At 68.3% G+C, this 107,060-nt stretch carries 89 protein-coding genes and 1 riboswitch; of the genes, 49 read left to right on the top strand and 40 right to left on the bottom strand.

Annotated elements, in window-relative coordinates:
• The 3 genes from VGI12_20490 to VGI12_20480 all read right to left on the bottom strand — a co-directional run.
• On the bottom strand, positions 1-1,116 hold a 1,116-nt coding region (locus tag VGI12_20490; GenBank protein ID HEY2435060.1), incomplete at its 3' end, for a hypothetical protein.
• Between the two features lie 46 nt (positions 1,117-1,162).
• On the bottom strand, positions 1,163-2,806 hold the full coding sequence (locus VGI12_20485) for a PQQ-dependent sugar dehydrogenase (protein ID HEY2435059.1): 1,644 nt from the start codon (positions 2,804-2,806) through the stop codon (positions 1,163-1,165).
• A gap of 142 nt (positions 2,807-2,948) precedes the next feature.
• The gene (locus VGI12_20480) at positions 2,949-4,679 is read right to left on the bottom strand and encodes an IlvD/Edd family dehydratase (GenBank protein HEY2435058.1); all 1,731 of its coding nucleotides are present in this window, start codon (positions 4,677-4,679) and stop codon (positions 2,949-2,951) included.
• Between the two features lie 61 nt (positions 4,680-4,740).
• Here VGI12_20480 and VGI12_20475 point away from each other — a divergent pair, with 61 nt between their 5' ends.
• The 3 genes from VGI12_20475 (at position 4,741) to VGI12_20465 (ending at position 10,883) form a co-directional block, all read left to right on the top strand.
• Entirely contained in the window at positions 4,741-6,012 is a 1,272-nt protein-coding gene (locus VGI12_20475) for an MFS transporter (protein ID HEY2435057.1), read from the top strand.
• 83 nt (positions 6,013-6,095) lie between these two features.
• Positions 6,096-6,866, top strand: coding sequence for a 3-oxoacyl-ACP reductase family protein (locus tag VGI12_20470; GenBank protein ID HEY2435056.1), 771 nt, complete (start codon positions 6,096-6,098; stop codon positions 6,864-6,866).
• Positions 6,867-7,160: 294 nt separating this feature from the next.
• Positions 7,161-10,883, top strand: coding sequence for a carboxypeptidase regulatory-like domain-containing protein (locus VGI12_20465; GenBank protein HEY2435055.1), 3,723 nt, complete (start codon positions 7,161-7,163; stop codon positions 10,881-10,883).
• A gap of 144 nt (positions 10,884-11,027) precedes the next feature.
• Here the strand turns inward: VGI12_20465 and VGI12_20460 are convergent, their stop codons facing one another.
• Positions 11,028-13,145: a tetratricopeptide repeat protein gene (locus VGI12_20460; GenBank protein ID HEY2435054.1), complete on the bottom strand. Its 2,118-nt coding sequence runs from the start codon at positions 13,143-13,145 to the stop codon at positions 11,028-11,030.
• A gap of 168 nt (positions 13,146-13,313) precedes the next feature.
• Between VGI12_20460 and VGI12_20455 the strand changes: the two genes are divergently transcribed.
• Both VGI12_20455 and VGI12_20450 read left to right on the top strand, forming a co-directional pair.
• The gene (locus VGI12_20455) at positions 13,314-14,819 is read left to right on the top strand and encodes a ThuA domain-containing protein (protein ID HEY2435053.1); all 1,506 of its coding nucleotides are present in this window, start codon (positions 13,314-13,316) and stop codon (positions 14,817-14,819) included.
• Between the two features lie 184 nt (positions 14,820-15,003).
• Positions 15,004-16,554: a tannase/feruloyl esterase family alpha/beta hydrolase gene (locus VGI12_20450; protein HEY2435052.1), complete on the top strand. Its 1,551-nt coding sequence runs from the start codon at positions 15,004-15,006 to the stop codon at positions 16,552-16,554.
• Positions 16,555-16,654: 100 nt separating this feature from the next.
• On the opposite strand, the gene VGI12_20445 is transcribed toward VGI12_20450, so the two are convergent.
• Positions 16,655-17,914, bottom strand: a complete 1,260-nt coding sequence (locus VGI12_20445; GenBank protein ID HEY2435051.1) for an alpha/beta hydrolase-fold protein — start codon at positions 17,912-17,914, stop codon at positions 16,655-16,657.
• Positions 17,915-18,036: 122 nt separating this feature from the next.
• Here VGI12_20445 and VGI12_20440 point away from each other — a divergent pair, with 122 nt between their 5' ends.
• The gene (locus tag VGI12_20440) at positions 18,037-19,122 is read left to right on the top strand and encodes a hypothetical protein (protein HEY2435050.1); all 1,086 of its coding nucleotides are present in this window, start codon (positions 18,037-18,039) and stop codon (positions 19,120-19,122) included.
• Positions 19,123-19,143: 21 nt separating this feature from the next.
• Here VGI12_20440 and VGI12_20435 read toward each other — a convergent pair whose 3' ends face one another.
• Both VGI12_20435 and VGI12_20430 read right to left on the bottom strand, forming a co-directional pair.
• Positions 19,144-20,331, bottom strand: a complete 1,188-nt coding sequence (locus VGI12_20435) for a 4-hydroxybenzoate 3-monooxygenase (protein ID HEY2435049.1) — start codon at positions 20,329-20,331, stop codon at positions 19,144-19,146.
• Positions 20,328-21,092: an IclR family transcriptional regulator C-terminal domain-containing protein gene (locus VGI12_20430; GenBank protein ID HEY2435048.1), complete on the bottom strand. Its 765-nt coding sequence runs from the start codon at positions 21,090-21,092 to the stop codon at positions 20,328-20,330. Before VGI12_20430 ends, VGI12_20435 begins: the two co-directional genes overlap by 4 nt.
• Before the next feature lie 87 nt (positions 21,093-21,179).
• Between VGI12_20430 and VGI12_20425 the strand changes: the two genes are divergently transcribed.
• From VGI12_20425 to VGI12_20380, 10 genes are all read left to right on the top strand, one after another.
• Positions 21,180-21,977 carry a CoA-transferase gene (locus tag VGI12_20425; protein ID HEY2435047.1) on the top strand — a complete coding sequence of 266 codons (798 nt, stop codon included), beginning with the start codon at positions 21,180-21,182 and terminating at the stop codon, positions 21,975-21,977.
• Positions 21,974-22,750, top strand: coding sequence for a CoA-transferase subunit beta (locus VGI12_20420; protein HEY2435046.1), 777 nt, complete (start codon positions 21,974-21,976; stop codon positions 22,748-22,750). The genes VGI12_20425 and VGI12_20420 overlap by 4 nt, the downstream gene beginning before the upstream one ends.
• Positions 22,747-23,448 carry a protocatechuate 3,4-dioxygenase subunit beta gene (gene pcaH / locus VGI12_20415; GenBank protein ID HEY2435045.1) on the top strand — a complete coding sequence of 234 codons (702 nt, stop codon included), beginning with the start codon at positions 22,747-22,749 and terminating at the stop codon, positions 23,446-23,448. Before VGI12_20420 ends, pcaH begins: the two co-directional genes overlap by 4 nt.
• Positions 23,445-23,999 carry a protocatechuate 3,4-dioxygenase subunit alpha gene (gene pcaG / locus VGI12_20410; GenBank protein HEY2435044.1) on the top strand — a complete coding sequence of 185 codons (555 nt, stop codon included), beginning with the start codon at positions 23,445-23,447 and terminating at the stop codon, positions 23,997-23,999. The genes pcaH and pcaG overlap by 4 nt, the downstream gene beginning before the upstream one ends.
• Positions 23,996-25,324, top strand: coding sequence for a lyase family protein (locus VGI12_20405; protein ID HEY2435043.1), 1,329 nt, complete (start codon positions 23,996-23,998; stop codon positions 25,322-25,324). Before pcaG ends, VGI12_20405 begins: the two co-directional genes overlap by 4 nt.
• Positions 25,325-25,329: 5 nt before the next feature.
• Positions 25,330-26,514: an alpha/beta fold hydrolase gene (locus tag VGI12_20400; protein HEY2435042.1), complete on the top strand. Its 1,185-nt coding sequence runs from the start codon at positions 25,330-25,332 to the stop codon at positions 26,512-26,514.
• A gap of 109 nt (positions 26,515-26,623) precedes the next feature.
• Complete coding sequence (locus VGI12_20395) at positions 26,624-27,754, top strand: tetratricopeptide repeat protein (GenBank protein ID HEY2435041.1); 1,131 nt, start codon at positions 26,624-26,626, stop codon at positions 27,752-27,754.
• Positions 27,751-29,403, top strand: a complete 1,653-nt coding sequence (locus tag VGI12_20390; protein ID HEY2435040.1) for a CRTAC1 family protein — start codon at positions 27,751-27,753, stop codon at positions 29,401-29,403. The genes VGI12_20395 and VGI12_20390 overlap by 4 nt, the downstream gene beginning before the upstream one ends.
• A complete protein-coding gene (locus VGI12_20385) occupies positions 29,403-31,298 on the top strand; it encodes a CRTAC1 family protein (GenBank protein HEY2435039.1) in 1,896 nt (631 codons plus the stop codon). Before VGI12_20390 ends, VGI12_20385 begins: the two co-directional genes overlap by 1 nt.
• A 112-nt stretch (positions 31,299-31,410) precedes the next feature.
• Positions 31,411-32,517, top strand: coding sequence for a right-handed parallel beta-helix repeat-containing protein (locus VGI12_20380; protein HEY2435038.1), 1,107 nt, complete (start codon positions 31,411-31,413; stop codon positions 32,515-32,517).
• Positions 32,518-32,592: 75 nt separating this feature from the next.
• On the opposite strand, the gene VGI12_20375 is transcribed toward VGI12_20380, so the two are convergent.
• On the bottom strand, positions 32,593-34,140 hold the full coding sequence (locus tag VGI12_20375; GenBank protein HEY2435037.1) for an acido-empty-quinoprotein group A: 1,548 nt from the start codon (positions 34,138-34,140) through the stop codon (positions 32,593-32,595).
• Between the two features lies 1 nt (position 34,141).
• The gene (locus VGI12_20370; GenBank protein ID HEY2435036.1) at positions 34,142-34,957 is read right to left on the bottom strand and encodes a c-type cytochrome; all 816 of its coding nucleotides are present in this window, start codon (positions 34,955-34,957) and stop codon (positions 34,142-34,144) included.
• Positions 34,958-35,046: 89 nt separating this feature from the next.
• On the opposite strand from VGI12_20370, the gene VGI12_20365 reads away from it, so the two are divergent.
• The 5 genes from VGI12_20365 (at position 35,047) to thrB (ending at position 41,267) form a co-directional block, all read left to right on the top strand.
• Complete coding sequence (locus tag VGI12_20365) at positions 35,047-36,036, top strand: sugar phosphate isomerase/epimerase family protein (GenBank protein HEY2435035.1); 990 nt, start codon at positions 35,047-35,049, stop codon at positions 36,034-36,036.
• A 386-nt stretch (positions 36,037-36,422) separates the two neighbouring features.
• Positions 36,423-37,784, top strand: coding sequence for an aspartate kinase (locus tag VGI12_20360; GenBank protein ID HEY2435034.1), 1,362 nt, complete (start codon positions 36,423-36,425; stop codon positions 37,782-37,784).
• Positions 37,785-37,795: 11 nt separating this feature from the next.
• Positions 37,796-39,109 (top strand): homoserine dehydrogenase, encoded by a 1,314-nt coding sequence (locus tag VGI12_20355; GenBank protein ID HEY2435033.1) that lies wholly within the window; start codon positions 37,796-37,798, stop codon positions 39,107-39,109.
• The gene (thrC, locus tag VGI12_20350) at positions 39,106-40,398 is read left to right on the top strand and encodes a threonine synthase (protein HEY2435032.1); all 1,293 of its coding nucleotides are present in this window, start codon (positions 39,106-39,108) and stop codon (positions 40,396-40,398) included. Before VGI12_20355 ends, thrC begins: the two co-directional genes overlap by 4 nt.
• Positions 40,395-41,267 (top strand): homoserine kinase, encoded by an 873-nt coding sequence (gene thrB, locus VGI12_20345; protein HEY2435031.1) that lies wholly within the window; start codon positions 40,395-40,397, stop codon positions 41,265-41,267. The genes thrC and thrB overlap by 4 nt, the downstream gene beginning before the upstream one ends.
• Positions 41,268-41,280: 13 nt before the next feature.
• On the opposite strand, the gene pruA is transcribed toward thrB, so the two are convergent.
• Entirely contained in the window at positions 41,281-42,993 is a 1,713-nt protein-coding gene (gene pruA / locus VGI12_20340) for an L-glutamate gamma-semialdehyde dehydrogenase (GenBank protein ID HEY2435030.1), read from the bottom strand.
• Positions 42,994-43,095: 102 nt separating this feature from the next.
• Here pruA and VGI12_20335 point away from each other — a divergent pair, with 102 nt between their 5' ends.
• From VGI12_20335 to VGI12_20320, 4 genes are all read left to right on the top strand, one after another.
• Positions 43,096-44,451: a TldD/PmbA family protein gene (locus tag VGI12_20335; protein ID HEY2435029.1), complete on the top strand. Its 1,356-nt coding sequence runs from the start codon at positions 43,096-43,098 to the stop codon at positions 44,449-44,451.
• A gap of 51 nt (positions 44,452-44,502) precedes the next feature.
• Positions 44,503-46,188: a TldD/PmbA family protein gene (locus tag VGI12_20330; protein HEY2435028.1), complete on the top strand. Its 1,686-nt coding sequence runs from the start codon at positions 44,503-44,505 to the stop codon at positions 46,186-46,188.
• Positions 46,189-46,249: 61 nt separating this feature from the next.
• The gene (locus VGI12_20325) at positions 46,250-47,608 is read left to right on the top strand and encodes an amino acid permease (GenBank protein HEY2435027.1); all 1,359 of its coding nucleotides are present in this window, start codon (positions 46,250-46,252) and stop codon (positions 47,606-47,608) included.
• Positions 47,609-47,650: 42 nt separating this feature from the next.
• On the top strand, positions 47,651-48,724 hold the full coding sequence (locus tag VGI12_20320) for an aminotransferase class I/II-fold pyridoxal phosphate-dependent enzyme (GenBank protein ID HEY2435026.1): 1,074 nt from the start codon (positions 47,651-47,653) through the stop codon (positions 48,722-48,724).
• A 34-nt stretch (positions 48,725-48,758) separates the two neighbouring features.
• Here the strand turns inward: VGI12_20320 and VGI12_20315 are convergent, their stop codons facing one another.
• Genes VGI12_20315 through VGI12_20305 form a run of 3 tightly spaced genes read right to left on the bottom strand, consistent with a single transcriptional unit; the run spans position 48,759 to position 50,961 of the window.
• On the bottom strand, positions 48,759-49,727 hold the full coding sequence (locus VGI12_20315; GenBank protein ID HEY2435025.1) for an MBL fold metallo-hydrolase: 969 nt from the start codon (positions 49,725-49,727) through the stop codon (positions 48,759-48,761).
• Between the two features lie 13 nt (positions 49,728-49,740).
• Complete coding sequence (locus tag VGI12_20310) at positions 49,741-50,202, bottom strand: GyrI-like domain-containing protein (protein HEY2435024.1); 462 nt, start codon at positions 50,200-50,202, stop codon at positions 49,741-49,743.
• Positions 50,203-50,961, bottom strand: coding sequence for a DUF481 domain-containing protein (locus tag VGI12_20305; GenBank protein ID HEY2435023.1), 759 nt, complete (start codon positions 50,959-50,961; stop codon positions 50,203-50,205).
• Between the two features lie 47 nt (positions 50,962-51,008).
• On the opposite strand from VGI12_20305, the gene VGI12_20300 reads away from it, so the two are divergent.
• From VGI12_20300 to VGI12_20290, 3 genes are read left to right on the top strand one after another with little or no spacing between them, the layout of a single operon-like run.
• Positions 51,009-51,731, top strand: coding sequence for a hypothetical protein (locus tag VGI12_20300; GenBank protein HEY2435022.1), 723 nt, complete (start codon positions 51,009-51,011; stop codon positions 51,729-51,731).
• Entirely contained in the window at positions 51,728-52,588 is an 861-nt protein-coding gene (locus VGI12_20295; protein ID HEY2435021.1) for a serine/threonine-protein kinase, read from the top strand. Before VGI12_20300 ends, VGI12_20295 begins: the two co-directional genes overlap by 4 nt.
• 44 nt (positions 52,589-52,632) lie before the next feature.
• Positions 52,633-53,007: a hypothetical protein gene (locus VGI12_20290; GenBank protein HEY2435020.1), complete on the top strand. Its 375-nt coding sequence runs from the start codon at positions 52,633-52,635 to the stop codon at positions 53,005-53,007.
• A gap of 134 nt (positions 53,008-53,141) precedes the next feature.
• On the opposite strand, the gene VGI12_20285 is transcribed toward VGI12_20290, so the two are convergent.
• The gene (locus VGI12_20285; protein ID HEY2435019.1) at positions 53,142-53,777 is read right to left on the bottom strand and encodes a LysE family translocator; all 636 of its coding nucleotides are present in this window, start codon (positions 53,775-53,777) and stop codon (positions 53,142-53,144) included.
• Between the two features lie 68 nt (positions 53,778-53,845).
• Positions 53,846-54,421: a DUF4142 domain-containing protein gene (locus VGI12_20280; GenBank protein HEY2435018.1), complete on the bottom strand. Its 576-nt coding sequence runs from the start codon at positions 54,419-54,421 to the stop codon at positions 53,846-53,848.
• A gap of 116 nt (positions 54,422-54,537) precedes the next feature.
• A riboswitch (SAM riboswitch) is annotated at positions 54,538-54,640 on the top strand.
• Between the two features lie 71 nt (positions 54,641-54,711).
• Between VGI12_20280 and VGI12_20275 the strand changes: the two genes are divergently transcribed.
• From VGI12_20275 to asd, 3 genes are read left to right on the top strand one after another with little or no spacing between them, the layout of a single operon-like run.
• A complete protein-coding gene (locus VGI12_20275; GenBank protein HEY2435017.1) occupies positions 54,712-55,632 on the top strand; it encodes a hypothetical protein in 921 nt (306 codons plus the stop codon).
• Positions 55,583-56,788, top strand: coding sequence for a PLP-dependent aspartate aminotransferase family protein (locus tag VGI12_20270; protein HEY2435016.1), 1,206 nt, complete (start codon positions 55,583-55,585; stop codon positions 56,786-56,788). The genes VGI12_20275 and VGI12_20270 overlap by 50 nt, the downstream gene beginning before the upstream one ends.
• A gap of 45 nt (positions 56,789-56,833) precedes the next feature.
• On the top strand, positions 56,834-57,940 hold the full coding sequence (asd, locus tag VGI12_20265) for an aspartate-semialdehyde dehydrogenase (protein ID HEY2435015.1): 1,107 nt from the start codon (positions 56,834-56,836) through the stop codon (positions 57,938-57,940).
• Here asd and VGI12_20260 read toward each other — a convergent pair.
• Positions 57,881-59,077 (bottom strand): hypothetical protein, encoded by a 1,197-nt coding sequence (locus VGI12_20260; GenBank protein ID HEY2435014.1) that lies wholly within the window; start codon positions 59,075-59,077, stop codon positions 57,881-57,883. The genes asd and VGI12_20260 overlap by 60 nt on opposite strands.
• A gap of 160 nt (positions 59,078-59,237) precedes the next feature.
• On the opposite strand from VGI12_20260, the gene VGI12_20255 reads away from it, so the two are divergent.
• Positions 59,238-60,545: a hypothetical protein gene (locus VGI12_20255; protein HEY2435013.1), complete on the top strand. Its 1,308-nt coding sequence runs from the start codon at positions 59,238-59,240 to the stop codon at positions 60,543-60,545.
• Here the strand turns inward: VGI12_20255 and VGI12_20250 are convergent.
• Both VGI12_20250 and VGI12_20245 read right to left on the bottom strand, forming a co-directional pair.
• The gene (locus VGI12_20250) at positions 60,502-61,422 is read right to left on the bottom strand and encodes an MBL fold metallo-hydrolase (GenBank protein HEY2435012.1); all 921 of its coding nucleotides are present in this window, start codon (positions 61,420-61,422) and stop codon (positions 60,502-60,504) included. The genes VGI12_20255 and VGI12_20250 overlap by 44 nt on opposite strands.
• An 11-nt stretch (positions 61,423-61,433) precedes the next feature.
• Positions 61,434-62,510 carry a HupE/UreJ family protein gene (locus tag VGI12_20245; protein ID HEY2435011.1) on the bottom strand — a complete coding sequence of 359 codons (1,077 nt, stop codon included), beginning with the start codon at positions 62,508-62,510 and terminating at the stop codon, positions 61,434-61,436.
• 148 nt (positions 62,511-62,658) lie between these two features.
• Here VGI12_20245 and VGI12_20240 point away from each other — a divergent pair, with 148 nt between their 5' ends.
• Entirely contained in the window at positions 62,659-63,375 is a 717-nt protein-coding gene (locus VGI12_20240) for a hypothetical protein (GenBank protein ID HEY2435010.1), read from the top strand.
• Here VGI12_20240 and VGI12_20235 read toward each other — a convergent pair.
• The 3 genes from VGI12_20235 to VGI12_20225 are packed head-to-tail and all read right to left on the bottom strand — an operon-like array spanning position 63,329 to position 66,889.
• Positions 63,329-64,195, bottom strand: coding sequence for a TRAP transporter TatT component family protein (locus VGI12_20235; protein ID HEY2435009.1), 867 nt, complete (start codon positions 64,193-64,195; stop codon positions 63,329-63,331). The two genes, VGI12_20240 and VGI12_20235, sit on opposite strands and share 47 nt — an antisense overlap.
• Positions 64,196-64,202: 7 nt before the next feature.
• Complete coding sequence (locus VGI12_20230) at positions 64,203-66,626, bottom strand: hypothetical protein (GenBank protein ID HEY2435008.1); 2,424 nt, start codon at positions 66,624-66,626, stop codon at positions 64,203-64,205.
• Entirely contained in the window at positions 66,623-66,889 is a 267-nt protein-coding gene (locus VGI12_20225) for a hypothetical protein (GenBank protein ID HEY2435007.1), read from the bottom strand. The genes VGI12_20230 and VGI12_20225 overlap by 4 nt, the downstream gene beginning before the upstream one ends.
• Before the next feature lie 76 nt (positions 66,890-66,965).
• Between VGI12_20225 and VGI12_20220 the strand changes: the two genes are divergently transcribed.
• Positions 66,966-67,358 carry a hypothetical protein gene (locus tag VGI12_20220; protein ID HEY2435006.1) on the top strand — a complete coding sequence of 131 codons (393 nt, stop codon included), beginning with the start codon at positions 66,966-66,968 and terminating at the stop codon, positions 67,356-67,358.
• Between the two features lie 86 nt (positions 67,359-67,444).
• On the opposite strand, the gene VGI12_20215 is transcribed toward VGI12_20220, so the two are convergent.
• The 4 genes from VGI12_20215 to VGI12_20200 form a co-directional block, all read right to left on the bottom strand.
• On the bottom strand, positions 67,445-70,342 hold the full coding sequence (locus VGI12_20215) for a M14 metallopeptidase family protein (protein HEY2435005.1): 2,898 nt from the start codon (positions 70,340-70,342) through the stop codon (positions 67,445-67,447).
• Positions 70,343-70,394: 52 nt separating this feature from the next.
• Complete coding sequence (locus tag VGI12_20210) at positions 70,395-70,949, bottom strand: type II secretion system protein (protein ID HEY2435004.1); 555 nt, start codon at positions 70,947-70,949, stop codon at positions 70,395-70,397.
• A gap of 256 nt (positions 70,950-71,205) precedes the next feature.
• Positions 71,206-72,876 carry an energy-dependent translational throttle protein EttA gene (gene ettA, locus VGI12_20205; GenBank protein ID HEY2435003.1) on the bottom strand — a complete coding sequence of 557 codons (1,671 nt, stop codon included), beginning with the start codon at positions 72,874-72,876 and terminating at the stop codon, positions 71,206-71,208.
• A gap of 116 nt (positions 72,877-72,992) precedes the next feature.
• The gene (locus tag VGI12_20200; protein HEY2435002.1) at positions 72,993-73,640 is read right to left on the bottom strand and encodes a hypothetical protein; all 648 of its coding nucleotides are present in this window, start codon (positions 73,638-73,640) and stop codon (positions 72,993-72,995) included.
• A gap of 181 nt (positions 73,641-73,821) precedes the next feature.
• On the opposite strand from VGI12_20200, the gene VGI12_20195 reads away from it, so the two are divergent.
• Entirely contained in the window at positions 73,822-76,749 is a 2,928-nt protein-coding gene (locus tag VGI12_20195; protein HEY2435001.1) for an AAA family ATPase, read from the top strand.
• 28 nt (positions 76,750-76,777) lie between these two features.
• Here the strand turns inward: VGI12_20195 and VGI12_20190 are convergent, their stop codons facing one another.
• Entirely contained in the window at positions 76,778-78,709 is a 1,932-nt protein-coding gene (locus VGI12_20190; protein ID HEY2435000.1) for an ABC transporter ATP-binding protein, read from the bottom strand.
• A gap of 190 nt (positions 78,710-78,899) precedes the next feature.
• Between VGI12_20190 and VGI12_20185 the strand changes: the two genes are divergently transcribed.
• Positions 78,900-79,934 (top strand): putative zinc-binding metallopeptidase, encoded by a 1,035-nt coding sequence (locus VGI12_20185; protein ID HEY2434999.1) that lies wholly within the window; start codon positions 78,900-78,902, stop codon positions 79,932-79,934.
• Positions 79,935-79,949: 15 nt separating this feature from the next.
• Here VGI12_20185 and VGI12_20180 read toward each other — a convergent pair whose 3' ends face one another.
• Entirely contained in the window at positions 79,950-80,501 is a 552-nt protein-coding gene (locus VGI12_20180) for a hypothetical protein (GenBank protein HEY2434998.1), read from the bottom strand.
• 118 nt (positions 80,502-80,619) lie between these two features.
• On the opposite strand from VGI12_20180, the gene VGI12_20175 reads away from it, so the two are divergent.
• On the top strand, positions 80,620-82,005 hold the full coding sequence (locus tag VGI12_20175; protein ID HEY2434997.1) for a M20/M25/M40 family metallo-hydrolase: 1,386 nt from the start codon (positions 80,620-80,622) through the stop codon (positions 82,003-82,005).
• Between the two features lie 25 nt (positions 82,006-82,030).
• Here the strand turns inward: VGI12_20175 and VGI12_20170 are convergent, their stop codons facing one another.
• From VGI12_20170 to VGI12_20145, 6 genes are all read right to left on the bottom strand, one after another.
• Positions 82,031-82,951, bottom strand: a complete 921-nt coding sequence (locus tag VGI12_20170; GenBank protein HEY2434996.1) for a ChaN family lipoprotein — start codon at positions 82,949-82,951, stop codon at positions 82,031-82,033.
• A gap of 77 nt (positions 82,952-83,028) precedes the next feature.
• Complete coding sequence (locus VGI12_20165; GenBank protein ID HEY2434995.1) at positions 83,029-83,748, bottom strand: DUF1223 domain-containing protein; 720 nt, start codon at positions 83,746-83,748, stop codon at positions 83,029-83,031.
• A 1-nt stretch (position 83,749) separates the two neighbouring features.
• Positions 83,750-84,349, bottom strand: coding sequence for a YceI family protein (locus VGI12_20160; protein HEY2434994.1), 600 nt, complete (start codon positions 84,347-84,349; stop codon positions 83,750-83,752).
• A 47-nt stretch (positions 84,350-84,396) separates the two neighbouring features.
• Complete coding sequence (locus VGI12_20155; GenBank protein HEY2434993.1) at positions 84,397-85,098, bottom strand: TerC family protein; 702 nt, start codon at positions 85,096-85,098, stop codon at positions 84,397-84,399.
• 10 nt (positions 85,099-85,108) lie between these two features.
• Positions 85,109-85,630, bottom strand: a complete 522-nt coding sequence (locus VGI12_20150) for a signal peptidase II (protein ID HEY2434992.1) — start codon at positions 85,628-85,630, stop codon at positions 85,109-85,111.
• 32 nt (positions 85,631-85,662) lie between these two features.
• On the bottom strand, positions 85,663-87,708 hold the full coding sequence (locus VGI12_20145) for an aconitase family protein (GenBank protein HEY2434991.1): 2,046 nt from the start codon (positions 87,706-87,708) through the stop codon (positions 85,663-85,665).
• A gap of 211 nt (positions 87,709-87,919) precedes the next feature.
• On the opposite strand from VGI12_20145, the gene apaG reads away from it, so the two are divergent.
• The 3 genes from apaG (at position 87,920) to VGI12_20130 (ending at position 90,686) form a co-directional block, all read left to right on the top strand.
• Positions 87,920-88,309, top strand: coding sequence for a Co2+/Mg2+ efflux protein ApaG (gene apaG, locus VGI12_20140; protein ID HEY2434990.1), 390 nt, complete (start codon positions 87,920-87,922; stop codon positions 88,307-88,309).
• A gap of 66 nt (positions 88,310-88,375) precedes the next feature.
• Positions 88,376-88,960, top strand: coding sequence for a leucyl/phenylalanyl-tRNA--protein transferase (gene aat / locus VGI12_20135; GenBank protein HEY2434989.1), 585 nt, complete (start codon positions 88,376-88,378; stop codon positions 88,958-88,960).
• 61 nt (positions 88,961-89,021) lie between these two features.
• Positions 89,022-90,686 (top strand): SulP family inorganic anion transporter, encoded by a 1,665-nt coding sequence (locus VGI12_20130; protein ID HEY2434988.1) that lies wholly within the window; start codon positions 89,022-89,024, stop codon positions 90,684-90,686.
• 63 nt (positions 90,687-90,749) lie between these two features.
• Here VGI12_20130 and VGI12_20125 read toward each other — a convergent pair whose 3' ends face one another.
• The 3 genes from VGI12_20125 to VGI12_20115 are packed head-to-tail and all read right to left on the bottom strand — an operon-like array spanning position 90,750 to position 93,027.
• On the bottom strand, positions 90,750-91,109 hold the full coding sequence (locus VGI12_20125; protein ID HEY2434987.1) for a 2Fe-2S iron-sulfur cluster-binding protein: 360 nt from the start codon (positions 91,107-91,109) through the stop codon (positions 90,750-90,752).
• Between the two features lie 19 nt (positions 91,110-91,128).
• Entirely contained in the window at positions 91,129-92,145 is a 1,017-nt protein-coding gene (locus tag VGI12_20120; GenBank protein ID HEY2434986.1) for an NAD-dependent epimerase/dehydratase family protein, read from the bottom strand.
• Complete coding sequence (locus VGI12_20115) at positions 92,146-93,027, bottom strand: rhomboid family intramembrane serine protease (protein HEY2434985.1); 882 nt, start codon at positions 93,025-93,027, stop codon at positions 92,146-92,148.
• Between the two features lie 48 nt (positions 93,028-93,075).
• Here VGI12_20115 and VGI12_20110 point away from each other — a divergent pair, with 48 nt between their 5' ends.
• The 5 genes from VGI12_20110 (at position 93,076) to VGI12_20090 (ending at position 97,956) form a co-directional block, all read left to right on the top strand.
• Positions 93,076-93,993, top strand: a complete 918-nt coding sequence (locus VGI12_20110; GenBank protein HEY2434984.1) for an NAD-dependent epimerase/dehydratase family protein — start codon at positions 93,076-93,078, stop codon at positions 93,991-93,993.
• A gap of 275 nt (positions 93,994-94,268) precedes the next feature.
• Positions 94,269-94,832, top strand: coding sequence for a sigma-70 family RNA polymerase sigma factor (locus tag VGI12_20105; protein HEY2434983.1), 564 nt, complete (start codon positions 94,269-94,271; stop codon positions 94,830-94,832).
• A 4-nt stretch (positions 94,833-94,836) separates the two neighbouring features.
• Positions 94,837-95,628, top strand: coding sequence for a hypothetical protein (locus VGI12_20100; protein HEY2434982.1), 792 nt, complete (start codon positions 94,837-94,839; stop codon positions 95,626-95,628).
• 11 nt (positions 95,629-95,639) lie between these two features.
• A complete protein-coding gene (locus VGI12_20095) occupies positions 95,640-97,037 on the top strand; it encodes a HEAT repeat domain-containing protein (protein HEY2434981.1) in 1,398 nt (465 codons plus the stop codon).
• 10 nt (positions 97,038-97,047) lie between these two features.
• Positions 97,048-97,956 carry a HEAT repeat domain-containing protein gene (locus VGI12_20090; GenBank protein HEY2434980.1) on the top strand — a complete coding sequence of 303 codons (909 nt, stop codon included), beginning with the start codon at positions 97,048-97,050 and terminating at the stop codon, positions 97,954-97,956.
• 31 nt (positions 97,957-97,987) lie between these two features.
• Here VGI12_20090 and VGI12_20085 read toward each other — a convergent pair whose 3' ends face one another.
• From VGI12_20085 to queG, 3 genes are read right to left on the bottom strand one after another with little or no spacing between them, the layout of a single operon-like run.
• Positions 97,988-98,533, bottom strand: coding sequence for a YqgE/AlgH family protein (locus VGI12_20085; GenBank protein ID HEY2434979.1), 546 nt, complete (start codon positions 98,531-98,533; stop codon positions 97,988-97,990).
• Positions 98,533-99,264 carry a UdgX family uracil-DNA binding protein gene (locus tag VGI12_20080; GenBank protein ID HEY2434978.1) on the bottom strand — a complete coding sequence of 244 codons (732 nt, stop codon included), beginning with the start codon at positions 99,262-99,264 and terminating at the stop codon, positions 98,533-98,535. Before VGI12_20080 ends, VGI12_20085 begins: the two co-directional genes overlap by 1 nt.
• Entirely contained in the window at positions 99,257-100,297 is a 1,041-nt protein-coding gene (gene queG / locus VGI12_20075) for a tRNA epoxyqueuosine(34) reductase QueG (GenBank protein ID HEY2434977.1), read from the bottom strand. The genes VGI12_20080 and queG overlap by 8 nt, the downstream gene beginning before the upstream one ends.
• Positions 100,298-100,317: 20 nt before the next feature.
• Here queG and VGI12_20070 point away from each other — a divergent pair, with 20 nt between their 5' ends.
• The 4 genes from VGI12_20070 to VGI12_20055 are packed head-to-tail and all read left to right on the top strand — an operon-like array spanning position 100,318 to position 104,112.
• Positions 100,318-101,343, top strand: a complete 1,026-nt coding sequence (locus tag VGI12_20070; GenBank protein ID HEY2434976.1) for a tetratricopeptide repeat protein — start codon at positions 100,318-100,320, stop codon at positions 101,341-101,343.
• Positions 101,340-102,215, top strand: coding sequence for a VWA domain-containing protein (locus VGI12_20065; GenBank protein ID HEY2434975.1), 876 nt, complete (start codon positions 101,340-101,342; stop codon positions 102,213-102,215). Before VGI12_20070 ends, VGI12_20065 begins: the two co-directional genes overlap by 4 nt.
• Positions 102,215-103,198 carry a hypothetical protein gene (locus tag VGI12_20060; GenBank protein HEY2434974.1) on the top strand — a complete coding sequence of 328 codons (984 nt, stop codon included), beginning with the start codon at positions 102,215-102,217 and terminating at the stop codon, positions 103,196-103,198. Before VGI12_20065 ends, VGI12_20060 begins: the two co-directional genes overlap by 1 nt.
• Positions 103,198-104,112 (top strand): VWA domain-containing protein, encoded by a 915-nt coding sequence (locus VGI12_20055; GenBank protein HEY2434973.1) that lies wholly within the window; start codon positions 103,198-103,200, stop codon positions 104,110-104,112. The genes VGI12_20060 and VGI12_20055 overlap by 1 nt, the downstream gene beginning before the upstream one ends.
• Positions 104,113-104,190: 78 nt before the next feature.
• Here VGI12_20055 and acnA read toward each other — a convergent pair whose 3' ends face one another.
• Positions 104,191-106,935 carry an aconitate hydratase AcnA gene (acnA, locus tag VGI12_20050; GenBank protein HEY2434972.1) on the bottom strand — a complete coding sequence of 915 codons (2,745 nt, stop codon included), beginning with the start codon at positions 106,933-106,935 and terminating at the stop codon, positions 104,191-104,193.
• Positions 106,936-107,060 lie beyond the last annotated feature (125 nt).

Genomic DNA, 107,060 nt, shown 5'->3' with positions numbered 1-107,060 from the left:
CTCGTCGGACGAGGCGAGAAACTCTCCGCGCGCGTATCCGTTGGTCGCCTTCAGCCGTCCCGTTCCATCGTCGGTCACGACCATCCGGTGGACGAGATTGGTCGGCGAATCGGGAATGAAGGCGTTGCCCTGCAGATCCTTGGGATAGGCGTCGCCGCGATAGATCGTCGGGCCGCTCGCGCCCTGAATGACGATCGACGATCCGTCCTCGCGGAAGAAGGGGTCGCGGTAGCCGCGGTTCACGCCGCGGTTGCTGCGCACGGGATAGACCGTCGCATCCGCCTGCTCGATCAGCAGCTCGTAGAGACCGCGCGTCCTGACGCCGTTGGGATTGCGGATGAAATAGCGCGACGGCGTGTAGTCGACAAACAGCGGCGAGTCGTTGACGTTGCGGTAGACGCGTCCCGCGTCATCCTGCGAGACGGTCCACTGGCCGCGGCTGAGCGACGGCAGCGGCTCCAGCTTTCCGTCGTGCCACCTCAGATCGAAGACGTGCTCCGACGAGTACATCACGTTGTCCATCGCCCAGAACAGACTGTTGGCGTTGTGCTCGATGCCGCCGTTCGGGTTCCCGAACGTGTTGACGACCAGCTCCTTGGTATCGGCCTTGAGATCGCCGTCGGTGTCTTTCATCAGCCACAGGTTCGGCGGGTCGCCGACGAGCACGCCGTGCTCGAGCACCTTGAGCGCGCGTGGCCCCGAGAGCTTGTCGGCGAAGACCGTCTTCTTGTCCATCACGCCGTCGCCGTTGGTATCTTCCAGCACGCTGACCCGATCGAGCGGCTCCTTCGAATCGCGTCCCGTCATGTCGGGCAGGAAGGTCGGCATCTCGACGACCCACAAGCGGCCCTCGGCATCGAAGTCCATGAGGATCGGCGAATCGATCAGCGGCTCCGACGCGACGAGCTCGGCATGGAAGCCCGGCGGGAGCGAGAAGGTCTTCATCTCCTCCTGCGGCGTCAGCGCGATCGACGTCGGCATCTGCGGCTTGGCGGGCGGCCACGCGTTGCCGGGGACCTTCGCCGTGCCGCCGGCGCCCTGTTGCGCCGCGATGACCGCCGCCAGGCCGACCACACCCGTGGTGATGAGAGAAAGAACGACAGAAGCACGCTTCATAGGGCTACCGGGGTTGAATCGGCACGGTCCGAACGGATGTCTTGCGCTACGGCTTCACCGGCACCAGCCGCGCCACCATCCCGGGCGTCGACGCCGACAGCACCTGTCCGGGCAGCTGCAGCGTCACGTAGAGCAGGCCGTCGGGCCCCTGGATGACATCGTGGACGCGCCCGAAGGTGTTGAACACCTGTTCCTCGTGCAGCACCTTGCCGTCCTTGATCTCGAGGCGCTTCAACTGCTGGCCGGCGAGACAGCTGACGAACAGATCGTTCTTCCAGCCCGGATACTTGGTGCCGGTGTAGAACACGATGCCGCTCGGCGCCACGCTCGGCGTCCAGTAGCGAATCGGGTCGTCCATGCCGGGCTCGCTGGTCTTGGTGATGCCCGGCTGCACGCCTTTGGTGGCCACGCCCCAGCCGTAGTTGTGCTTCGGCTCGATGATGTTGATCTCGTCACCGCCGGTCGGGCCGTGCTCCGATTCCCACAACTGGCCCGTCACCGGATCCCAGGCGAGACCCTGCGGATTGCGATGGCCGTAACTCCAGATCGACTGGACGACGTTCGGCTGGCCGACGTAGGGGTTGTCCTTCGGCACCGTGCCGTCGTCGTTGATGCGGTGAATCTTGCCGGTGGCGACGGAGAGATCCTGCGCGTTGGCCATCTGCATCTTCTCGCCGAGCGAGAAGAACAGGTGGTTCTGCTTGTCGAACAGGAAGCGTGATCCGTAGTGCGCGTTCGTCTGGCTGTAGAGCTCCTTCGGCGCGCGGAAGAGCACCTGCTGATCGACGAACTCGTTACTGGCGTTGAGCCGGCCGCGCATGATCACCGTCATCGACGGCGGATCGTTCGACGGGCCGCGACCGCGGCCACCCTGTCCCGGGGCCGGCGCCGGCGGCGCGGCGTTCGGATCGGGCGGGGGCGGCGGCGTCCAGCCGGCGAGCGTCTCGGAGTACGAGATGTAGATCCAGCCGTTGCCGGCCTTCGCATAATCGGGATGGACTTCGATGTCGAACAAGCCGCCGTCCTGCTTCTCCCACACCTTCGGGAGCCCCTTCACGCCCTCGGGCTCCATCTTGCCGTCTTTGTCGACGATACGGATGCGACCGGGACGCTCGCTGATGAGCAGTCGGCCGTCGGGCAGGAACGCGAGCGCCCACGGCGTTTCGAGATTCCGCGCGATGATCTCCACCTTGAAGGCCTGCTTCTCCGACTTGATGATCTGACCGTCGGGATCGGGCACGTAGACCGGCTTGTCCTTCAGGTTGGCGGCCTGCGTCCGGATGTAGGCCACCATCTGCCAGATCTCGGGGTCGGTCATCTGGCCGACGAACGACGGCATCCCCTTATCGGGATAGCCCTCCTTGATGCTCTTGACGATCGCGTCGTCGTCGCCGCCGTGGATCCATTCCTCGTCGAAGAGGCTCGGGCCGACCGGACCCTTCGCGGTGCTGTTACCGTGGCAGGCGAGGCACGTCTCGGTGAACTTCGCGGCCATCGGATTGCCGCGTCCGCCGCCTCGACCCGGCGCGCCGGCGCGCTGCGGCGCGCCCGGAGTCCCCTGCGGCGGCATGCCGACGGTCGGTGGGCCCGCCGGCGGCATCGCGGGCGGCTGCGGCTGCTGCCGCGCATGCAGTCCGATGGAGGCGGTGAGGAGAACGGTTGCGCCGAGAGCCAGCCTGTTCGAAATCATAGATTCCTCGCCTACTACGCCATTCGCGCCAGTAATCGTTTACAGCGAGGCGCGAGCGACCGACGCGCGGAAGAGCCGGTTATCGCCCCTCGCGCCCCGCGCGTTGCCGTTTCGCACGCCGCATCTCGCACCCGGCGCCCCGCTAATGCGACTCACGCGCAATCTGGTGGCCGCGACACCCGACCAGAAAATCGAAGTCGGCCCCCGTATCGGCCTGCGACACGTGCTCCACGTAGAGCTGCTGATACCCGCCCGGCACCGGCAGCACCGGCGGCTGCCATGCCTGTTTCCGGCGCGCCAGCTCGACATCGCTCACCTCGAGCTGCAGCGTGCGCGCCTCGACGTCGAGCGCAATCATGTCGCCGTCTTGGACGAGCGCCAGGGGGCCGCCGATCGCCGCTTCCGGCGAGCCGTGCAGCACGACTGTCCCGTACGCCGTGCCGCTCATCCGCGCGTCTGAGATGCGGACCATGTCCTCGATCCCCTGCTGCAGGATCTTCGGCGGCAGGCCCATGTTGCCGACCTCGGCCATACCAGGGTAGCCCTTGGGGCCGCAGTTCTTCAGGACGAGCACGCAGGTCGCGTCGACGTCGAGATGCGGATCGACGATGCGCTGCTTGTAGTGCTCGATGTTCTCGAACACGACGGCGCGGCCGCGGTGCTTCATCAAATGCGGCGAGGCGGCCGACGGCTTGATCACGGCGCCGGTCGGGACGAGATTGCCGCGCAGCACCGCGATGCCGCCGTGCGACACGAGCGGGTTGCCCCACGGACGGACGATCTCGGGATCGTAGGTCGGGGCGTCGCGGCAGTTCTCCCACTGGGTGCGGCCGTTCGCGGTGAGCGCCGACTTGTGCAGCAGACCGTGCTCGGCGAGCGTGCGCATCACCGGCAGGAGCCCGCCCGCGTAGTAGAAGTCCTCCATCATGTACTTGCCCGACGGCATCACGTTCGCCAGCGTCGGTACGTCGCGGCCGAGACGATCCCAGTCGTCGAGCGACAGCGGCACGCCGACCCGGCCCGCCGTCGCCAGCAGGTGGATCACCGCGTTCGTCGATCCGCCGACCGCGCCGTTGACGCGAATCGCGTTCTCGAACGCTTCGCGGGTCAGGATCTTCGAGATCCGCACGTCGTCGACCACCATGTCGACGATCCGCCGTCCGGCTTCGTGGGCGAGCGCGTAGCGCCGCGAATCCACGGCGGGGATCTCGGCGTTGTGCGGCAGCGACAGCCCGAGCGCGTCCACGACGATCGCCATCGTGTTGGCGGTCCCCATCACGGCGCAGGTGCCGGTCGAGCGGGACATGCAGGGCTCGGCGTCGACGAGCTCCTGCTCGGTCATGCGCCCGGCCTTGACCTCCTCGGCGAACTTCCAGATGTGGCTGACGCCGATCGTCTCGCCGCGGTAGTGCCCGTTGAGCATCGAGCCGCCCGAGACGACGATGGTGGGCACGTCGCAGCTCGCCGCGCCCATCACCAGCGACGGCGTGGTCTTGTCGCAGCCGCAGAGCAGCACGACGCCGTCGATCGGATTGGCGCGGATCGACTCCTCGACGTCCATGCTGACCAGATTGCGCCAGAGCATCGCGGTCGGGCGGACGCTCGTTTCGCCGAGCGAGGTCACCGGGAATTCGAACGGCACGGCGCCGGCTTCCCAGACGCCGCGCTTGACGTGCTCGGCGATGACCCGGAAGTGCGCGTTGCACGGCGTCAGCTCCGACCAGGTGTTGCAGATGCCGATGATCGGGCGTCCGTCGAAGGCGTCGAGCGGCAGCGTGCGGCCGAGCCACGAGCGATGAATGAAGCCGTCCTTGTCGCGCTTGCCGAACCAGGCGCGGGATCGAAAGGTCTTGCCGGCGAATTTAGGATCCATGAATGCGTGAAGTCTAACCCGTCTAGGCGGGACACGAAAGCTGTGTCAGTATCTCGGTCCGATGACTCCGCTCCGTCCGACGCGCGCGCGTTATGTGACCGTCGGGTTCGCGATGTCCCTCGCGGTCATTCAGTATCTGGACCGCGTCGGCATCTCGCAGGCGGCGCCGGCGATTCAGCGCGATCTGCACCTCTCGAAAGTGCAAATGAGCTGGGCGCTGTCCGCCTTCGTGTTCGCGTATGCGCTCTTCGAGATCCCCGGCGGCAGGCTCGGCGATCGGATCGGGCCGCGGCGTGTGCTGATGCGCATCGTCCTGTGGTGGTCGTTCTTCACGGCGGCGGTCGGTTCGACGTGGAACGCCACGTCGCTCATCGCCACGGAGGCGCTCTTCGGCGCGGGCGAAGCCGGCTGCTTTCCCAACCTGACGCGCATCTTCACGACCTGGCTGCCCAAGACCGAGCGCGACCGGGCGCAGGGCCTGCTCTGGCTGGCGGCGCGCTGGAGCGGCGCCTTCACGCCGCTCGTGGTCGCCTACCTGCTCGATTTGATGTCGTGGCGCCGCGCGTTCGAGCTCTTCGGCGTGGTCGGTCTCGTGTGGGCGATCGCGTTCTTCAGCTGGTTCCGGGACGATCCGGGCACGCACCCGTCGGTGAACGCCGCGGAGCTGGCGCTGATGCCGACGCGCGCCGAGACCGCGCACGGCGGCCAGACGCCGTGGGGACGGATCGTCGGCAGCCGCTCGGTGGTGCTGCTCTGCCTGCAGTACGCCTGTCTGTCGTACGGGTGGTATTTCTATGTGACGTGGCTGCCGACGTATCTGCGCGAGGCCCGGCACACCGGCGTCAAATTCGGCGCGCTGCTGTCGTCGCTGCCGCTGCTGCTCGGCGGCATCGGCTCCCTGATCAGCGCCCAGATCATTCCCAGGCTCGCCCGGCGCATCGGCCTCCGCCTGGCCCGCCGCAGCGTCGCCGTCATCGGCTTCGCCGGCGCCTCTGCGTCGATTGTGGCCTTCCTCCAGATCGCCGATCCGGTGCGCGCGATGCTGCTGCTCGGCCTCGCGGGCTTCTTCAACGATTTCGTCATGCCGGCCGCGTGGGCGGGCTGCATGGACATCGGCGGCCGCAACTCGGGCACCGTGTCGGGATCGATGAACATGTTCGGCAACATCGGCGGCGCGTTGTCGCCCCTGGCGATCGGCTACATCCTGACCTACACCAACAACAACTGGGCGCTGACGTTCTATCTCTCGTCGGCGATCTACCTGCTGGGCGGCGTCTGCTGGCTCTTCATCGACGCGCAGACGCCGTTGGAGACGAATAATTCGGAAATTTGAAAATGTGGGAAGGTGGAAATGTTCGGCACCTTCCACATTTCCACATCTCCACATCTCCGCATTTCCACATTCGAGGAGCTCGCATGGCCGTACTCGATCGATTCAATCTGAACGGCAAGACCGCGCTCGTCACCGGCGGCGCGCGCGGCTTGGGGAAGACCATGGCGACGGCGCTGGCCGAAGCGGGGGCGGACGTCGCGTTGACCGGGCGCACGCTCGAGAGCTGCCAGGCGGCGGCGGGCGAGATCGCGGGCGCCACCGGACGCACGGTGCGCGCGTTCGCCGCTGACGTGACGGTCGCGGCGGACGTGCAGCGGCTCCTGGCGGACGTCCAGGCCGCCTGCGGCGACGTCGACATCCTGATCAACAACGCCGGCACCAACATCCGCGGCACCCTTGATCAGTTGTCGGAAGCCGACTGGGACAGCGTCATCGACACCAACCTGAAGGGGCCCTTCCTGTGCACCAAGGCGTTCGCGCCCGGCATGCTCAAGAAAGGCTGGGGACGGGTCGTCAATCTGGCCTCGATCCTCTCAGTGATCGGGCTGCCGGGACGGACGCCCTACGCCTCGTCGAAAGCGGGGGTGCTCGGACTGACGCGGGTCTGGGGGCTCGAATGGGCGGGAAAAGGGGTCACCTGCAACGCGATCTGCCCCGGGCCGTTCGCCACTGACATGAACCGACAGCTGCTCAACGACCCCCAGGCCTACCAGCAGTTCGTCGCGAACATCCCGATGGGACGCTGGGGGGAGCTCGAGGAGCTGACGGGGGCGGTGGTCTTCCTGGCCTCCGATGCCTCGTCGTTCATGACCGGATCGGCCCTGTTCATCGACGGGGGCTGGACGGCACGCTAACAAGCTGGACCTTAACTGCCGCCGAATCTGGATGTTACCGATGCATTTCAGTTCTGGCGGTCAGCCGGCGGGCCGCCGACCGGCCCCGGCTATGACCTGAGCGTATTAAATCCTTCGCAGGCAGGGGGTTCCAGTCATGAGCCCCCTGCATTTCTCGCTTGCACTCCACGCATTACACGACTACTATCCCCGATCAACTCCTGCCCGTAGGTTTCTGCAATCGTTTGCCGGATCGATTGGACTACGGGTTTGAGTTGTCTGTCGTCGTTCAGTGTAAGCAACGGGAGGAGCTTCATGATCAGAAAGCGGACCGCCCGAGTACTCAGCGTACTCGGCCTGCTCGCGATGGCGGCATTACCCGCCCGCGCGCAGATCACCACCGGCACGATCGCCGGCACCGTGAAAGACGCCCAGGGAGGAATTATCCCTGGCGCCACGGTGGTGTTGATCAGCGAGACCCAGGGAACGAAATCGCAGCCGCAGGTGACCAACAGCACCGGCGACTACGTGTTCCCCAACGTGGCTCGCGATACCTACACCGTCGAAGTGACCATGGAGGGTTTCAAGACCCTGCAGCGCAAGAACGTCCAGGTGTCGGGCGCCGAGCGCGTCGTCGTGCCGTCGGTCACACTGGAAGTCGGTGGCGCGACTGAAACGGTCAACGTCGCGGCTGAATCGCCGATGATTCAGGCGCAGTCGGGCGAGCGCTCGTTCGCGGTCGCGACCGAGCAGATCGAGCACCTGCCGATCAACCACACCAACTTCACCTCGGTCGTCTCGCTGACGCCGGGCGTGGTCGGTGGCGGCAACTCGGCGGGCGGCACCCGTCTCGGCGGCGCCGGCCAGAACAACATCATGATGGACGGCGTCTCGGCGATGGACACCGGCAACAACGGCCAGATGCTCAACATGAACGTTGAGTCGATTGCCGAAGTCAAGGTGCTGACGCAGGGGTATCAGGCGGAGTTCGGCCGGTCGTCTGGCCTGCAGATCACCGCGGTGACCAAGAGCGGCACCAACAAGTTCCGTGGATCGGCGTTCGACATCCTCGGCAACTCGGACTGGGCCACCAACACCTGGGCGAACACCAAGAACGGCGACCAGAAGGTCGCGGCGACGGCGAAGACGCTGGGCTACTCGATCGGCGGTCCCATCGGCAAGCCCGGCGGCAATAACAAGCTGTTCTTCTTCTACAGCCACCAGTACGTGCCGGCCACCACCTACACGAACGGCGGCAACGTCATCCGCCTGCGCGTGCCGACGGCGGACGAGCGCGCGGGCGTCTTCACCAACTCGCTGGACAACAACGGCAACCCGATCCCGCAGCTGCTGGATCCCGTCACCCGCCAGCCGTATCCGAACAACGTGATCCCGGCGAGCTCGTTCTACTCGCTCGGTCAGACCATCCTCAATCGTTACCCGCAGCCGAACGTGACCCAGACGAAGGGCACGAACTACAACTACCAGATCAACGCGCCGTCGACCAACCAGTTGACGCAGCAGCCTGCGGTGAAGCTCGACTATCAGATGTCGCCGAAGCTGCGCTTCAGCGGCAAGTACTCGGGCCAGCTGCAGAAAAACCTGGTCCAGCCCGGTCTCATCCCCGGCTTTACTGACGCCTACGTGCCGTATCCGACGATCACCAATCTCGGCGGCACGGTGAACTGGGTCATCAACTCGACCACGTTCCTCGAAGGCAACTACGGGATGATCAAGAACGAGCTGGCCGGCGGCAACGAGGGCGGTATCCTCGTCAACGACTCGGCGAACCGCCTGAACGGCCTCGCGAGCTTCCCCCTGCTCTATCCCAACGCGGGTGTGATTCCGACCGGCTCATATGCCTACGGGGTCATGCAGGCTGAGAAGCCGGTGTTCTGGGATGGCACGAGCGTCAACCTGCCGCCCGTCTTCGGGTGGGGCTCGCTCATCGGCGCGGCGCCGCCGAACCAGCGCTATCCCGGCTGGCTGAACATCAACCGCACGCAGGACTTCTCGGTCGCCGTGACCAAGATCTCCGGTCACCACACGCTGAAGGGTGGGTTCTACAACAACCACAGCTTCAAGGCGCAGAACGTCGGGGCCGGCGGCATCGCCAACCTGTCGTTCCAGGGCTTCGTGGACTTCGGCCAGAACACCAACAGCCCGGTCGACACCGGCTTTGGCTACGCCAACGCGCTGACCGGCGTCTACAACCAGTACCTCCAGGCGTCGAACTTCACCGAAGGCTCGATGCTCTACAACAACACGGAAGGGTACCTGCAGGACAACTGGAAGGTGAACAGCCGCCTGACGCTCGACTACGGCGTCCGCCTCACCCACCAGCAGCCGCAGTACGACCAGTTCCAGCAGATGTCGAACTTCTTCCCCGATAAGTACTCGGTGGCGGCGGCTCCGACACTCTACGTCTCGGGCTGCAACAACGGCTCGACCACCTGCACGGGCAATGCGCTCAACGCGATGGATCCGCGCAATGGCCAGGTCATCTCGGTGCCGGGTGCGTTGAACACCCAGGCGCTGATCGGCACGCCGATTCCTGGCACGGGCAATGCCGCGACGAACGGCATCATCCAGGCCGGTAACGGCATCTCGAAGTACGGCTACACCTGGCCGGCAGTCGTGTTCGGGCCGCGCTTCGGCTACGCCTACGACCTGACCGGGACCCAGAAGTACGTCGTCCGCGGCGGCGGCGGCTGGTTCTACGATCGTCCGGACGGCAACACCGTCTTCTCGATCCCCGGCAACCCGCCGATCTCGACGTCGCAGAACCTGCTCACCGGACAGCTGCAGAACGTCGGCAGCGGATCCGGCCTCAGCCCGCAGCCGGTTCCGGCGCTGGTCACGTTCCAGTACGACGCGCAGGTTCCGGCGTCCATTCAGTGGAACTCGGAAATCCAGATGGCTCTGCCCTGGTCGACGGCGCTGACCGTCGCCTACGTCGGCAACCATGGCTACAACCGCATGGGCGCGTTCCAGGGCGGCAGCACCGTCAACCTCAACGCTGTCGACTACGGCGCGGCATTCCTGGCGTCGAACCAGGATCCGACCAAGGGCGTCAGCGCGGTGCCCGGGGCGAACGCCTACACGACGAACCTGCTTCGTCCGTTCCACGGACTGAGCACGATCAACGAGAACGAGACAGCGTTCCACGACACCTACCACTCGCTGCAGTTCACGCTGAACCGTCGCTATCGCAATAGCTTCGCGTTCGGCGCCAACTACACGCGGGGCCTGTCGTTCACGGGCAACACCGGCCTGCTGCTGCGCTTGCAGCACAACGCCGATGGTTCCTTCGCCCCGCGCGCCGACCAGGCTGCCTACGAGGCGCTCAACAACACCCTCGATCTTCGGCCGAATGTCGTCAAGCTGAACGGCCTGTATGACATTCCGAAGCTCCACGGGTCCGACGCCGGCGCGATGAAGGCGCTCGGCTACGTGTTGAACGACTGGCAGGTCTCGGGTGTGTTCACCGGCACGTCGGGCACGGCCTACGACCTGGGCTACTCGTACAACGCCAACGGCGGCAACGTGAACATCACGGGTTCGCCCGACTTCAACGGCCGTATCGCCTACGTGGGCGATCCGGGCGGCGGCTGCTCGGACAACCAGTACGGACAGTTCAACGTCTCCGCCGTCAGCGGCCCGCAGTCGGGTTCGGTCGGCATGGAGTCGGGTCGTAACATCCTGCGCGGCTGCTTCATCAAGCAGACCGACATGGCCCTGGCCAAGAACGTCCGGCTGGGCGGCCAGCGGAACCTCCAGTTCCGCATGGACGTGTTCAACCTGTTCAACACCTACAACATCAACACGCGCTCGTCGACGGTCACCTATACAAGCCCGACCAACCAGACGATCGTGAACAACCAGTACAACGCGGACGGCTCGCTGAACTCAGCGCGCCTGACGCCGCGCACCGCAGGCTTCGGCGCGGCCACCGCCGCACAGAACCTCGGCGGCGAAGCGGGCCTCGGCACCAACTACAACCGGTTGATGATGCTGCAGGTTCGCTTCCAGTTCTAAGGATCGCCGGGGGGCTTCGGCCTCCCGGACTCCGGACACGCGCCCGCGACGCATCGCGGGCGCGACAATCGAACGGCGGGTGGGGCTGGTCCTCACCCGCCGTTTTCATTTTAGGGGGATCATCCGCGGCGGGACGCTGCGGAGCTACTTCCTGGTCGCCCTGGCGAGATTCGCTCGTGCCGCCGCGTAGTCCGGATCCAGGCGCAGCGCTTCCTGAAACTGCTGGATGGCCTCGTTCCGGCGTCCCGTGCGTGCGAGCGCGACGCCGAAATCGTTGCGGACCGTCGCCACCCTCGGATCGAGCGCCAGGGCCGCCTGGAACTCGACGATCGCGTGCTCGAAGTCCTGCAGCGACATCATGACGTTCGCAAGGTTGGCGTGCCCCGATGCGTCACGAGGCGCTGCCTGAACGACCAGACGGAGCTGAGCCGCCGCGTCTGCAAAGGCCCCGTTGCGGGCGAGGGCGATTCCGAGCTTCATGCGGGTCGCCGGAGTATCGCCACCCTGGGTCAGCGCGTCCCGGTAGTGGGCAGCCGCCGCGGCGTACTCGCCGACGGCGGTCGAGGCGTCACCGAGCTGGACGGCGGTGGCACCGGCCGGCGCGCCCGGGTCCGTGGCCTGACCGCCGCCGGCGCCCTGAAGCTGCGTCCTGGCCTCCTCACCGTGTCCGGTCTGAGCCAGGAGAATCGTCAGGTTGGTCCGCGCGAAGGTGAGGCCGGGTTTGATCTCCAGCGCGGTCCTATAGGCGGCGGCCGCTTCGTCCTGGCGTCCGAGCTTGTGCAGCGCGACCCCGAGATTGCCGTACGCCTCGGCATACCCGGGGGCAAAGCGAATGGCCTGGCGCTGTTCCGCGACCGCTTCGTCGAGGCGCCCGAGCTCCATCAGCGTCGTGCCGAGATTGTTGTGCAGCTGGGCGTCCGTCGGATTGATGCGCAGCGCCGCGCGGAACGACTCGATCGCGCGCTCGCGCTGCGGCGGCACTTCGCGTTGCGCGGCCACCCCGAGATTCTCGAGACAGAGCCAGCATCCCGGGTTCTGCTGAAGCGTGACGGCGTAGAGCGTGACGCCGTCGGCGTATTTGCGGGCTTCGGCGTGTGTGGCGAGCGCCAGGGGCACGATGATCACCACGCAGAGCACACGCTCGGCGACCATCGCCGTGAGACCGGCGCGGAGTGCCAGACTCGTGAGCATGGCGGCCACGGGCACGAACACCGCCGCGCACGCCAGATACTGAAAATGGTCGGCGACGAACGAGTAACGGAACGGATAGACGTTGACGAATCCGAGGGCCGGGCCCAGCGTGGCGCAGAAGACGACCGCGGCGGCGAGCGGCGCGCGCGATCGCCGGCGGACCGCCCAGCCGGCCAGGAGCATGACGACGACCGCGGCTGGAAAGAGGTACTGCCACCAGACGTCCTGGCTCACGTTCCAGCGCGGATAGATGAACGTCAGGTTGACCGGCCAGAGATCCTTCCCTGCATAGAACAACACCGCGCGGCCGGCCACCAGCAGGCGTTCGATCGGCGTGAGGGTGAAATCGGCGCCGCGCGCCCCAATGAAGGTCCTCTCCACCCAGGCCGTGGTCACGCCCGCCAGCGCACCCAGCGCGAGGAAGGGCACGAGGGGGCGGACGTCGCGCCGCCAGTCGAGCGAGCCGCGTCGCCACCAGAACACGGCGAGGAGCGCCGCCGGCAGAGTCGCTGTCACCGTCTTGCTCGCGAGCGCGCAGAAGAACAGCGTCAGGCTGACGAGGTAGCTTCGCGGGTCGCGCTGCCGATCGTAGCGAAGATAGGCCAGCGCCGCCGCCATGTAGAAGACGCCCGACAGCGTGTTCTTGAGCTCCGTCATCCAGGCGACAGATTCGGCCTGGACGGGATGCAGCGCGAAGATCGCGCCCGCCACCAGCGCGCCGCGTATCTCGAGACGCCTGAGAAACACGACGAGCAGGCTGGCGGAGACGCCGTGCAGGATGACGTTCACCAGGTGGTATCCGAGGAACGTGTCGTGCCACAGAAGCGCCTGCAGCCAGAACGCAGAGTGAACGAGCGGATAGTACTGCTGCGTCGCCCCGGGCTCGAACCAGATCCGCGCCAGACCGGCCCACGACCGCAGCCCAGCCCGCGTCAGGTGCCCATCGTCGTCCCAGAGCATCGTGCCGTGCAGAGCCGGCGCGTATGCGGCGATCAGCACGATGAAAACACAAGCAACAAACCCGAGCATGCCGGCCACCGCCGAGCGGCGTGCGTCGATGCGTACGTCCATGGAATTCCCGGCATGGTAGCAGCCTTCACGCGTTCGGCTCCCGCGGCATCAACGCGCGCTCGAGCCCTCGCGCGTATCGGCCGTGAGGTGGGGCGAAGCTCGGCGCATGGGAATGATCCCGCCACCGTCTGTTTTTTGCTATAACTGCCCCCAGGAGAAAACACTCTTATGCGAACTGGTCTTTTTCGTGCGCCGTTTGCCCTGGCCGGCGGCACTGCCGTTCTGTTGACAGGCGCCCTCGTGCATCTCACCGCGCAGGCTCCCCCGCCAGCTGGGCAGGGGGGCGGACGCGGCGGCGGACGCGGCGGTCTTGCACCCGCACTCTTTTCCGCGTTTGACGCCAACAAGGACGGCGCAGTGTCGCGCGACGAGTTCACCGGCGCGTTCGACAAGTGGTTCGGCGACTGGGACACCGCGAAGACCGGATCGCTGTCGGCGGCCGAGATCGGCGACGGACTGACACGCGTCACGGCCGCGTACGCGCCGGCCCCGCCCCCTGGCGGCGGCCAGGACGCCTGCGGCGGTCGCAGCGCCAACCCGCACGTCGCCTGCCAGTCGGACGTCGACAAGATGATGGCCGCCCTTCCAGACAAGGCGATGGCCAAGCCACTGAAGCCGCGCAAGGTGCTCGTGCTCGGCGCGGCGCGCGGTTTCGTCCATTCCTCGATCCCACTCGCCGCGAAGACGATTGAGGAGATGGGCAAGAAGACCGGCGCGTGGACGGCCACGACGACGTATGACGCCGCCGACATCAACAGCGAGAACCTCAAGCAGTACGACCTGATTTTCCTCGATAGCACCACCGGCTGTTTCCTCGACGATCCGGCCGATCCGGCGGCGACGGCGGCGCGGCGGGCGGCACTCCTCGAATTCATCCGCGGCGGCAAGGGCATCGCGGGCATTCACGCAGCGACCGATTCGTACCACGGCGCGTCGTGCGGCGGCGGCGCGGCGGCCCCGGCAGGCCGCGGGCGCGCGGGCGGGCGGGCCGGCGGCCCCGGTGGCGCCCTCGCGACCGCGATGGTCGCGCAGGGCGACAAGGACGGCGATGAGAAGCTGTCGCGCGCGGAATTCACGGCAGTGACGGCCGCCTGGTGGGACAAGCTCGACATAGACAAGGCCGGCCGGATCGCGCAGGCCGACTTCGCTCCGCGGTTTGCCGCGCTGACGCCCGCTCCAGCGCCCCGCGGCGGAGGCCGCGCCGGCGCCGAGGCCAACGCCGCACAGGGCAAGCCTGGCGGCGATCCCCTCTGGCCAGAATTCAACACGATGATCGGCGGATACTTCAAGTTCCACTGGGTGGATCCGCAGGAGATCACCGTCAAGATCGACGACCCCAAGAGCCCGCTGACCCAGATGTTCCACGGCCAGGAATGGGTGATCCACGACGAGACCTACACCTTCAACCAGGACTCGTTCTCGCGCACCAACGTGCATGTGCTGACGTCGATCGACTACGACAAGATGAGCGACGTGGACAAGGCCAAGGAAAGCGGCATGCGGACGGATCACGACTACGCTCTCAGCTGGATCCGCCGCGAAGGCAAGGGACGCCTCTTCTACGAGGCGCACGGCCATGCCGAACGCAACTACGCGATCAAGCCGTTCCTCGAGCACATCCTCGCCGGCGTCCAGTACGCCCTCGGCGACCTAAAGGTCGAAGACACTAAATAAAACCGAAGGACACGAAGGAGCGAAGGAACGCGTCCGGGTGCGGCGCAGGTCTGGACGGCCTGCGCTGCACACTGCGGGATCATCCACTCTCGACCGGGTCGGAGCCGTGCACAGCAGCCTCCACGGGACCCGCTGCGCTCCTGTCCCTCCGGCAATCCGCCAGGGCAGAACGAAAGGCACGCAGATGACAGGATCCAAGGTGCTGGCAGCGGCCGCCGCAGTCGCGGTCAGCGCTGCGGCGGCAGCCGCGCAGAACGGTTCGCAGTTTCGCGACTGGAACGACACGGCTCTCGCGGACAATCCGCGCCTCGCGCCGAAGCTTGCGTGCGCGGCGCTCGTGTCGCAAACCGGCTATGACGTCTCGGTGCTGTCCGCCACTACCATCGCGGCCGCGGGAGACGTGCCGGACTTTTGCCGCGTCATCGGACTCATTCAGCCCGAAGTCCGGTTCGAGGTGGATCTGCCGGCACGCTGGAATGGCCGCGTCTACATGCTCGGCAACGGCGGGTATGCCGGCGAGGCGCTCGACAACCCCGGGCGAGAAGGCACTGCGGCGCGCGCGGTCGGCCGCGGCTTCGTGGCCGTGCAGACCAACACCGGCCACGATGGCGCGACCGAACCGTTGGCGGCCTTTGCGGCGAACCCGCAGAAGCTCGCCGACTACGCGTTCCGCGCCGTCCACGTCACCGTGGTCACGGCAAAGGCGCTGGCCAGCGCGTATTACACCGCCCCGGCCAGCCGCGCCTATTTCGACGGCTGCTCGACCGGCGGACGCCAGGGGCTCATTTCCGCGCAGCGTTTTCCCGACGACTTCGACGGCATTGTCGTCGGCGCGCCGGTGCTGAACTTCTCGGCGACGATGATCGGCTACGCGAAGGACCAGAAGGCGCTCGCAGCGGCGCCGCTGAACGCCGACGCGGTCAGGACGATCGCCGAAGCGGTGCTCGCGAAATGCGACGTGCTCGACGGCGTCAAAGACGGCGCCATCGACGATCCGCGGCGTTGTCCCTTCAACCCGTCGAAGGACATCCCGACCTGCGGCGGTGACGCACCCGCCGCCGGCTGTCTGACCGCCGCGCAGATCGGCAGCGTCGAAACGATCTATGCACCGCTGCGGCGCGGCAGCGGCGCGTTCTTTCCGGGCTGGCCGGTTGGAGCCGAATCTGGATGGATCCCGTGGTTTCAGTCGCCCAACGGCAAGAGCATCGCCTGGAGTTTCGGCGAGGCGTACCTCAAGAACATCGCCTTCGGTCGCGCCCGCGCGAGCTACGACTGGCTCACGTTCGACGTCAACGCTGATCTCGACAAGATCCAGGCCTCGCAGGCGCTGATCGACGCGACGAGCCCGGACCTGTCGCGCTTCAAAGCGCGCGGCGGCAAGATCGTCAGCTATGTCGGCTGGGCAGACCCGGCGCTGAACCCGCTGATGAGCGTCGGCTATTACGAGAGCGTCACCCAGGCGATGGGCCCGTCGACGCCGGAGTTCTACCGGATGTTCATGGTGCCGGGGATGGCGCACTGCGGCGGCGGCAGCGGCACGTCGGCGTTCGACGCGTTCACGCCGCTGGTGCAATGGGTCGAGAAAGGTACGGCCCCCGCGTCCCTGCCGGCGTCGCGGGTCGTGGACGGGAAGGTCGTGCGAACCCGCCCGCTCTGCCCCTATCCGCAGACCGCGATCTACAAAGGCAGCGGCTCGACCGACGACGCGGCGAATTTCGCGTGCGGCGTGCGGTGACGTTGGAGCGACGCCGGACCTGAGGGTCCGGTCTACACCGGTCCCTACCGGAGTGTAGGCCGGGTCTTCAGACCCGGCGTCGCTCAGACCGGGCGGCGCCCTATTTCTTCGCGGCCGCGGGCGTCGTTGTCTTCGCCGGCGCACTCTGGAACAGCAGCGGCCCGACGTCGTGCAGGTGGTGGCGCCAGACCATCCATTCGTGGCGGCCTTCGCCGACCTGGAACGTGTGCGGGATATTGGCCTTGGTCAAGGCCTCGTCGAGCGTCTTGGCGCTGGGACCGACCAGGTTGTCGTCCTTGCCGATGCCCATCCAGAGCAGCTTCAGCTTCTTGTAGCCGCCGTTGAAGAACTCGGCATAGCTCTGATCGGGATTCGCCTGCGATCCGGCGCTCATCACCACGAGGTAGTGGAAGGTGTCGGGATGGGTGAAGCCAATCTGCACCGTCTGGCCACCGCCCATCGAGAGACCGCCGAGCGCGCGATTGTCGGCGCCGGGCAGCGTGCGGTAGGTCTTCTCGACGTAGGGGATGATGTCGGTCAGAAGGTCCTGACCGAAGAGTCCGCCGGGCTGAGCTGCCGGTGAACCGGGCGCGGGCGGTGCGCCGCGGCCGCCAAAGGCGGCGCGATCCTGATCGCGATCGGGAACCGTGCCGACCCCGGCGCGCGCGTAGCCGAGCGGGTTGACGATGATCATCGGCTTCGTCTTCCCCTCGGCGATGAGGTTGTCCATGATGTAGTTGGCGCGGCCAGTGAGTATCCAGCTCGAATCGATGTTGCCCGAGCCGTGCAGCAGGTAGAACACCGGATACTTCGCGGTGCCCTTCTCGTAACCGGGCGGCGTGTAGATCCACAGCGTGCGCGGAGCGCCGATGCTCTTCGAGTCATAGGTTTCGAGGCGCACCGTTCCGTGCGGAACCGGCTTGGCATCGTCGAATTCCAGGCCGTCGCCAGGGATCTCGAACTGGCTGGCCGACGGGAAGCCGCCGAAGCCGATCTTGACCCAGGGGGACTGCGGGTCCATGGCGATGACACCGCCTTGGCCGTTTACCGCGTCGACGCGGAACTGATAATTGTAGACGTCGTGCGGCAGCGGGCCGATCGTCGCCGACCAGACGCCGGTGGCCTCGTCTTTGGTCATCGGGTAGGAGGGCTTGCCCTCGATCTCGCCGATGAGCTCGACCGTCTTGGCGTTCGGCGCGCGGAAGCGCACCGTGACGGTCTTGTCGGGATGAACTTCCGGCGACACGATCTGCACGCCGCGTCCGCCGCCGCCGCCACGTCCCTGGCCGGCCGCCTGCCCCGCCGGCGGCGTGGCCGGCGCCTGCGCACTGCCGATCGCCGCCGCTGTTACCGCAATCACGAACGAAAGTCCTAAACGTTTCATTGAGAGGCTCCTGATGCTCGCAGTCTAGCGCGGATATCGCTCACGCCAGTGCGATTAACGCACGAAGATCGCGCGGGGCATGCGCTACGATGCCGCACATGACACCCCGCAGCGACGTCGTCGGCTCCCTCCTGCGCCCTGACTATCTACGCGACGCGCAGGGCAGGCTGCAGCGTGGCGAACTCACGCCCGCCGCCTACAAGACCGTCGAGGACCGCGCGGTCGGCGAGGCGGTCGCGCTGCAGCAGCAGGCCGGACTCGACGTCGTGACCGACGGCGAGATGCGTCGGTACGCGTTCTTCGGACACCTCGCCGAGTCGCTCGAAGGATTCGACAAGACCGCCGGCTGGTCGATCACGTTCCACGACAACCAGGGACACGAGGCGACGGTGCCGCGCCCGGTCGTGGTGGGCAAACTGCAGTGGCGCCGCCAGATGGCCGTCGAGGAGTTCACCTATCTGCGCGGCCGCACGGCCGTGCCGGCGAAGGTGACGCTGCTCAGCGCGCAACAGGCTGCGGCGTACTACGATCCGGAGAAATCGAAAGGGGCCTACCCCACGCTCGACGCCTACCTCGCGGATCTCGTCGACTTCACCCGCCGGGAGATCACCGAACTGCGGCGGCTCGGCTGCGAGTACGTGCAGATCGACGCCCCGCAATATGCCGCGCTGCTCGACGAGAAGATCCGCGAAGGCTATCGCCGGCGTGGCGCCGACCCCGACCGCATGCTCGCCGCGTCGGTCGAGATGGACAACGCCATCATCGCCGGGCAACCAGGCCTCACCTTCGGCATCCACATCTGCCGCGGCAATCACAAGAGCATGTTCTACGCCTCGGGCGGCTACGACCGGATCGCCGAGCAGGTGTTCGGCAGGTCGAAGTTCGACCGGTTCCTGCTCGAGTACGACGACGAACGTTCCGGCACGTTCGAACCGCTTCGCCACGTCCCCGACGGCCGCATCGTCGTGCTCGGACTGGTGAGCTCGAAGCTGCCGCGGATGGAGGCGCCAGAGACCTTGAAGGCTCGCATCACGGAGGCGTCGCGGTTCGTCCCTCTCGATCGCCTGGCACTCAGTCCGCAGTGCGGCTTCGCATCGACGCACGAGGGGAACAGCATCTCCTCCGACGTACAGCGCCAGAAACTGGAGCTCGTCGGACGGGTCGCGCGCGAGGTGTGGACGTAGCCGGTTGCCGGCGCGCCTGGCTCAATCGAAGGGCGTTCCGACGTAGTTCTCGGCGAGGCTGGTCATGGCCGCCTCGGAGCTGACGAGGTAGTCGAGATCCGCGAGCTGCCGCCGCCGGTCGAACGGAGTCGCGTCCTCTGCGACGTGCAGCGACGAGGTCATCCACCACGAGAAACGCTGCGCGCGCCAGGCGCGGCGGAGGCCGCGATCGGAATAGGCGTCGAGCGCCGAGGTGCGGCTCGAGCCGTAGTAGTCCGTCAGCGCGACGGCCAGCCGCTTCACGTCGGCCATCGCGAGGTTCAGCCCCTTGGCGCCGGTCGGGGGCACGATGTGCGCGGCATCGCCGGCGATAAACAGCCGGCCGTAGCGCATCGGCTCGAACATGAAGCTGCGCATGCCGGTGACGCTCTTCTGGGTAATCGTCCCTTCAGCGGGCCGCCAGCCGTCGCTCGTCGCCAGCCGCAGCTGCAGCTCGCGCCAGATGCGATCGTCGGGCCACTCGTCGAGGCGCTCGTCCGGCCCGACCTGCAAATAGAGGCGGGTCACCGACGGCGAGCGCATGCTGAAGAGCGCGAAGCCGCGATCGTGCAGGCTGTAGACCAGCCAGTCTGACGAAGGCGGCGCGTCGGCGAGGATGCCAAGCCATCCGAACGGATAGACGCGCTCGAACACCTGGGTGGCCGCCACAGGGATCGACGACCGGCAGACGCCATGGAAGCCGTCGCATCCGGCGATGAAGTCGCACGCGATCTCGCGGCGCTCTCCCTCGCGATCGGTAAATGCGACGCGCGGGCGTGAGGACTCGGGATCCAGCAGCCGCACGTCCGTGACGCCGAACAGCAGCGGCCGCTCCGTCGCGGCGCGCGCGTCGATGAGATCGCGGACGAGCTCGTTCTGTCCGTAGATCGTGATCGCCCGTCCGCCGGTGAGGCGCTCGAAGTCGACGGCGTGCCGTTCTCCGCCGAAGGCGATGTGGATGCCGCCATGGCGCAGCCCGTCCCGCGCCACGCGCCCGGCGACGCCCGCCTCGTGCATCAGGTCGACGGTCCCCTGCTCGAGCACGCCGGCACGCACGCGCTCGACCACGTGTTGCTCGGTGCTGCGCTCCAGGACGATCGAGTCGATTCCCTGCCGATGGAGGAGCTGCGCCAACATCAGCCCGGCCGGACCGCCGCCGACGATCGCGACCTGCGTGCGCGCGCCGATCATGACCCGCGGACGCTGGCGCCGATCTCCGCGGCCGCCTGCTGCAGCAGCGGCAGGAACTCCTTCTGCAGCGTCTGACGGTCGGCGCGTCCCGCCGAGACGCCGACGTTGACCGCGGCGACAACGCGCCGGCCGGCGCCGACGATCGGCACCGCCATCGAGCGCAGCCCCAGCTCGAGCTCCTGGTCGACGATGGCGTAGCCCTGTCCGCGAACGCGATCGATTTCGCCGCGCAGCTCGTTCTTGTCGACAATGGTGCGTGGCGTGTGGCGCGCCAGCTTCACCCGCGCCAGCACCCGTGCCCGCGAGGCCTCCTCGAGATTGGCGATCAGCACGCGTCCGAGCGACGTCGTCGCGGCGGGCAGGCGGCTGCCGACGGCCAGGCCGATCGAGAGGATCCGCTTCACCGCGGCGCGGGCGACATAGACGATGTCGTCGCCGTCGAGCACGGCGACCGACGACGACTCGTGCAGCTGGCTCGACAGGCGTTCAAGCACCGGCTGCGCGAGGCGGGCAATCGAGGTCGAGCCGAGATAGTTCGAGGCCAGCGACAGGGTGGCCGGGGTGAGTTCGTAGACGCCGTTCTGGCCGCTGGCATAGCCGAGCGTCATCAGCGTATGGAGACAGCGGCGGGCGGCGGCGCGCGAGAAGCCGGTGGCGAGCGAGATTTCGCGGATCGACAGCTGTGGTTTTCCCTCGCCGAAGGCGCGGATGACGGCCAGGCCGCGGGCGAGCGACAGCATGAAGTCAGGATCACTGGCCATGTTCAGTACCTCGGTAACGGCGGCGATTATCGCACGAAAGAGACGATAATCGTTTGACCGGCCTTGGCGCGATGGTAGGCTGCCTGCGTGCTTCGTCTCGACGAGGCGATCGCCCGTTACGTCCATCCCGGCGATCGCGTGGCCCTCGAGGGCTTCACCCACCTCATCCCCTTCGCGGCCGGTCACGAAATCATCCGCCAGGGGATCGACGGCCTCACGCTGATCCGGATGACGCCGGATCTGCTCTACGACCAGATGATCGGCGCCGGATGCGCCAGGAAGTTGATCTTCTCGTGGGGCGGCAATCCTGGCGTCGGGTCACTGCCGCGGCTGCGCGACGCCATCGAGCATGGCTGGCCCGTCCCGCTCGAGATCGAAGAACACAGCCACAGCGCGATGGCGCATGCCTATGCGGCCGGCGCCGCCGGCCTGCCGTGCGCCGTCTTCCGCGGCTATCTCGGCTCCGATCTCCCGAGCGTGAACCCGAACATCCGACAGATCGTCTGTCCGTTCACCGGCGAAGCGCTCGCAGCGGTGCCGGCGCTGCGCCCCGACGTCACGATCATCCACGCTCAGCAGGCCGACCGCGACGGCAACGTGCTCATCGACGGCATCGTCGGCGTGCAGAAAGAGGCCGCGCTCGCGGCGGCCCGCGCCATCGTCACGGTGGAGGAAGTGGTCGATCGGTTTCCCCCGCACGGCCGCAGCGCCGTCGTCCTGCCGGCCTGGACGCTGACCGCCGTCGTGCAGGCGCCCGGCGGCGCGCGACCGTCCTACGCGCACGGCTACTACGGGCGCGACAACGCGTTCTACGCCGCCTGGGAAAGCATCGCGAAGGATCGCGGCACGTTCCAGGCGTGGATGCAGGAGCATCTGGGCCTATGAACGCGACCTACACGGCGCAGGAAATCATGACGATCGCCGCGGCCCGGGCGCTGACCGACGAAGACGTGTGTTTCGTCGGGATCGGACTGCCGTCGGCGGCGTGCAACCTCGCCCGCCTGACCCACGCGCCGCGGCTGCGGCTGATCTATGAATCCGGCACCATCGAGACACGGCCCGACGTGCTGCCGCTGTCGATCGGCGACGGTGAACTGCACGAGACCGCGCTCACGACGGTGTCGGTGCCGGAGATTTTCAGCTACTGGCTGCAGGGCGGGCGCATCGGTGTCGGCTTTCTCGGCGGCGCGCAGGTCGATCGCTTCGGCAATCTGAACAGCACGGTAATCGGTCCCTACGCCAAGCCGTCGGTGCGGCTGCCGGGCGGCGGCGGCGCGCCGGAGATCGCGACCGGCTGCCGGCGGATCTACATCATCATGACGCAGACGCCGCGGACGTTCGTCGAGCGCGTCGACTTCATCACTTCGCTCGGGCACGGTCCGACCGGCCGCGAACGGCGCGCGCTCGGTCTCGGAAGCGAGGGACCGGCGCTCATCGTCACCGATCTGTGTATGATGAGGCCCGATCCCGAAAGCAAGGAGTTCGAGGTCGTGAGCGTGCATCCCGGCGTCAGCGCCGAGACCGTCCGCGAGCGCACCGGATGGCCGGTGCGGTTCGTCCCGCAGGTCGACGAGACGCCCGCGCCACGGGCGTCGGAGCTCGAGGCGCTGCGCGATCTGCAGGCGCGGACCGCGCGCGCACACCAGAGGACACCGTGAGCACCGATTCGCGCGCCGACGCGCGCAGCCAGCCGCCGCTGACCTATCCCCCTTACCTGTCGAACGCACTCCGGGCGCCGGCGCGGCCGCTGATCAAGGTGCCGGGCAACCTGCGCGATCTGGCCGCGCCGGTCTACGGATACCTGCCGGTCGGCCAGGCCGACAGCGACTTGACCAGACAGCACGGCGCCGAGCCGCTCGGCGAACGGATCATCGTCTCGGGGCGCATCCTCGACGAGGACGGCCGGCCGGTCCGGCACACGCTGGTCGAGATCTGGCAGGCGAACGCCGCCGGGCGCTACTTCCACGCGCTCGACGATCACCCGGCGCCGCTCGACCCGAACTTCACCGGCGCGGGCCGGGCGATCACCGACGGCGCCGGGCACTACCGCTTCCTGACGATCAAGCCCGGCGCGTACCCGTGGCGCAACCATCCCAATGCCTGGCGGCCGGCACACATCCATTTCTCGCTGTTCGGCGAGTCATTCGAGTCGCGCCTGGTTACGCAGATGTACTTCCCGAACGATCCGCTGTTCCCGCAGGATCCGATTCTGCAGTCGATTCCCGACGCGGCGGCGCAACGCCGGCTCGTTTCCGAGTTCGACCTCGCGCTCACCGAGCCCGAATGGGCGCTCGGCTACCGCTTCGACATCGTGCTGCGCGGCCGCCATTCGACGCCGTTCGAGGGGCGGGCATGAGCCGGGGCCACGCCGATCGCGTCGCGACGCCGTCGCAGACGGTGGGCCCGTTCTTTCACTTCGCGCTCGCGCCCGACGAACGGCTCGGTTCGGTCGCCGGCAACGCGGTCGGCGAGCGGCTGCAGCTGCGCGTGCGGGTGATCGACGGCGCCGGCATGCCGCTGCCCGACGCGCTCGTCGAGGTCTACCAAGCCAACGCCGCCGGCGAGTACGGCGCGAGCGGCTTCGCCGGGTTCGGCCGCCTCGCGACCGGCCACGACGGCAGTTGCTTGTTCGAGACCATCCGCCCCGGCCGCGCCGCGGCACCCGAGGGCAGCGCGCAGGCGCCGCACCTCAACGTCTGCCTGTTCATGCGCGGTCTGCTGCGCCATCTCTACACGCGGGTCTACTTTGCCGGCGACCCGGATCTCGAGACCGATCCGCTGCTGGCCCTCGTTCCCGCGGATCGACGCGCGACGCTGCTCGCGACGCCGACGGCGGGCGCATCGAACAGCTGGGAGTGGGAGATCCGCCTCCAGGGTCCGCACGAGACGGTATTCTTCGACCTGTGAGCGGCGACAGGCTCATCGACGCCTTTTCCACGACCCCCGCGTTGTCGGATCTGTTCTCCGACAGCGCGCTGATCGGCGCGATGCTCGATTTCGAGGTTGCGCTGGCGGTGGCGGAGGCGCGCCTGGACCTCGTCCCCGACAGTGCGGCGGCGGTCATTGCCGCAGCGGCCCGGGCCATCGATCCGGCTCGCATCGACATGGCGCCCTTCCTCGCCGACGTGCGCCGCCATGCGACGCCCGCGATCCCGCTGGTCGCGCTGCTCGTGGAGCAGGTGCGCCTTGCCGACCCTGGGGCGGCGGCTTTCGTCCATTTCGGCGCGACCAGCCAGGACGTCGCCGACACGGCGCTCGTCCTGCTGCTCCAGCGCGTGCGCCCGCTGCTGCAGCCGACCTACGACAGACTGACCGCCGCGCTGACGCGGCTGTCGGACGCGCACGCCGCCACCGTCATGCTCGGCCGCACGCTCCTGCAGCCGGCGACGCCGATCACGTTCGGCCTCAAGGCCGCCGTCTGGGGCGCGGGCGTCGGGGAGGGCTGGTGGCGGCTCCACAGCGCGCTCAGTCACGCCGCCACGCTGCAGTTCGGCGGTGCCGTCGGCACGCGGGCCGCGCTCAGCGACCAGGGGCCGCAGGTCGCGGCGGCGCTGGCCGAAGAGCTCGGGCTGCGAGTGTGTCCCCCGTGGCACACCCGCCGCGGCCGCCTCGCGGCCATCGGCAGCGACTGCGCCATCCTGGCCGGCGCGCTCGGCAAGGTCGCGCGTGACGTCGCGCTGCTGGCGCAGGCCGAAGTCGGCGAAGCCGCCGCGGCCGGCGGCGGATCGTCGGCGATGCCGCAAAAGCGGAACCCGGCGGGATGCGCCGTGGCGATCGCCGCCGCGATGCGTGTGCCGGGGCTGGCCTCGGGGCTCCTGAGCGGACTCGTCCAGGAACACGAGCGGGCCCTCGGCGGCTGGCAGCTCGAATGGTCCGCACTCAGTGGCACGATCCAAGCCACCGGCGCCGCGCTCGCCGCCGTCACCGACACGATCGCCAGCCTCGAGGTGTTTCCCGAGCGCATGCGCGCCAATCTCGACGCGACCGCCGGCGCCGTCTTCGCCGAACGCGCCTCGCTGCTGCTGCGCGCCGCGGCCGGGCGGGACGCCGCCGAGGCGATCGTGTCGCGCGCGCTGGCGCGAAGCCGAAGCGAGGGCCTCACCTTCCCCGCCGCGCTGCGCGCCGACGCGGACGCCGTCGCGGCGCTCGGCACGCGTCTCGACTCGATCGATCGGTTTGACGAGGACATCGCCGCGGCCGAAGCGGTCCGCCGCGAGCTGATTCAGAGCTGACAGCCATGCCGCTCATCGACATCAACGGACACCGCTGCTTCTACCGCCTGGACGGGCGCGACGCCGATCCGGCCGTCGTGCTCTCCCATTCGCTCGGCCTCGACCACGCGTTGTGGGACACGCTGACGGCGGCGCTGCTGCCGCACGCGCGCGTGCTGCGCTACGACACGCGCGGCCATGGCGCGTCGGAGGCGACGGCCGGCGACTACCGCATCGAGACGCTCGCGCGCGACGCGCTCGCCCTCGCCGACGCGCTGGGTATCCGCACGTTCGCCTGGTGTGGTCTGTCGCTCGGCGGCATGATCGGTCAGTGGCTCGGCGCGAACGCGCCAGAGCGCCTGACCCGGTTGGTCCTGGCCAACACCTCGGCGCACGTCGACGCACAGGTGTTCGAGCAGCGCCGCGTCCACATGCTCGATCGCGGGCTGGACGACATCATCGACACGGTGATGAGCCGCAACTTCTCACCGCGCGGGCTTGCCTCGGGCGACCCCGCCGTCGACTGGGTGCGGCGGACCGTGCTCGGCAGCAACAGGACCGGCTACGCCGGCTGCTGCGCGGCGATTCGCGATCACGACGGCCGGCCGCTCCTCGCCCGCATCGGCGTGCCGACGCTGGTCATCTCGGGCGACGCCGACGCGTCGATGCCGCCGCCGCAGCACGGCCAGCTGCTGGCGGCCGGCATTCCCGGCGCGCGCGCGATCAGCCTTGACGCCGGGCATCTCTCCAACCTCGAGCGCCCGCGCGCCTTCAACGCCGCCGTCCTCGACTGCGTGGTGCCGGCGGCCGCCGATATCGGCGCGGCCGGGATGGCGATGCGGCGCGCCGTCCTCGGCGACGCGCACGTCGATCGCGCCGTCGCGGCGCAGACCGATTTCACTCGCGAGTTCCAGGCGCTCATCACTACGTTCGCGTGGGGCACGATCTGGACGCGCCCGGCGCTCGATCGTCCGACCCGGCGCCTGCTCGTACTGGCGATGACCGCGTCGATGGGGCGCTGGGAAGAGTTCCGGCTGCACGTCCGCACCGGCCTGGCCGCCGAGCTCGACGAGTCGGATCTCAAGGAAGTCCTGCTGCAGGTCGCCGTCTACGCCGGCGTGCCGGCGGCGAACACGGCGTTCCAGATCGCCGCCGAAGAGCTGTCGCGCGAGCGTCGCGAACCTCCGGGCCCGGGAGGCTCACGGGTGTGACGCTTCGGCGCGCCGTCTTTCGAAGATTCTGAAGAACAGCTCTTTGGTGAGGTGGCTGCCGGTCCAAGAAGACCGGCGCTCGCCGCCTGATGGTACACTCCCCTGGGCCATGGGCCTGACCCGCGCACATCTGAAACGCTGCTTCGTCGCGGCAGCCACCGTCGGTGTCGTCGTGTCAGCGGCAGCCGTTCGCCTCGCCGGCGCGCAGACAATCGAGCAGCGGCTGTCGAAAGTGGCCGCGGACATCTTCTCCACCGGCGCGCACGCCGACGCCGATATCGCCGAGCTCAAGGCGATCCTTGCGGAGGACCCGAAATCCGCGACGGCGCACACGCTGCTGGGCGTCGCCTATCTGACGAAGCGATCGCCCGACCTGGTCGGCGAAGCCGTCGGAGAGCTCCGCCAGGCGATCAGTCTCGACCCCTCGCTCGTACCGGCGCGCATCTATCTCGCGCGGCTCTACCTCGATCTCGGGCGCCCGGAACGCGCCATCGAGGAACTGCAGGCGGCGCTGACCGTGATGCCGGGGCAGCCGCAGGTGCTGGCGCTGCTCGGCGAGAGTCAGCGGCAATCCGGCAAGCCTGACGCGGCGTTGGACCTGACCGCCCAGGCGCTGAAGAGCGACCCGTCCCTGATGGAGGCGCGCTACTACCAGGGACTCGCACTGATCGATCTGAAGCGCCGCGACGAGGCGATCGCGGCCTTCGAAGCGGTGCTGGCGGGCGGCAGCAAGCGGCCGGAAGTCTACGCCAGCCTCGGCAGCGCCTATCTCGACGCGGGACGCCTCGACGCGGCCATCACCAGCCTGACCGACGGGATCACGCTCGATCCGTCGCGGCCGGCCGTGGTGATCCAGCTCGCCCGCGCCTATCGACTGAAGGGACAGCTCGCCAAGGCCGACACGTGGCTGACGCGGGCGCGCTCGATTGCGCCGGCCACCGCCGTGTCGGCGGCCGATCAGCAAATCCAGCGCGATCTCGCCTTCGAGGAAGGTCTGATTCGGCTCAAGCAGGTCCAGCTCGCGGCGGCGGCGCGTGACTTCAAGCAGGCGGTGGACCTCGATCCGAATTACGGCCTGGGCTATCGCTACCTGGCGGAGGTCTATCTGCGCCAGGGCCTCTACAGCAAGGCTCTCGACGAAGCGACCCGCGCCGAGGCGCTTGGTTCGCCTTTGCCCGACGACCTCCAGAAGACGCTCCGGGACAAAGCCCGCGGCGGTCCGGCCAAGAGACCGGCGTGATCGCACGGCTCGCACCGCTATGCGGACTGCTGGGGCTCGCGCTCGCCGGCAGTCAGACGCCTGCCGCGCCGGTCGCTCGCTTCGCCGACGTGACGGCGGCGGCGAAGATCGGCTTCGTCCACCAGTCGGGCGCGTCGGCCGGCAAGCGCATGGTCGAGACCTTCGGATCCGGCGTCGCCTGGATCGACTACGACAACGACGGCTTTCCGGATTTGTTCTTCGTCAATGGCGCGCCCGGCTCGTCCAACGCGCTGTATCACAACAACCGCGACGGCACCTTCACCGATGTCACCGCGAAAGCGGGCGTCGCAGGCACGAGCGCTGGCGATCGCGTCTTCAAGACCGGCGTGGCGGTCGGCGACTACGACAACGACGGCTACCTCGATCTGTTCGTCACGGCGTTCGGGCTCGACACGCTCTATCGCAACAACCACGACGGCACGTTCACAGACGTCACCGCCAAGGCGGGCGTCGCCGGCACACCGTCGCAGTGGAGCACGAGCAGCGGCTTTTTCGATTACGACCACGACGGCCGCCTCGACCTCTTCGTCGTCAACTACGTCGACTACCGCCTGAGCGAGAATCCGTACTGCGGCCAGAAGAAGGACGGGTATCGCATGTACTGCGATCCGAAGATCTTCGACGGCACCCCCGACCGCCTGTATCACAACAACGGCGACGGCACGTTTACCGACGTCTCCCAGAAGGCCGGCGTCGCCAATCCAGCCGGCAAGGGGCTCGGCGTCACCTTCTGCGACTACGATCGCGACGGCTGGCCCGACATCTACGTCGCCAACGACACGGTCCGGAATTTCCTCTACCGCAACAAGCACGACGGCACGTTCGAGGACGTCACCTACGCCGCGGGCGTCGGCTTCGACAGCAACGGCAAGCCGCGCGCCGGTATGGGGGTCGACTGCGCCGACCTCGACGGCGACGGCCGCCCGGATCTGTTCGTGACCAACTTCTCCGAAGAACTGAACGCGCTGTTCATCAACCGTGGCGACGGCACCTTCGAGGACAAGGCGTCGATGCCAGGGCTGCGCTCGGCCTTTCTCTCGCTCGGATTCGGCGCCAAGCTCTTCGATGTGGACAACGACGGCGATCTCGACATCTACGTCACCAACGGCCACGTCATCGACAACGTCAGGCTGTTCCAGCCGAACCTGAGCTACGCGCAGCGCGACCTCCTCTATGAGAACGTCGGCGGCGGCGTCTTCCGGGACGTCACCGCGCAGAGCGGCGCCGCGCTGCAGGTCGAACGGGTCGGGCGCGGCCTCGCCGTCGCCGACTTCGACAACGACGGCCGTCTCGACGTGGCGATCAACAATCTCGGGCGGCCCGCGGTCCTGCTCAGAAACCAGTCGCCCGACAGCGCCCACTGGCTGACGATCCAAGCGAAGGGGCACCGCAGTAACGCGTTCGGCCTTGGCGTCGTAGTCACCGCCGAGACCTCCGAGGGCACGCAGGTGCGCGAGATCAATAATGTGGCAAGCTACCTCAGCGCCAGCGACACGCGCCTGCACCTCGGCCTGGGGCGCGCGACGATGGTGAGGCGCCTCGAAGTGGCGTGGCCCGGCGGGGCGCGACAGGTGCTCGAGAACGTCAAAGCCGATCAAGTGCTGGTTATCGAGGAGGAGGTCAGATAGTGGCTCCAGGACGACTCCGACACACGCTTGCCGCGGTCAGTGCCGCCGCGGCGATTCCGCTGCTGATCCAGGCGCAGGACGCCATCCGCTACGTGCCGGCGAACGTCAACGACACGGCGTGGCTCACCCGCGCCAAGGATGCGCAGGTCAAGGCGATGGCGACGGTGTCGGCCTTCCACGACTTCCAGTTCTCCGATCACCTCGCCGAGAGCGGCATCACCTTCAGGCATCACATCGTCGACGACGCCGGCCGCACCTACAAGGCGGCGCACTACGACCACGGTAACGGTATTGCCGTCGCCGACGTCGACGGCGACGGGCTGCTCGACATCTACTTCGTGTCGCAGGTCGGCGGCAATCAGCTCTGGCGGAATCTCGGCGGCGGCAAGTTCGAGAACATCACCGCGTCGGCCGGCGTCGCTGTGCCCGACAAGGTCAGCGTCTCGGCCTCGTTCGCAGACATCGACAACGACGGCGATCAGGATCTCTACGTCACCACCGTGCGCGGCGGCAACATGCTGTTCGAGAACGACGGCCACGGCCACTTCAAGGACATCTCCGCGGCGGCCGGCGTCAACTACGTCGGCCACTCGTCAAGCGCCGTGTTCTTCGACTACGACCACGACGGCCTCCTCGACCTGTTGCTCGTCAACGTCGGCAAGTACACGACCGACGTCGTCGCGGGCGACGGCTACAAGTATTTCGTGGCGTTCGAGGATGCGTTCTCCGGCCACCTGCACCCGGAGCGGGCCGAGGCGAGCATCCTTTACCACAACACCGGCCACAACCACTTCGCCGACGTGACCGACCAGATGGGGCTGCACGATCTGTCCTGGTCGGGCGACGCCGCCATCATCGACGCCAACGACGACGGCTGGCCGGACGTCTACCTGTTGAACATGCAGGGGGACGATCAGTACTACGAGAACGCCGGCGGCAAGCGGTTCGAGAACAAGAGCCGCACGCTCTTCCCGCGGACGTCGTGGGGCGCGATGGGGATCAAGTCGTTCGACTTCAACAACGACGGCCGGATGGACATTTTCATCACCGACATGCACTCCGACATGAGCGCCATGACGGCGCCGGCGCTCGATCATTTGAAGTCGGACATGAAATGGCCGGAGTCATTCCGCGGCACCGGCAAGACGAGCATCTGGGGCAACTCCTTCTTCCAGAAGGACGGCCCGGACAAGTACCGGGAGGTTTCGGACCAGTTGGGGCTCGAGAACTACTGCCCGTGGGGCCCGAGCGTCGGCGATCTCAACGCCGACGGCTTCCAGGACATCTTCATCGCCTCCGGCATGAACTATCCGGAGCGCTACATGATCAACGCGGTCAAGCTGAACGACCGCGGCCAGAAGTTCGTCGACGCCGAATTCGTGCTCGGCGTCGAGCCGCGGCAAGGCGGGCTGTCGACGGCCTCCGTCGAGCTGGACGCCTCCGGCCGCGACAAGGGGCACAAGGACGCTGTCGGCGAAACCGGCAAGGTGATGATCTGGGGGGCGCGCGGCTCACGTTCGTCGGCCATCTTCGACGTCGACGGTGACGGCGATCTCGACATCGTCACCAACGAGCTCAACGCTGCGCCGATGGTGCTCATCAGCAACCTGACCGAGAAAACGAAGATCCACTACGTCGAGATCGCCCTGACCGGCACCACCTCGAACCGCAACGGCCTCGGCGCGGTCGTCAGAGTGACGGCCGGCGGCAAGACCTACATGCAGGTCATGGACGGCAGCTCCGGCTACCTGTCGCACAGCGTGATGCCCCTCTACTTCGGGCTCGGGACGGCCGAGAGCGTCGACCGGATCGAGGTCGTCTGGCCGTCTGGAAAGCACCAGACGGTGTCCCCGCCCATCAAGGCCAATTCACGCATTCAGGTCCGCGAGCCCTAGCCCCACGTGTTAAATTGGTGCCTACGAGGGCTTCCGGTCCCTCTGAATGGTACCTGGGGAGAATAAGCGCCGAACATTTCTCAAGCTGCTGCTCGCCTCGACGGTCCTCCCGGTGCGAACCTTCGCGCTGGGGGCGGATTCCCATCCGGCATTCGAGGCACGGGCAGACGGCTTCCATGTGTATCCGGGCGGATCGATTCAGCGCGCGCTCGACGCCGCTGCGACCGACGCCCGGAAGCGTGTCGTCGTCCATGCGGGGACCTACGCGCCGCACGCCGCCGGTCAGGCGCTTGTCTGGTTCAACGCGCGGCACGACGGCATCCGGCTCGAAGCCGCCGGCGACGTGATCCTGACCGCGGCCAACCCGGCCGTGTCCGACCCCCGCGCCCATAGTCATCCGGCCGTCGTCAATCACGTCGTCTACTTCGGCGACGGCCTGTCGCGGCGGACGGTCTTCCACGGCTTCCGCGTGACCGGCGCCAACAACTTCACGACCGGTTCCGGTGAGCGGTCGCCGATCGAGTCCGACGAGGTGCGCAAGACGCTGTTCTTCTACACCGACGGCGGCGGCATCAAGGTCTACGCGCGCTCGTTCCCGACGATCGAGAACGTCGAGGTCTTCGGCAACTACACCAGTCCCTGCGGCGCCGGCGTGTCGGTCGAGCACCTCGTCGCGCCGCGCGACTCGGTGCTGTTCCGCAACTGCGTGTTCCGCGACAACCGCACGCAGACGACCGGGTCGGGCTTCGATCTGCTGCACTTCTCCAAGGCGACGCTCGAGAACTGCCTGTTCGCGGGCAACATCTCGAATCTCGGCGTCGACTTCGTCGGCATCCTCGCCGGCGGCGAGTTCCATCCCGAGCACGGTTCCGGCGCGATGACGGTGTTCGCCGGCGCGCAGGCGATGGTGAGCCGGTGCACCTTCACCGGCAACTGGAACGGCGTCGACGACGCCGGCACCGACAGCACCTACGTGGATTCGATCTTCTGGCAGAACACGGCCAGCGGCGGCATCGCGCCGCAGCGGCGCTACGAAATCGACATCGAGGACGGCAGCGGCGTGAAGGGCTGCTTCATTCACGGCGAGATCGACGACCTGCGCGGAACGGTCGCGCGCGACGCCAACACCCTGGCGGCGCCGGACCCGCAGTTCGACGAGCGGTTCGTACCGCACACGCTGCAGTACGCCGCCGCCGGCTACCGTCCCTCAGGCGGATAGCCGCACCCTCGAGGCGCGAGGCGCGAGCGGTCGCGCGCCCGTAGCGCAGACCCTTGGGTCTGCCTGTCGCGGCTGCTACTGCGGCAGCACGAACGCGTAGAGCGACGAGTTGCCGCCCATCACCACGTACTGACGGCCGTCGAGCTCGTAGGTGATCGGCGGCGAGCCCATCCGGCCGGTCGCCGAGTGCCAGAGCGTCGAGCCGTCCCGGGTGCGCAGCGCCAGCGCGTTGCCATTGCTGTCGCCGGTGAAGAGCACGCCCGACGCGGTGGTCAGGACGCCCGCGCCACCGCCGCCGCCATACAGATCGTGCTCCCACGTCACCTGGCCGGTCTGATAGTCGAGTGCGCGGAGCATCCCCTTGCTGTAGACCCCGTAATCGGCGCCCGCCCAGCCATAGTCGCCGTACTCCGGCTTGAAGAAATAGATTCCGTACCCGTCGACGGCGCTGACGATGAAGAGCCCGGTCGCCGGATCGAAACTCGGCGACCGATAGTTGGTGCCGCCGCCCTCGTTCGGCGCCACGAGACGGCCGTCGCGCGCCGGGTCCTTGTCGGGATTCGGGATCGGCGAGCCGTTCGCGTCGACGCCGGTGGCCCAGTTGACCGCTGCAAAAGGTTTGGTCAGCAGGTTCTTTCCGGTGATCCGATCGAGCACGAAGAAGTAGCCGTTGCGCGAGGCCTGCATCAGCAGCTTGCGCGGCGTGCCGTTGAACGGTGCGTCGACGAGGACGGGCACTTCCGAGGCATCCCAATCATGGGTGTCGTGCGGCGTCGCCTGGAAGCCCCAGGCCAGCTTGCCCGTGTCGGGGTTGAGGGCGACGATGCTGACCGTCCAGAGGTTCGGGCCGGGGCGCGCGCCGCCGTTCAGCACGGGCGTCGGATTGCCGGTGCCGACGTAGACCAGATTCAGATCGGGATCGTAGGTGCCGGTCATCCACATCTGCCCGCCCATGGCGTCGCCAGGCTTGGTCTTGCCTGGTTCGCCAGTCGTGTGGAAGACCCACTGCAGATCGCCGTGCTCGGGGTCGAACGACTGCAGGATGCCCGGCAGGTTGTCGAAGTCGCCGGACACGCCGACGAGCAGGTGCCCCTTCACGAGCAGCGGCGCGTTGGTCGACCAGTATCCCTTGCTCGCGTCGGCGATCTTGGTCCGCCACTTCACCGTGCCGTCGGCGGCGTTCAGGGCGACGAGGTAACAATCGGGCGTCGTCAGGTAGACGAGATCCTTGTAGACGGCGACGCCGCGATGGCCGATGTGAAACGCCTTGTTCTCGGGGTTGGCGTAGTGCCACAGCTGCCGGCCGGTGCGCGCGTCGACCGCCCAGACGTGGTCGGGCGTCGAGAGGTACATGACGCCGTCGACGAGGATGGGGCTCGCCTTGATCTGGTCGTTACGGCCGGTGGCGAAGACCCAGGCGAGTCCGAGGTTCTTGACGTTGTCGGGCGTGATCTGGGTCAGCGGGCTGTTGCGGCGGCCGCTGTAGTCGCCGTGGTAGGTCGGCCAGCTGTCCTTCGCCGGTTTGAGGATGGCCGACCCGTCGATGCCCTGTCCTGCCTGGGCCAGCGCCAAGGCGGGCACGGCAGCGACGGCGATGGCGGCCGCAAGATGCCAGGAACGCACGCTACTTGAGCGTCTGGAGAAACGCGACGAGATTGTGGATGTCGGCATCTGTGTACTTGGCGAGCAGGTCGGCGTGCGCCTGCAGCGGATCCCTCACGGCAACCTTGACCGCGGAGGTCGAGAACGATCGGGGCCTGCCGGAAGCGTCGGTGAACGCGACGTTGAACTCGTCGCGGTACGTGAGCGTGCCGGTGACGGTCTGGCCCGACGCGAGCGTCACGGTCACGCTCACGGCCTCGGGCTTCCGGCGCTCCCCGCCTTCGGCCGGCGAGGCGGCGTTGCCGGCGGTCGGGTAGAGCATGCGCTGCATCAGCGCGAGACCGCGGTACTTCGAGGCCACGCCCGCGAGGTCGCCGGACGGCTTGTGACACGTCGCACAGTTGCCGTCGAAGTAGGCGCGGCCGCTCGCGACGCTGCCGGTCGAGATGTCCTCGGCGCTCACCTTGCGACGGCGCCCCGGACTGGTGTCGACGTCCGTCTTGCGCGCGTGCACGTACTCGACGATCTTGCGGATGTCGGATTCGGGCAGCGCGGCGAACGGCGGCATGCCCTTTTCCGGACGGCCGCTGCGAATCACCGGCAGCATCTTGTCGCCGTTGACGTCGGCGTTGACGAGCGGCGAATCGGTGAGATCCGGACCGCTCGCGCCGCCGGTTGCATCCCGCCCATGACAGAAGGCGCAGTTCGCCGCAAACAGGGCTTCGCCGGTGCCAGCCGCCGGCGGGGGACCACCGCGTTGCGCCGTCGCTCCGGCCGGAGTGCCGGCCGAGACGAGCGCGCCGGCCCAGAGGATGATGGCCGTCGAGACGAATTTCACGTCCGGCATTTTACGTCACATCACGTGGCCAGGGTCCTTCGCGGGTCGGGCGGCCCGGCGGCGCGCGCGGGATACGCTACACTCCGCGCATGACGCGACGAGAGTTCTTCGTCCGCGCTTCGTGCGCGGCGGCCGCGCTCGCGGCGCCCCTGGATGCCACCGCCACCAGCGCGGCCGGCGGCGCGAAATCCCCGGAACGCGCGCGCCGCGGCGCGCAGGCGATGTTCGTGTCGCTCAACGGCGCGGTCACGCGCGGAGTGAGCGGCGCCGACAAGATCCGTCTCGCGGCGAACGTCGGGTACGGCGGCGTCGACTGGGATCTGGCACCCGCCCAGGCCGCAGGGCTCGAGGCGACCAGGGCGCTGTTCGCCGATCTCCACATCATCCCGTCGATCGTCAACTTGCCGATGGCCCGGCCGCTGCCCTTCGCCGGGGATGACGCCGCCTTCAAGGACGCGCTCGCCCGTCTCGCCGAGGATGCGGCATTTGTCGCCGCCGTCGGTTGTCGGAAGATGATGGTCGTCCTGCCGGCGTCGACGACGATGGATCCGGCCGCGCAGCGGAGGCTGGCGGTGGACCGGCTGACGGCCGTCGCCGAGGTCCTGCGCAAGTCGGAGATCCGCCTTGGCGTCGAGTTCCTCGGCCCGCTCTACTTCCGCATGCCGCGGCCCGGCGGTCCGCCCAGCGAGCCGTTCATCTGGAACATGCACGACGCGCTGGCGCTCGCGAAGGACACGGGAGCGAACGTCGGCGTGATCCTCGACGCCTGGCACTGGCACCATTCCGGCAGCACCGCCGCCGACATCGCCGAAGCCGGCGCCTCGCGGATCGTCCACGTGCACGTCTCGGACGCGAAGGCGATGCCGGCAGCCGACGTCCGCGACAACATGCGGCTGATGCCGGGCGAAGGCGTGATCGATCTCGTGGGATTCTTTCAGGCGCTGAAGACAGCCGGCTACACGGATGGCGTCAGCCCGGAGCCGCTCGGCCGCGTGCCCGACACGATGTCGCCCGAGGAGGGCTCGAAGCTGGCGCTGGAGACGACGCTCGCTGTGATGCGGAGGGCGGGTGTCCGATAGCGCTGGCCGCCGCCAGAACCCTGCTGGAGTGGGTTGACGATGGCCTGGCCTTGTCGGCGCATGCCTTCTCAGAAGCCCCATCTTCCGGCTCTGCTTCGATTTACGGCCACGTATGCGTCCTGCATGACGATGACGACTCAGGCATACCGGCACTGCATGGGTTTCTCCCCTACACTCCGTTCGTGACCGTCATGGCCACCCTGGCCGCCACCACCACCGGTACCTGCCAGCGAATTCGCATCCAGCGAATTCGCGTGTCCGGCGGTATGTGCGCGTCATGAAGACCTAAGCAGTTCAGCACCAACGCGCATCCATCACCCGCCGGACTCTTCAGTCCGGCGGGTTTTTTGTTTTGGTGCGGTATGTCGGGAGAGTGGAGATCGACCATGCGAGTGCTCAAGTTCGGCGGAACGTCGGTGGCGGATGCGGCGGCGCTCGAGCGGCTGGTAGGGATCGTCAAGACGCGCACCGGCGCGAGGACTGTCGTGGTGTCGGCGCTCGCCGGCGTCACCGATCGTCTGCTGGCGATCGGCGAGCTGGCCGTGCACGATCGCGCGGGCGCGCGCGCGGCGCTCGACGAAATCCTCACCAGGCACCTCGACATGGCCCGCGCGCTGAGCGCGCTGGCGGTCGAGCCGATGCTGCGCGGCATCGCGCGCGGCGCCGAGCGGACGGTCGACGGCATTGCCGACGCCGCGCACGCATCGCCGCCGCTGCTCGACAAGCTCGTTGCGGCCGGCGAGCTGTGGAGCAGCCGCCTCGTGGCGGCCTATCTCACCGAGTGCGGCGTGCGAGCACAATGGATCGACGCGCGGCATCTCGTCTCCACCGACGGCCGGCACCGCCAGGCGACTCCCGATCTCGCCGCCACCGAGGATGCGGTCCGCCGGCACGTCCGTCCAGCGCTCGCGCTCGACCGCGTCGTCGTCACCGGCGGATTCATCGGCAGCGGTCCCGGTGGCGTCACGACGACGCTCGGGCGGGGCGGATCGGACTATTCGGCGGCGATTCTCGGGGCCTGCCTGCTCGCTGACGAGATCGAGATCTGGACCGACGTCGACGGTGTCTATTCGGCGGATCCGCGGGTGGTCGCCGGCGCGCGGGTGCTTCCGGCCATGTCCTACGAAGATGCCGAGATCCTCGCCACGTTCGGTGCGAAAGTGCTGCATCCCAGGACGATCGAGCCGGCGGCCGCGCTCGGGATCCCGGTTCGCGTGCTCAATTCGCGGCGTCCGGACGCGCCGGGGACGCGGATCGACGCCGACGGGTCGCGCACCGGTGGCTACATCGCGGTGGCGGCGCGCGGCACGGTGACGCTCGTCCACGTCACCGCCCGCCAGCGGCGCGCCGATCGCGCGTTCGCCGCGCGAGTGCTGCAGGCGATGGCCGACGCTCATGTGGCCGTGCTCGTGGGCGAGGTGCACAAGGGCAAGCTGACGGTGGCAGTGAGTCCCGGCGCGGATCTCGACGGACTGCGCGCGCGGGTCGGCGACTTCGCCGAAGTCCAGACGCGCGAGGGCCTGACCGCCGTGTGCGCCGTGGGTGACCGGCTGACGGAGGATCCGCGCCTGGTGATGCTCGCCCTCGCGGCGTTCGACGGACGCCACGTCCACCTCGTGGCGCGGCCGGGCGGCGCGGCCTCGGCACTGGCGGTCGTCGTCGAGGACGCCGCCGTCCACGACCTGCTGGCGCGGCTGCACGGCGTGCTGGCCGGCGAGGCCGACGTCTTGCGCGCAGCGGTGGCATGATGAATACGCCCATGACAGAGACTGAACGCGCACGATCCGCCCGCGCCGGCCCCTGCCGGGTGGTCCTGGCGGGGTTCGGGACGGTTGGTCGCTCGGTAGCGGAGGTCCTGCGCGGGCTTCGCGAAGAGGTCGAGCTCGTCGCGGTGCTCGATCGCCGCCCCGGCGTCAAACGGGCCGGCTGGACCGACCAGGACGAGCGGCTGCTGTGGACCGAATCGGTGGACGAAGCGCTGGCGCGCGAACCGGATGTGTTCGTCGAGTTGATCGGCGGGCTCGATCCGGCGGAAGCCTGGATCCGTCGGGCGCTGAGCCGCGGCGTGTCGGTGGTCACCGCGAACAAGCAGGTGATCGCGCACGCCGGACCGTCGCTGCTGGCGCTGGCGGCGGCACACGGATGCCAGTTGCGGTTCGAAGCGTCGGTTGCCGGCGGCGTGCCGGTGCTGCGCGCGATCGAGAGCGGACTGGCGGGCGATCGGCTGAGCGAGGTCGCCGGAATTCTGAACGGCACCTGCAACTACATCCTCACGCGGATGGAACGGGACGGCGTCGAGTTCGACGCGGCGCTGCGCGAGGCACAGTCGCTCGGCTACGCCGAAGCGGATCCTTCGCAGGACATCGACGGCCGCGACGCGCGCGCCAAGCTGGCCATCCTGGCGATGGTGGCGCTCGGCATCCAGGCGCCAGTCCCGGCGATCCGGACCGAGACGATCGCCGCGGTGACGGCGTTCGACTTTCAGTACGCGCGGCGGCTCGGATGCACGATCCGCCAGGTCGCCTGGGCGGTCCGCGACGACAGCGGCGCCAGGCTCGAAGCGGGCGTCGGACCGGCGCTCGTGCCGCTGCACGCGCCGCTGGCGCGCGTCAACGGCAGCGAGAACCTGGTGACCGTCAGGGGGCGGTTCGGGGGGGAGACGAGCTTCGGCGGCCGCGGCGCCGGCGGCAATCCGACGGCGGTCGCGGTAGTATCGGACGTGCTCGGGATCGCCCGCGGCGCCCGCCCACCGGCGCGGCCGCCCCTGTCCACCGTCGATCGGGTTTCGAGCGATCGCACGGCGCCGTTCTACGTCCGCTTCACCGTGGCGGACCGTCCCGGGATCATCGCCGCGCTGGCGGCGGTGTTCGCCGAGCACGCGATCAACATCGACGCCATCCTTCAGGAGCCGGGCTTCCCCGCCGAAGCGCGGCCGTTCGTCATCAGCCTCGACGACACGCCGTCGACGACGGTCCAGGCAGCGCTCGCGCGCATCGGCGGCTTCGATTTCCACGTCTCGCCGCCGGTCGCGATGCCGGTGCTGGGCGTGGCGCGGGAGAGAGCGCACGCATGACGTTCCGGGCTGAGCTGCGCTGCGCCTCGGGCTGCAGCGGCGCGTATCCATTCGACGCGATCGTGCACCGCTGCCCCGCCTGCGGCGGCCTGATGGAGGTCGTGCACGATCTCGACGCGCTGCGATCGCGCAGCGCTGCCGATTGGAAAGCGCTCTTCGAGACGCGCGCCCTCAGCGCGGCGTGGCCGTACACGTCCGGCGTGTGGAACCGGAAGGAATGGGTGGCGCCGTCGATCCGCGACGAGCACATCGTCTCGATGGGCGAGGGATCGACGCCGCTGGTCCCGGCCGGACGGCTCGGCGCCGCCATCGGGCTGGACGACCTGTGGATCAAGCAGTGCGGCACGTCGCACACCGCCTCGTTCAAGGACCTCGGCATGACCGTGCTGGTCTCGACGGTGAAGCAGATGATCGCCGACGGCCGGCGGCTTCGCGCCGTGGCCTGCGCGTCGACCGGCGACACCTCGGCGGCGCTGGCGGCGTATGCGGCCGCCGCCGGCATTCCCGCGATCGTGATCCTGCCGCGCGGCAAGGTGACGCGTGCGCAGCTCGTGCAGCCGCTGGCCAACGGCGCCACGGTGCTGGCGCTCGGCACCGACTTCGACGGCTGCATGACGATCATCGAGCGGCTCGCCGTCGAGGAGGGGCTGTACCTCGCCAACTCGCTCAACAGCCTGCGCCTCGAGGGGCAGAAGACCGTCGCGTTCGAGATCGCGCAGCAATGCGGCTGGCAGGCGCCCGACGTGGTCGTCGTGCCGGGCGGTAACCTCGGTAACGTCAGCGCGCTGTTCGCCGGCTTCGAGCTGCTGCGCACGCTCGGCCTCACGTCGCGCCTGCCGCGCCTGGTGGTCGGCCAGACCGAGGCAGCCAATCCGCTCTATCGGGCGTTCGTCAGCGGCTGGCGGTTCGAGCCGGTCGCCGCGCAGCCGACCCATGCCTCGGCGATCCAGATCGGCAACCCCGTCTCGTTCCCGCGCGCGATGCGCGCGCTGCAGCGGTGCGACGGCCTCGTCGAGCAGGCCAGCGAGCGCGAGCTGTCGGCCGCGGCCGTCCAGGCCGACGCGGCGGGATTCTTCACCTGTCCGCAGACCAGCGTGGCGCTCGCGGCGGTCACGAAGCTCGTCGCACGCGGCGCGATCGGCCGCCACGAGCGCGTCGTCGTGCTCTCGACGGCCAGCGGCCTGAAATTCGTGGACTTCAAGCTCACCACCGCGCCAAACGCGCCGATCGAGCTGCCGGGCGACTACGACGCCGTGCGGCGCGCCCTCGAGACCGCCGTTCCGGCATGAGCCGCACGGTCATCCGCACGGCGGGATCGATCGGCAATCTCGGGCCGGGCTTCGACACGCTCGGCCTCGCCGTCTCGCTGTACCTGCGCGTCAGCGTGCGCCGGCGGATCGCCGACGGACAAGGACGGCTGGTGACCCGCTACGCCCGGCCGCGCCCCGCCAGCGAGGACGGTATCGTCCGCGCCTTTCAGTTCGAGCCGTTCCGCTCGACACGCCCGGCGTCGCTCGAGGTCGACGTCGAGAGCGAGATCCCGGAGCGGGCTGGCCTCGGCAGCAGCGCCGCGGCGACGCTGGCCGGCCTCAAACTGCGTACGCTCTGCGACGGGCCGCGATCGAACGACGAGATCCTGCGGGCGGCGTGCCACATCGAGCGTCATCCGGACAATGCCGTGGCCTCGCTCTTTGGCGGCCTGACGAGCAGCACGGTCGGCCACGACGGCGGGGTCACCGTCGCGCGATGGAAATGGCCCGCCTCCTGGAAGCTGGTGCTGGCGACCCCGCACATCGAGCTCGCCACCGCGCTATCCCGGAGCGTGCTGCCGCCGGCGATCCCGCTGGCCGACGTGGTGTTCGACCTGCAGCGGCTGGCGCTCCTGCTCCACGCTGTGAACGCCCGCGATGGCTCGAAGCTGGCCGCGGCGCTCCGCGATCGCGTCCACCAGCCGTACCGCGAGCCGCTCGTGCCCGTGCTGCGCCGCGCGCTCGAGTGGCGGCATCCCGACGTGCTCGGCGTCTGTCTGAGCGGCGCGGGTCCGTCGGTGGCGGTGGTCGTCCGGCGTAATCCGGACGGCGTCGCGCGCGCGCTGGCCCGGCTGTACCGACTGGAACGGGTGCCGTGCACGCTGCGCATTGCGCGCGTGCATCAGTAGCGCTTCCAGCAGCCTATTCTTCCGTCATGTACGGATACGTATGGCTGCGCGGCGGCACCAGCGTCTCCTTGACGGTGCGCGCGCTGGCCCAGCGGACGAGATTCAGCTTCGAGCCGGCCTTGTCGTTGGTGCCCGAGCCGCGGGCGCCGCCGAAGGGCTGCTGCCCGACCACCGCGCCAGTCGGCTTGTCGTTGATGTAGAAGTTCCCGGCTGCGTTGCGCAGTACGGACGCCGCCTGCCGGATGGCGCCTCGATCGCGGGCGAACACCGCGCCGGTGAGCGCGTACGGCGACGTCTTGTCGACGACCTCGAGCGTCTCGAGCCATTGGGCGTCGGCATAGACGTGCGCGGTCAGCACCGGCCCGAAGATTTCCTCACAGAGCAGCCGGTAGGCCGGATCCTTCGTCTCGACGAGCGTCGGCTCGACGAAGTAGCCCGTCTCCCCCTTCGCGGTGCCGCCGCTGATGACGTTCGCGTTCTTCTTCGCATCCTCGAGGTAGCCGCTGATCCGGGTGAATGCCTTCTTGTCGATCACTGCGCCCATGAAGTTGCGGAAGTCGCGCACGTCGCCAATCTTGATCTCCTGCATCATCGCGACGAGACGATCCTTCACCTCCGGCCACAGCGACTGCGGAATGTAGGTGCGGCTGGCGGCCGAGCACTTCTGCCCCTGGTATTCGAAGGCGCCGCGCGCCAGCGCCACCGCGATCTCCTGCGGATCCGCCGAGGGATGCGCGACGACGAAGTCCTTGCCGCCGGTTTCGCCGACCAGGCGGGGATACGTGCGGTAGCGCCCCATGTTCTCGCCGACCTTCTTCCACATCGAGTTGAAGACGGCGGTGCTGCCGGTGAAGTGGATGCCGGCGAGATCCGGCGAGTCGAGCAGATGGTTGGTGATCATCACCGGGTCGCCCGGAACGAAGTTGATCACGCCAGGCGGAAGCCCAGCCGCCTCGAGCACTTTGTAGGTGTAGTAGCTGCTGAGCATCGCGGCGTGCGACGGCTTCCAGACGATGGTGTTGCCCATCAGCGCCGGCGCGGTCGTCAGGTTGCCGCCGATGGCGGTGAAGTTGAACGGCGAGACCGCGTAGATGAAGCCCTCGAGATTGCGGTACTCGAGCGAGTTCCAGACGCCGGGGCCGCTGATCGGCTGTTCGCGGTAGAGCTCCTGCGCGAACGCCGAATTGAAACGCCAGAAGTCGATCATCTCGCAGGCAGCGTCGATCTCCGACTGGAACGCCGTCTTCGACTGTCCCAGCATGGTCGCCGCGTTGATCGTCGCGCGCCAGGTCGTGGCGAGCAGTTCGGCGGCGCGCAGGATGACGGCGGCGCGGTCTTCCCATGGCCACGCGGCCCATTCACGGCGGGCGGCGTTGGCCGCGGCGATCGCCTGCGCCACGTGCTCGGCCGACGCGGTGTGGTATTCCGCCAGCACGTGGGCATGATCGTGCGGCATCGTCACCGGATGCGTCTTGCCGGTGCGGATCTCCTTGCCGCCGATGATGACGGGAATGTCGATCTTCTCGGACGCCATCGACGTCAAGCGCGCCTTGAGCTCGGCGCGCTGCGGCGTGCCGGGCGCGTAGCTGTGGATCGGCTCGTTGACGGGCGGCGGCACTTGCCGGACGCCTGCGAACGCGGCATGGAGCGTCAGACCCTGTCCCGCGGAGGGCGCCACGGCGGTGGAAGGCTGATCGGCTGGAGACGAAGGCGCGTGGGTGGACATCAGTCGATCATACAGCGGAGACAGCTGGCCTGGAGCCGGAATGGACCGCGGGGCTGGGGCGGCAGGACCGGCCATTTTCGAACGCAGATATAATTTGCGGCCATGTACTCACGCGAAGAAGTGAAGGCACTCACCGACAAGGTGCTGAACATGGTCAAGGCGGACGGCGCCGAGGTCGAGTTCAGTGGCGGCGAGCGATCGGGTACGCGCTGGGCCAATTCCACGATTACGGTGAATCTCGTCCAGCTCGATCAGCAGCTGGCGGTCAACGTGCGTCTCGGCAGCAAGGTCGGCTCGGCGTCGGCGCGGGAGTTCGACGACGACTCGCTGAAGGCGATGGTCGACGAGGCCACCGAGGCCGCGCGGACCGCGCGCGACACGCCGAACCTGCCGCCGCTCGTCAAGGGACCGCAGGACTACATGCCGGTCGACGCCGCGCTGGCGCCGACGGTCAACTTCGGCCCCGGCGAGCGCGCCGAAATGGTGCGCAAGAGCGTCGCCGTCTGCGACAAGAAGGGCGCCCTCGGATCCGGCTACATCCCGAAGACCTACCAGACGACGTGCTCGGCGAACTCCGCCGGCCTGTTCGCCTACTACCAGTACGCCGAAGCCGGCATGATCCTCACCTGCCGGACGCAGGACGGCCACGGCTCGGGCTGGGCCGGGATCACCGGCGTCAAGGACCTGAGCCTGATCGATCCGGTGCGGATCAGCGAGATCGCCGCCGACAAGGCGATGAAGAGCCAGAAGCCGCGGGCGCTCGAGCCGGGACGCTACACGGTCATCCTCGAATCGCGTCCGGCGGCGCGGTTCCTGTCGCTGATGACCAACATCTTCAACGCCCGCGCGGTCGAGACGGGTCCGCGCTCGTACCTGTCGGGCGCCGAACGCGGGACGACGAAACTCGGACAGAAGGTGTTCAGCGATCTCGTCACGATCAAGAGCGACATCGGCAACCCGATTCTGCGACAGACGCCGATCATGGCCGACGGCACCGCGGCCAGGCCGGTGACCTGGGTCGAGAAGGGTGTGCTGAAGAACCTCTACTACGACGCGCAGTACGCCGCGCGCGCCAAGCATGAGCCGACACCCGCGACGCCGAACATGAGCCTCGTCCTCGAGGGGACGAATCAGACGATCGAGCAGATGGTGAAGTCGACGCGGCGCGGTCTGCTGGTCAGCTTCTTCTGGTACATCCGCCCGGTGGATCAGCCGACGCTGCTCAACACCGGAATGACCCGCGACGGCCTGTTCCTGATCGAGAATGGCGAAATCGCCGGTCCCGTACAGAACTTCCGCTGGAACATGTCGCCGCTCGTCGGCTTCAACAACGTCACCGCCATCGGCCAGGCAGTGCCGATGCACACCGGCGAGGCCTACGACGGCCCTGGCTCGGCGCTCGTGCCGGCGGTGCGGATGGAAGACTTTTACATGACGTCGGTATCGCCGGCCGTCTGACGCCGCCGGCGCGACCGATACCCGATATCGGCTATCGGACCAGGTGCAGCTATGTCACATACACGTCGCGACTTTCTGAAAACCGCCGGCGCCGCCGGCATCATGATCGCCGGCAGCGATCTCATCGCCGATCTGCTCGCGCAGACGCCGCCAGGGCGGGTGCTCGACTCGAAGTTCAAGGGGCTGTCGGACATCGCGCTCAAGGAGGCTCAGTCGCTCGGCTGCAGCTACGCCGACGTCCGCTTCACGCGTTCGACCAACAGCGGCGTCAACGCCACCGGCGGGAATCCGATTCCGGGCAGCCCTGACGATCCGGCGGGTGGATTCGGGCGCGGCGGGCGCGGCGGCGGCTTCGGCGGCGGCGGGTTCGGCGGGGGTCGCGGCGACGGCGGCGGACGGCGCGGCGGCGGCCCTGGCGGCACCGTCGGCGCGGCGGGCTTCGGCGTGCGCGTGATCCACAGCGGCACCTGGGGCTTCGCCAGCTCGCCGATCGTCACCGAAGACGAGATCCGTCGCCTCACCCGCATCGCGACCGAGGTCGCCAAGGCCAGCGCCATCGCCAAGAAGACCGATGTGATCCTCGCGCCGGTGCCCGCCTACCAGGCCAACTGGGCGACGCCGGTCACCAAGAACCCCGACGACGTCGCGCGTGAGCTCAAGCAGGACTTCGTGCAGAAGGTGGTCGACGCGGCGGTCAAGAACAAGGGCGTCCAGAGCGTCAACGTCTCTGTCAACATCACCTACGAGTGGAAGTACTTCGCCTCGAGCGAGGGCTCCTACATCGAGCAGGAGTCCTGGCAGACCAATCCGACCTTCTCGGTGACGGCGCGCAAGGACGACGTGGTGCGGACCCGGATCTTCAGCGCCATTCCGAAGATGGGCGGCTGGGAAGTCGCCGAAGAGGCGAAGATGCTCGAGAACGCCGAGCGCATCGCCGACGAAGCGGTCGAATTCACCACGGCGAAGCCGATCGACATGGGCGTCAAGGATCTCATCCTCACGCCGTCGCACGCGATGCTGACGATCCACGAGATCGTCGCGCATGCCACCGAGCTCGATCGCATCATGGGCTACGAGGCGAACTACGCCGGCACCAGCTTCGTGAAAGTCTCCGACGTCGGCAAGCTGAAATACGGCTCGAAGCTGTTCAACGTCACCGCCGACAAGACGATCCCGGGAGGCCTCGGCACTGCCGGCTATGACGACGACGGCGTCAAGACGACGAAGTTCCCGCTCGTGCGCGACGGCATCCTCGTCGGGCTGATGACCAACCGCGAAACGGCCCACTACATCAACGAGAAGGAGAGCCGCGGCTGCACCTACGCGCAGTCGTGGCGCGACTATCCGTTCCTGCGCATGGCCAACGTCCACGTCGAGCCGGGCCCGTCAGGATCGCCAACCCTCGATCAGATCATCGCCGACACCAAGGATGGCGTGCTCATCGACGGCCGCGGCAGTTACTCCATCGATCAGCAGCGCTACAACGGCCAGTTCGGCGGCAACGCGTTCTGGGCCATCAAGAACGGCAAGAATGTCGGCATGGTGACCAACGTCACCTACAACGCGATCACGACCGACTTCTGGGGCAACCTCGACGCCCTGACCGGACCCGACCAGTGGGAAATGCACGGAACCGGCGGTGACGCCAAGGGACAGCCGACGCAGACCAACAGCATCTCGCACGGCTCGCCGTACCTGCGCATCAAGAAGATCATGGTGGGCGCGGCGTACGGGTAGGGAGACGCGGGCCGCGAGCGACGGATCGCGGGGGCTCGAGCTGGGAGCTGGGAGCTGAACGCTGGCAACTGACTTCAAACGCGCGCTCGGGCCGTTCGACGCGACCATGGTCGTCGTCGGCGGCATCATCGGCGCGGGCATCTTCGTGACGCCCTACATTGTCGCGCAGCGGCTCGACACGCCGCTGCTCGTGCTGGGGGCCTGGGTCGCCGGCGGCGCCATCGCGCTGGCCGGCGCATTTTCGTACGCGGAGCTCGGCGCGGTTTTTCCAAAAGCCGGCGGCCAGTACGTGTACCTGCGCGACGGGCTGCACCCGTTCGCCGGCTTCATGTATGGCTGGGCGCTGCTGCTGGTCATCGAGAGCGGCGCCATCGCGGCCGTCGCGATCACCTTCGCGACCTACGCGCTGCACCTGGTGCACGGCCCGGACGGCGCTCGTATTCCGCTGGCGATTGCGGCGATCGCGGCGCTCTCCGGCGTCAACTACCTCGGCGTCAAGCCGGGCAGCATCGTGCTGAACGTGCTGGTCCTGCTCAAGGTCGCCGCGCTGGCGCTGCTCGTCGGCGCGGCGTTTTTCGGCGCCTCGCACCCGACCTGGTGGACGGACGCACGGGTCCCCGCCGCCGCGCCCCTGCCGACGCTCGTCGCGTTCGGCGCCGCGCTCGTGCCGATCCTGTTCACCTACGGCGGCTGGCAGTGTGTCAACTACGTCGGCGAGGAAGTCGTCGACCCGAAACGCAACCTGCCGGTCGCCCTGATCGTCGGCACAATCGCGGTGGTGGTGATCTATCTCACCGTCAACATCGTCTTCCTGCGCGCGATGGGACTGCCGGGCCTCGCCGCCACCCAGACGCCGGCGGCGGACGCGGCGCGCCGCATGTTCGGAGCGTGGGGCGACGTCTTCATGAGCAGCGCCATCGCGATCTCGACGTTCGGCTTCCTCGATCTGTCGATCCTGGCGCCGACGCGCGTCTACTATGCGATGGCGGCCGACCGGCTGTTCGTGCCGGCGCTCGCCACGCTGCACCCGCGCTACGCGACGCCGAGCCTGGCGATCGTCGTCCAATCCTCGTGGTCGTGCGTACTCGCGCTGACCGGATCGTACGAGCAGCTGGCGAACTACGTGGTCTTCGCCGACTGGATTTTCTTCGGCCTGACCGTGTTCACGGTGCTGACGTTCCGCCGCCGCGTGCCGCTCGCCTCGCGTCCGCCCGACGCCTTCCGCGCACCTGGGTATCCGGCCGTCCAGATCGCCTTCGTGATCGCCGCCGCCGCGGTGGTCGCGAGCACTGTGGGGGCGGCGCCTGCAGCCGCCGCCAAAGGGGCGGCGCTGCTGGCGCTGGGAATTCCGGTCTACTACTGGTTCGCAGGACGCCGCCGCGAGCCGGGGGGCTCGGGGCAGGGGAAGGGGGCTGGGTAGCTGCGCGGGCTCCGGCGTTCCGAAGCGAACTACACTCCGGCCATGCGGTATCACGCGCCGTACATGGAGTGGGCCAAGACACGGCCGACGCCGGAGTTCGATCTGGCCGGCAGCAACATCCTGGCCTGCACGCTGGACGACTTACCCGGCGCGCGCGACGCGATCGCCTTGAGCGGCGCCAACGACACGGGCTACCGCCCGCTGATGGACGCCATCGGCGCGCGCTACGGTGTGCCGGCGGATCGCGTCACGACGGCGACCGGGACGGCGGGGGCGAACCTGTTGGCGCTCGCTGCGCTCGTCGAACCCGGCGACGAGGTGCTGGTCGAGCGGCCCGGCTACGATCCGTTGATCGGCGCGGCGCGCCTGCTCGGCGCGACGGCGGCGAGATTCGATCGCCGGTTCGAGGACGGCTACGCGCTCGATCCGGATCGCGTCCGCCGCGCCATCACGCCGCGCACGACGGTCATCGTCGTCACTACCCCGCACAACCCGACCGGTGTCCTGGCCGATGCGGCCGCGCTCGACGAGATCGGACGGATCGCGGAGCAGCAGGGGGCCGTCGTCATCGTCGACGAGGTCTACAAGGATCTGACGGGCGACACCTCGCCTCCGGCGGCGGGGAGCGGCGACGTCTTCGTCACGACGAGCAGTCTGACGAAGTCGTACGGGTTGTCGAGCCTGCGCGCCGGCTGGGTGATCGCCAGCGGCACGGTCACGCCTCGCGTCCGCCGCGCGCGGGACGTGGTGGACGGAACCGGCTCGATCGTCGCCGAGCGGCTCGCCGTCCTCGCCTTCGAGCGTCTCGACGCGCTGCACGCACGCGCGCGGACGGTCCTCGGCCGAAACAAGGCGCTCGTCGACGCCTTCCTCATCGCGCATCCGCGGCTGGAATACGTCCCGTCGGCCAGCACCATCGTGTTCCCCCGCATCCGCGGCGTCGAAGACGCGGGACCGTTCGTCGAGCGTCTGATCCAGGAACAGATGACCGCGGTCGGTCCCGGCCGCTTCTTCGACGCGCCGGCGCACTTCCGGATCGGCTACGGCGGCGATACCGGGAAGATCCGCGGCGGCCTCGCCCGGGTGAGCCAGCTACTGGCAGACGCCCACGGATAGCACCCGGGCCGGGAGGCACCCGGAAACGGAAAGTTTAGACGGATGACCGGCTGCCCTCGCCGGCCGCGAAGATCGCTGTCTCCCCGAAATCCAGCAGGCGGAATGCCTCTCCCGGCACGCCGTGCGCCGCGCGGGCGCGTTCGAGCGCGCACAGCGGCTCGTCGATCCCTTCGTCGGTCAGCTGAAACGTGCCGAAGTGCATGCCGACACTGACGCGGGCGCGGGTGTCGAGGTGGGCGCGCACCGCCTCGTCGGGATTCATGTGCATCGGTTGCATGAACCAGCGCGGCTCGTAGGCGCCGATCGGGAGGAGCGCGACGTCGATGCGAGGGACGCACGCCCCGATCTCGGCGAACTGCGGCGTGTAGCCGGAATCGCCGGCGAAGTAGAACGTCGCCCCGTCGATTTCGACGACGAAGCCGCACCACAGTGTCCGGTTCTTGTCCCACAGCGTGCGCGCCGAGAAGTGCTGGGCCGGGACGGCGGTGATACGTGCGCCACGCACGGAGGTCGTCTCCCACCAGTCGAGCTCCCGGCGGTTCCCGGCTGCAGCCGGAAGTGAGCGTCCCACGCCCAGCGTCGTCACGACTTCCGCCCCGGCAAACACAGCGATCGACGACGGCTGCAGGTGATCGTAGTGGTTGTGACTGAGCAGCACGAGGTCGATCGGCGGCAGATCGCGGAGCGGAATCGCCGGCGGGCGAACGCGCCGCGGACCGAGGCGGCCAAACGGGCCGGCGTGCGTCGTGAAGACGGGATCGGTGATGAAGGCCCGGTTCGCAGAGCGGACGAGGAACGTCGAGTGGCCGATGAACGTGACGGCGATCTGGCCAGGCTTCACGGAGGCAGGCGGCGGATGAACCACCAGCGGCACAGCCGCCGGCCACGCGGTGCGCCGGCGGGTGCGCGACCAGCGCGCCACTTCACGCCAGGTCCGTCCCGTCACGGCATGCGGATTGAAAAACTTCTCGCCGTCGCAGTGATCCGACACCGGGTGGGTCATCGAGCCGCTCGCCTCAGGCGATCGCGAGATACAGCTCGGTGATGAGCTGTTCGGCCGGCGCGACCATCGGCGAGTTGCGATAGATCTCGAGACTGGGCGCCTCGGCGGCGCGATAGCGGCTCGACGGCAGCCACGTGCCGACCAGGTGCTGCCAGGCGGCCGGCAGTTCGGAGTACGAGCCGACGCAGGTCAGCGTCGCGTAGCGTCCGGCCGTGGTGTGACACGTCTCGAGCCCCGACGGCACCGGCGCGCCGTCAGCGAGGATGATGCCGGCCGCCGAGTGCAAATCAGCCTCAGCGGTGGTCCGTGGATTGTCGTAGTAGAGCGCGATCAGCGTCGACGCCGCGACATCGACGGTCGAGGCCGCGAGCGCCGCCTCGAGATTCCGGAATGTCCGGCCGATGGCGTGATACGCCCCGCGGTGCGCGAGGGCGGCCACCCGCAGGGCCGGTTGTTCGACAATCGCGACGTCCATCTAGAACTTATAGACGAACGCGGTCAGGAGTGCGACGTCGTTCTGCTTCACCAGCGCCGAGGGCGGGCGCGACGCGTAGCTGTCGAGGAACTCGACCTTCAGCTGCGTGCGTGTCGTCAAGGATGCCGCCACGCCTGCGGTGAACGCGTAGATGACGTCGCCGAAGTCGTTCGCCTTCCACAGCGCACTGAAGCCCTGCGTGATCGACGAGGTCTTGGTCACTTTGTGCTCGAACTTGTCCGACATCGTGACGACCGCGTCGGTCCGCTGCTCCAGGCCCGTGTCCTTCTCGATCTTCGCGCCGAGGCCGCCGTCCACGTTCCACGTCGTCGCCGGCGTGGCGACGAGCTTGTAGCCGATGCCACCGGCCGGCGCCCAGAGGTAGTCGATCTCCTTGAACTTGTCTTCGAGGAACTGCAGTTCCCCGAAGACGTAGACCCGCTGCGAGAGATCGCGCTCGTTGCGGATGTCGCCGAGAAAGCGGTCGACGGTCGCCTCGCCGCCGTTGTCCCCGCGCAGATAGAGCGCCTTCATCTTCCAGACGCTGTGCGTTTTCGGATCGCGGGTCGCCTCGAACGACAGGTTGAAATTGGTCGTGTCGGTGTTGCCCCGGTTCATCGAGAAGCCGGCGCCGGCGCTGCCCGTCCAGAGAGGGGGAGGCGGTTCCGGCGGAGCCGGAGCGGGCGCCTGCGCGGTCGCGGCCGTCGCCGCAAGCAGGAGCAACGCGCCGGCGGTGACGAAGCGGGTCAGTCGTCGCATGGTCTCGAGTCCCCCTCGGATGAATCGGGCCTAGAATATCGGCGCCGATGTCTTTCCCCGTCACGCGCCACTCCGTGGTGCGCGAGCTCGCCAGCGCCGATCCGGCGGTGCGCACCGCAGCCTACGACGCGCTCGCCAGGAGCTACTGGCGTCCAGTCTATCTCTACATCCGCCTGCGCGGCAGCCGTCAGGCCGAGGACGCGCGCGATCTGACGCAGGAGTTCTTCACGCGCGCCTTCGAGCGCGAATACCTCGAGCGCTACGACGCGGCCAGGGCTCGCTTCAGGACCTTCATCCGGATTTGCCTCGACGGTTTTCTCGCCAACGAGCGGCTGGCTGAATCGCGTCAGAAGCGCGGCGGCGGTGTGCCACTGGTCCCGATCGACCTCGCGGCCGCCGACGTGGAGCTCGCCACGCGCGCCGCCGCCGCGCCCGACGATCCGGAAGCGTGGTTTCACCGCGAGTGGATCCGCGGGCTCTTCGCCGAAGCGCTGCGGACGCTGGAAGGCCGCGCGGCCGACGCCGGACATCCGCGCGCGTTCGCGGTCTTCAGGCGCTATGACGTCGAGGAGGCGGACGCCTCGCCGCACACCACGTATGCGGCGCTCGCCGCGGAGCTCGGCATGCGGGTCACCGACGTCACCAACGAGCTGGCGTGGGCGCGCCGCGCCTTCCGGGAGATCGTGCTCGACACGCTGCGGCAGATCTGCGCGAGCGACGACGAGTTCCGCGCCGAAGCGCGAGATCTCTTCGGAGTCACGCCGGAATGACCCTGTCGGATCGCGCCGTCGATCGCCTCCGGCGCCTCGAGGATCGTCCGGAGTTCGACGGCGGACGCTACGAGCTTGGCGACGAGATCGGCCGCGGCGGCATGGGCGTCGTATTCCGCGCCTTCGATCGCGAGCTCGATCGCGACGTCGCCGTAAAAGTGACGGCGTGGAATACCGCGTCGGACGCTGCGCGCCTGCGCCGCGAAGCGCGGACGCTCGCCTCGCTCGAGCACGCCGGCATCGTGTCCGTGCACGACGTCGGCCGCCTGCGCGACGGCCGGGTCTATCTCGTCATGAGCCTCGTGCGCGGCGCGCGCCTCGACGTACACGCGCGGCGGCTGCCGCTGACCGACCGGTTGCGGCTGTTCGACCGGATCTGCGACACGGTCGCCTACGCGCATGCCCGCGGCATCGCTCATCGCGACCTGAAGCCGGCCAACATCATGGTCGCCGACTTCGGCCAGGTGCGGATTCTCGACTGGGGGCTCGCCGGCGGCGCCGAGCCTGGCGGCACCGACGGCTACAGGCCGCCCGAGCAGCCGGCCGCGGCGTTCGACGCGCGCGTCGACGTCTACGCGCTGGGGGCGATTCTCGCTGAGCTCGCACAGGGGGAGGCGCGGCCGCTCGCGTCGATCGGCGCGCGCGCCACTGCCCCGGATCCGGCGGCGCGCTATCCCACGGTCGCTGAGCTGGGTGCCGACGTGCGACGCTTCGCCGACGGCCAGGCGGTGCGGGCGCACCGCGAGCGGCCGATCGAGCGCGCGACGCGCCTCGCCCGTACATATCGCACGCCGATCGCGCTGGTCCTCACCTACCTCGCGATGCGAGTGCTGCTCCTCGTCTTTGCCGGGCGCTAAAGGAACGGCCGCCGATGCGTAATAGACCGAACAAGGAGTGACGCATGAGTAAACCCGTGCTCGGCCTCGTGCTGGGTGGTGTGCTCGGAATCTTCGACGGTCTGTCGGCGCTGGTCTCGGCGCCCAACGATCCCGCCATCAAAACCGGCATCGTCGGCATCGTCATCGGATCCATGGTGAAGGGGCTGATCACCGGCGTGCTGATTGGCTGGTTCGCGAAGCGGACGCGGTCGCTCGGCCTGGCGATCGTCTTCGGCGTGGCGGTTGGCGTGACGCTCGCGTTTCTAGTGTGCCTGCTCCAGAAGCTCGGCGGCCAGCCGCCGTATTACTGGCAGATCATGCTGCCGGGCGGCATCCTGGGGGTCATCGTCGGCTACGTGACGTTCTCGAGCCGAGGCACGCCTGCCCTTGGGCGCTAAAACGTGTCATTAGACGCCGGTTGCAATCGCCGGCGAGCGAGCGCCGCGAGTGAGCCACGCGATCGGAGCGCGCCGGCGAAGCGGCGCGCGAGGGAGCGTGTGCGGGGGTCGGGGGCGAAGCCCCTCGGATGAAATTAGAAGGCCAGCTTGACCGCGAGCACCAGCAGCGCCAGACCGGCGGCCGCCTCGAGGATGCGGCGAGGGCGCGCGCGGTTGAGCACCACCGCGAGCGACCCGCCGGCGGCCGCCCACGTCAGATGCCAGCTGACCGCGAGCGTCACGTGGACTGCCGTCAGCAGCAGCGCGCTCGCGGCAAACGGCGCGTCACGCGGAATGAACTGCGGAACCACCAGCAGGTAGAACGTCGCGATCGACGGATTGAGGAGGTTGGTCACGAACCCTTCGCGCGCGTCGTCGACCAGTGGGCGCCGGACCGGTCCGGCCGCTCCGTCCAGTCCGGCCGCTGGCAGCGCCGCGTCGACGCCGCGGGCGGCCCGCCACAGCGAGCGAAGGCCAAGCCACGCCAGATAGCCGACGCCCGCAGCGCGCATCGTGGTCCACACGCCGGGCCAGCGCTGGAGCGCCATCGACACGCCGAACGCCGTCAACAGCCCGTAACCGATCGACGACAGGTTGACGCCGACGGCGGTCGCCACGCCGGCGCGTACGCCGCCGACAATGCTGTTGCGCAACACGAGCGTCGTCGAAACGCCGGGGATGGCGACGAACGGAACCGTGACCGCCGCGTACGCCCACAGGTTCACCGGCACCAGGCATTATTGTCCGAGGGGCGGCGCTTCACCCCAGCTCCCCTGCCACACCGCTCCCTCGTCTATTTCTACTTGCCGGTCTTCATCGTCCCGCCGACCTTCGACGCCGTATCCTGCGCCATCTTCAAGTGTTCCTCGAGCGTCGGCAGCGTCTTGGCGGCCCACGCCTTCAAATCTGCGTCCTTGCCCGACGTGGACTCCTTGCGGAACTTCGCAACGTCTTCCTTGTGGTCGCTGACCATTGCCGTCATGTACGCCTTGTCGAACGCGGCGCCGTTGAGCTTCGACAGCCGGTCCACCACGGCTTTGTGTTTCGCGTCGAGATCGGCCGGCAGCGTGAGGTTCTTGGTCGCCGCGAGCTGCTTGAGCTCGTCGTTGCCCTTGCCGTGATCGGTGCTCATGCGATCGCCGAACTGTTTCACGTCTGCGCTCGACGCGTTTTGCTTCGCGAGGTTTCCGAGCTGGACCTCTGCCATGCCGCCGATCGCGGCGTCGCGCGCGAACGCCTGATCGGCGTCGGCGGCCGACTTCATCGCGCTGCCGCTCTTGCTTTGGGTCGCCGGCGTGCCAGCGGCCGTCTGCGCACACACAGGACATGCGGCGAACGCCAGCGCCGCCACCGCCACTACAACTCGCTGCTTCATCGGTATGCCTCCATAAATCAGTCACTGGAGGCATTTGCAAGCGCAATACCGGGGGAACCGCTTGACACGCCGAGCAGAGCTGGCTTACGCTGTGTGACGTCCGCATCCGCTGCGGGCATTTATCCAGAGTGGCTGAGGGAACAGGCCCGACGACGCCACAGCAACCCGGCGCTTTTGCCAAGGTGCTAATTCCTGCCCGATAACCGGGAAAGATGAAACCCTGGCTTCCCCCAGAGTAACCACCGGGAAGCCCGAAGTTCTCATCGCATAACTGAAGGGTCGTCACCGCGATGCGTGTGTATCGCGCGCGCGCCCTTGGAGCGTTCGTCGTGACTACGAGTGTGGTCGACGGGGCGGCTGATCCCGCCACAGGCGCTGCCACTCCAGCCGGCCGCCTCAGTGTGCTGAAGCTGGGCGGCTCGGTCCTGCGGGACGATCGCGCCTATGCGACGGCTGCGCGCTTTCTGCAGACGCGCCTCTCGGTCAATCCCCACGAGCGTCTCGTCGTCATCGTCTCGGCGCAGTACGGCACCACCGACTATCTGCTGGCCGAGGCACAGATCATCGCCAACGAGCCCTCGCCGCTCGCGCTCGACCTGCTCTGGTCGACCGGCGAGCTCCGCTCGGTCGCGATCCTCGCGCTGCACCTGCAGAAGATCGGCGTCAGCGCGGTGCCGTTCAACGTGCACCAGGCCGGGCTCGTCGCCAATCCCGGCGGCGGCACGTCGGTGCGCCCCAATCGTCTGCGCGCCGCGCTCGCCCACGCGCGCATCGTCATCGTCCCCGGCTTCCTCGGCGTCAGCGCCGGCGACGCCGTTACCTCGCTCGGACGAGGCGGATCCGATCTGACCGCGGTGCTTCTCGCCGGGTCCATCCGCGCCGGCGCCTGTGAACTCGTCAAGGACGTGCGTGGCTACTTCACCGCCGACCCGCACCAGCGGTCGGACGCGACGCCGATTCACGATCTGACGTTCGACGACGCGCTCGCGATGGCCGACGCCGGCTGCGATCTCGTGCAGCGGGCCGCGCTCGCCGCGGCATCGGACGCCGGGCTTCGTCTCGTCATCCGCAGCATGGACGCTGCCGCATCCATTACCACGGTTCATTCCCGGGATCATTCCCAGGATCGTTCTCAGGATCATTCAAGGAGCAGAAGCAGTCATGGAGTTCGCCACCAAGACGATTCACGCCGGCCAGCCGCCGGAGTCTGAAACCGGCGCGCTCATCGCGCCGATCTACCAGACCTCGACCTTCGAGCAGGAGGCGCCGGGTGTCAACCGCGGTTTCGACTACTCGCGCACCAACAACCCGACGCGCAAGCGCCTCGAAACGGTGCTCGCGGCGCTCGAGGGCGTCGACTACTGCGCGACGTTCGGCTCGGGGCTGGCGGCCGAGAACGCCATCCTGCAGGCGTATCTGCGCCCGGGCGACGAGGTCGTCATTCCGCTCGACGTCTACGGCGGCACCTATCGCATCCTCAACAAGGTCTACCAGCCGCTCGGCGTCGTGATCAGGCAGATCGATCTCGGCACGCCAGGCGCGCTCGAGCGGGCGCTGACGGCCCGGACGAAACTGGTGTGGATCGAATCGCCGACCAACCCGCGCCTGCTCGTCTACGACATCGGCGCGATCGCCGCCGCGACGCACGCCGCCGGCGCGCTCCTGGTCGTCGACAACACGTTCGCGACGCCGCTCTTCCAGCAGCCGTTCGCGCTCGGCGCCGACATCGTCGTGCACAGCGTGACGAAGTATCTGGCCGGCCACTCCGACCTGATCCAGGGGGCGGTGCTCGCCCGCGAGACGTCGGTGTTCGAGCCAATCAAGTTCCTGCAGAACGCCACCGGCGCCGTGCCGTCGGCGTTCGATTGCTGGCTCACGCTGCGCGGCCTGCAGACGCTGGAGCTGCGCGTCCAGCGCCACGCCGACAACGCGGAGGCGATCGCCAACGCGCTCTACGGCCACCCGCTCGTCAAGGCGGTGTATTTCCCCGGCCTCGCGTCGCATCCCGGCCACGACATCGCGCGCCGGCAGATGTCCGGCTTCGGCGGCATGGTCTCGTTCGAGCTGGATGGCACGATCGACGAAGTGGTGTCGTTCGTGTCGAACCGGCGCTTCTTCACGCTCGGCGAGAGCCTCGGCAGCGTCAAGTCTCTCCTCTGCCATCCCGCGCGGATGACCCATGCCTCGATTCCGGCCGAAGAACGTGCGAAACTTGGACTATCCGACACGTTGATCCGCCTGTCGACCGGCTGTGAGCATCACCGCGATCTCGTCGCGGATCTCCTCGAAGGGCTGGCGGCCGTCGAACAGGCGCGCGCGCTCAACGCGGCGGTGCCGGCGTCCGAGTTCGCCGAGGCACGCGGATAGTCTGGTCGCCGAAGCCGCTCGAACGGCAACGGCAAGGGGAGCGGCATGGACAGAATCGACGTCGGCATCCTTGGCGCCACGGGCACGGTCGGGCAGCAGTTCATCGCGCTGCTCGCCGATCATCCTTGGTTCCGCGTAACCTGGCTGGCCGCGAGCGAGCGTTCCGCCGGCAAGCGTTACGGCGATCTCGCCTGGCGGCAGCCCGCCGCCCTCCCCACCGACGTGGCGCGCCTCGAAGTGGTGGCCATCGATGCCGTCAAGCAGGCGCCGGCGATCCTTTTTTCGGCGCTCGACTCGTCGGTGGCGGGCGAGGCCGAAACCGCCTATGCCGAGAGCGGCCGCCTCGTCGTGAGCAACGCCAAGAACCATCGCATGGACCCGCTCGTCCCGCTGCTCATTCCCGAAGTGAACCCCGATCATCTGACGTTGCTCGACGACCAGCGGCAGGCACGCGGCCTGAAAGGTATGGGCGGCATCGTCACCAACCCGAACTGCTCGGCCGTCAACATCGCGCTGGTGCTCGCGGCGCTCCGGCCCTTCGAGGTCACACGGGTGATGGTCACCACGCTACAGGCGCTCTCGGGAGCCGGCTATCCAGGGGTCGCCTCGCTCGATGCGGTCGGCAACGTGATCCCCTACATCGGCGCCGGCGAAGAAGAGAAGATTGAAACCGAGACGCGCAAGCTGCTCGGCACATACGAGAAGGGGGCGGTGCGCCCGGCATCGTTCATCGTCAGTGCAACGACCACGCGCGTGCCCGTGCCGGATGGGCATACCGCGGTCATGTCGGTGGAACTGGCGGCGCAGCCGTCCCTCGAAGATCTGTCAGCCGCGCTCGCGGAGTTCACCGCCGAGCCGCAGCAACGCGCCCTGCCGATGGCGCCGCGGCAGCCGATCGTGGTGCATCCGGCGCAGGACCGCCCACAACCGCGCCTCGACGTGCACCTCGGACGTGGCATGACGGTGACGGTGGGCCGCATCCGCCGCTGCCCGATCCTCGGCTACAAGCTGGTCGCCCTCGGCCACAATGTGATCCGCGGCGCCGCCGGCGCCGCGCTCCTCAACGCGGAGCTGATCGTCGCGCGCGCGCGCTCAACCGCCGGTCACGTTGAAGCCGATCGAGAACTGCACGCCTTCCTGGCCAACCGCTAGGTCGATCCGCAACAGCCCGGCCGTCTTGGAATGCACGCGCAGGCCGCCGCCGGCCGACTGCGCCAGGCCGCTTGCGCTCAACTGGTGGAGCGTCGGCGCCACGCCCCCGGCCTCGTAGCGGGCGGCGACGTCGATCATCGGATGAACCGCCCACCGGTACTCCCCAATCAGCACCACCGCGTTGCGATCGCGGAAGCGATAGAGGGGATACCCGCGCAGGAAGTCGCCGCCACCCAGCGTCGGCATCAGGTAGAACGGCACGGTGCTTCCATCCCCTGATTCAGTGAGCCACGCCCGCGCCGACAGGTCCAGCGCCCCCTTCCATCCCGTCGGGCCACCCTCCGCCGTCCGTATCGTCGGGATCAGGTGTTCGGCGCCGAGCTCGAAACCGTGAAAGGACCCGCGCCCGTCGTGCATGTCGTGGTAGCCGTGGGTGCCGGCGTCGAGCACCGTGCCGGTGCGGCTGTAGTCGGGCGAGAAGCGGGTATCGAAGGACGCCCCGGCAAACGAATGCACGAACCACGGGTGGGTCGCCAGTCCCGGCACGTCGGGCACGACGCCGAGCCGCTCGTCCTCTCCGTTGTCGATGAATCCCGCGTCGAGCGCGTAACGCTCGAGTCCCGATCCGACGGTGACGTTCGCGTGCGGCGCGATCCCGGCGCGCAGAAAGCCGCTCCATTCCATCCGGCGCTCGCCGTACTCAGCCCGCCCGTCCGGCGAATGCGGCCCGAGCGCGTACAGGGACAGCTCGGGAGCGTCCTGCCATCGGACGCGCGTCGAGACCATCGCGCGGCGTGACAGGATCGGCCGCGAGTCGTAGCGCGCCTGCAGCAGCTTGAACTGGCGAATCGAGTACACACCCTTGAGCTGGACGAACGAACCGTCGTCGAAGTCATGGCTCAGGGCTGGGCCGGCCGCCATGCTGGACCCTCCCTTGATCCCGCCGAAGACGATCGCGAAAAGCTTGGTGACGTGAATCCCGCCGGCGCGGTCGATCTTGATCTTCTCGAGAAGCGGTGCTGCCGGTTCGGCAGGCTGTGCGGCTGAAGCCGACGGCTGCGCCTCCTGAGCGTGGCCAACCGGCGCGCCTCCCGCCATCACCATAACAACGAACAGCGCCGCGGCAGGTCTTACCATTCTCGATCCTGCGTACTCAGCAATTCTGCTGCCAAGCGGCTTCATGGCAAGATATCGCCGTGTCGCTGCTTCCCGATCCCCGGTCCGGTCGCCCGCCACGGCGGCTGGGACCATGGATCACCACGGGAAACGTTGCCCCAAGCGACCCGCTGGAGCCCGTGTGCGCCGCCTGATTTGCTGGGGAGGCGCGGCCGTAGTCGCGGCGTTCGCTGCTCTCGCGATCACGGAGGCACCGCTCGGCACTCCTCTCTTCTTCGCCTTCGCGGCGGTGCCCGCCGTTGTCTATGGCTTGCTGATGCGTCGGCTGCTGGCCCCATCGCAGCCCAAAGCGCAGGGGTTCGGCCCGGAGCGGCTGCTGCGCATCGCCTTGCTGCTCGCGGTCGCGTTCCGTGTGCCGGTCGCCGTCGCTCCGGTCGGCGCCGACAACGACATGGTCCGTTATATGTACGACGGGCGTCTGCAGCAGCTCGGCATCAATCCGTACACGGTCGTCCCGGCCGACCCGGCGATCGCCTGGACCCACACCGACCTGACGCGCCGCATGCCGAGCATCCGCGCGCGCACCCCCTACCCGGCCGCGGCGCAGCTGTTCTTCCGGCTGGTGGTGACGATCCGCGAGACGCCGCGCGCGATGAAGCTTGCGCTCGTCGCCTGCGATCTCCTGACCATCCTCGTGCTGGTCCGATGGCTGCGCCAGACAAACCGCCCGCCGTGGCTCGCGCTGGCCTACGCGTGGAATCCCCTCGTCATCCTCGAGGTCGCGCACAGCGGCCACATCGACGCGCTCGGCGCGCTGTGGATCGCGCTTGCCGCGTGGATGCTCACGACCGGACGGACGCTGCGCGGGGCGATCGCGTTCGTGATGGCGATCGCCACCAAGCTGCTGCCGATCGTGCTCGTCCCGCTGCTGTGGAAGCGGATCCGCATCCGCGACGCCGCCGCCGGAGGGCTGGTCTGGGTGCTGCTCTATCTGCCGTTCCGTTCCGCCGGCGCCCTGCCGCTCGGCGCCGTGCCGAACGTGGTCGCGTTCATCCGGTTCAACGGGCCGCTGTTCAAGTGGCTGGCGGAGCTCGCGACGCCGCAGGTCGCGGCGGCGGTGGCGGTCGTCGCGGGACTCTCAGTCGCGACGTGGATGCGGTTCTCGCGTCCGGCGGACGATCCGGCGGCCTGGGCCTGGCCGATGGCCGTGTCGCTCGCCGCGGCGCCGGTGATCTACCCCTGGTATCTGCTCTACTTCACGCCGTTTCTCTTCAGCGCCGCGACGGTCCCGCTCATCGCCTGGACCTACGCGGCGCTGCCGGTCTACCTCGTGTGGTACCTGTCGAAGTTCGGGCACCGCTGGTTCGTGCCGACGCCGGTCCTGTGGATCGAGTTCGGCGCAGTGGTGCTGGTACTGCTCGGCAGGATCGTCGCCGTGCGGCCGGTCATTTCTTCAGTTCGCCGGCGATCACGGCCACGTTCTGCTTGAGCCGGCCGGGATCGATCGTGTAGCCCTTGTACTTGTCGTCGATCTTCCAGGCCGCGGCAATGTCATCGGAACTCTTGCCCGCCTTGAGCCCGGCCTGCACCTCGCCCAGGAAATCCTTGTTGAACTGGGCGTACTCGGCCAGATCCGCCCACTTCATGATGTCGGCGCTGTGACCGGTGATGACCAGATCGACGTTGTGGATGCCGGCATGCGCCTTCGCGAGCGTGGCGCCGATCTCGACGCCGCTGCCGCCGTTGTTGCTGTCAAGTAGCGGCAGGTTCTTCCCGGAGAAGATGTCTCCCGCGTGCGCGAAATGCAGCGCCGGCCAGACGATCCAGGCGTCGCCGTTGGTGTGGCCGCGGCCGAAGTAATACAGGTCGATTTCGTCGGCGCCCTTGCCGATCGTCATCTGGTCCTTGAAGGTACGCTTCGGCATCCCCTTGCCGTTGTTCTGCTGGAAGATGCTCGGGCCGGCGGCGCCTCCCCCCATGCCGGGCGGGCTCGTCATCTTCTCCATGTTCGCCTTGGTGTTCTCCTGCACGACGATGTCGACCGTCGTCGGGAACTCGACGTTGCCGCTGACGTGATCCCCGTGTGTGTGGGTGTTGATGATCGTGGTCACCGGCTTTGGAGTCAGCTCCTTGATCTTGTCGAGGATCGGCTGGCCCCAGCCTGGCAGCTTGGTATCGACGACCACGACGCCGGTGCTGCCGATGAACACCGCGGTGTTGCCGCCGCCGCCCTTCAGCATGTAGAGGTTGTCCTTCAGCTTGACGGCGTCAACAACCTTGGGCTGTGCCGCCTGCCCTCCGGGCGGCGCCTGATAGGCGGTCACCGCCATCGACCCTGCCGCGACGATCCCGAAAATTCCAGCCATCCATCTCCGACTCATAGGCTCCCTCCGGCAAAGAAAACGCGCTGCACGAACCAGAACGCACCCGCGACGACGACCACTAGCGATCCGGCGAACGCGAGCCGGCGCCCCGCCGCCTCGCTGCGGTGACGCAGCGCCGCCAGCGCGCCTGCCACCACGACCACGACGAGCATCTGACCGATTTCCACCCCGAGGTTGAACGAGAACAGCGACCAGCCGAGCGCGCGCGCCGGAAGGTCCATTTCGCGCAAGACGCTGGCGAACCCGAAGCCGTGCACGAACCCGAACCCGAACGCGATCCATCCGCGCACGTCGCGCCCGCCGCCGCGCACCATCAGGTTGTCGACCCCGACGTAGACGATGCTGAGCGCGATCAACGGCTCGACGACGCGCGCCGGCGGGCTCAGGATGCGAAGCGCCGCCAGGGTGAGGGTAACGCTGTGCGCCAGCGTGAACGAAGTGACGACCACCGCGAGCCTCCGGATCGAGCCGCCGAGCAGCAGCAGGCCGACCAGGAAGAGGATGTGATCGGGGCCGATGAGGATGTGATGGATGCCCTCGGCGACGAAACGCCTGGCGACCGCGAGAGTGCCGCGCGCACCGCCTGAAAAATACTCGAGCGACGTCCGCGAGGCATCGAGAATGGCCTGCTGCCGCAGCGCGCCGTCTTCGTAGACGTTGACGAACGTCTGGTGCTGCGGATCGTAGGGGAAGATCAGCGCCGACACGTGCAGGGCGGACGGCCGGCCCGGCAGAGTGAACGGCAGCCGGAGCGACTGTTTGTCCGCCAGCACCTCGACCGTACCCCACCTCGCGGGAAGCGGGCGATCGCCCTCAGAGAACGACAGGCGCGGATCGAGCATCTGCTGAAGCGCCGCGGACTGGCGGCTCGCAACGGCCGGATCGAGCAGCGTCGCCGACTGCGCGATCCCGAGGTCGTGCGCGGCGTCGAAGACGTGCACCGTCAGCGAGCCGTCTGTCCCCGCGGGGCCGATGCGCAGGTCGAGATAAGAAAAGGGCACCGGATGGGCGAAGGCCAGCCGGGCCGAGAGCAGGACCGCCGCCGCAACCAGGGTGCGGAAATACCGCATGCGCGGCTCATGCTAGCGTACCGGGCAGGGTGACGGCGGAGCGCTCGGGCTGGATGTCCTTCGAGCGACGCGGCTTACCCACCGTAGCGACAGCGGCCGACAGACCGGTGAGCACGATTCTTGCGATGCCGGGAACAGGGGGCCTCGAATGCGAACGGTTTGGGTCATCGCGTTCACACTGCTGGCGGGCGCGGCCGTTGCGCCAACCCACGCTGAGCTCGGCCTCGCCAACCCTGTTTCGCATTTCTTCGTGCGCAACGAACAGCCGCTGCGCCAGTACCGCGCCTACCGGCGGATGCACGCATCGACGGAGAGCTCGAACAAGTACGACGCCTGGCTGGAAGCGTGGACGGAGCTCAAGGACGGCAGATTCAGCTATCAGATCATGTCGGAGGGCGGCTCCGAGACGGTGCGCGCCCGCGTGCTGCGCGCGATGCTGGCGCGCGAGCAGGACCTGATCAACCGCGGCGACAGCGACAAGGGCGACCTCACGCTCAACAATTACGAGTTCGTGGAAGGCGGCCGCGACGTCGACGGGACGCATGTCGTGCAGATGAAGCCGCGCCGCAGCGACGTGCTGCTCGTCGACGGACGCGCCGTGCTCGACGAGCATGGCGAGTTGATGCGCATCGAGGGGCGGCTCGCCAAGAATCCGTCGTTCTGGACGAGTCTCGTCAGCATCGTCCGGCGCTATGCGCGGGTGGGCGGCACGCGGGTGCCGGTCGCCACCGAGACCACCGCGAAGGTGAAGTTCGTCGGCACCGCACAGATGAACGTCGTCTACGACTATCAGAGCGTGAACGACCGGCCCGTCGCGCTCAGCGAGACGCCGTCCTCAGCGCCCTGGCATACCGCTGCGCGATGAGATTGGTGAGCCGGCGCGACACCGAGGCGTTGACGTCGATCGCCAGCGCCTGATCGAGCAGCGTGTTCTTCTCGGCGCGATCGTTCGTCACCATTGCCATCGCCACATAGGCAAACACCGACGTCCCCTTCGAGAGCTCGACCGCTCTGGTGAAATCCGCGCGCACCGCCGCCGGCGATCCGCCGAGCAGCGGCGGCAGCCCGTCGAACGCAATCAGCGCCTCGTAGATCGCCCCGCTATCCCAGGTGTCGTCGAGGTCCCTGGCGCGACGCAGCAGTGCGCGGACGGCGGCAAGTTCCGTCAGGCGCGCGGCGGCATTGGGGGCGAGGACGAGGTCGGCGCCCCAGGAGGCGGCCGCCCAGTACAGCCACGGCACGTCCGCCACGTCGGTCGCGCGCAGCGCCGCTCCGGGATCGGAGACGAGCGCCTGCTCGGTGACGCCGGGGTGCCGCAGCGCGAGTCCTGAGAGACAGTAGGCGCGCGCCCGGCGATACATGTTCGAGGCTCGCGTTCGCAGGTCCTGCGCGGCGTTGACGTCGGCTGCCTTGATCACTGATTCGACGTGAAGGAAGCCGTAGGAATATTCGGTGAAGCCGCGGCACGCGGTCAGCAGCAGTTGCGGCTGCCGCGGCGACTGCGAGAGCAGGATCTCCACCGTCTTCAGCGTCGACGGCGCCGCCAGACGGACGAACTCGGGATCGTTGTCGCGCTCGTAGACGGTACTCGACTCGGCCAGCGCAGAGGCCATCCGGTTGAGCGCCATCTGCTTGGGAGAACACGCGGCGGCGAACACGGCTGCCAGCACGATCCACCGTCTCATGCGTCGGCTAGCGTACCACCAGCTCGCGGCGACCCGGCCTCCACCCGAGCGCGACTCCCTGGACGACGATCTGGCCGCGCTTCGGGGTTACCGAAATCGTGTCGAGCGTGCCGGCGTCCGCGTCGTAGCGCAAGGCGATGGCGCTGGTCTCCTGCGTGAGCTGCGCGTCGAGGTCGTCGAGCGCTTTCTGCTGTGCCTCGACGGTCTGTTGCGCGCGGCCGACGTCCTCGCTTTCCTTGTAGGCGCGTCCGAAGCCGCGGGCCGCGGTCGTGGCACGGCCGAGATTGGTCGAGCTGAGCGTCTTTCTGCCGAGGAGCGCGCCCAGCACGGTCGCGCCGAACGACACCGCCGTCTGCAGCTTGGCCTGCGACGCCTGGCCCTGCTCGCGCTCCACCCCCTGCCGGGCACGCTGCAGCCCGGCCTCGAGGCGCGCCCGCTCGTCGGCGAACTTGCGCCGGACGGCGTCGACCTCGGCGTCGCGCTTCTCGCGCTGCACGCCGGCAATCCGCACACGGAAGTCGTGCTCGGACTCATCGGGCGCCGCCGTCAGGTTCAGTCCGGCGTGCCGAAGCAGGTCGAGCCGCTGGCCGTTCGACAGCCAGGTCGTGAACGCCTTCTGCCAGCCGGCGTAGTTCCGTGGGTTGGCCGCCGGCGTGGGGAGCGGATCGAAGACGGCGCCGTCTGCGGGCGCCTTGGCGAGGTCGGTCGCCGCGAGTTGAAGGACCTCGGCAGCGGTCCAGTCGACCGGCACCGCCCCGTCGGCGATGTCTACAGCGGCGATGACGTCGCGCGTCTGGTTGATCCGGAGCTTGGCGTCGACGAAGGTGATCTGCGCCAGCCCAAGCGCGACCGGTTGATAGTGAGGATTCGCGCCGGTTGCAGGAATGAAGTACTCGGCAATGCCGGGCTGGAGTACGGGACGGGCATTTCCGGCGGCGGCGGAAGCGGCGCGGTCAGGCGAACCGGCGGCGAAGGTGGTCTGACCCCCGTCTGACCCCGGTTTGACCCCGGTTTGACCCTGGTCTGACCCGGGGGCGGGGCCGCGGGGGGGCGTCAGGGCGCGGAGCTGGTCGCGCGACAGTGGGCCGCGCAGGTACGAGAGCGCCCAGCGGCTCATGAACGTCGCCGGCGCGCCGGCATGGACGTCGTGGAGCAGGAAAACCCGCTTCCCGAGCGACGAGAGCGTCCTGTCGGCCTCACTCCGATCGAACGCGCCCGCGGCTGCTCCCTCCAAGCCGTCCAGGACGCGCGCCTTGTCGCGTTCGGTCTGCAGTCTTCCAAGGAACCACGTGCCGGCGTTGCCGAGCCCCTTGTAGTCGAGGTCAACCGTGTTCTGCGTCGCCAGCACGATACCGAGCCCGAAGGCGCGCGCCTGCTTCAACAGCGTGAGCAGCGGCCCCTTCGACGGCGGCGCCGACACCGGCGGAAAGTAGCCGGCAATCTCGTCCATGTAGACGATCGCCCGCAGGCTGCTGGTCCCGCTCTGGCGCCGCATCCAGCCGACGATCTCGTTCAAGAGCAGCGAGACGACGAACATCCGCCGATCGTCGTCCAGATGCGCAATCGAGATAATCGACACGCGCGGACGGCCCTTGGCGTCGAAGAGGAGCCGGCCAGGATCGAGTGGCTCCCCCTCGAGCCATTGCTCGAAGCCGGGGGCAGCGAGCACCGCATTGAGCTTCGCCGCCAGACCGAAACGGTCCTTCGCGGGGTAGAACGACTCGAGGTCGAGTACGCCGATCCGCGTGAACGGCGGATTCTGGACGCGCCCGACGAGCGCCCCCAGGTCGAGCGTCACCCCGGCCTTCCAGCTCTCGGCGAACAACGTCGCCAGGAACGTGTGTTCGCGTCCGCGCGGCTCTGCCTCGGCGCCCGCCAGCGCCAGCACGCTCAACGCCGCCGTCGACGCGCGGTCGGCGAGCGCCTCGGAGTCGAGCGTGCCCGTCGGAGGCGCCAGCGACGAGAGGATCGAAAGCGGACGGCCAGCCGCGCTGCCGGGGGTGTAGACCGAGAAATCCGCGGCGGCGCGGAGACGCGCGATCCGGTCGCCATCCTCGCCCCAGTCGGCCAGCCCTTTCTTCCAGGCGGCCGCCTGCTGCGCGGCAAAGGTGTCGAGGTCCAGTCCGGCGCGCCGCGCCTCGTCTTCGTCGATCCAGGGCCGGAAGTCCGCGGGAGCGAGGTCGGGGAACGTCAGGAGCAGGTTCGACAGGTCCCCTTTCGGGTCGATGGCGATCGTCGGCACGCCGTCGATCGCCGCCTCCTCGATGAGCGACACGCACAGCCCCGTCTTGCCGCTGCCGGTCATCCCGACGCAGAGCGCGTGCGTAAGCAGGTCGCGCGAGTCGTACAGGACGGGATCGCCCAAGGTCGCGCCGGCGGCGTCGCTCTGGCGTCCAAGGTAGAAGACGCCCAGCTTCTCGAAGTCCTTCATGCCTTCTGGTTCTCTTTCGTGCGTACCCAGCGTTCCACCGGCACCGACAGGAGCCAATAGTGCTTCCGAAGCTCGATGACCAGCGCGAGGTAGCGCTCCCGCGGGAATTCCCCGGCGAGCAGCCGGCGCTTCAGCCGTCGGATCTCGTACCGATACAGGTCGTTGAGCGCGCTGCGGACGATGCGGGGCGGCGTCGACGGATCGGGCTGCAGGCCATGCACCGCCAGGATCGCGAGCGCCTCGGGAGCGTATTCGAACTGCACTCGATCACCAAATCATCAAATCAGGAAATCGCCAAATCTGCTAGCATCCCCCGTCTAACTGATTCCGGAGGTCCTAATGTCAGACGAGAAGGATCCGCACGCCGACGATTTGCTGACGCGATCGGCGGAGCTGGTGGGAAACGCGGTAGGCACGGCGGTCAACACAGCCGAACAGGCGACCGCTTCCGCCACGTCGACGGCGTCGACGGTCGCGCAAGCGGTGGCCGCCAGCGGGCGGAAGGCGGCGGCAGCGCCACGCGCAGTGAAGCGGACTGTCAAGCGGGCCGCGAAAGTCGTCAAACGCGCCGCCAAGGTGGTCAAACGGACCGCCAAGGTCGCGGCGCGCAGGGCCTCCAAATCCGCCACGAAGAAGAGCAAGACGGCGGTAAAGAAAATCGCGAAAGGCGCGAAGAAAGCGAAGAAGGCACCGAAAGCGAAGAGCTCGAAGGGCGGCCGGAAGAAAAAGTAGCCGTTCGCCGTCGGCAGTGGGCAGTTCGCGGTTGGCAGATGGCGGTCAGCAGTTGACCGCCAACTGCCAACGCCCCTGCCTCCGGCTTACTGTTCTCTCGTCCCCGCCAGGATCGCATTGAAGAGGAAGCGGAACGTCACGTGCGGCTGTCCTCGGAAGGTGATCTCCGGTCCGAACGCAAACGCCTTCCCCTTCCCCACCGTGGCTTCGAGCGCGGTGGTGCCTCCATCCAGGTAGTTCTGTCCCCAGGCCCAGCCGCTGCGCAGCGGCGCCGAGGTGTCGAACCACATCACCGGCCGCACCCCGTGCGCTTGTGCGTCGGGCGACAGACGGAAGACGGGATCGTTGTTGAAGAAGACGTCGATGTGATCCTCGGCGCCCGCCGCCGACGGCGCGGTCGGGTCGACGGCCACGCGGAGCACCGAACCGGGTACGTAGAACTTGTCGGCGCTGAGTGGACGATCCTCCTGGCCCGGCTGCCGCTCGACAAGATAGTCGGACACCGGCAGCGCGAGCAGGTCGGCCACGCCGCGCGCCGCGGTGCCGGCGCCGATGAGGACGCCGCCGTCCTGCACGAACTTCTTCACGTTGGCCTCGGCGCCCGCGCCACCGCCGCTGCCGGTCGTGACCTGGCACAGGCTGCGCAGATCGGGATCCTTCACCGCACCGGAGGCTGGCGGCGGCTCGTCGCCACCGCCGCCACCGCCGCGCCCGCCGCCGCCGCGCATTGACGCGCCGGAGGGCAGGATGATGACGTCGTACTTCGCACGCAGGCTGGTGTCGTCGAAGCCGGCGCCGCAGACCACGGTGAACGGGAACTCGAAGCGCTCGAGCAGGAACCGCGTCCACCCGGACGGCATCGAACCGGTCGCCGTATCCCAGAGCGCGATTCGCGGCTGCGTCAGCTTGTGGCCCTGGACGCCGGCCGCGGTCGCGTCCACGTTGACGCCGAGTTCCTGCACGCCTTTCTGCACGATCGGCGTCGACGCAGCACTCGCCATGACGAGGAACGTGCCCGCCGGATACGACTTCCCGCCGAGCGACGCCGGCTTGTCGAACCGATACGCGTCGCCGCCGGCTGCCATGACGCGGTTGACGATCGTGAACGAGTCGTTCACCGCCGGCGACAGCAGGTAGCCGCCGGTGGCGGCGCCGGTGATCTTCCCCGGCATCGGCGCCGCCAGACCGTCGACGTCCTTGAACGCGCCGCTCACGTCATCGAACACGCGATCGAACTTGACGCCCATCTGGTACGCGAGCGTCCAGCCGGCGTTGTCGTACGGACGCCGCGGGATGCCGCGCTCGTCCATGTCGTTGGGGTGATCCTGCGGCTCGAACATGTCGAGCACGTGCGCGCGGCCGGCCTGCGCCGCCTTGACCACGAACGATCCGGCCGGATACGTCTTGCCGCCGACGCTCAACGGAGCCGTCGCCTGCTGCACCTCGACGCCGATGTAGCGCAGGGCGTTGATGAACTTCGTCGCTGTCGCGAAATCGGTCTGGCCGGCAGGGACGATGAAGACGCGCGGGTCGCGGTGCGACGGGTCCTTCAGCACCTGGTTGTAGGTGGCCAGGCTGAGCGCATTGCCGCGCCCGCCGCGGCCTCCGAAATCCGCCGGAGCCGGAGCGTCACCGGTCCCGCCGCCCGCCCCGCCCCGTCCGCCACGGCCGCCCCGTCCGCCGGCGGCCGCGCCAGCCGCACCAGGCGCACCAGCCGCACCGGCGGATGCGCTCATCGCCGCCTGCAGCCGCGTCATGTCCTCGTTGGAGATCGTCCAGTGATCGTGGCTGCCGCGATCGATCTGGTTCGAACCCATCTTGTAGATGTTGTAGAGGAACTGGTCCTTGTAGCGCGACGCCAGATCGAGCACGGCGTAGTTCGCCGTGACCGAATAGTCGATCGACTGGCGGAAGTGCCACTCCTGCGGCTCGATCGGCGCAGGCAGATCGGCGCGCGGCAGGATTTCGGTGGCGGTCGGCGGAATCTGCATCGGCGTCGGGTTGCCGATGATCTCGGTGAGCAGGCCGATGATGTTCTGGAAATAGGCGGTCGTGCGCAGGCCGCCGTTCCACCAGGTCGAGTAGCTCGAGCCCGAACGCATCGTGAACCCGGGCTTGCCTTCCTGCAGGAAGCGGTGGTGCATGGCGTCGGCCACCAGGTCGATGCCGGTGACCACCATCGGATCGAAGTTGTAGTTGAAGGGATCCCGGAAGGGCGGCGTGAAGATCACCGTGCCGACGGGGCCGGCCTGGTGATGGTTGTACATGATCTGCGGCAGCCAGTCCCAGTACATCAACTTGTTCATGTTCTGGGATTCCTTCAGGTTCGACATGTAGAGGTCGCGGTTGTCGTCGTGGCCCGCGTACTTGTTGTAGAGACGCGGACTGCAGGTGCGTCGATCCTGCGGGTTGGCGCTCTGCATGTAGCACTTCGACACCATCTGCATGCCGTCGGGATTGGCGTGGACGGCGATTATGATCACGTCGCGCAGGATGCGCAGCGTTTCGTCGTCGGATCGGCTCACCAGCTGGTAAGTGGTCTCGATCAGCTGATGCGCGCCCACCACCTCGGTCGCGTGCAGGCCGCCGTCGATCCAGACGACCGCCTTGCCTTCCTTGGCCAGCGCCCGCGCCTGCTCCTCGGTGATGCCGCGGGCCCGGTGCAGTTGCTGCGAGATCTGCTTGTAGCGATCAATCTTGGCGAAGTTCTCCGGCGCCGTGATGATCGCCGCCAGCTGCGGACGCCCCTCCTCGGTCTTGCCGATCTCGAACACCTGCATCCGGTTCGACTCTTTGTCCAGCCGGTGCCAGTACTCGACGAACTGGTCGTAGGTGGCGAGCTGGTAGTCGTCGCCGATGTTGAAGCCGAAGAACTGCTTCGGCGAGGTGATGGCCGGAGCCTTGGTCTGCGCGGCCGGAACGGCGGCGGCGGCGGTGAACAGCGCGATGGCAAACGCCACCGCGCGCGGGCGTCGGGCGTACATGTATCCACCTCCACGATGGTGGTGGATACACTATCAGATCGTTTGTGGTGAACTAGTTGGTCTTGAGCGGCGTGCCGATCGACGGCCGGCCCGATTCCGGCATCATGCCGTTGAACGTGGCGGTGTGCTGGTAGATCGCGCCGTCGGCGTTGCTGCCGTAGAAGTACGGATTCCCCTGCGGGTCGAGCGGATCCGCCCACACGGCATAGCCGGTCGCCGAATAGCCGGGTGCCTGGCCGTTGCAGGTCGCCGGTGCGCCGGCGAGCGCCGCACCGGTCATCCCGAACGTGTAACCCTGCTTCAGGAACGACGCCCCCGTGGCCAGATCGGCCGGCAGGAACGCGTTCACCGCGCCCACGGGCGCGATGCCGAGCGTCTGGAAATCGGGTGAGTAGAATCCTGATCCGCAGGCGACCGCGAAACTGATTTGCGCGCTGTTGACCACACGCAGCGTCGACACGGCCGACGCCGACTGCGCGGCGCCGCGCGCGCGATAGAGCGACGGCAGCGCCATCGTGCACAGCGTGCAGATGAGGGACGCCGTGAAGAGCAGGTCGATCAGCGTGAAGCCGGATTCACCACGTGACGCCGTTTTCATGACAGCCATAACCGCGAATCCTCGGACAATTTTCGGTACCCTGCCACTTTTCGACACTCGAAAAGTGGCCCTGCGAACCGCCGCCGTTTTCATTACCGCGGCGAGCTGCGCGCTAACTATGGTTAAGCCAATGACTTATTGGCATGAACCGGCGCAACCAGCCGGTTGAGTTGCAAGCGCTTTGCCGTTCCGGAAAGGGAGATGTCCCGGGCCTGAGAATCCCCGAAAGACGGCCCCGTCCTCGGGCTGTCGCCGTCGGGGCGGATCACCGGGTCAGCTTGCGGTACTTGATACGGTGCGGCTGGTCGGCGTCGGCGCCGAAGCGGCGGTGCCGGTCGGCTTCGTAGTCCTGGTAGTTCCCCTCGAACCACTCGACGCGGCTGTCGCCTTCGAACGCCAGCATGTGTGTCGCGATGCGATCGAGGAACCAGCGATCGTGGCTGATGACGACCGCGCAGCCGGCGAAGTTGAGCAGCGCCTCTTCGAGCGCGCGCAGCGTATCGACGTCGAGGTCGTTGGTCGGCTCGTCCAGCAGCAGCAGGTTGGCGCCACCCTTGAGCAGCTTCGCCAGATGGACCCGGTTGCGCTCGCCGCCCGACAGCTGGCCCACTTTGCGCTGCTGGTTGGCCCCCTTGAAGTTGAACCACGAGACGTAGGCGCGCGACGCCACTTCCCGCTTCCCCAGCGCGACCGTGTCGCCGCCGCCGGTGATCTCCTCGAACACCGACTTGTCCGGATCGAGCTCGCGCGACTGATCGACGTAGCCGACCTGCACCGTATCGCCGAGGCGCAGGATTCCGGCGTCCGGCTTCTCCTGGCCGGTGATCATCCGGAACAGCGTCGTCTTGCCGGCGCCGTTGGGACCGATCACGCCGACGATGCCGCCACGCGGCAGGGTGAAGTTCACGTCGTCCATCAGCAGCGTGTCGCCGTAGCCCTTCTTCAGTCCGCGGGCTTCGACCACGATGTCGCCGAGCCGCGGGCCAGGCGGAATGAAGATCTCGATCTGCTCGATCTTCTTCGCGGTTTCCTCCTGGAGCAGATCCTCGTAGGCGTTGAGACGCGCCTTGCCCTTGGCCTGGCGGGCGCGCGGCGACATCCGGATCCATTCGAGCTCGCGTTCGAGCGTCTTCTGGCGCTTCGTCTCGGTCTTCTCTTCCTGCGCGAGGCGGCTCTGCTTCTGCCCGAGCCATGAGGAGTAGTTGCCTTCCCACGGGATTCCGTGTCCGCGATCGAGCTCGAGGATCCAGCCGGCGACGTTGTCGAGGAAATAGCGATCGTGCGTGACGGCGACGACGGTGCCGGGGTAGTCCTTCAGGAAGCGCTCGAGCCAGCCGACCGACTCGGCGTCGAGATGGTTCGTCGGTTCGTCGAGCAGCAGGAGATCGGGCGAAGTGAGCAGCAGCCGGCAGAGCGCGACACGGCGGCGCTCGCCGCCCGACAGGGTGGTCACGTCGGCCTCGGGCGGCGGCAGGCGCAGCGCGTCCATCGCCAGTTCGAGCCGCGAATCGAGGTCCCACGCATTCGCCGCCTCGATCCGGTCCTGCACCTTGGCCTGCTCGTCGATGACCTTGTCCATCGCCTCCGGCGGCAGGTCTTCGCCGAGCTTCGCGTTCAGCTCGTCGTAGCGCGCCAGGAGCGCCTTGATCGGCGCAACCCCCTCCTCGACGTTGCCGAGGACGGTCTTCGACGCATCGAGCCGCGGCTCCTGGTGGAGGAAGCCGACGCTAATCCCCTCGGCGGGCCACGCCTCGCCGACGAAGTTCTTCTCTTCGCCGGCCATGATCTTGAGGAGCGAGCTCTTGCCGGCGCCGTTCAGCCCGAGCACGCCGATCTTGGCGCCCGGCAGGAACGACAGCCAGATGTCCTTGAGGACGTGATGGTCGGGGGGATAGACCTTCCCCAACCCCTTCATGGTGTAGATGAATTGCGGCATGCGGTGAATCAGAGGTGACGGTTGCTCGATCCGATCTTACCCTGACAGTCACCGCGCGCGCGACGAGGTCGCCGGCGGCGCCCTCTTGACGCCGCCGGCAGCGTGGGTGGCCGGCGCTATTGGTCGATGGCGCACTCGTGCGACACGGCACGCCCGTGGCCGCTGCACCTGGTGACGACGCCGTGAACGGGTTTGACGCCGAAATGCTTCGAGGCGGGCAGGCCGAAGCTGATCGTGAGATTGGAGTAGGTGACGGTCGCGCCACCCAGCACGCAGAGCGTGACCGGAGACGGATTGCCAAATGGCGCCGGGCTCCCGTTCCCCGTAATGATCGCCGTCCCGGTGACGACGAATCCTCCGGTCACGGCCGGACTGAAGGCCGGGCAGTTCGATTCCCAATCGGTACTGACCGCACCGCCGGTCAGGCTGATGTGGTGCGTGTGGGCGGCTCGGGTCGTCGGATCGTCCTTGTTGACGGTCCCCTGGACGATTCCGTAGTCCGACGTCTCCATGTTCAGGACCGCCGAGAAGTCGGCGGTGCCCTTCCGCTCGTCCAGCGACAGCGTCCAGCTGCCTCGCATTTCGTACGGACCTCCGGCGACGACCGCCGCCGAGGCTGTGTAGTCGTTGATCAACCCGACGAAATGCTGCGGCGGGAACGGCCCGTGCCGATCGTCGGGTCGATCGCGGCCCGCTCCGTTGACCGCGACCGACATCGCCAGCGCGATGCCGCCTGCCATCAGTGCCCATGTCGTGCGCTTCATCAACCCCTCCTGTGCCCCAGATTCGACTGGTGACGACGTGCCGGCGTGACACTACCGCCGTGACTTGTGGGCCGCAACGAGCAAAGAGGAGCAAAGTCGCTCACCGGCGTCCGGACCGAGCGAAGCCGCCTCGACCCGTGGCAGAATCCGCCCTGTCGGCCGGGGAAATGGTGGAGGGCGGATGGAAGAACATTCCGATGGGACGTCTGCGGCCTCGCCCGGCGCGCGGCTGGACTCCTGGAAGGCGATCGCCGCGTACCTGGGGCGGCACGTCACGACTGTGCGCCGGTGGGAAAAGCAGGAAGGCTTGCCCGTCCATCGCCACGTGCATGCCAAGCTCGGGTCGATCCACGCCTTCACGACCGAAGTCGACGCCTGGTTCGACAGCCGCCGCACGACCGAGATGGAAACCCGCGCCCCGGCCACCGCCGAAGCGCAGCCTGCCCCGGAGCGGCTGCCCCCACCTCCAGAGCTGTCGGGGCTGCCGCCCGCGGGCTCGATCGCGTTCGCCGGACGCGAGGCAGAGACCGGCCTGCTCAGGGACGCATGGCGCCTGGCCTCTGGGGGCCAGCAGCAGATCGTGTTGATCGGCGGCGAGCCGGGGATCGGCAAGACGCGGCTGGCGTTCGAGTTCGCGCGCTCGGTCGGCGAGCGCGCGACGGTCCTGGTGGGGCGGTGCGATCGAGAGTCCCTGGAGCCCTTCGCGCCGTTCGTCGCGATCCTGCGCTGGCTCGTGCGCGAGACGCCGCCAGCGACGCTGAAGCGCCGCTTGAGCGGCATCGAGGCGGCCGCCGATCTCGCGCACATGATTCCGGAGATCGCGGGCCGGGTTTACCTCGGCCGACGCCCCGCATCCGGCACGCTGGAGCACCGGCGGTACCGCATGCTCGAGGCCTGTTCGGAGCTGCTCGTCGCGACCTCGCGCAGCGGACCGATCCTCCTGGCGCTCGAAGACGTCCATTGGGCGGATCCCGGCTCGCAGCTGTTCCTGCGTCATCTCGTCCGCTCCACCCGCGACGCCGCGCTCTGTATCGTCCTGACGTTCCGCGACACGGACCCCGACACCGCGGCGCAATCGCGGGAGGTGATCGACGATCTGCGGCGCGAACACTCCGCCACGCTCATCCCGCTGCAGCCGCTGGCGGAGGTCCACGTCGCGCAGATGATTCAATCGCGGATCGGCCGCGAGCCGCCGTCCCGTCTGACGGCCTTCGTGCTGGAGCACACGGAGGGAAACCCGCTCTTCGTCACGGAACTGCTGCAGCACCTCGACGAAACGGGAGGGTTGGCGCGGTTCGAGAGAGCGCAGGCGACGGTCGGCGCGGACGAGTTCTCGATCCCTGGAAGCGTTCGAGCCCTGATCGGCCGCCGCCTGAGACGGATGAGCGCCGCGACGCAAACGCTGCTCACCCGCGCTGCCGTGATCGGGCGGCAGTTCCGGTTGTCGGTGATCGAAGCACTCGGAGACTTCAGCGAGGACGCCGTGCTGGATGCCATGGACGAAGCCGTGGCTGCCGGCCTCATCGGCGAAGAGCCCGGCGCGCCCGGGAGTTTTTCGTTCGCGCATACGTTAATCCGCGAGACGCTCTACGGCGGCATCACCGCGGCGCGCCGCGTGAGGCTTCACTATCGGATCGGGCTCACGCTCGAGCGGCAGTTCCCGGACGCGGCGACGGCGCCCCTCGCCGAACTGGCGCATCACTTCAGCCAGGCGGCGTCCTACCGAAGCCCGGAGAAGGCGCTCCACTACGCGCTCGGCGCCGGAGACCGGGCTGCGGCCTCCCTCGCCCCCGAAGAAGCGGCGCGCTGCTACGGGACCGCGCTGCGCATGCTCGACCTGCTTCCGCCTGGGACCGGCCACCGTGACGCCGACCGTGTCGATCTGCACCGGAAGCTGGGTCGCAGTCTTTTCGCGGCCGGACACTGGCGACTGGCGAAAAGCGCGTTCGAGTCGGCATTGAGCCTGGTGGATCCACAGGAATCAGAGCGGCGCTGCGAATTGCTGGTGCGCCTGGCCGAAACGGCCTTCTGGGCCGCCGACGTCGCGGCGGTTCGCGACTATGCGCGGGACGCGCATCTGATCGCCGACGGCCTCGGCCGCGCCGATCTCCTGGCGGATGCGCTGGCCTGGACGGCGAGCGCCCAGGTGGCCGACGGTGACGTCCTGGGAGGCATCGAAACCGACCGGCGGGCGCTCGCCTGCGCCGGCGGCATCCGGTCGTTCGGCCTCGCCCGCGTGCCCCTGATCCTGTATTGGGCAGGCCGTGTCGCGGAGGCCGCGGATCACGCGCGGCAGGCGGTCGAGGCGGCGCGCGAATCAGACGACGCCGCGTTTCTCCTGTATGCGCTGCAGCACCTGGGCCTGAGCCTTTCGGGCCTCGGCCGATACGAGGAAGCGATCGCGGTGCTGGACGAGGCGCGCAGCTTCGGCCGGCGGTGCGGCGCGCTGCCGCTGCTCGCCCGGGCGACATCGGTCTCGGTGGCGCCGCTCCTCGGCGTCGGCGATCTGCGCGGCGCGATGGCGCGCGCGTTCGAAGCGCGGGAACTGGCCCACCGCGTCGCGTTCGAGCCGCCAAGGGTGAGCGCCGGGATCGATTTGCTGCTCATCTTCGCCCGGCTGCAGGATCCCGGCCGCGCCGAATCGCTGCTCGCCGAGACCGACGGCGCCGTGCAGCGTGCCAGCGGATGGCATGCCTGGAAGTGGGCCATCCGTCTCTGGCAGGCCCGGGCGGAGCTGGCGGCGGCGCGTGCCGCCTGGAGCCACGCGGCTCGCGCCGCCACGCATGTCGTCGAGCAGAGCCGGGCGCGGCATCGCCTGAAATACGAAGCGCTTGGTCTGGCCACGCGTGCCCGCGCGCTCCATCACGTCGGATCCCGCCAGGCCGTCGCCGACGCCCGCGACGCCGCCGCGGTCGCCCGCACGCTGGGCGATCCAGCAGTGCTCCTGGAGTGCCTGATCGTACACCTGGAAGTTGACGGCAGCGACGCGGTCGAGCAGGAGGCGCGGCGAACCGGACAGCGGATGCTCGACGCGCTCACCCGGCCGGCCCTGCGGTTAGGATTCGCGGCGTTCCTGTCCGAGAGGTGGCCTCGCCTGCCCGGCCGCTGACCCGTTCCGGCCGCGACGCGGCGCCGGTTCAGAGCGCGTTGTTCGGGCGCAAGGTGGACGGCATCTTGTCGGCGTCCGGCTCGGGCGTAAAGTCCTCGCCGTCGTTGATGAAGCGGTCCGCCTCGAACGAGTACTGCTTGTCGTAGAGCGTGCGGTAGCGCCCGCCGAGCGCCATCAACTGCGCGTGCGAGCCGCGCTCGACGATCTCCCCGTGCTCGAGCACCAGGATCTGATCGGCGCTGCGGATCGTCGAGAGGCGATGCGCGATGACGAACGTGGTGCGGCCGCGGCGCAGCGACTTGAGGCCGTCCTGGATCATCGCCTCGCTCTCGCTGTCGAGGCTCGAGGTCGCTTCGTCGAGGACCAGAATCCGCGGATCCGCGAGAATCGCGCGCGCGATCGACACGCGCTGACGCTGTCCCCCCGACAACTTGACGCCGCGTTCGCCGACGACCGTGTCGTACTGCTGATCGAACTGCTCGATGAATTCGTCGGCGTGAGCGATGCGGCTGACCCGCCGGATCTCGTCGCTCGTCGCGTCGGGCTTGCCGTAGCGGATGTTGTCGGCAATCGTGCCGTCGAACAGGAAGTTGTCCTGAAGGACGACGCCGAGCTGCTCGCGGTAGTCGCGCAGCCGCACCCCGGACAGATCCCGGCCGTCGACCAGGATTCGTCCGCTCAGTGGACGGTTGAACGCCATCACCAGACTGATCAGCGTGCTCTTGCCCGAGCCGCTCGACCCGACCAGCGCGGTGGTCGTGCCGGCCGGCGCGCGGAAATTGACGTGCTTCAGTACCGGCACGCCCGCGTTGTACTCGAAGCTGACGTCTTCGAACGCCACCTCGCCGGCGATCTCGTCCAGCGCCTCCTTGTCGGCATCCTGATCGTCCTCGGTCGCCATCTGCATCAGCTCGCGGATGCGATCGAGGCCGGCGAACGCCTCGCTGATCTGCGTGCCAATGGACGCGATCTGGACCACCGGCGCGGCCAGCAGTCCGGTGAACAGGATGTAATTGAGCAGCTCGCCGACCGTCATCCGTCCCGCCAGGATCGAGCGGCCGCCGACGATGATGATGATCGTCCCGATGATCCCGATGATCGCGGTCGAGAAGGCGGTGATCGCCGACACCCCGGTGATCGACTGCGCCACGTTGCGGAACAGCTTATGGACGCCGCGCGTGAAGACCAGCTCTTCGCGCTTCTCCGCGGTGTAGGTCTTGACGATGCGGATGCCGCCGAGCGTTTCGTTGAGCCGGCCGGTGACCTCGGCGTTGACCTTGCCGCGCTCGCGAAAGAGCGGCCTCAGCCGGTTGAACGCCGTCGCCATGGCGGCGCCGAACGCCGCAAGCGCCACGATGTTCGCGCAGGTCAACTGCCAGTTGAGATAAATCAGGTAGGCCAGCGCAAACCCGGCGGTCACGACGCTGCCCACGAGCTGCACGAGCCCGTTGCCGACGAGGTTCCGGATGCCTTCGGCGTCGGTCATGATGCGCGAGATCAGCACGCCCGCCTTGGTCGAGTCGAAATAGCCGATCGGCAGCCGCGCCACGTGCGCCTCGACCCGCCGCCGCATGTCGGTGATGGCGCGCTGCGCAGCCACGCCGAGGACCTGCGAGAGCGCGAACGAGGTGACCGCCTGGATCAGCGTGGCCGCGCCGGCGACCAGCGCGAGCGGCACGAGCAGCTGCGTCTCCCGCTTGCCGATCACATCGTCGATCAGGTACTTCGAGGTGGCGGGCAGCACGAGCCCGGCGATGCGGCTGATCAGCATCAGCCCCAGCCCGAGCGTCAGCCGGCCGCTGCGCGCGAGGATGAGGACGCGGGCTTCCTGCCACGCATTGGCGTAGTCGACCTTCTTCTTCTTGGCGGGGTCGTCGACGCGAGCGGCGATCGCGGAGCGACCGGCGCCCTCGCGGCCACCGCCTCGCATGCCGCCGCCATGGCCTCTTCCAGGTAGCATCAGGGAATATGTGGAAATGTGGAAATGTTGAGATGTGGAAATGTGGAGATTGAAAGGTTGAGTCCAGACTATCACTGAGCGGTGGCTAGCGATTACAGCAGCGCACGAGTCACGCGAGCGGCGAGCGAGAGAGCGGGTCGGGGTCGTCCCCCTGGGGCGACGGCTCCTGGGATGAGTCTAGACTGGAGAGATGCCAAAGGACCGGGTTCTGCCGCCCGAGGAGTGGGCCGAGTGGCCCGATGAGCGGCTGCTGGACCTCCGAATGTGTCAGCTCGGCCTGGCGATCGAAACGAGTGTGCTGGCCGAACGCATCGCGACGCTCCAGCAGGAACTCGACGGCCGCGGGCTCGCCACATTCCGTCCGTACTTCTGGCTCTCGGACGAGTGGTTCTCGCCCGACGGCGTCCCCGGCGTCGCCATTCCCTTCTACCTGGCCCACCCGCGTCTCGAGCGCCTCGAGCGGACCTATATGCTCGAGGTGGAGGGAGGAACGCCGGAATGGTGCCTCCGCATCCTGCGCCACGAAGCCGGACACGCGATCGACAACGGCTACCACCTTCGACGCCGCCGGCGCCGGCAGCAGGTGTTCGGCCCTTCGTACAAGGCCTATCCGCAGTTCTACGATCCCAAGCCCTACTCCAAGAGTTTCGTGCTGCATCTCGACAGCTGGTACGCGCAGAGCCATCCCGACGAGGACTTCGCCGAGACGTTCGCGGTGTGGCTCTCGCAACCGGACTGGCGCGACCGCTACACGGGCTGGCCGGCGCTCAAGAAGCTCGAGTACCTCGACACGCTGCTGCGCGAGATCGATGGCAAGCCGATGCTCGTGCGCACCCATCGCCGCGTCGATCCGCTGCCGTCCATCCGCAAGACGCTGCGCCAGCACTACGATCGCAAGCGGCGGCACTACGGCCTGGCGCATCCCGATTTCTACGATCGTGATCTCCGCCGGCTGTTCTCCGACGATCCGGCCTACCAGACGAACATGAAGGCGGCGCGTTTCATCGCCCGCGTGCGCCGCGACGTACGCCGGATGGTCGCGAGCTGGACCGGCGAGTATCAGTACACGATCGATCAGGTGCTCGAGGCCATGCTCCGGCGGGCCAACGAGCTGAATCTGCGCCTCACGCAGCCCGAAGACAGGACCAAGGCCGACTTCCTGGTGATGCTGACGGTGCAGACGATGAACTATCTGCACAGCGGCCGCCACCGCGTCGCGTTGTGATCGGCAGGACGCGTTCTATTTGATCGACCCGATCAGCGTCTCGAGCCCCTGGCCGCCCAGCCGCGCGTAGGCGCGGCGGACGGCCCGGTCGCGATCGATGCGGCACGCGTGCAGCAGCACGCGGATGGCGTCGGGCGGCTGCTGCGCGACGAACAGCAGGTCGGCGGGTCCGCCATCGTGCCACACCACCGCGTGCAGCGGCGCCGCGGCCGCGTTATTGAACGCGCGCATCCAGACTGCGGCGCGCGCGTCGGTGATCGGATCGGCGGAATCCTGCGGCTCGATCGCCACCGCCAGCACGCGCCCGGGCCGACTGTCGGATGGGGCGAGATCGCCAAGCAGCGCCGCCATCGACCATCGCGAGAGCTCGGTCCAGTCGCGGACGACGACGTCGCCGCTCGTCGCCTTCCAGCACCAGGTGAGCCCGGTGGCGAGCATCGCCTCCGCCGGCTCGCGCGGATCGCGGGCGAAGAGCGCTCCCTGGTAGGCAATCGGGCCGTTCTCGCGCAGATAGCAGACGATCGGCGGACGGTCGCGAGGGCGCAGCCGGCGCAGGATCCAGTCCATCTCAGTTCCCCTACGCGCCGGTCATCGCATCGGTTCCCGCGCGGGACATTATCGCACTGCCGCCGCACGCCGGCGTCTGGTCTCGCGGCGGAGCGGAGCCGACGTTCTACAATGCCGCATGCCGATGCTCCGCGCGTGTTCGCTCGCTGTCCTGCTCACCCTGGCCCAATTTCCGCCGCCCGCCACCGACACGCCGGCCCACCTCGCGCCCGCATGGCTCGATCCCTACCGCGACGCGGCCAGCCGGCTCACCGGCGAGGCGCTGTCGTCGGACTTCGCGTGGCAGCGGCTCGCGCTGCTCGGCGACACGTTCGGCAACCGGCTCAGCGGCTCGCCCAATCTCGAGGCGGCGATCACGTGGGCGGTCGAAGAGATGCAGAAGGACGGACTCGAGAACGTCCACACCGAGCCGGTGAAGGTGCCGCACTGGGTGCGCGGTCACGAGAGCCTGGAGATCGCCGGCCCGATTCCGCAGCCGCTCGTCATCCTTGGCCTCGGCAACAGCGTCGGCACGCCGGCAAACGGGATGGACGCCGAACTGCTGATCGTGCACAGCTTCGAAGAGCTCGACGCCGCTGCCGGCCGTGTCAAAGGGAAGATCGTCCTCTTCAACGTGCCCTTCACCAACTACGGCGAGACGGTGCGGTTCCGCACCACCGGCCCGTCACGGGCCGGGGCGCTCGGCGCGGTTGCGGCGCTCGTCCGGGCCGTCGGGCCGGCCGGCCTGCGCACGCCGCACACCGGAACGCTCACCTACGCCGCCGGGCAGCCGCAAATCCCTGCCGCCGCCCTCACCGTCGAGGACACCGCCCGCCTGCAGCGGATCGTCGACCGCGGCACGACAGTCCGCCTGAAACTGCTCATGGAGGCGCACTTCCTTCCCGACGCCGATTCGTTCAACGTAATCGGCGAGCTGCGCGGGCGCGAGCGGCCGGACGAAATCGTCACGATCGGCGGCCACTTCGATTCGTGGGACGTCGGCACGGGCTCGACCGACGATGGCGGCGGCTGCGTGGTCACTTGGGAAGCGCTGCGCATGATGAAGAAGCTGAATCTGCGTCCGCGCCGCACCGTCCGCGTCGTGCTCTGGACCAACGAGGAGAACGGCACGCGCGGCGGCAACGCCTACCGCGATCAGCACGCCGCCGAGCTCCCCAACCACGTCGCGATGCTCGAATCCGACGGCGGCGTGTTCCGGCCGCTCGGCTTCGGCTTCACGGGCAGCGAACGGGCGCGCGCGACCCTGCGCGAAATCGCCACGCTGCTGGCGGCGATGCACGCCGATTCGATCGGCGCGGCAGGCGGCGGCTCCGACATCGAGCCGAGCGTGCAGCAGGCCGGCATCCCGTCGCTGTCGCTCGAAGTGGACGGCAACTACTTCCTCATCCATCACACGCCGGCGGACACGATCGACAAGATCGATCCGCTCGACGTGTCTCGTTCGGCGGCCGCAGTCGCGGTGATGACCTACGTGATCGCGGAGATGCCCGAGCGCCTGCGCTGAGCACGCCGGCCGGACGGGCCGCCGATCACGAACCGGGGTTCTTGACCGTGTAGAGCAGGTAGTCGGCGCGGGTGAGGCCGTCGGCATCCGGACGCTCGCGATCGAGATCGTCCACCGGGACGACGCTGACGATGGCGATGCGGCGGCCCGGCAGGCGCCGCCGCGCCGCGGCGGCGGTACCCTCGGCATAGTCACTGTGAAACGCGCCGTTGACGTGGACGATCGTCGCGTGCGTCGAGGCGTGCTGCTCGAACGCGCTGGCGATCGACTCTCCCATCGTCTCGTCCTTCAGGCACTGCGCGAAGTAGAAGCGATCGTTCTTCAGCCGGAGATCGGCGGCCTGGGGATCGCCGGCGGACGGATGACCGCCCATCGCCTCGAGGAAGCGCTCGTAGTACGTCCCGGCCGTCGGGCACGACAGCTCGCGCGCCGCGAACGGACGCTCGGCGCCGAGCGCGTCGACGACACCGAGACCGCTGCGCGACACGTCGGTCGCGATGTGGCGCGGCACGTCCGAGGCCACGATCGGGAGGTGATGCGCGCGCGCGAACTCGACGATCGGCCGGTAGTCGGTCTGATACCGCGGCCACGGACGGGCGCCTTCGAGAAACTGCTCCTCGGTGATCGACCCGGCCAGGTAGCGGTCGAGCACCGGCTGCACGTCCCGCTCGAACATCTCCATGGCGATCACGAGCGGCACGCGCCGCCGGATCAGCCCCTCGAGGATGGCCAGCTCCAGCCGATGCGTGTTCGCATCGTCGTGCTGTTCGCCGACGAAGACGACGTCGGCACGGGCGAGATCGGCCAGCATGCTCTCGAAGTCGCCAAACCCCTTCTGCTGCGTGTCGTAGACGCGCTGGGGCACGTACGAGAGGAGCGCCGCCGGCGGCGTCGGCGCCGGCTGGACCAGAGCGGATACGAGCGCGGCGAACGCGCAAGGGAGCATGCTGGAATTGTTCGCCGGCTGCGACACGCTGTCAACGCCGGCCTGCTGAAGACGCTCCGGGGATGCCGTCGGCTCCTCTACGAGATCGGGACGGACGCGGCGCCGACGATCCTCCGGGATCGTGCTTCCTGGACGAGGGCGACGACGTGCAGCCGATCGCGCTGCCAGCCGGCCGGGATCGACGCAAACCTCGCGGCGCTGGACATCCGCCGCACGACGGCGTCGTGGTGCAGCGTCCGGCCGCCGTTCTCGCCGCGGGTGACCGTCGACGCGAGTCCGTCCTCGGTCAGCAGGAACAGTGTCTGTAGCGATTCCTTCACCTCGGGCGGCACACCCGTGACGTCGGCGTGCGCGACGATGGCGTCCCCTTCCAGACGGGCCGACAACGCGACGGCGGCGTGCGGGCGCTGCGCGGCCCGGGCGATCGTGCGCATCAGGCCGGCGCCGTCGCTGCCCACGAGCTCGTCGCGGCCGTCGACCACCGCTTGCGGCGTGTAGACGCGGTCCTCGCCGAAGATGCGGCCGTACCCCTGCTGGCGCGCGGTCGCGTCGCCGAGCGATGCCGGATCCTTCCAGCCAAGCTGATCCCAGTAGGTGACGTGCATGCCGAGAGGGATGATCTGCGCCCCGGCGACGGGCTGCTCACGCGCGAGCCGGCTGAGCACGGCGTCGGCCGGCGGACAGCTCGAGCATCCCTCTGAGGTGAACAGCTCCACCACGACAGGGACGCGCGCCGGATCGGCCTGAGCCGACGGAGCCAGCGCAAACAGCACGGCGAAGACGAGCACTCTCCCCATCTCACCCCCGCCTGGTGGCTTCCACGTCGATCGTGATCTTGACCTCGTCGCTGACGGCCGGCGCCGCTTCGACCATCATGTTGTAGGACAGCCCGAAGTCCTTGCGATTGATGGTGGTGGTCGCGCTGGCGCCGATCCGCAGCGCGGGGCCTTGCTTGATCGCCGGCGAGGGGCCTTCGACGTCGAGCGTCACTTCCTTCGTCACGCCGTGAATGGTGAGGAGACCGACCAGCTTGAACGCGCCGGCGGTCCCGGCGATGACGCGGGTCGACTTGAAGGTGGCGGTCGGGAATTTCGAGGTCTCGAACAGGCCGTCCGCCGATCGCAGATCGCGGTCGCGCGCCTGACTGCCGGTGTCGATTCCGTTGACGTCGATCGACACGTCGGCCTTGATGCTTTGAATCGACGTGCCGTCGTACTCGATGGTCCCTTTCACCGGCCCAAGCGTGCCCCGCACGGTCGACATCAATAGATGCCGGACACTGAAGCCGGCGGCGCTGTGGTTGGTGTCGATCGTCCAGGATCCTGGCGCCTGAGTGCGGGCCAGCGCCGGCACGCTCAGCGCCGCCACGGCCGCGAGCACCATCGTCAATCTCCGCATCGGTGAATCTCTCCTCGTGTCTGTCTCCGTCATTCGATGCGACACGGTCACACGCCCGGGCGTTTCACCCGGATCCGCAGGTTGATCATCTCGACGAACACCGAGAACCCCATCGCAAAATAGATGTAGCCCTTGGGAATGTGCTGATCGAAGCCTTCGAGCAGGAGCGACAGCCCGATCAACAGCAGGAAGCTCAAGGCCAGAATCTTCACGGTCGGGTGGCGGTTGACGAACGTGCTGATCGGCCCCGCCGCGACCAGCATGATCAGCACCGAGACGACCACCGCGACCACCATCACCCACAATTCGTCGACCATGCCGACCGCTGTGATCACCGAATCGAGGGAGAAGACGATGTCGAGCAGCGCGATCTGGGTCAGCACGTAACCGAACGACACCGCTCGTGCGCCTGCCCCGGCGTCGACGTCCCCCTCGAGGCGTGCATGGATCTCGTGCGTGCTCTTGAACAGCAGAAAGAGCCCTCCCAGTATCAGGATCAGATCACGGCCGGACAGCGCCTGCCCGGCAATCGTCACCCACGGCGCGGTCAGCTTGACCACCCAGGAGAGGGAGAACAGGAGGAGGATCCGGGTCCCCATCGCCAGCAGCAGCCCGAGCCGCCGGGCCGACGCCTGGCGCGCGGCAGGCAGCCGGGACGACAGGATGGAAATGAAGATGATGTTGTCGACGCCCAGCACGATCTCGAGGAACGTGAGCGTGGCGAGGGCGACCAGGGTTTCGGCTGTCATGTCGATGCGCTTACGCCGGATCGGTCACGTGCCGGGGACCCGAGGCGGGCCGTTGGAACTCGGTCAGCAGGACCACTGCCAGGCCAGTCAGAATCGCGACGTCGGCCACGTTGAACACGCCGGTCCGCAGCGGACCGACGCCGACGCTGAGGAAGTCGACCACTTTGCCATGGGCCAGCCGATCGATCCAGTTGGACACGCCGCCGGCGAGAAAGAGCGTGGCGCCGAGCAGATAGAGGCGGTTGCCGCGCGCGCGGACGAGCCCGATCAGCCCCGCGACGAGCAGGGCGCCGGTGGCGCCGACGAATACGCCAGTCCGCCACCGCGGCGGGAGGTCCGAGCCCAGACTCAGGAACCCGCCGGTGTTCTCGGCGTAGACGACGCGGAGCGTGCCCCCGAGAAACGTCAGGTCCGCCGCCCCGGCCAGGTTCTCGACGGCGATCCGCTTGGTGACCCGATCGCAGCCGACGGTCGCCGCCAGCACGGCGACAAGCAGCATCGGCGTCAAGGTCCGGCGGAATAGCTCAACCATCGGTTCGAGTATGGCACGCACGAAGGAACCCCCTACACGCCGAAGCGCTCGGGATCCCAGACGAGGCCCAACTCCGACGGCGGTGCCATGTAGCCAGCGAGCGCGGACGCTGCCACGACGGCGGGGCTTGCGAGATAGCCTTCGCCACCGAACCCCATGCGGTTCTGCCAGTTGCGGTTGAAGGAGGTGATGGCGCGCTGGCCGGCGGTCAACGCGTCCGGGCCCTGCCCGAAGCAGGGACCGCACCACGACTGGCGGATCTCGCCGCCCACCGCGCGGAAGACCGCCGCAATCGATTCTCCGTCCAATCGCGCGTCGGGCTGCTCGATCTGGCGCGCGACGCCGCCCGATCCCGGGAAGATCCTCAACTCGCGATCGACCGTCCTGATGCCCTTGCCCCGCGCCGCGCGCAGCACGAGCGCCGCCTGCAGCAGGTCGTCGTAGCCGCCGTTGGTGCACGAGCCGATCATCGCCTTGTCGAAGGTGATCCGCTCACGCGCCACCTCCTCGGCCGGAAAGGCGTTGCCCGGACTGAATGGCTTGGCGATCATCGGCCGCACGTCCGACAGGCTCAACGTCTCGTCGATCGCGTAGCGCGCCGCCGCACCCGGCGCGATCCGCGGATACGGAAGCTCGGTGACGCCCTTGGCGCGATACCAGGCGTAGGTCGTCTCGTCGGGCGCGAAGATCCCGTTCAGCGCCTCGGCCTCCGCCATCATGTTCGCGATCGTGTTGCGATAGGCGATCGGCAGCTGCCGCGCGGGGTCGACGAGCTCCACCGACATACCCTCCGACTGCTTGGCGCCCCAGCGGCGCAGCAGCTCGAGCACGATGTCCTTGCCACTGACCCACGGCTGCAGCGTGCCGGAGAAGACCACGCGCCGCGCCCTGGCGAGCGTGACGTAGACGTAGCCTGTCGCCCAGCCGAAGCCGAGCGTCGTCGAGCCGACGCCGATGCCGACCGCGCCGTAGGCACCGTAGGCGCGGCTGTGCGAGTCGGCGCCGGGGATGAACTGCCCCGGCATCACCAGGCCCTGTTCGGGGAAATAGAAGTGGAAGATGCCGTCGCCGGGTGTCGCGTAGTACGGCTTCTCCATCGCCTGCGCAGCGGCGAACTGCCGCCCGATCGAGGTCTGCTTGTCGTCGGCGGCGCTGCCGGTGAACACGAAGTGATCGTTGGCGATCGCCGCCTGGCGCGGGAAAATCGTGTTGCCGCCGGTGATCTGGTTGAACGTGTGAATCGCAAACGGGGCGGTGCCGTCGGACGCCGGCAGCAGATCGGCGTAGACGCGCAGCGTCGTCCCCGGCTGGAGATCGGCGGCGCGGAGGCGCTTGTCCACCCGGTGCGCGAACACGATCTGCTCGGTCGTCGTCAGGCCGCGCGCCGACTCCGGGTCCGCCCAGTCGAGCGACGGCGCCGTTTCGATCGAGCCGGCGAACTCGCGGCGGCCGACCGCGAAGATGCCGCCGCCGCGGCGGATCTCCTCTTCCTTGGGCGAGAGCGGGACCGGATCGTACGAGCGCCCCTGGCTGACGTTGGTCAGCCGGCGCGTCGCCGTGTCGAAGGTGAACTCGTCGCCGTCCCGCGCGTCGGCCACCGCCTCGGGACTCTGCACGACGTGCAGACCGAGGTTGAAGGCATTGCGCCGGAAGATGTCGCCCATGTTGTGGCCGCAGACGACGACCATCTCCAGGCCGGCCTCCTCGGCGACCCCCTTCAGACCGGCCGGACTCATCTCGCGCGACGAGCCGATGGCAAATCGATCGCCCGCGATCACGAACGTCTCGCCGCGGTGGACGCGCGCGCGGAAGTCCGGCATCAGATGGCGGAAGGATCCCGCTTTCCACCGCTCGTCGAGCGTCGCGAGGCTCTCTGAGACGCAATCGGCCGCCGGCGTGATCTGATCGGTGTCGATGGCATCGAGCTTCCTGGGCGAAGGCGACCGGGGGTCCCAGAAAATCAGCGCGCGCCCGCGGAGCAGGCGGTCGGCCCCCCCGCTGGCAGCCTCGCCGCCGTGATCGGGCGTCTTCGGGACCGATACGCCCGGCTTGAGCCGTGCCGCTTCAATCCTGTGCATTCCCCGATCATAGCCAAGACAGGACACGACTGGCAGCGGCGGATACCGCGGGAAGCGCTCGTCCGTCTTCGAGCGCTCGCAACGGTAGAAGGTCGAGCCGCGGTCGTTCGCCACGACCGCCGCGTGCCGGCACGACCCGCAAAGCCCCGCCCTCACCACATTCTACCTTCCCACATTTCCACATTTCCAAATTTCCAAACTATCATTGGACATGTTCACTTCGGACGCCGTGACCCGCGGCATCAAGGTTCACGTCGAATCCGAATACGCCCCGGACAAGTCGCAGCCGTCGCAGAAGCAGTGGTTCTTCCTCTACACGATTACGATTACGAACGAAGGGGCCGAGGCGGCGCAGCTGATGACCCGGCACTGGATCATCACCGACGGGACGGGCCGCGTCGAGGAAGTGCGCGGCCCCGGGGTGGTCGGCAAGCAGCCGGTGCTGGCGCCGGGCGAGTCCTTCAGCTACACGTCAGGGTGCCCGCTGGAGACGCCGTTCGGCATGATGGAGGGCACCTACCAGATGGTCACGCGGAGCGGCGAGCCCTTCGACGCGAAGATCGCGCCGTTCACGCTGTCGGAGCCCTACACCGTTCACTGAAATCCGGCGCGCGGACACCCACCCGCTGCGAGGTCGGATAATTCTGGACATGCCCGCGGCCGTCCGATGATTCCCGCACACGCCCTGCTGAACGCCTACGCCAGCGGCTGGTTTCCGATGGCCGCCACCCCGGGCGACATCCGCTGGTACTCACCCGATCCGCGCGGCATCATCCCGCTCGACACGTTTCACGTGCCCTCACGCCTGACCCGCACGCTCCGCAGCCGCGGCTTCGAGATTCGCGTCGACACCGCCTTCCGCGACGTCATCGAGGCCTGCGCCGCGCGGCGCGACGACGACGGCAACTGGATCGATGCGGAGATCGTCGAGAGCTACTGCGCGCTGCACGACAAGGGATTCGCCCACTCGATGGAGACGTGGCGCGACGGCCAGCTCGCCGGCGGCCTCTACGGCGTCGCACTCGGCGGCGCATTCTTCGGCGAGTCGATGTTCCACCGTGTGACCGATGCGTCGAAGGCCGCCCTGGTGGCGCTCGTCGAACACCTGCGCCGGCGCGGCTTCGTCCTGCTCGACACGCAGTGGGTGACCGACCATCTGGTGCAGTTCGGGGCGATCGAAGTGCCGCGCCGACGCTACCTCCGGCTCCTCGACGAGGCGCTCGCGGCGGGGGTCACGTTCGGCGCCCGTTGAGGGAGTGGCGCAGGACGCCGTAGTAGGATCGAAGGCGTTTCCCTTTGTGCACCTTGCCTGTATGACCGAACCCCGGTGGATGCCCGCGTCGGTGCGGGCGCTCCGTCACTACTCGTGGGCGGCGCTGGCGGCCGATCTCGGCGCGGGGATGACGGTCGGCCTCGTCGCCTTGCCGCTGGCGATGGCGTTCGCGATCGCCTCGGGGCTGTCCCCCGAATCTGGCATCTACTGCGCGGTGGTCACAGGTTTCCTGATCTCTGCGCTCGGCGGCTCGCGCTTTCAAATCGGCGGCCCGACCGGCGCCTTCGTCGTCGTCGTAGCGGGCATCGTCGCCCAGTACGGCGTCGACGGGCTGTTCATGTGCACGATGATGGCGGGCGTACTACTGGTGATCCTGGGCGTCACCGGCATGGGCTCCGCCATCAGATACCTGCCGCGCCCGGTCGTCATCGGGTTCACCAACGGCATCGCGGTCCTTATCGCGAGCACGCAGATCCGTGATTTCTTCGGCCTTCACCTCGACAAGGTGCCGTCGGATTTCTCGGCCCGGATCGGCGCACTGGCGCACGCCGCCGGCACGGTGTCGGTCGATTCAGCCGCGCTCGGCGCCGCGGCGCTCGTACTGATGATCCTGCTCCGGCGCGTCGTCCCGCGCGTACCCGGCGCGATCGTCGTGCTCCTGCTCGGGACGGTCGCCGCACTGGCGTTCCATCTGCCCGTTGACACAATCGGCGCGCGCTTCGGCGGCATTCCCTCGGGCCTGCCGCACGTGCACATCCCAAGGTTTCATCCCGAGATGCTCCCCACGCTGCTGCGGCCAGCGATCACGGTGGCGCTGCTCGGCGCCATCGAATCGCTGCTGTCGGCGGTCGTCGCCGATCGGATGGGCGGCGATCGCCATAACCCCAACGTGGAACTGACGGCGCAGGGCATCGCCAACATCGTGTCGCCGCTTTTCGGCGGGCTGCCGGCGACCGGCGCAATCGCGCGAACGGCGACCAATATCCGATCGGGCGCGCGAACGCCCGTCTCCGGCATGATTCACGCGCTGACGCTGCTGGTGGTGCTCGTGTCGGCCGCGCCGCTCGCGCGGTTCATTCCGATGCCCATCCTGGCGGCGATCCTGCTCATGGTGGCGTGGAACATGGGCGAGTGGCACGAGATCCCGAAGCTGCTCCGGTTGACCCGGACCGACGTCGCCGTCTGGGCCGTGACGCTCGGCCTGACGGTCTTCGCCGACCTGACCATCGCGGTGGAAGTCGGGATGGTGCTGGCGGGTTTGACGTTCATCCGCCGCATCGCCGTGACCACGAAGATCACGAGTGTCACGCCGGATTTCGTCGAGGGCGGGAGGGTTCATCTCCTCCAGGACAAGGTCATTCCGCCCTACGTTGCGCTCTTCAAGATCCACGGACCGCTGCTGTTCGGCGCGGCCGACAACCTGTCGGCGATCGTCGAACATCTCGACACGCTGCCGCGGGTCGTCATCCTGCGCCTGCGCTACATGACGGCCATCGACGGCACCGGCCTGCGGGCGCTCGAGGATCTGTCGGATCACCTCCGCGTCTCCGGCCGGACTCTAATCCTGTGCGGCGCGCGCGAACAGCCCGCGGCCGTGATGCGGCACGCGCGCTTCCACGAGCACGTCGGTGACCGCAACATCTGCCTCAACATCGATGCCGCCCTGCGCCGCGCGTCGGAGATTCATACCCCCAGGGCGGCGTAGACACGACGCATCGCGGCCGCCGACCCCGCCATCGCCGGCAACCGAGAGACGAGAGAACAGGACCTACGTTTTCGCCACGTACTCCGGCGGCGGCTGGACGGTCGGCAGCGGGGTCGGGCCCGCGTCGGGACGGCCGCTGCCGCCAAGCCGGCTGATCGCCCGCACCGTCATCTCGTGGTCGCAGACGATCTGGCAGGACAAGCGAACCCCCGTCAATCCGCGTGCGTTCAGCACGTGCTTCTCGGCGGCCGTCATCATCTCGGGCTCACCCGCGATGAACTCGACACGGCACGTCGTGCAGCGGGCGTTGCCCCCGCAGGCGTGCAGCACGTCGACCTTGACGTCCTGCTCGATCGCCAGGACGAGTCGCTTTCCCGGCTCGACCTCGACGGGCGCGAACCCCTCGACCGTAATCTTCGGCATCTGTGCAGTCTCCTCCCTGCTACGCGTAGCGCGTTCGTATCGTCGGAATCAGGTATTCACTGAAGGCGCGCTCGACATCGTACTTCGGCGCAAAGCCCCAGTCGCCGCGCGCCGCGCTGTCGTCGACGTCGGCGGGCCAGGTATCGAGGATCGCCTGGCGCTTGGCGTCGGTCTTCCAGGTGATGTGCGCGTGCGGAAACGCCCTGGCGACGACCCGCTGCATCTCCTCGGCCGACGGATTGAACGCGCCGACGTTGTAAGACGTGCGCCGCAGGCGGCCGCGCGGCGCCGCGGCCAACGCCAGCAGCGCCTCGACGCCGTCGGGCATCGCCATGAACGGGATGCGCGTGTCCTGGCGCACGAAGCACTCGTAGGGCTCCCCTTTCGCCGCCGCGTGGATCATTTCAGGCGCGTAGTCCGACGTGCCGCCCGACGGCGTGGTGATCGCCGAGATCAGCCCCGGGAACCGGACGCAGCGAAAATCGACCTTGCCGCTCGTCGGCTCGGCCGCCAGCTGCTTGTAGTGGTGCGCGTAATAGTCGCCGAGCAGCTCGCAATAGAGCTTGTTGCAGCCGTACATCGTCGTCGGGTGCAGGTATTCGTCCTCGCTTACCCTGCCGGCGCGCGCCTTGGCCGACGCGTCCGGCAGTCCGTAGGCGGCAATCGACGACGGATACACGAACACGACCGGGCGGCCGTGCGATTCCGCTTCGTGCTGCGCGAACTCGAGCAGGCTCAGGGTACCCTCGACGTTCACTTCGTGTGCGGCGATTGGCGTGAACTCGGATCGCGTCGAGAGCAGCGCGGCGAGATGGAACACGAGGTCGACTTCGAACTCGGCCATCAGCCGCTCGAGCAGCGGCCGGTCTGTGATCGAGCCGGTGATCTCGCGATCGACCTTGCGCGCGATGCCCGGCTCGAGGCGCGAGATGTCGATGGTGACGATGCGGCGGTCGCCGCGCTCGGCGAACCGGTCGACGAGGCTGTGGCCGATCTCGCCGCCCGCGCCGGTGATGACGACGACCGGTTTGCGCATTCAGCGATTCGCCAGATAGTGCACGAGCGGCGGCAGGGAAATTGCCAGCGAGACACCGACCGCCAGGACAGTCGCGACCAGACAGACGGCGGCGCCGATGAAATGGTCCATGCGCTCGCGCTTGAGCGGGTCGAGCCACGTGCTCGCCAGGAACCCGCCGACGAATCCGCCGAGGTGAGCCGAGTTGTCGACGCCGCCGACGAAGAACCCGAACAGAAAGAGCACGATCGCGTAGGTCATCGCCTGCGAATAGACCTGCCGGCTGCCGCCGCGCCGCCCGTAGTGCACGAGCGCGCCGAGCAGGCCGAAGATCGGCGCCGACGCGCCGACGGTGTAGCCGGCGCCGCGGAGGAACGGCAGCGACCACGCCGGGTGCGCGCCAAGAAAGGAGCTGAGAAAGAATCCGGCGACCGACGCAATCGTGTAGATGACGATCATGCGCGCTTCGCCGTAGATGTCGGCGACGCCCGGCCCGAGCTGACGGACCCACATCATGTTGAACAGGATGTGCAGCGCTCCCGCGTGCAGCCAGCCGGCGCTCAACAGCGTCCACCAGCGCCCGTCGACGAACACCGGGTAGGCACCGGCGGCACCGAGCGCGTCGGAGGCGAATTGATTGGGCCCGAGCAACGTGAAGACGTTGCCCTGCATCAGGTTGCCGCCGCTCAGAATCGTCAGCAGGAGCGCCAGCGTATAGAGTCCCGCGCAGCCGTAGACGATGACGGTCGTGAATCCGAAGTCGTTGCCGAACCGGCGCAGCACGGGGCCGAAGCCCCACAACCCGGGATTACGGCGACCGCAGGAGTAGCACCGATCGTCCTTGACCCCGACCAGCGAGCCGCACGACGCGCACACCACCGAGCCGGTCTTCTGCCGGAACATCACCAGAAGTCTATGTGGAAATGTGGGAATGTGGAAATGTAGGAGACGATGCGGGTCCTCGTCACCGGCGGCACCGGCTATCTCGGGTCGGCGATCGCGCGCGCGCTGCAGCGCGCGGGACACGAGGCGGTGGTGTTCGCGCGCTCGGCCGTGGCGCCGGGCATCGCCGGCGACGTGCGCGACACCCGCGCCGTGACGGCCGCTGCCGCCGGCGCCGGCGCGATCGTCCACACGGCCGCGCTCGTGTCGGCGTGGCGACGCAGCGTGTCCGAATTCGACGCGGTCAACGTCGGCGGCCTCCAGTCGGTTCTCGCCGCGGCACGCGCCCACCGGATCGGACGCATCGTCTACACGTCATCGTTCCTCGCGCTGCCGCCGGCCGGACAGCCTCAGGCGCTCACCGCCAATGACTATCAGCGCACCAAGGTCGCGGCCCGTGACGTGGCGCGGCGCGCCGCAGCCGACGGGCTGCCGGTCGTCACGCTCTATCCGGGCGTCGTCTACGGTCCCGGACCCGCGACGGAAGGCAATCTCGTCGGCCGTCTGATGCGCGATCACCTGCAGGGCCGACTGCCCGTCCTCGTCGGACCCGAACACACCTGGTCGTTCGCGTTCGTCGACGACGTGGCGGATGCGCACGTCGCGGCGGTCGCGCACGCGAGTCCGGCGCGCGAATACGCCGTCGGCGGCGTCAACGCGCCGCAGCGGGCGATCTACGAGTTCGTCCGCGACCGCCGCGGGCGTGCAATTCCGCCACGCGTGCCGTACGCGATTGCGACGGCATCGGCGCTGGCCTGCGAGCTGTGGACCCGGCTCGGCGGTGCACCTCCGCTCTTGACGCGCGGCATCGTCGAGATCTTCCGCCGTGACTGGCCGCTCGATTCGCGCGAGGCGCAGCGGGATCTGGGGCTCCGCCTCCAGCCGCTGGCCGAAGGATTCGACCGCACGCTGGCGGCTCTGCCGTAGACCGGAACGGGGGTTGCAGCCCTGGTCGGTGCGTCCTGCGGAGGCTGCCGACAAGGTCCGATTCCGATGTCCGTCTGCCCGTTCTGTGGGGTGATCACCCCGACCCCGCACGAGAATCAGCTGGGGTGTCTCGAGGCCCTGGCGGCCGAAATTGCCCGGCTGCGCCACGTGCTCGAACACTCCCAACCGGCCCCCGCACCGGTCCACTTCAACCCCCCCGAAGACGGGCCGGACGACAACTAACCTCCGGACGCAAAGCCCGTCTAATCACTCGGATGCCGCTTACGGACACCGCCGCCGTGGCCCTGGCCAGGGACGGAGACAGCGACGCCTTCCGGGGACTGGTCGAACGCCATTCGCGGGCGATCTTCCGGCTGGCGCAGCGGATGACCGGCAACCCCCAGGACGCCGAGGACGTGGTTCAGGAAACGTTCCTCAAGGCATACCGGCAGTTGGGCCGGTTCGAGTCGCGCGCCAACTTCGGGACGTGGCTCCATCGCATCGCAGTTAACTGCTCGATTGACTTGATACGCAGCCGCAAGCATCAGGAGACGGGACATGACGCAGCCGATCTCGACCTCTTCGACGGCGCCGACGACCGGCTCGATCCGTCTCCGGAGCGGCTCATGTTGAGCGCCGAAGTCCAGGCGCGGGTGAGCCGCGCGATGGAGGGACTGACCGCGATGGAGCGCGCCGCCTTCGTGCTGCGGCACTTCGAAGGCCACTCAATCGAGGAAATCAGCCGGTCGCTGGGGCTGAAGGCCAACGCGGCCAAACACAGCATCTTCCGAGCCGTGCGCAAGATGCGCCTCGCGCTCGAGCCCTTTGTCGAGAGTTAGTCCGATGACCGAAACACTGCACCTGACCGACGACGATCTCGTCCTGCACTACTACGGCGAAATGGCGCCTGACGAGGACCCACGTGCCCAGTCGCATCTCGCCACCTGCGAGACCTGTCAGGCCGGCTACACCAGGCTGCAGCGGGTCATGGCGATCGTCGACAGCGCGCCGGCGGCCGACGCGCCGGAGGGCTTCGAGCGGACGGCGTGGGCGCGGCTCGAACCGAACCTGCCGCGCCACGGGCGTGGCTGGCTGCCGGGCTTCGTCTTCTCGCCGGCGCGCCTCGCCTTCGCCGCCGCCGTGCTGATGCTGGTCGGCGCGGCGTTCATGGCCGGACGGCTGATGCCGCGCGCGGAGCCGGCGCGGCTGGCGAGCGCCGCCAACCCGCCGGACATGCGCGAAGCGGTGCTGCTCGCCGATCTCGACGAGCACCTCGATCGCTCGCAGCGGATGCTCGTCGAAGTGGCGATGACCGACGACCACGCGGGCACGGTGGACATGTCGCTCGAGCAGGGCCGCGCCGCACAACTCGTCGCGGCCAACCGGCTATACCGGCAGACGGCGGCGTCGACGGGCGACGCCAGCATGGCGGCGCTGCTCGACGATCTCGAGCGGGTGCTGGTCGACATCGCCGCCAGTCCGAAGGAAATGACCCAGGAGGACCTCGACTCGGTGCGGCGCCGCATCGACTCGAAGGAACTGGTGTTCAAGGTTCGAGTGATGGCCTCGCAGGTGCGCGCGCGCCAGCAGAAGGCCGTTCGGATTCGGAGTTCTCAGTTGGTAGTGGGCAGTTAGCAGGGACGCATATGACACACAACACATTGACATTTACCCTGGCGGCAGCGCTGCTGGCCGCGGGAAGCGCGTCGGCCCAGTCAGTCGATCGCGCCGTACAGATCGCGCAGGAACGCGCCGCCGCGGCGGCCGGGATCGGGGCGTCGCCGCAACCGGCCGAGGCCCTGGCGGCGGCGCAGGCCGCGCTCGACGCGATGGGCGCCACCGCCTGGAACCAGGGCTTTGGGGAACGCACCTCGGCGCAGCGCGCCGCCGAGGACGCAGCGCGCGAGAAGGAGCGGGCCCAGCGCGATCGCGATCGCGAAGGCTCGTACTACGAGCAGGGACAGAGCGCGCTGGATGCGGCCCGCTGGGATCGCGCGGTCAGCGCGTTCGACCGCGTCGTCGAGCTGAAGGGCACCAAGGCCGACGCCGCGCTCTACTGGAAAGCCTACGCGCAGAACAAGCAGGGACAGCGCGCCGAAGCGCTCACCACGATCACCGCGCTGACCAGAGACTACGCGAAGAGCCGCTATCTCGCCGACGCGCGGGCGCTCGAGGTCGAGGTCAAGGCCAATTCAGGCCAGGGAGTCGATCCCAAAGCGGAGAGCGACGAAGAGCTGAAGCTCTACGCGATCAACTCGCTGCAGAACAGCGACGAGGCGATCCCCGTGCTGCAGAAGCTGCTGCAGGGCACCAGCTCGCCGCGGGTGAAAGCGCGCGCGCTGTTCGTGCTCGCGCAGAGCAACTCGGCGGCGGCGCGTGAGGTGCTGATCGGCATCGCGAAGGGCGGCGCCAATCCAGACCTGCAGCTGCGGGCGGTGCAGTATCTGGGGGTGCACGGCGGCAAGGAGAATCGCGCCGCCCTCGCCGACGTCTACGCTGCCTCATCGGACGTCGATCTGAAGAAGCGGATCCTCAACGCCTTCATGGTGGCCGGCGACAAGGAGCGCCTGCTGCAGGCGGCGCAAAGCGAGCAGAACGGCGAGCTGCGCGCGGCCGCCGTTCAGCAGCTCGGCACCATGGGCGCCAGCGACGAGCTGTGGTCTCTCTATCAGAAGGAGTCGACCGTCGAGGTCAAGAAGAGCGTCATCCGCGCGATGTTCGTCGGCGGCAACGCCACCCGGCTCACCGACATCGCCAAGTCGGACACGAATCCTGAGCTGCGCCTGCTCGCGGTCCGCAATCTCGGCGTCATGGGCAGCAAGCGCAGCGCCGACACGCTCGTCGAGATCTACGGCAGCGACAAGGACCCCGAGGTGAAGAAGGCGGTCGTCAACGGTCTCTTCGTCGGCGGCAACGCGGACCAGCTCGTCGCCCTGGCGCGCAAGGAGCCGGACCCGGCGATGAAGAAGGAGATCGTCGCCAGGCTCTCGAACATGCGCTCGAAGGCCGCGACCGACTACCTGCTCGAGATCCTCAACAAGTAGGACCACGGCCATGCGCGCAACGACCATCGCGCTCTTCTGCCTGATCCCCGCCGTCGCCGTCGCCCACGGCGCGGCGGCTCAGAACCCGGCCATCCTCAACGGTCGCCTGGACACCCAGGCGGCCGGCACGCTCGCGCCGACGTTCCAGCGGCTCGTCGCCGCCCAGACCGAGCCGGCGTGGATCGGTTACCGCGTGCCGACCCAGACCGGCGGCAACCGACAGTCCTGCTGCTACGGCGACACCTGGGTCAACGGCGACGTCGTGATCAGCAACGGCCGGCTGGCTACCTGCGGCCTCGAGCCCGGCGATCGCGCCACGCGGACGGTGCAGGGACAGCCAGTCGCCAACCAGGGGCCGATTCACCTCGAAGGCCCCGACACGATGGTGGTGCTCTACCGTGTCGAGAACACGGCAGTCGATCGCGTGCGCATCTTCTCCCCCGACTGCGAGCTCGACGCCGGCGGGCGCGCCATCCACTGGCTCGAGGGCGTCGACCCGGCCGAATCGGTGAAGCTGCTGACCTCGCTCGCGAGCGGCGCCGACCGCTTCCGCAGCGGCGCGATGGCGGCGCTCGCCATGCACCGCGACGAGATCGCCGTGCCGGCGCTGCTCTCGCTGGCGCGTCAGGATCCGAACGCGAAGGTGCGCGGCGACGCGCTGTTCTGGCTTTCGCAGACGGCCGGACGGAAAGTGGCGGCCGACATCACCGCCGCGATCGACAACGATCCCGACACCGACGTCAAGAAACGCGCGGTCTTCGCGCTCAGCCAGCTGCCGAAGGACGAAGGCGTGCCGCTGCTCATCAACGTGGCCAAGACGAACCGGAACCCCGCCGTCCGCAAGCAGGCGATGTTCTGGCTCGGCCAGTCGAAGGACCCGCGCGCCCTGCAATTCTTCGAGCAGGTGCTCGGAAAATAGCACTCAATCGACCGCGGGCCCTGGAGCACGGTCAGTGCACGCCGTGGCTCGTGGTCAACGCCGCGGGATCGGCCCCGAGACGGCGGATCGCGGTCTCCCACATCGCGCCGGCGGCGACGTCGAAGACGAGATCGAGATCCACCTCGCCCATCAGCCACGCCGACTGCGCGAGCTCGTCGTCGAGCTGCCCCGGGCCCCAGCCCGCATAGCCGGCGAGGACGCGCGCGCGCGGCGCCGGCCGTGTCTCGAGGACTTCGCGCAGCAGCGTCTGCGACGTCGAAAGATAGAGGCCGTCGCGGATGGTCTTGAATTCGGCGCGCGGCTCATCGCCGACCAGGATCCAGCCGCGCTGCGGCTCGACCGGGCCGCCGATCCAGAGCGGCATCCCGTTGTTGCCGACGACGGGAGGTTCGAGCCGGACCATCTCGCTGGCTGGCGCCTTCGTCGGGCGGTTCAGCACCAGTCCGAACGCCCCGTCCGGGTTGTATTCGCACAGCAGGACGACCGTCCGCGCGAAATTGGGATCCTGGAGCTGCGGCATCGACAGCAGCAGCGTCGTCGTGAACGTGTCCGGCATCATGTCTCCTTGCGCGACAGCTCGCGCGCGACCCGCGCGAGATCGGCGACGAATCGGGCCATCTCCGCGCGCCGCGTGCGGTCGTCCGGCGCCCGAAGAATCGACGAAGGGTGGACGGTGGCGGTGACGCGGGGCGCGAGCGGCGACGGCACGAACGACCCGCGCCCGATCGACACCTTGAAGCCCCTGCCGAGGAGTGCCTGCGCCGCCGTCGCTCCCAGGCAGACCAGCACCCGCGGCTTCACCAGCGCAATCTCCGTCTCCAGCCACGGGCGGCACGCGGCAATCTCGGCGGTGTTCGGCTTGAGGTGAATCCGCCGCTTGCCGCGCGGCTCCCACTTGAAGTGCTTGACGACGTTGGTGACGTAGACGCGGCGGCGATCGATGCCGGCTTCCGCGAGCGCGCGATCGAGGAGCCGGCCGGCCGGCCCGACGAACGGATGGCCGGCGAGGTCCTCGGCGTCGCCCGGCTGCTCGCCCACCATCATCACGCCGGCTCTCGACGGCCCTTCGCCGAACACCGTCTGCGTCGCGCGCCGATAGAGATCGCAGGCGCGACAGCCCGCTGCCGCATCGCGTACGCCGCCAAGGCTCAATCGCTCTGGCAGCAGATCGGCGACAGGCGGATCGCCAGCCTTGCTGCTCGGCTTCTTCGGCACCCCGGCGCGCACCGATCCGCGACTCCGGCCGGCGGCCCCCTTTGTCGCGCCCCGTGTCTTCCGCTCAGCCATCGCCGAGCTCCAGCGCCCAATGCACGTGTTCTGCGACCATCGGATCCTGACAGACCGGCTCATCGACTTCCCGGAGCGCGGTCAGCGCCTCGGCATCGCCGGTGGCGCCCGCGCACACGGCGACGTTCCTGCGCAGACGCCGCACGCCGGTGCGCGTCATCGCGGTGCCCTTGAGCGCGTGGCGCAGCTCCGCGTCCGGCGTCCGCCACAGCGCCGCCAGCGACGGACCGTCGAACACGGCGCGCGGCAGCCACGGCGTGGCGGCCGCCGCTGGCTCCGCCGGCTGCGCGTTCCACGGACACACCTCCTGACAGACGTCACAGCCGTAGACGTGCCGCCCAAGCGCTTCACGCTGATGGATCGGAAGGGCGTCCTTCACCTCGATCGTCAGGTACGACAGGCACTGGGTCGCGTCGAGGACGTAGGGCTCGACGAGCGCGCCGGTTGGACAGGAATCGAGACACAGACGGCAGGTGCCGCACTGGTCGAGCGCGGGGGCGTCCGGCTCGAGCGGCAGGCTGCAGAGGATCTCCGACAGAAAGAGCCAGGATCCCAGCTCCGGATTGATCAGGCAGGTGTTGCGGCCGATCCATCCGAGGCCGGCGTACTGGGCGTAGACGCGCTCCTGCACCGGTCCGGTGTCGACGTACGTCCGGGTCTCGAAATCGGCGCCGGCCTCCGCCTGCATCCACTCGACGAGGGCGGTCATCCGCGCCTGGATGACGTCGTGGTAGTCATCACCCCACGCGTAGCGGGCGATCATCGCGGCGCCCGGATCGGCGACCTCCGTCGAATACGGCCGGTCTGTGTTGTAGATCGTACCCAGACAGATGACGGATCGCGCCGACGGCATCACCGCGCGGACGTCCTCCCGGCGGTCCGCGGAGCGTTCGAGATACCGCATCTCTCCCGCATAGCCGCGGTCGAGCCATTGCCGCAGGAACGCCAACTCCCTGAAGGCCCCGGCCGCCGCGACGCCGCAGACGTCGAAGCCCAGCTCGGCTGCGCGTGCCTTGATTTCCGCCGTGGTCACAAATCGATTATAAGGAGCGGATGCGCGCCTCGATGCTGATCGCAGCGATTGCGACCGCCCTGGCACCCGCCACGGTCCACGCGCAAGACGACTATGCGGCGGTGCTCCTGCAATACCTCTCGGGTGACGCCGACGCCGCGATCGAGCGACTGCTGACGCTCCCATACGCCGAGATCGGCGCTGGGGTGCAGGCGTTCGACGAAACCCGCGCACCCAGAATCCTGACCGGGGCAGCGGCGATGCACACCGAGGCCGCGCTGCGGCGCGGGGAGGAACTCGGCGGACAGTACCATCTGCGGATCGCGACAGCCCTCGTCGAGTTCGGCGACGGCGCGCGCGGCACGCCGAACACCACCGTCAGGATTCAGCCCAGGCACGCCATGCCGGTGTCGGTCGAGTTCCGCCGCTTGTGGTACTGCACGATCGTCAACAGGTTCGAGGCGGGCGCGATGCTGCCCGACGCCGACAGGTATCTGGCGCGCGCGCTGATCCTCTTTCCCGACAACGCGGAACTCCAGCTGCTCGCCGGCGTCGCCGCGGAAATGCACGCGGCACCGCGCATCTCGGCCGGGAGCGCCGGCGATCGCCGGCGCGGGCTCGAACAAGCGGAGCAACACTACCGCAACGTCCTCGCGCAGGAGCCCGACCGCCTCGAAGCCCGCCTGCGGCTCGGACGTGTCCTGGTGGAACGCGACAGACCCGCCGAGGCGCGCCCGCTTCTGCAGCCGCTGACCACCGCGGCAGACGATCGCCTGGCCTATCTCGCGGGACTGTTCCTCGGCGGCATCGAGGAGCGCGGCCACCACGACGAGGAGGCCTCCGCCTGCTATGAACGGGCGGCAGCGCGCCTGCCGCTCGCGCAGACGGCGCTCCTCTCGGCGAGCGAACTGCACCACCGGCGCGGCGATCGCCAGTGGGCGGCCGAGGCCGTGTCGGCCGCCGCGGGCGCCCGCAACGAGTTCGACCCGTGGTGGACGTACCTCTTCGGCGAGTACTGGCGCGCCGATCTGCTGATCGCCACAGTCCGGACCAAGAGACACGCGTGACGCGGGCCGTCCTCATCGCCTGCGCGCTCGGCGCGCTGCTCCCCCTCTCTGCCGCCGCCCAGAAGACCTTCAAGAGCGGCGTCGATCTCGTCCGTGTCGACGCGCTCGTCACTGAGGGCCGGAAGCCGATCGCCGGCCTGACCGCCGCCGATTTCGAACTGCGCGACAACGGCGTCGTCCAGACGATCGATTCGGCCGCGCTCGAGTCGCTCCCGCTGTCGGTCATCTTCGTGCTCGACACGAGCGGCAGCGTCGCCGGCAGCAAGATGGCGAACCTGAGCACGGCGGTCGATTTGATCCTCGACGGACTGCGCGAGGGAGACAGCGCGGCGCTCGTCACCTTCTCGCATCGCATCTGGGTGCGAACGCCGCTTCAGGCCGATTTCAAGAACCTGCGATCGCTGATGGCCTCGGCCGAGGCGCAGGGGGGAACCGCGCTTTACGACGCCCTCTACGCCGCGCTGGCAATCAGCGACGTGCAGGACTCGCGTCCGCTGCTCATCGCCTTCAGCGACGGGCTCGACAACATGAGCTGGATGCCTGCCGACGTGGTCGAGCGAGCGTCGCGGCGCGCCAACGCGGTGATCTACGGCGTTGCGGTGGCGGCGACCCTCGGGCCGACCCCCGTCTACGTGCGGGGCCAGACCGAATTCCTCGACGCCGTCGCCCTGTCGACGGGCGGCCGCGTGATCAAGGCCGACACGACCGGCAACCTGCCGGCGGCGTTCGACGAGATCCTGCGCGAGTTCCGGACCCGTTACCTCATCACGTACTCTCCGCACGGCGTCGGGACGGCGGGCTGGCACAATATCTCGGTCAAAGTGAAAGGACGCAACGCCGACGTGAAGGCGCGCGCGGGATACCAGCTGTGATGTGGAAATCGGGCGATTTTCGACTGTGGACGTGTGTTGTCGTGTGCGCGGCCGGCGCCCTGATTGGGGCAGCGCCGCAGACGGAGGGCGACTACCGGGCGGCGGTCGAGCAGTTCGCGCACGCGCCCAGCGACGCGATCACGCGGATGCTGGCGATGCCAGCGGACGCGGTCGCCGAAAGCGTGCGTCAGGCCACCCGGACCGGCACCGACTGGAAAGCCGACGAGCTCGACCGCGCCCTCCTGATGCATGGCGACGCGGCGATCACGCTGTCGCTGGCCCACAGCCCCGATGCCGACCGGCAAGTGGCGATGGCGGGCGAGATCGCGGCAGCCGCCGCCGGGCTGGCGGGCAACGAGTGGTTCGTGCACCGCTGGTACAAGGCGTTCACCGCGCGCGTCTCGGCGCCCACGCTCGCCGATCGCTGGCGTCAGCAGCCGTGGTATCGCGTGGCCAGTGGGATCGATCGCGGGCGCGTGCTCGAAGCCAGTGCCGCCGGTTACGGCGCCAGGCTCGACACCACCGTGTTCGAGCCGTCGGAGTTCGTGGAGGCGACGTCGCTCTTCGAACGGGGCCTTGCCGCCCACCTGACGGTCGCTGCCGTACACCTCGGACACATCCAGATGCTGCGCGGCAACGATCGCGAGGCGAAGCGGCTCTTCGAGCTGGCGGCCGGCGACAAGGGATCACGGGTCAATCGCTATCTTGGCGAGCTCTTCCTGGGATCGATGCTCGAACGCGACGACACCCTCATCGCTGAACGGCATTACCGGGCCGCGCTCGCCGCCCTTCCACACGCCCAGTCCGGCCGCTTCGCGCTCGCGGCGCTGCTGGCGAGCACTGGACGTGACGCCGGCGCGCGCCGCAGCGTCGACACCGCCGGCGCACCGCCGTCCTTCGATCCGTGGTGGTCGTATTTCCATTTCACCGCTCGCGATCACGCCCTCGTCTTCGCGGAGCTGCACAGCGAGGTCTGCCAGTGATGCGGGCGGCCGGCGCGGCGCTGGCGATCGTCCTGCTCGCGCCCTGGGCTCCGGCGGCGCGCGTGCAGCGGTTCCGCAGCGCGGCCGACGCCGTTCGCGTCGACGCCCTCGTCCTCGATGGCCGGCGGCCGGTCGGCGGCCTCACCGCCGCCGACTTCGAGCTGCACGACAGCGGCGTGTTGCAGCAGATCGACGACATCCAGATCGTCGAGGTGCCGTTCAGCGTGCTGCTGGCGCTCGACACGAGCAGCAGCATGCAGCCGGGGCTGCCGCGTCTGCGCGACGCGGCGCACGCGGTGGTCGACGCGCTCAAGCCAGACGACCGGGCAGCGGTGTTGACCTTCAGCGAGGTGGTGTCGGCGCCGAGCGCCTGGTCGCCGTCGCGCGAGCCGGTCCTCGCCGCGATCGACCGGCTCTACGCGGACGGCTCGACCAGCCTCGCGGATGCCGCCTTCGCCGCAATGCTGCAGCGGGATCCGGAACCGGGCCGCCGCAACCTCCTCATCGTATTCACCGACGGCTCCGATACCTCGAGCTGGCTGCCCGACGACTCGGCGTTCGACTTGGCGGCGAAGTCCGACGTGGTTGTCTACTGTGTCGCGATCGACCAGACGAAGCCGGAAGCGCGGCGGCCGATGCAGGCCCGCTCGGGGATCCGGCTGGCCTGGAAGCAGCCGATCCTGCGTTCCGAGGATTTCCTGCGCGAGCTTGCCATCCGCACCGGCGGCGAGAGTCTCTCGGTCGACATCGCCAGCCTCCAGAAGACGTTCAGCCGCATCGTCGAAGACTTCCGCAGCCGCTACGTCCTCGCCTACACGCCGCGCGGCGTGCCCGAGAGCGGCTGGCACCCGATCGAGGTGCAGGTGAAGGACAAGCGCTACAAGGTGACGGCGCGCCGCGGCTACCAGCGATAGCGAGGCGGTACAAGAGGCGCGTCTTGGTGAAACGTGAGCGGCGTGGATCGGGGCTGACCTCGCGCCCCGCGTCCCTCGCTACTTCACCAGTTGCCGCAGCACGTAGGGCAGAATTCCGCCGTTGCGGTAAGCGACGAGCTCCTCTGGCGTATCGATGCGCGCCTGCGCGGTGAACTCGCAGACCTTGCCGTCGGCCGCGGTCGCGCGCACGGCTACGTCGCCCATCGGCTTCAGCGTCTCGGCCATGCCGACGATGTCGAACGATTCCCGGCCGGTGAGCTTCAGCGACGCGGCGTTCTGCCCCGGCTTGAATTCGAGCGGCAGGACGCCCATGTTGACCAGGTTGCTGCGGTGGATCCGCTCGAAGCTTTCGGCGAGCACCGCCTTGACGCCGAGCAGCAGCGTTCCCTTGGCGGCCCAGTCGCGCGACGAACCAGAGCCGTATTCCTTCCCGGCGATCACCAGCAGCGGCACGCCCGCGTCGCGATACTTCACCGACGCGTCGTAAATCGTCATCACCTCGTCCAGCGGCTGCAGCGCCGTCCAGCCCCCTTCGGTGCCCGGCGCGAGCTGGTTGCGCAGGCGGATGTTGGCGAAGGTGCCGCGCATCATCACCTCGTGATTGCCGCGCCGCGCTCCGTACGAGTTGAATTCGCGCGGCGGGACGCCGTGCTCGATCAGCCACTTCCCCGCCGGGCTGTCGGCGGGGATCGACCCTGCCGGCGAAATGTGATCCGTGGTGACGCTGTCGCCGAGGAGCGCCAGCACGCGCACGGCGCGCAGCTCCGTCTGCGCCGGCGGTTCCAGCGTCAGCCCCTCGAAGAACGGCGGGTTACGGATGTAGGTCGAATCGGCGTCCCAGTTGTAACGCTCGCCCTGCGGCACGTCGAGCGATCCCCACCGGCGATCGCCGGTGAAGACCTCGGCGTATTTCGATTTGAACATCTCGCGCTTGACCGACGAGAGCATCGCCTCCTGTATCTCGCGCTCGCTCGGCCAGAGGTCGCGGAGCATCACCGGCTGTCCGTCGGACCCGGTGCCGATCGGCTCGCTGGTCAGGTCGATCTGCATCTTCCCGGCGAGCGCGTAGGCCACGACCAGCGGCGGCGACGCCAGGTAATTGGCGCGCACCTGCGACTGGATGCGACCCTCGAAATTGCGGTTGCCCGACAGCACCGAGGCGACGACGAGGTTTCTGTCCTTGACGATCGACGACACCGGCTCGGGCAGCGGACCACTGTTGCCGATGCAGGTGGTGCAGCCGTAGCCGACCAGGTTGAACCCGAGCTCGGCCAGCGGCTCGAGCAGCCCGGCCGCTTGCAGGTACTCGGTCACGACCAGCGAGCCGGGCGCCAGACTCGGCTTCACCCAGGGTTTCGTCTTGAGCCCGCGGCGAAGGGCGTTGCGCGCCAGGAGACCGGCGCCGATCATCACGCTCGGGTTCGAGGTGTTCGTACAGCTGGTAATCGCGGCGACGACGACCGAGCCGTGATCGAGCCCCTCCATGCCGGGCACCGTCTCGGTGGCCGTCGCGACCGCGGCGGCCGCGGCAACCGGCGCCGTCTCGTGCGGCCGGGTCGCTTCGCCCGGCTTGTCGTGAGCCGCCGGCTTCGGCTTGCGCTCGGCCAGCATGATCTCGAGCGCCTGCTGGAAACTGACCTTGGCCTTGTTGAGCGAGACGCGATCCTGCGGGCGCTTCGGGCCGGCAATGCTCGGCTCGACGGTCGAGAGATCCATCTCGACGGTCTGCGTGTAGACCGGGTCGGGCGAATCGGCGGTGCGGAAGAGACCCTGCTCCTTCGCATATGCCTCGACGAGCGCCACCCGGTCTTCGTCGCGCGACGTCAGGCGCAGGTAGTCGAGCGTCATGTCGTCGATCGGACAGATCGCGATGGTGGCACCGTATTCGGGCGACATGTTGCCAAGCGTGGCGCGGTCTGCGATTGTCAGGAACTCGAGGCCGGGTCCGTAGAACTCGACGAACTTGCCGACGACGCCGAGCTTCCGCAGCCGCTCGGTGATCGTCAGTACCAGATCGGTGGCGGTCGCCCCTTCGGGCAGACGGCTGGTCAAACGGAAGCCGACCACCTGCGGGATCAGCATCGAGATCGGCTGGCCGAGCATCGCGGCCTCCGCCTCGATCCCGCCGACGCCCCATCCGACGACGCCGAGCCCGTTGACCATCGTCGTATGCGAGTCGGTGCCGACGAGCGTATCGGGATACGCGAGCGGCTCCCCCGTGCCTTCGCTGAACACGACACGCGCCAGGTACTCGAGGTTCACCTGGTGGACGATGCCGGTGTCGGGCGGCACGACCGCGAAGCTGCGGAACGCCGACTGCCCCCAGCGCAGGAACGCATAGCGCTCTTTGTTGCGCTGGAATTCGATCGCCGCGTTCAGCGACAGCGCGTGCGGCGAGCCGAACTCGTCGACCTGCACCGAGTGATCGATCACCAGCTCCGCCGGCAGCAGCGGGTTGATCTTGGTCGCGTCGCCGCCCAGGCGCTTCATCGCCTCGCGCATCGCCGCGAGGTCGACGACCGCCGGCACGCCGGTGAAATCTTGTAAGAGCACGCGGCTCGGCATGAAGGCGATCTCTTTCGACGGTTCGGCGTGCGCCTCCCACGCGCACAGGGTGCGGATGTCGGCCTCCTTGACCGTCCGCCCGTCCTCGGTGCGCAGCAGGTTCTCGAGCAGGATGCGCAGCGAGAACGGCAGCCGCCCCGGCGCCAGGCCGGCCTTTTCCAGGGCGGAGAGACGATGAATCTCGTATTCGCGGCTCCCGACTTTGAGGACTGACCGACTACCGAAGCTGTTCGCCATGTTGTGCATTCTTAGGTTCGCGCGGGCGCGATGTCGACAGGAAAACGGCACGAAGGGACACGCTTGTCGTCCCGGAAAAAATGGGGTTACCTGGCGGACATTCTCGATGATTGACGGAAAAAAGA

It is taken from the genome of Vicinamibacterales bacterium (assembly GCA_036496585.1).
Classification (GTDB): domain Bacteria; phylum Acidobacteriota; class Vicinamibacteria; order Vicinamibacterales; family 2-12-FULL-66-21; genus JAICSD01.
This window is presented reverse-complemented; position numbering and strand designations above follow the sequence as displayed.

Bases quoted from the DNA above. Each gene is read 5' to 3' on its own strand.
- VGI12_20145 (HEY2434991.1), bottom strand. From the start codon at position 87,708: ATGCACAGGATTGAAGCGGCACGGCTCAAGCCGGGCGTATCGGTCCCG.
- VGI12_20280 (HEY2435018.1), bottom strand. From the start codon at position 54,421: ATGAAGCAGCGAGTTGTAGTGGCGGTGGCGGCGCTGGCGTTCGCCGCA.
- VGI12_20480 (HEY2435058.1), bottom strand. From the start codon at position 4,679: ATGGATCCTAAATTCGCCGGCAAGACCTTTCGATCCCGCGCCTGGTTC.
- thrB (HEY2435031.1), top strand. From the start codon at position 40,395: ATGAGCCGCACGGTCATCCGCACGGCGGGATCGATCGGCAATCTCGGG.
- aat (HEY2434989.1), top strand. From the start codon at position 88,376: ATGATTCCCGCACACGCCCTGCTGAACGCCTACGCCAGCGGCTGGTTT.
- asd (HEY2435015.1), top strand. From the start codon at position 56,834: ATGGACAGAATCGACGTCGGCATCCTTGGCGCCACGGGCACGGTCGGG.
- VGI12_20465 (HEY2435055.1), top strand. From the start codon at position 7,161: ATGATCAGAAAGCGGACCGCCCGAGTACTCAGCGTACTCGGCCTGCTC.
- VGI12_20160 (HEY2434994.1), bottom strand. From the start codon at position 84,349: ATGCGGAGATTGACGATGGTGCTCGCGGCCGTGGCGGCGCTGAGCGTG.
- VGI12_20435 (HEY2435049.1), bottom strand. From the start codon at position 20,331: ATGATCGGCGCGCGCACGCAGGTCGCGATCGTCGGCGGCGGTCCGGCC.
- VGI12_20475 (HEY2435057.1), top strand. From the start codon at position 4,741: ATGACTCCGCTCCGTCCGACGCGCGCGCGTTATGTGACCGTCGGGTTC.
- VGI12_20155 (HEY2434993.1), bottom strand. From the start codon at position 85,098: ATGACAGCCGAAACCCTGGTCGCCCTCGCCACGCTCACGTTCCTCGAG.
- VGI12_20300 (HEY2435022.1), top strand. From the start codon at position 51,009: ATGTCTTTCCCCGTCACGCGCCACTCCGTGGTGCGCGAGCTCGCCAGC.
- VGI12_20230 (HEY2435008.1), bottom strand. From the start codon at position 66,626: ATGAAGGACTTCGAGAAGCTGGGCGTCTTCTACCTTGGACGCCAGAGC.
- VGI12_20090 (HEY2434980.1), top strand. From the start codon at position 97,048: ATGCGCGCAACGACCATCGCGCTCTTCTGCCTGATCCCCGCCGTCGCC.
- VGI12_20260 (HEY2435014.1), bottom strand. From the start codon at position 59,077: ATGGTAAGACCTGCCGCGGCGCTGTTCGTTGTTATGGTGATGGCGGGA.
- VGI12_20210 (HEY2435004.1), bottom strand. From the start codon at position 70,949: ATGGCTGTCATGAAAACGGCGTCACGTGGTGAATCCGGCTTCACGCTG.
- VGI12_20115 (HEY2434985.1), bottom strand. From the start codon at position 93,027: ATGTTCCGGCAGAAGACCGGCTCGGTGGTGTGCGCGTCGTGCGGCTCG.
- VGI12_20180 (HEY2434998.1), bottom strand. From the start codon at position 80,501: ATGGACTGGATCCTGCGCCGGCTGCGCCCTCGCGACCGTCCGCCGATC.
- VGI12_20355 (HEY2435033.1), top strand. From the start codon at position 37,796: ATGACAGAGACTGAACGCGCACGATCCGCCCGCGCCGGCCCCTGCCGG.
- VGI12_20310 (HEY2435024.1), bottom strand. From the start codon at position 50,202: ATGGACGTCGCGATTGTCGAACAACCGGCCCTGCGGGTGGCCGCCCTC.
- VGI12_20185 (HEY2434999.1), top strand. From the start codon at position 78,900: ATGCCAAAGGACCGGGTTCTGCCGCCCGAGGAGTGGGCCGAGTGGCCC.
- VGI12_20460 (HEY2435054.1), bottom strand. From the start codon at position 13,145: ATGGACGTACGCATCGACGCACGCCGCTCGGCGGTGGCCGGCATGCTC.
- VGI12_20455 (HEY2435053.1), top strand. From the start codon at position 13,314: ATGCGAACTGGTCTTTTTCGTGCGCCGTTTGCCCTGGCCGGCGGCACT.
- VGI12_20125 (HEY2434987.1), bottom strand. From the start codon at position 91,109: ATGCCGAAGATTACGGTCGAGGGGTTCGCGCCCGTCGAGGTCGAGCCG.
- pruA (HEY2435030.1), bottom strand. From the start codon at position 42,993: ATGTCCACCCACGCGCCTTCGTCTCCAGCCGATCAGCCTTCCACCGCC.
- VGI12_20295 (HEY2435021.1), top strand. From the start codon at position 51,728: ATGACCCTGTCGGATCGCGCCGTCGATCGCCTCCGGCGCCTCGAGGAT.
- VGI12_20055 (HEY2434973.1), top strand. From the start codon at position 103,198: ATGCGGGCGGCCGGCGCGGCGCTGGCGATCGTCCTGCTCGCGCCCTGG.
- VGI12_20440 (HEY2435050.1), top strand. From the start codon at position 18,037: ATGACACCCCGCAGCGACGTCGTCGGCTCCCTCCTGCGCCCTGACTAT.
- VGI12_20360 (HEY2435034.1), top strand. From the start codon at position 36,423: ATGCGAGTGCTCAAGTTCGGCGGAACGTCGGTGGCGGATGCGGCGGCG.
- VGI12_20060 (HEY2434974.1), top strand. From the start codon at position 102,215: ATGTGGAAATCGGGCGATTTTCGACTGTGGACGTGTGTTGTCGTGTGC.
- VGI12_20170 (HEY2434996.1), bottom strand. From the start codon at position 82,951: ATGCTCCCTTGCGCGTTCGCCGCGCTCGTATCCGCTCTGGTCCAGCCG.
- acnA (HEY2434972.1), bottom strand. From the start codon at position 106,935: ATGGCGAACAGCTTCGGTAGTCGGTCAGTCCTCAAAGTCGGGAGCCGC.
- VGI12_20430 (HEY2435048.1), bottom strand. From the start codon at position 21,092: ATGGCCAGTGATCCTGACTTCATGCTGTCGCTCGCCCGCGGCCTGGCC.
- VGI12_20450 (HEY2435052.1), top strand. From the start codon at position 15,004: ATGACAGGATCCAAGGTGCTGGCAGCGGCCGCCGCAGTCGCGGTCAGC.
- VGI12_20335 (HEY2435029.1), top strand. From the start codon at position 43,096: ATGTACTCACGCGAAGAAGTGAAGGCACTCACCGACAAGGTGCTGAAC.
- VGI12_20220 (HEY2435006.1), top strand. From the start codon at position 66,966: ATGTCAGACGAGAAGGATCCGCACGCCGACGATTTGCTGACGCGATCG.
- VGI12_20420 (HEY2435046.1), top strand. From the start codon at position 21,974: ATGAACGCGACCTACACGGCGCAGGAAATCATGACGATCGCCGCGGCC.
- VGI12_20305 (HEY2435023.1), bottom strand. From the start codon at position 50,961: ATGCGACGACTGACCCGCTTCGTCACCGCCGGCGCGTTGCTCCTGCTT.
- apaG (HEY2434990.1), top strand. From the start codon at position 87,920: ATGTTCACTTCGGACGCCGTGACCCGCGGCATCAAGGTTCACGTCGAA.
- VGI12_20235 (HEY2435009.1), bottom strand. From the start codon at position 64,195: ATGAGACGGTGGATCGTGCTGGCAGCCGTGTTCGCCGCCGCGTGTTCT.
- VGI12_20275 (HEY2435017.1), top strand. From the start codon at position 54,712: ATGCGTGTGTATCGCGCGCGCGCCCTTGGAGCGTTCGTCGTGACTACG.
- VGI12_20240 (HEY2435010.1), top strand. From the start codon at position 62,659: ATGCGAACGGTTTGGGTCATCGCGTTCACACTGCTGGCGGGCGCGGCC.
- pcaG (HEY2435044.1), top strand. From the start codon at position 23,445: ATGAGCCGGGGCCACGCCGATCGCGTCGCGACGCCGTCGCAGACGGTG.
- VGI12_20080 (HEY2434978.1), bottom strand. From the start codon at position 99,264: ATGGCTGAGCGGAAGACACGGGGCGCGACAAAGGGGGCCGCCGGCCGG.
- VGI12_20470 (HEY2435056.1), top strand. From the start codon at position 6,096: ATGGCCGTACTCGATCGATTCAATCTGAACGGCAAGACCGCGCTCGTC.
- VGI12_20365 (HEY2435035.1), top strand. From the start codon at position 35,047: ATGACGCGACGAGAGTTCTTCGTCCGCGCTTCGTGCGCGGCGGCCGCG.
- VGI12_20130 (HEY2434988.1), top strand. From the start codon at position 89,022: ATGACCGAACCCCGGTGGATGCCCGCGTCGGTGCGGGCGCTCCGTCAC.
- VGI12_20245 (HEY2435011.1), bottom strand. From the start codon at position 62,510: ATGCGGTATTTCCGCACCCTGGTTGCGGCGGCGGTCCTGCTCTCGGCC.
- VGI12_20105 (HEY2434983.1), top strand. From the start codon at position 94,269: ATGCCGCTTACGGACACCGCCGCCGTGGCCCTGGCCAGGGACGGAGAC.
- VGI12_20195 (HEY2435001.1), top strand. From the start codon at position 73,822: ATGGAAGAACATTCCGATGGGACGTCTGCGGCCTCGCCCGGCGCGCGG.
- VGI12_20315 (HEY2435025.1), bottom strand. From the start codon at position 49,727: ATGACCCACCCGGTGTCGGATCACTGCGACGGCGAGAAGTTTTTCAAT.
- VGI12_20150 (HEY2434992.1), bottom strand. From the start codon at position 85,630: ATGGTTGAGCTATTCCGCCGGACCTTGACGCCGATGCTGCTTGTCGCC.
- VGI12_20330 (HEY2435028.1), top strand. From the start codon at position 44,503: ATGTCACATACACGTCGCGACTTTCTGAAAACCGCCGGCGCCGCCGGC.
- VGI12_20320 (HEY2435026.1), top strand. From the start codon at position 47,651: ATGCGGTATCACGCGCCGTACATGGAGTGGGCCAAGACACGGCCGACG.
- VGI12_20110 (HEY2434984.1), top strand. From the start codon at position 93,076: ATGCGGGTCCTCGTCACCGGCGGCACCGGCTATCTCGGGTCGGCGATC.
- VGI12_20215 (HEY2435005.1), bottom strand. From the start codon at position 70,342: ATGTACGCCCGACGCCCGCGCGCGGTGGCGTTTGCCATCGCGCTGTTC.
- VGI12_20095 (HEY2434981.1), top strand. From the start codon at position 95,640: ATGACACACAACACATTGACATTTACCCTGGCGGCAGCGCTGCTGGCC.
- VGI12_20100 (HEY2434982.1), top strand. From the start codon at position 94,837: ATGACCGAAACACTGCACCTGACCGACGACGATCTCGTCCTGCACTAC.
- VGI12_20120 (HEY2434986.1), bottom strand. From the start codon at position 92,145: ATGCGCAAACCGGTCGTCGTCATCACCGGCGCGGGCGGCGAGATCGGC.
- VGI12_20290 (HEY2435020.1), top strand. From the start codon at position 52,633: ATGAGTAAACCCGTGCTCGGCCTCGTGCTGGGTGGTGTGCTCGGAATC.
- VGI12_20270 (HEY2435016.1), top strand. From the start codon at position 55,583: ATGGAGTTCGCCACCAAGACGATTCACGCCGGCCAGCCGCCGGAGTCT.
- VGI12_20070 (HEY2434976.1), top strand. From the start codon at position 100,318: ATGCGCGCCTCGATGCTGATCGCAGCGATTGCGACCGCCCTGGCACCC.
- VGI12_20395 (HEY2435041.1), top strand. From the start codon at position 26,624: ATGGGCCTGACCCGCGCACATCTGAAACGCTGCTTCGTCGCGGCAGCC.
- VGI12_20400 (HEY2435042.1), top strand. From the start codon at position 25,330: ATGCCGCTCATCGACATCAACGGACACCGCTGCTTCTACCGCCTGGAC.
- VGI12_20250 (HEY2435012.1), bottom strand. From the start codon at position 61,422: ATGGCTGGAATTTTCGGGATCGTCGCGGCAGGGTCGATGGCGGTGACC.
- VGI12_20085 (HEY2434979.1), bottom strand. From the start codon at position 98,533: ATGCCGGACACGTTCACGACGACGCTGCTGCTGTCGATGCCGCAGCTC.
- VGI12_20190 (HEY2435000.1), bottom strand. From the start codon at position 78,709: ATGCTACCTGGAAGAGGCCATGGCGGCGGCATGCGAGGCGGTGGCCGC.
- VGI12_20175 (HEY2434997.1), top strand. From the start codon at position 80,620: ATGCCGATGCTCCGCGCGTGTTCGCTCGCTGTCCTGCTCACCCTGGCC.
- VGI12_20165 (HEY2434995.1), bottom strand. From the start codon at position 83,748: ATGGGGAGAGTGCTCGTCTTCGCCGTGCTGTTTGCGCTGGCTCCGTCG.
- thrC (HEY2435032.1), top strand. From the start codon at position 39,106: ATGACGTTCCGGGCTGAGCTGCGCTGCGCCTCGGGCTGCAGCGGCGCG.
- ettA (HEY2435003.1), bottom strand. From the start codon at position 72,876: ATGCCGCAATTCATCTACACCATGAAGGGGTTGGGGAAGGTCTATCCC.
- VGI12_20485 (HEY2435059.1), bottom strand. From the start codon at position 2,806: ATGATTTCGAACAGGCTGGCTCTCGGCGCAACCGTTCTCCTCACCGCC.
- VGI12_20200 (HEY2435002.1), bottom strand. From the start codon at position 73,640: ATGAAGCGCACGACATGGGCACTGATGGCAGGCGGCATCGCGCTGGCG.